Below are 115343 nucleotides of genomic sequence, written 5' to 3' on the forward strand. Positions count from 1 at the left end.
CGCAGCCCGGGCAACTCGTCCACGTCCGGTGCGTCGTCCGGCGCAACGGCGTCGGGGGGGGGGGGGGGGCGGGGGGGGGGGGCCGCCCCCCCCCCCCCCCCCCCCCCCGCGGGGGGGGGGGGGGGCGCCCCCCCCCCCCCCCCCGCCCCGCATCCATCCACCACCAGGAGGTACGACAGTGCCAGAACACGCCAACCGTCCCCCGTCCCCGGGAGACGCCGACCCGGCCCGGGTGTCCCCCCGGCGCCGGAGAGGGATCTTCACGCTCGCCGCGGCCGGGCTCGCCGCCGCGGTCGGCCTGCTCTCCATCACCGTGGCGACCGGATCGGCGTCGGCCGCCGACAACCCGTACCAGCGCGGTCCGGACCCGACCCGGACCAGCGTCGCCACCGAGAACGGTCCGTTCGCCAACACCTCGGTCAGCGTCCCGACCGGGTACGGCTTCAACGGCGGCCGGATCTACTACCCGACCGACACCAGCCAGGGCACCTTCGGGGCCATCGCGATCTCGCCGGGTTACACGGCGTTGTTCTCCGCGGAACTGGCCTGGATGGGGCCGTGGCTGGCCTCGCACGGCTTCGTCGTGATCGGCATCGAGACCAACAGCCGTAACGACTTCGACACCGCCCGGGGCACCCAGTTGCTCGCCGCCCTGGACTACCTGACCCAGCAGAGCCCGGTACGCGACCGCGTCGACCCCACCCGGCTGGCGGTCGCCGGCCACTCCATGGGCGGCGGTGGCGCGCTGAGCGCCGCCACCCGGCGATCATCGTTGAAGGCCGCGGTCGGCATCGCGCCGTACTCGCCGTCATCGAACCTGGCCAACGACCGGGTGCCCACAATGATCTTCGCCGGGCAGGCCGACACCGTGGTCACCCCGTCCTACGCCACCGGCCTGTACAACAGCCTGCCGAGCACGACGGAGAGTATCTACCTGGAGGTCGCCGGCGCCGACCACGGGTTCATGGTCGGCCGGTCGAACCCGGTGATGATCCGGACCATGTTGCCGTTCCTCAAGATGTTCATCGACAACGACGCCCGGTACAGCCAGTTCCTCTGCCCGTTGCTGGACTCCAGCGGTGTGGTCACCTCCCGCAGCACCTGCCCGTTGCTGCCGTCGACGCCGACCACCCCGCCGACCGACCCGCCGACCGACCCGCCCACCAACCCGCCCGGCTCGGCCAGCGAGATCGTCGGCACCCAGTCCGGCCGGTGCGTCGACGTGCCCAACGCCTCCCGCACCAACGGCACCCGGGTGCAGCTCTACACCTGCAACAAGCAGACCAACCAGGCCTGGACCTACACCTCAGGCAAACAACTGCAGGTGTACGGCACCATGTGCCTCGACGCCGCCGGCTCCGGCAACGGCGCGGCGGTGCAGATCTACAGCTGCCACAGCCAGACCAACCAACAGTGGAACGTCAACTCCAACGGCACCATCAGCAACGTCCAGTCCGGGCGATGCCTGGACGTCTGGAGCACCAGCAACGGAGCCCAGATCCAGCTCTACGACTGCCACGGCCAGACCAACCAGCAGTTCCGGCTCGCACCCCTCGCCTGATCAGCTGAGACGGGCGGGCTCGGCGCCATGCCGGGCCCGCCCGCACCACCCCCGGCGCAGTGCCCGCGCCGGGGGTGGTGCGGGACGGCTGTCAACGAGGGGCGATCAACGGGGCGAAGTCGACGCGGGTCAGCGGCTGTTCGGACAGTGAACCGTCCGCGCGGGGCACCCGGAGCGGCCGGCCGTCACGGGAGAACGTGACGGTGGTGACGTCGTCACGGCTGGTGAGGGTGCAGACGATCTGTCCGAACGCGAGGACCTCGTCGCTGCGGCCGGCATCCTCACCAGGTTTGTCGACCACGACGCGGGCCTCGGTGCCGGTGACCGTGACCCCGGCGGCGTTGACCGCTCCCGCCAGCGCGGTGGTCAGGTCCGTGTCACGCTCGGCCGCCGTGGGTCCGGCCAGCAGATGGCGCAGTTGTTCCTCGACGGTGGGTGGTCGGTCGACCCGCCGGACGAACGAGATGATCCGGTTGTCCCGCACGAAGCAGAGCGTCTCGGCGGCCGGGCCGACCGGCGCGCTCGTGTCGGCGGACGCGGAGCTCTGGAATGGCCCCTGCGGTGCCTGCACCACCCGGGGGGCGTCATCGGTCGGGATGCTGCAGCCGGTCAGCGATGCGGCAACCGCCAGGACGGCGAGATGACGATGTTTCACGGCAGGCTCCCCGGCAGGGTGACGCGGAAGCGGGCGCCGCCGCCGGGCCGGTCGCCGACCGTCACCTGTCCGCCATGTGCCGCGGCGTGCTGCGCGACCAGCGCGAGCCCGAGCCCGGTGCCGTCGCCGGTGCCGCGGGTGTGCGCCGCTCGCCCCCGAACGAACCGGTCGAAGATCGCCTCGCGGTCCTCGACGGGCACGCCCGGTCCGTCATCATCGACCTCAATGACTCCGGCGGCACCGTCGCGACCCAGCCGGACGCCGGCGGGACCACCCCCGTAGGTCACCGCGTTGTCGAGCAGGTTCGCCAGGACCTGCGCGACGCGGCGCCGCTCCACCAGCCACGTCGCCGGCACGTCGGGGGCGAGCTGGACGAGCGTCGTGGGCAGGTCGAGGGCTCGGCAGGCGTCGCGGGCCAGCCCCACGACGTCCACGGGCGCCCGGTGTGCGGGCTGGTCGCTGCGGGCCAGGTCGATCAGGTCGTTGACGAGCCGCTGGAATCGGTCGATCTCGTCGGCGACCAGCCCGGCCGCGATGGCGGTCCGTTCGTCCTGGTGTTCCCGACGGCGGGCCAGGACGCTGGCCGCCGCGGCGAGGGTCTGCAACGGCGAGCGCAGCTCGTGGCTGACGTCGGCGGCGAACCGGCGGTCCCGTTCGATGCGGTGGGCGAGGCGGTCGACCATCTGGTTGAACGAGGAGGACAGGCGGGTCAGGTCGGGGTCGGTGGCCGTGTCGAGGCGGGCGGTGAAGTCGCCGGCCGCGATCTTCTCGGCCGCGTCGGCGACAGCGGTCAGCGGGCGCAGCCCGTGCCGGGTGGCGTACCAGCCGAGTGCCGCGCCGGACCCGGCGACCATGATCGCGACGGTGGTCAGCGCGAGGGCCAGGACCTGGAACGTCTGCTCCAGCTCCCGCAGCGAGTTGACCTCGAAGTACGCCGCGGACGCGGACAGCGGCACCCCGACCACCAGGGCGGACTGCCCGTCGACGCGTACCCGCTGCACGGCGGGTTCCCCGGCGGCGACGACCCGCCGCAGCTCGGCGGGGATGGCGGCGGTGGTGCCCGGATCGGCGGCGCGCGCGTACCACTCGCCGTTGAGGTGCAGCACCGGCCGCCGGCTACCCCCGGTGTCCAACGACCGGAGCACCTCCACCACGTCCGGGGTGTCCGTGTCGATCCCGGCACGAACGACCGTGGCGTCGAAGTAGGCGGCGCGCAGGGCGGTGCGTTCACGCTCGTCGAGCAGGGACCGGCGGGTCAGATCGTAGGAGATCAGGGCCATCGACGCCGAGAGCAGGAGCGCGCCGACGGCGAACGCGGCGGTGACCCGGGTACGCAGTCCGAGGCGTCTCATCGCTGCAGCTTGTAGCCCAGGCCCCGCAGGGTGACCAGGTGCCGCGGGTTCGCCGGGTCCGGCTCGATCTTCTGCCGCAGCCGGCCCACGTGGACGTCGACGAGCCGCTCGTCTCCGCTGTCGTACCCCCAGACCCGTTCCAGCAGTTGCTGGCGGGACAGCACCCGGCCGGCGTGCTCGGCCAGCTCGCACAGCAGCCGGAACTCGGTGCGGGTGACCGGTACGGGTTGGCCGGCGCGGCGGATCTCTCCCCCGTCGGGGCTGATCTCCAGCTCGCCGACCACGAGCACCGGCACGGGATCCGGCGTGTGCCCCGCGACGCCGGTACGGGCACGGCGCCGCAGGGCGCGCAGCCGGGCGGTCAGTTCCTTGATCGCCACCGGCTTGACGACGTAGTCGTCGGCGCCGGCTTCGAGGGCCGCGACGATGTCGTGGGTGTCGTCGCGGGCGCTGACCACCACGATCGGCACGTCATCGTCACGGCGCAGCTGCCGGATGCACTCGAACCCGTCGAGACCGGGCAGCATCAGGTCGACGAGCACGTAGTCCGCCGGGTCGCGGCGCTGCACGCGCAGGCCCTCTTCGGCGGTGGCCGCGCCGAGAGCGTCGTAGCCTTCGTCCTCGAGTGCGAGCAGCAACGCCAGACGGATGCGGTCGTCGTCCTCGATCACCAGTACGGCCGTCATACCGGGCATCATCCCCAGACGACCGGCTCGGCTGCCAACCGCGGCGGCAGGTTGGCAGATTTGTCACGGAACTGTCACAGATCCGCGTGGTGACCGCCAAGCCGGCACGGCAGGGTCCTAGGCGACCGCGTCCGCGAAGGAAAAGGGGGTGTGCCCGTGACCGGACCGCTGGCAACCACGCCGTGCACGCTGCCGCTGGTCGAGGTGTGCGTCACCGAGTTCGACCTGGCCTGCCTGCCGGCGACCGGGGCAGTGTTCGACCGGCTGGTGGCCCTGCGTCCCGCACAGGTGGTGGTCGACCTGTCGGGCTGCCGGCACATCGACGCCGCCGCCATCGGCCTCCTACTCGATGTGCACCGGCGGCTCGCCCGGGCCGACGGGGTCCTCACCGTCCGCAACCCGAACCCGCGCATCCGGCGCATCCTGCACACCGCCCGGCTGGACCAGATCCTGCCGATAGTCGACACCGCCCCCTCGTCGCCGCCCGGCACGGCGACGGCGGAGCAGGAACCCATCGCCGCACCGCCGGTGTTGGTCGCTCATGGCCGCGCCTCGGTGCGAGCCGCGACCTGACGGAGCGTCGCACCTTTCCACCTCCGGCTGAACCGCTCCCCGGGTCGCGCCATCAGCCTCGGGGGCGGCCCAGCTCCGGCTCTGCACGAACGCCGTGTCCCACCGCGCGCGAGGACACGGCCCCAGGAAGGACCAGCAGAATGACAGTTGTCCCGGACGACCACCTGATGACCCTGATCTGCGACACCTGCGGCGACTCCGTCAAGGCCACCGCGTGCGTGCTCCCCGACGCGGAGGTCGTCTGGACCCTGGTATCCGAACAGGGGTGGAGCGGTTCCCCGTTCGCCACCGGCCCGCACCGCTGCCCGCACTGCAGCCTGCTGCCGCCCGCTGGTGGCGGCCACGCGTCGTGCGGGGACCACGGTCCTGGCGGGATCCTCGGCATCGACCACGTGGACGACGTGACAGTTGTCGCCGCCGCCGGTGACGTCGATCTCGACACCGGTGACACGCTGCGCAACGCCCTGCGGCACGCCGCCGACATGGGCGGAAACATCGTGGTCGACCTGAGCCGGGTACACCTCATCGACTCCACCGGCCTGGGCCTCCTGGTCCGCGCCCACCGTGACGCCCGGGACCGTGGGGCCACGCTCTGCCTGGCCGCGCCGTCGCGGTTCGTCCGCACCGTCCTGCACACGATGCGCCTGGACGGGGCCTTCCCCATCTTCGACAGCCGCGACGACGCCCTCGCCCAGTTGTCCGCGGGTTCGGCGTCGGAGCGCACGACCTCCGCCGCGACGGCCGCCCGTTCCTGATCGACATCGATCGGCCGGTGTTCCCCGTGGCGTACGTCGAGACCGACTGCCACCCGCCCCCGTACTCCAAGGACACCCGAGGAAGCCCATGAGCATCGCCGGTCTCGTCACCGCGCTCCTCGTCGGCGTCGCAAGTGGCCTGTTCGGCAGGCTCGTCATCCCGGGACGCCGGGAAGCCCCGATCTGGCTGACGGTGTCCGTCGGGGTGGTCGCCGCGCTGGCGGGCACCATCCTCGCCCGGCTCGCTGGCGTCGACACCGGCACCCTCAACCTCCTGACCCTGGTCATCCAGGTCGGCCTCGCCGGCAGCGGCGTCGTGCTCGTCGTCGCCACCGCCAAGCCCCAACCGTCCGACGCCCCGTGAACCGGGGGCGACGCAGCGGCGGCACCGGTGCCCGACGTGGACGTCCCACGGCCCGCGATTCCGCCCCCGCCTCGCCACGACCAAGGAGCTGACCGTGTACCTGCCCTGGCCATTACCTGACGAGAACTGGTCCGGCGACGCCTCGAACCGACCCGAGCCGGATCACGAGGACCGACGCATCGAGGCGCTCGTCGCGCAGCGACTGAGCATCGACTGGACCACCCGACGCCAGCAGATCGTCGTCTCCGTGCAGAACCGGGTCGTCATCCTCGCCGGCGTGGTGAGTGACCCGAACACCCGGCAGGTCGCGGCGGAACTCGCCTACGACGTGCCCGGGGTCTTCGACATCTGCAACACGCTGCGGCTCAGCGGCCCACGGCGCAGCCACTACCAGGGGTAACCACACCGCACGCTGCGTAACAGCGGATCGGACGCTCTCGTGCCCTAGCGACGGTGACACCCTGATGGTCGTCGTCTGGTCAACGGGGGTCCTGCTCGCACGCCTTCCTGATCTGGCGCTCCCGGGCTATCACGGCCAGCCGAGCAGTCGGGCGCCGAGGACGGCTGTCTGCAGCGTGAACCGTTGGGTCGGCTCCCCGGGGTGGTAGCCGGTCAGGTCCCGGATGCGGTCGAGGCGATAGGTGATCGCACGAACGGACAGGTGCATCTGCCGGGCGGTCGCGGTGTGGTTGCCCTGGTTGTCGAAGAGCACCGACAGGGTCTCCAGGTACGGCTCGGCACCGCCGCGCGCCGTGGTCAGTGGCCCGAGGACCGTGGTCACCAGGTCGGTGATGGCGTCGCGGTCACGCAGGAGCACGGGGAACACCAGCAGATCGGCGGCATTGAGTACGGGCGTGGTGAAGCCGAGCTTGGCGGCGTGGTCGAGGGTGTGGCGGGCCTCGTCGAGGGAGGTGGCCAGGCCATGCACCCCTGGTTGGGTACGCCCGACGGCAATCTGCCAGTTGCCCGCGCCGAGTTCGGTGAGGAGCAGGTGGGCGAGTTCGGCCGCGATTCCGCGTAGGCCGCCGGCGCTGATGCAGACCACGTCACCGTCGCGGAGGGTGGTGAGGGTGTTGCCCTCGCCGAACCTGGAGGCCAGTGCGGCATCGATGCGGTGCGTGATGCCGGTGGTCAGGCCGGTCGCACGGGCGATGAGGACGGTGTGGGTGGCCGACAGGCGGATGCCATATCGGTGTGCGCGCTCGGCGAGATCACCGGGATCGGCCCTACCGGTGAGCAGGTCGTTGACGAACACGGAACGTTCGTTGTCGTGGCGATCAAGCTCGGCACGGTTCTGCCGGGCGTACCCGTCCAGGGCGGCGCTGAGCAGGACACGCGCGGTGTCCAGGAGTGTCTCGGCGCGGGAATGCACGGCGGCCGCGGTGTCGGTCGACGCGACCGGGTTGGCGCTCCAGTGGGCGGTGGTGGCATCCAGCAGACCGGTGACGAGCTCGCGCAGCTTGAGCCCTTGACCCGCTGCGCGGGCACCCAGGCTCGCCGCCGCCCGACGCCGGGCACCGGCCGGGACGGACAGCAGATCCTGACAGTCGGCCGCCAGCGAGGTGTCGTCGCTCATGGGCTGTTCCTTGTCCACATGGCGGTGGCCGCCGGTGAACGGCGGCCACGAGCTTCAGGTTTACACACCGATGTCGCGGCGGTCGAAGACGATAACGCCGGCGATCGTGGCCGCGGCACCAAGGAGCACGAGGGCGAGAAGCTCGGCCGGGTGCCAACCGGTGTGCAGTGGGTCGGTGCCGATGAAGTAGTGGAACGGTGACAGCCAGCGAACCCAGTGCCATCCGTCCACCATGCCGCCGATGGCGTTGGCCATGTAGGTGGCCACCGCAAGGCCACCGGTGATCGCGAGAACGGCAGCCCGTTTTCCGGTGGCGGCGCCAACGAGGAAGGCGATGCCGGCGAAACACCACACCAGGGCGACCAGCCCGGCGGACGCGGCAGCGACGTTGGACAGGGCGATGTCCATGCCGATCCAGGGAACAATGATCATCAACAGGATCCACGGGATGGCGGCGATTCCGGTGAGCGCGCTCCCTGCGGCGACCACCCGTTGCCAGGCGAAAGCGGCGCGCGAGACCGGGTTGGCCAGCATCAGCTCCATGCCACCGTCCTCCTCCGGCCGAGCGATCGTGCGGGCAGCCAGCGTGATGGCGCACATCAGGACCAGCAGTGGGCCGACCAGGCTGAAGATGGTCGCCTGCAGATAGCCGGCGGGCGACAGCATGTCGGCGATGCCGAGGAAGTCCAGCATGCCCTGGGGCAACGCGTCCTGCTTCAGCTCCGCGGCACCCTGGAACTGGCTGTAGAAGGAGGTGTAGATGGCGGTGAAGGCGGCGACGCCACCGGTCCAACCGATCAATGCCAGGCGGTCGTCCCGCCAGGTCTTACGCACCAGCGCGGGAAGCATCGCCGGCTCCTTCCGCGTGGTAGTAGAACGACAGGAACGTCTCTTCCAGGTCAGGTTCGGCCGACAACATGTCCATCACCTCATGACGCGCCGCCGCCTTGATCAGCGGGTCGATGCGGCCGTCGACGGTGCATTTCAGCACCGGCCCGGACACCACCACGTCACGTACTCCGGGCAGGACACTGAACTCTGCCGGGTCCACCGGATCATCGAAGTGAATCTCGACGGCGCGGACCGCCCGCTTCCCCAGTGACTCAACCCGCTCGACCGCGGCCAGCCGGCCGGCGCGGACGATGGCGACCCGATCGGCCACCTGCTGCACCTCGGCCAGGACATGAGAGGACATGAAGACGGTCTGCCCGGCAACTCTGGCGTCGCGGACCATGGCCAGGAACTCCTGCTGCATGAGGGGGTCCAGCCCACTGGTCGGCTCATCCAGGACCAGCACCGCCGGCCGGTGCATGAACGCCTGCACCAAACCCACCTTCTGCTTGTTCCCCTTACTCATCGTGCGTACCGGGCGTGAGAGATCCAGGTCGAGCCGCTCCGCGAGCTCGGCAACCTGCGACCAGGCCACGCCGCCGCGTGCCGCGGCGAAGAAGCGCAGCAGGTCCTCCGCCTTGTCGCGCCCGGGAAACACGAGCTCGCCGGGCAGATAGCCGATCTGACGGTGCAGTGCGGCCTTGTCCCGGCGCGGGTCGAGTCCGAGCACGGTCGCGTGTCCGCGAGTGGGGCGCAGGAAGTCCAACAGCAGCCGGATGGTGGTGGTCTTCCCTGCACCGTTCGGGCCGAGGAAACCCACCACCTCCCCGGCACGAATCTCCAGGCTGAGCCCCTCGATGCCGCGACGCTGGCCATAGAACTTGGTCAGGTCCTCGGTGAGCAGAGCGATGTCGCTTGTCATGCCCACATCGTCGCCGGCCTTCCCGCCCGACATCCAGGTCAGCACCCGGCCGACATTTCGCTGAGGCCGTTGCCGAATACCGGAAGCAGTAGCCCGAACCGCTGCCCGGCGGGTCCCCGAGCCGCGAGCGCCGGGAGTACTCTCCCATCAGGTGCGCCGGGAAGTCTGGTCGGCAGGTCATGTCGTGCTGCGACTCCTGGAGGCTCCGATGGGCGTTTCTGCCTTGCGCACCGAAAATCTGTCCAAGCGGTATGGACGCCTACTCGCCCTCGACAACCTCACCCTCGACGTCGCGGCGGGCGAGGTGTTCGGGTTCCTCGGCCCCAACGGCGCCGGCAAGTCAACAACGATCCGGCTGCTGCTCGGCCTCGCCCGACCCACCTCCGGTCGAGCGCGGATCTTCGACACCGACGCCGCCGACGTCGCCGCCGCCCATCGCCGGCTCGCCTACGTACCGGCGGATGTGGCGCTGTGGCAGCGGATGACCGGCGCCGAGGTGCTGGACCTGCTCGCCCGCATCGGTCCCGGTACGGACACCGCGTACCACAACGAACTCATCCAACGGTTCGCACTCGACGTGTCCAAACCGGCCGGCACCTACTCGACGGGCAACCGGCAGAAGGTCGCCCTGATCGCGGCGTTCGCCACCCGGGCGCCTCTGCTGGTGCTGGACGAGCCCACCAGCGGCCTGGATCCACTCATGGAACTGCAGTTCCGGCAGGCCGTCGGGGTTGCCCGCGACAACGGGCAGACGGTCTTCCTCAGCTCCCACCAGCTTGCCGAGGTCGAGGCCGTCTGCGACCGCGTCGGCATCCTGCGCGCCGGCCAACTGGTGGAGGTGGCCTCCGTCGCCCAGCTACGCCGACTGCACCACACCGAGGTGGCCGCAACGTTCACCGGCACGCCACCGGACCTCACCGGCGTCCTCGGCGTCGACGGCCTGCACGAGGACGGCCCGGCGGCAGTGCGATTCACTCTCAACGGCTCCCCCGCCGCGGCGCTGCGCGCCCTGGCCGACGCTGATGTGGCGACGATCGTCGTCCGCGAGCAGAGCCTGGAGGAGATCTTCCTCGCCTACTACGGGCAGAGCCCCCGATGACAGCGACCGCGACGCCGGCAACCCGCCCGCAGCCGGCAATGCGAGGGCTCGCGGTGCGACAGGTACGCCGGGGTGCCGTGGTCGTGACCGCCGTCTGCGCGGGCATGTCCGCGCTGGTGGTGGTCGGCTACCGCGCGGACGCGCTGGATCCGGCCGCCGTGGCGGCGCTGGCCCGCAACCCTGCGATCCGTACCCTCTTCGGCGATCCGGTCGCGCTCGACCAGGCCGGCGGGTTCACGGTGTGGCGTACGGGCACCGTACTGGCGGTGGTGCTCGGTGTGTGGGCGATGCTGGCTGCCACCCGGATCACCCGTGGGGAGGAGGACGCCGGCCGGTGGGGCCTGCTGCTGTCCGGCCGGGTCACCCTTGCCGAGGCTGTCCGCCATCACCTCGGTGTCCTGGCCGTCGTGCCGGTCCTCGTCGGAGCGGCGACAGCAGCGGCGATGATCGCCGCGGGAGCGGAGAGCACCGGTTCGGTGCTGCACGGCACCGGCCTCGCTGCCGTCGGCCTCTTCTTCGTCGCGGTCGGAGGAGTCGGCGCGCAGCTGTTCTCCAGCCGGTCGGCGGCCAACGGTGCCGCTGCCGCCGTGCTGGTGGTCGGGCTACTCATGCGGATGGTCGGCGACGGTGTCCCCGCGCTGGCCTGGCTTCGGTGGCTGTCCCCGTTCGGGCTGATGGCGCTGACCCGCCCGTTCGCCACCGGTCGAGGGCTGCCGGTGGTGGTGCTGACATGTGCCGCCCTGTTGCTACTGGCCCTCGCGGGTTGGCTCGCGGCGCGGCGTGACGTCGGCGCGGGGATTCTGGCGACGGCCGACAGTCGGCCGGCGCGTACCGCGTTGCTCGGTTCGGTGCCGGCCTTCGCGGTACGACGCACCATGCGACCGCTGGCCGCGTGGTCTGCCGGAATCGGCGCGTACTTCCTGCTCCTGGGTCTGATCGCCCGGTCCATGACCGAGTTCCTGACCGGCAATCCCCAGTTCGCGGCCATGGCGGCCCAGGCCGGCTTCCCCGCACTCGGCACTGTGGAGGGTTACGCGGCCACCATGTTCACGCTGCTGGCCGTGCCGGTCGGGGTGTTCGTCTCGGTGCGGCTCGCCGCCACCGCCGCGGACGAGAATGCCCGGCGTCTCACACTGGTGCTGGCCGCACCGGTGACCCGACTGCGCTTGTTGGCCGCCGAGGCGACGATCGCCGGGTGCGCCGCGCTGCTCCTGATCACGCTGTCGGGCCTCGCCATGTGGGCCGGCACGGCCATTGTCCATGCCGGGCTCGGGGCCGCTGACGCGTTCGCCGGTGCCTGGAACGTCGCGCCGATCATGGTGCTCTGTCTGGGAGCCGGCGTCCTGGCGCTCGGCTGGCGGCCGCGTACCGTGGCGGCCGTCGGCGCTCTTCCGGCCGCTGGTGGGTTCGTGTGGCAGGTCATCGCCGACAGCGTCGACGCCCCCGCCTGGGTCCGTGCGCTGTCCCCGTTCGCGCACCTGGCCGCGGTGCCGGCCACCGCACCGGCCTGGCGGGCAGCAGCGGTGATGGCCGGCATCGCCGCAGCAGGAGTGGTCGCCGGCTCGATCGGCTACCGCCGCCGCGACCTGTGCGCCTGACGGTGATCAGGTCGCCCCGACCCGGACGCCGCCCGTGGCGAGGTGCGGCGTTTGCGCATCCGGATCGCCGCCCTCGCGGCGAACCCCGTCGCCATGCACGATCGCGGCTATGCGCCCCGGAATTGCGCACCACCGGTGCCGGGCTGACCGTCCAACGTGTTGCGCGACGATCGCTGCGGCTTATTGCCGCCCGCGCCGCTACACCCTGGAAAGAATCACACAACGACCCCAGGGTGTCCCCTCTCACAACGATCTTCCCCAGCTATTCACCGTGGCGTCGGTATTCTTGATTAGGCACAGTCTGCACCTTATGCCCGTTAGCTGAGGGGGGATCATGCCCGATCACATCGACCTCGCTCGCCTGCGAGACGTGCTCGACGGACCGTGGGCCGATGTCCGCAACGCCCACCGGAATCACCTCGACGCGCGCTTCCTCCCGGTGTACGGCGAGACCGGTGACCAGGCACGGGAGCGGATCACCCGACTGCTCACCGAACTCCCCGCCGAGCTGGGCATGGCCTCGGCCTTTCCCCCCGAGTACGGCGGCAGGTCCGACGTCGGCGGGTCGATCGTGGCCAGCGAGATGCTGGCGCAGGTCGACCTGTCGCTGATGGTCAAGGCCGGCGTGCAGTGGGGCCTGTTCGGCGGTGCCGTCGCCGCCCTCGGCACCAGACGACACCATGACGCCTACCTGCGGGACATCATCTCGGGCCGGATCTTCGGTTGTTTCGCGATGACCGAGACCGGCCACGGCTCCGACGTCCAGCAACTGCGCACCACCTGCACGTACGACCCGCAGACGCAGACCTTCGACCTGCACACGCCGCACGAGGCGGCCCGCAAGGACTACATCGGCAACGCCGCACGGGACGGGCGGATGGCGGTGGTCTTCGCCCAACTGATCACCGACGGACGACGGCACGGCGTGCACGCGTGGCTGGTGCCGATCCGCGACGCCCAGGGCAATCCGCTGCCCGGCGTGAGCATCGGCGACGCCGGCGCCAAGGGCGGGTTACTCGGCGTGGACAACGGGCGGCTCAGCTTCGACCACGTGACAGTGCCCCGCGACATGCTCCTGGACCGGTACGGTCAGGTCGCCGAGGACGGCTCGTACTCGAGCCCGATCGAGAACGACTCCCGACGCTTCTTCACCATGCTCGGCACCCTGGTCCGCGGCCGGGTGAGCGTGGGCGGCGCCGCGTCCGCGGCCACCAAGTCGGCACTGACCATCGCGGTGCGCTACGGCGACATCCGCCGCCAGTTCGGCACGCCCGGCGCGGACCGGGAGGTGCTGATCAACGACTACCTGGCCCACCAGCGCAAGCTGCTGCCCGCCCTGGCCACCACGTACGCGCTGCACTTCGCCCAGACCGAGCTGCTCACCTCTCTCAGCGAGGTGCAGGGCGGCGACGGCCCGGTCGACGAGCAGCGACAGCGGCAGCTGGAGTCCCGGGCCGCCGGTCTCAAGGCGGCGCAGACCTGGCACGCCACCCGCACCATCCAGATGTGCCGCGAGGCGTGTGGCGGCGCCGGTTACCTCGCCGAGAACCGCCTGCCCGGTCTGAAGGCGGACACCGACGTCTTCACCACGTTCGAGGGCGACAACACGGTGCTGCTGCAACTGGTGGCCAAGGGGCTGCTCACCGGCCACCGGGACGCGTTCGGCTCGTTGGACGGCTGGGGGCGCGCGTCCTTCGTCGCCGACCAGGTCCGCGAGATGGTGCTCGAGCGTACCGCCGCGCGCTCGCTCATCGAGCGGCTGATCAGCGCGGTGCCGGGCCGCGACGACGAGGTAGCGGTCACCGATCGCGGTTGGCAGCTCAAGGCCTTCGAGGACCGCGAGAGGCACCTCCTCGACGGCGCTGTCCGCCGGCTCCGCAACGGCGCGGCCACCAAGAAGGACCGTTCCTTCGACATCTTCAACGACGTCCAGGACCACGTTCTCGCGGTCGCCACCGCGCACATCGACCGGGTCACCCTGGAGGCGTTCGTCGCCGGCATCGAGGAGACCGCCGACCCCGCGGTCCGGGCGTTGCTCTCCCGGGTCGGTGACCTGTACGCGCTCAGCGTGATCGAGGCCAACAAGGGTTGGTTCCTGGAGCACGGCCGGCTGACACCGGCCCGCTCCAAGGCGATCACGGCCGTGGTGAACGGCCTGCTCAAGGAGCTGCGCCCGCACATGCGCACCCTCGTGGACGGTTTCGCCATCCCCGAGGCCTGGCTGAACTGCGCCATCCTGAAAGAGGAACCCGACCGGCAGGACTCGATGGCCATCCACGACGCCGCCGGCGATCGCCAGGTGGTACCGGCGTAGGGGAAGGCCCGGAAGCCCGCCCCGGCTCGGCCGAAGGGTGCCCGCCGGCTCTGGGGTCGGCGGGCACCGTCGTGGTGGTAGAGGTCAGCTGCAGCAGCCGCCGGCCTGAGCGGGGGCGGCGTCGAGGGTGACCAGGTTCAGGGGCGTGGACAGCAACCCGCCGGAGATGCCGGTGGCGAGTCCGCGTGCCACCGGCTCTGCTGCGGACGCCGGCCCGCAGCAGCTGTCGCCGGTGGCGGAGTCGGCGGGGTTGCTGCTGCACACGCCGGTTTCGGGCAGGTCGAGCTGGACGGCGTGGGCGGCGTCCCAGTCGCCGGCGAGGGCGGCGACGACGGAACGGACCTGCTCGTACCCGGTGGCCATGAGGAAGGTGGGCGCCCGGCCGTAGGACTTCATGCCGACGGCGTAGTAGTCGGTTTCCGGGTGGGCGAGTTCGTTCACGCCGTGTGGGGGGACGGTGCCGCAGGAGTGCTCGTTCGGGTCGATCAGCGGCGCGAGGGCGCGGGTGGCACCCATGATCGGGTCGAGGTCCAGGCGCAGCTCGGCGGCGATCGAGTGGTCGGGGCGGAAGCCGGTGGCGGCGACGACCCGGTCGACGGTGACGGACTCCTCTTCGCCGTCGGCGTGGCGCACCAGCACAGTGACCCGGCCATCTGTCGGGGTGAGGGCGTGCACGGAGAAGCCGGTGAGCAACCGGATCCGGCCGGCGTCGACGTGCGCGCGCAGCCGGGAGCCCAGGGCGCCACGCGCCGGGAGGGCGTCGGCGTCCCCGCCGCCGTAGGTACGCGCCGGTGAGGCGGTCCGGATCGCCCAGGTCACCGCGGTGCCCGCCGTGGACTCGGCCAGTTCGGCCAGGGACAGCAGGGTGTTCGCGGCGGAGTGGCCGGCCCCGACGACGAGGGTGTGCCGGCCGGCGAAACGGTCCCGGGCCGCGCCGAGAACATCGGGCAGCGCGTGCTCCACAAACGCGGCGACGGTGCTCTCGCCGTGGGCGGGCAGGCCGGACGCGCCCAGGACGTTCGGGGTGCCCCAGGTGCCGGACGCGTCGATGACGGCGCGGGCGAGGAGCTCCTCGCCGTCGCTGAGGCGGATCAGGAACGGGGTGGAGTCACGACCGGCCGTGCGCAGCCGATCCAGGCCCCGGCGGCTGATCGCCTCGACCCGGGCGCCGTAGCGCAGGTGCGGCTTGAGCTGCGCCAGCTCGGCGAGGGGCTGGAGGTAGTCGCGGGCCAGCTCCGCTCCGGTGGGCAGCGCCTCCAGATCGGGGACGACCCAACCGGCCGCGTCGAGGAGGCGGCGGGCGGCCGGGTCGATGTTGTACCGCCACGGCGAGAAGACGCGCACGTGCCCCCACTGGCGGACGGCGGCGCCCGGGGTGTCGCCGGCTTCGAGGACGGTGAACGCGATGTCCCGCTCGTGCAGGTGCGCGGCGGCGGCCAGACCTACCGGGCCGGCACCGATGACCATGACGGGCAGCTCGTTCAGGGTGCTCATCAGCAAGACTCCTCTGCTTTGACAGTTATCGAATCAACGGAGTGGACGGGGCCCACGGGTGGGCCTGCGGTTGGTCAGGCGACGACGGGGCTGCGCCGCTCGAGCAGGACGACGTCGCGCCAGCGGCCGTGGTGACGACCGATCCGCTCGCGTACGCCGATGATCCGGAAGCCGGCCCGCTCGTGCAGGGTGAGGCTGGCCGCGTTCTCGGGGAAGACTCCGGACTGGATGGTCCAGATGCCGGCGGCCTCGGTGGAGATGATCAGCCGGTCCAGCAGCAGCCGGGCGATGCCGCGGCCCTGCGCGGCGGGATCGACGTAGACGGAGTGCTCGACCACCCCGGCGTAGACGTCGCGGGCCGAGGTGGGTGCGACGGCGATCCAACCGAGCACCCTGTCATCGGCGTCCACCGCGACGAAGCGGTGGTCGGGCAGCTTCGCCGCGTCGAACGCCGACCAGGTCGGTGCGGTGATCTCGAAGCTGGCGTTACCGGCGTCGAGCCCGGCCTGGTAGATGGCCAGGACCCGCTCGGCGTCCTCGTCCCGCAGGGGGCGCACCGTGATGTCGGTCATCAGCAGGTTCCGTTCGGGCTGGGGGCGGGTCGACCCATGACCACCTCACCCTTTCATCGGCAACAGGCGATTAAGGCTATCCACGGCGAGCGAAGGACCGTCGGAGACAGGTTGCGCGGGGCAGCCCACGTCGCGTGGGAGCGACGCCGCTCGGTGCCGAGGCGCTGTCTTGACGTCCGTCGAAACAGACAGTTGCACGCTGATTAGAGAGATGTCAACCTAGAGGAATGTCGAAACAAGCGGCGCCTCTCCCCCTCGTGGACGTGACAGCCGACGCGGTCTGCTGCCCGTCCTTGGCGCAGCACCGCATGCCGGCCGAGACCGCCACCCTGCTCGCGCCGGCGTTCAAGGCCCTCGGCGACCCGGTTCGCCTGCAGCTGATGTCGATGATCGCCTCCGCCGACAACGGCGAGGTGTGCGTCTGTGATCTCACCCCCGCCTTCGACCTCACCGGTCCGACCATCTCGCATCACCTCAGGACCCTGCGCGAGGCCGGCCTCGTCGACGCCGAGCGGCGCGGCACCTGGGTGTACTACCGGGCCCGACCGGTGATCCTGCGCCAACTCGCCGCGCTGCTCACCGTCGAACCGGTGACCGCCGCACAGCCTGCCACCGACTCCTGACCGGGCGCTCTCCCGACGCCGCACCCCGTACTGAAAGGAGGGCCCTGGTGCCCGCCAAGCCCAGCGTCCTGTTCGTCTGCATGCACAACGCCGGCCGCTCCCAGATGGCCGCCGGCTGGCTGCGCCACCTCGCCGGCGACGCCGTCGAGGTCCGCTCCGCCGGCTCCGCTCCCGCGGAAACCGTCAACCCGGCCGCCGTCGAGGCGATGCGCGAGGTCGGCATCGACATCACCGACCAGACACCGAAGCTCCTCGAGTACGCCACCGCGGAGACCTCTGACGTCATCGTGACCATGGGCTGTGGGGACACCTGCCCGGTCTTTCCCGGCAAGCGCTACGAGGACTGGAAACTCGACGACCCCGCCGGCAAGGGCGTCGAATCGGTACGCCCCATCCGTGACGAGATCCGTACCCGGGTGGAGAAACTCCTCAGCGACTTGCGCTCCGCCATCTGACCGCGCGAGCGCACCGGCCACCAGACCTGCCACCGGCCCCCCGTGGAACCAACAGAGGAACCAGGCACATGACGACGCCGACCACCCCGTCGAGCACCGCACCCCGACTCTCGACGCTGGACCGGCTGCTGCCGGTATGGATCGGCGCCGCCATGGTCGCCGGCCTGCTCCTGGGCCGGTTGATCCCCGGCCTCGACGAGGCCCTCGACCTCGTCAAGGTCGGCGGAATATCCGTACCCATCGCCCTCGGTCTGCTCGTCATGATGTACCCGGTCCTGGCGAAGGTCCGCTACGACCGCCTCGACACCGTGACCTCCGACCGACGCCTGCTGATCTCCTCCCTGGTGATCAACTGGCTCGTCGGCCCCGCCGTCATGTTCGCCCTGGCCTGGTTGCTCCTACCCGACCAGCCCGCGTACCGCACCGGCCTGATCATCGTCGGCCTGGCCCGCTGCATCGCGATGGTCATCATCTGGAACGACCTGGCCTGCGGCGACCGCGAGGCCGCCGCCGTCCTGGTCGCCCTCAACTCGGTCTTCCAGGTCCTCGCCTTCGGCCTGCTCGGCTGGTTCTACCTCACCGTGCTGCCCGGTTGGCTCGGCCTGGAGCAGGCCGGGCTCTCCGTCTCCGGCTGGGACATCGCCGGCAGCGTCCTGGTGTTCCTCGGCATCCCCCTGGCCGCCGGCTACCTCACCCGCAGACTCGGCGAACGCGCCAAGGGCCGCGACTGGTACGAGGCGAGGTTCCTGCCGCGGATCGGGCCGGTCGCCCTGTACGGGCTGCTGTTCACCATCGTGCTGCTCTTCGCCCTGCAGGGCGACGCGATCACCGCCCAGCCCTGGGACGTGGCCCGCATCGCGGTGCCGCTGCTCGCGTACTTCGGGATCATGTGGTTCGGCTCGTTCGCCATCGGTCGGGCGATCGGCCTGAGCTACGAACGCACCACCACGCTCGCCTTCACCGCCGCCGGCAACAACTTCGAACTCGCCATCGCCGTGGCGATCGGCGTGTTCGGCGTCACCAGCGGTCAGGCCCTCGCCGGCGTCGTCGGGCCGTTGATCGAGGTGCCGGTGCTGGTCGCCCTCGTCTACGTCAGCCTCGCCGCCCGGCGCCGGTTCGGTCACCCCGACATCAAGCAGCTGAAGCCGGCAGCTTCGGGGTGACCGCTTGACCCGCGTTCCGGTTCTCGGGAAGAGACGGCTCAGCTCGGGACGCTCAGCGCGCCGAGGGCACGACCGGCCTCCCGGGCGGACTGCAGGGCCCCGGCGTGCATCTGGGCGGCCTGGTCGACGAACGCGTCGAGTGCGGGGTTGACCCCGACCAGGGTGAACTCGCGTTCGACAACGGTGAGGTCGGCGCCCCAGCAGTCACCGATGATCCGGCGCAGGTACGGCGTCGAGTGGTCCCAGCCCTCCCGAGGTGTGCCGGCACCGTACGCGCCACCACGCACCGTGGCGAGCACTGTGGGCTTACCCGCCAGGAACGGCTCCGTTGTCGCCCGCGGGTCCGCGAGCACCACGTCGACGTACGTCTTGAAATGCTGGGAGACGCCGAAGTTGTAGAGCGGCACGGCGAACAGCAACGCGTCGGCGGCCCGCAACTCGTCCACCAGCGTCGCGGCGAGGGCCACCGCCTCCCGCTGCTCGGCGGTGCGTTCCTCGGCCGGCGTCATACCGGCGGACACCGCCGCCGCCCAGAGGGTTGCCGGCAGGGTGTCCACCCCGACGTGGCGGCGCTCGACGGTGTCGCCGGGATGACTGGCGAGCCACTCCTCCTCGACGATGTCCGCGATTTCACGACTCGCCGAGCCGTGCGTTCGGATGCTGGCATCAAGCCGGAACAAGGTCACGAGCACTCCCTGGGGAACTGAGGTTCAAGGTTGAACTTCACCCTAGAGCAGATTGTTCAAGCTTGAACCTGAAGGAGACGTCCCTCACCCTCGTGAACCACGCCGACACGTACGCTTGCGCCATGCCCGACGAACCTCGGTGGTTGACCGACCACGAGCGCGACGCCTGGCTTGCGCTGGCCAAACTCATGTTCAACCTGCCGAGCGCCCTCGACGCCCAACTCCTGCAGGACAACCACCTCACGCTGTTCGACTACTTCGTGCTCAGCGGCCTGTCCATGGCGCCGGGGCGAACCATGCGACTCAGTGACCTCGCCAGCCACCTCAGCTGCTCGCTGTCCCGACTGTCGAACGTCGTCAAACGCCTCGAACAACGAGGCCTGCTCCGCCGCACCCCCGACCCGGAAAGCCCCCGCTACACCGTGGCCTCGCTCACCGACGCCGGGTGGGATCTTGTGGTCGCCGCGGCCCCCGGCCACGTCGCGGCCGTCCGTGACTACGTCATCGACGGCCTCACCGCGAGCCAGATCGACGTCCTGCGCGAGGTGGCCTGCCATGTGACCCGGAAGATTTCCGAGGCTCCGGAGGCCAGCACCCGCTGACGCCCGGGCGGGGTGCACCGCGTCGCCTGTTCCACCGGGCGGAACTGCACCCCCAGGTCACGGCGTCCCTTTCCCGGGCCGCCCGGGTGATCGTCGTACGCATTGCCGAGCAGATCGTCTGCGTGGAATATTATCTCCCTGGCCGAGCATTCAACTGAGCGACGACCGGCACCAGACACCGGCCGCGACAGGGTTCAGAGCGCGAGTGATCGCACTGCTCGCGCGAGTCGGGATGGGGAACATCAGATGATCATGGAGATCGGCATCGTCCTCGACGCGTCACGGTTGGCCCGCGCGCCGCTGGAGACAGTCGAGCTGGCCCGCCTCGCCGAGGAACGCGGCCTGGACCTTGTGGTCGTCGCCGACGCGGCGACCGGGACATCAGCCGGCCTGGACCCCTGGACCGCGGCGGTCTGGCTGGCGGGATCGACACGCCGGATCGCCATCGGTGCCCCCGCCGGCGCCACCACCGCTCCCGATCCGACCGACCCGCAAGCGCAGTACCCGAGCGTGATCGCCAAGGCGCTGGACAGCATCGACCTGCTGGCGCAGGGGCGGATCATCTCCGACCCCGCCGGCTGGGTCGTCGCGCCACGGGACGCGAAGCCGGCGGAACTGGCCCGCCTCGCCGAAGCCGACCTGCCCGTCGTGGTCCCGGTGGATTCGCGCGAGGACGTCGAACGCCTCGCAGCGCTCGCCGCCGAAGGCGACCACCGCAGCGGCGTACGCCGACGCTCGGCCGCGGTGCGCGCCCAGCGCAAGCCGGGCATCGACTACGACGGCGTACCAGCGTCACTCGCCGACGCCGCGGTCGAGCCCGGCGATCCGCAGTACCGCTCCCTGTCCTCCACCTATCTGCGCGGCGGTGCTCCCGGGTTGGTGCTGCGGCCCTCGACACCGGCCGAGGTGTCGGACGCGATCGAGTTCGCCCGACGACACCGGCACCTGCCCCTCGGCATCCGCAGCGCCGGCCACGGCATCAGCGGCCGTTCGACAAACCGGGGCGGCCTGGTGATCGACGTGGGCGCCATGAACACGATCAGTGTGGTGGACCCCGTCCGCCGGCTCGTGCGCATCGGCCCCGGCGCGACCTGGAAGCAGGTCGCCGAAGCCCTGACCCCGCACGGGTGGGCACTCGGCTCGGGCGACTACGGCGGCGTCGGCGTCGGCGGGCTCGCCACCGCGGCCGGAATCGGCCTGCTCTCGCGCAACCACGGCCTGACGATCGATCATCTCCGGTCGGTCGACCTCGTACTCGCCGACGGACGGCAGGTGCGGGCGAGCAGAGAGCACAACCCGGAACTGTTCTGGGCCGTACGGGGAGCGGGCGCCAACTTCGGCATCGCCACCTCGTTCGAATTCGAGGTCGACGAGGTGGGCGAGGTCGGCTGGGCGCAACTCGTCCTGCTCTCCACCGACATCGAGCAGTCGCTGCGCCGCTTCGCGGAACTGGCCAGTTCGGCACCACGGGACACCACGGTGTTCCTCGTGACCGGGCAGCCGCGTGCGGGCACGTCGACCATCCAACTCTTCGCTGTGGTCGACAACCCGGATCCCGACACCGTCGTGGCGCGCCTGACACCGTTCCTGGAACTCGGGGCGCTCGCCGGACAGCAGGTGGTGATGACGCCGTACTCGGGAGTCATGGGCAACGCCGCCGACGTCGGGCCGAACGGCCACCAGGGATTCGGCGAGCCGAACTCGCGGTCGGCCTTCCTGCCCACACTGACCCCCGAGTTCGCCCGTGATGCCGCGGCGATGCTTCGCAGCGGGGGCGTCTACTTCTTCGAGCTGCGGGCCATGGGCGGCGCGATCGCCGACGTCGCACCGGGCGAGGCGTCCTTCAGCCATCGGACGCCGGCATTCCAGCTGACGGCGATGGGCCAGAACAATCAGCGCCTCAACGCCGTATGGGAACCACTGCGTCAGCACTTCGACGGCCTCTACCTCAGCTTCGAGACCGACCGCAGTCCCGAACGGCTGCTCGACGCCTTCCCGGCACCGGTGTTGGAGCGCCTTCGCACACTCAAACACCGCTACGACCCGGACAACCTCTTCCGGGACAACTTCGCCATCGACCCGCGGACAACGAAGGAGGCACAGGCATGACCGACTACGGACACGACCTGCTCTTCGGCGCTTTCATCACACCCGCCGCACAACAGGCCCGACAGGTCGTCGACCTGGCGGTCACCGCGGACCGGGCCGGCCTCGACCTCGTCAGCTTCCAGGACCACCCGTACCAGGCCTCGTACCTGGACACGTCGACCCTGCTCGCCTTCGCCGCGGCCCGCACCGAGCGCGTCCACCTCAACGCCAACGTCACCAGCCTGCCGCTACGGCCACCGGCCGTCCTGGCCCGGGCCGCCGCCTCGCTCGACATCCTCAGCGGCGGCCGCTTCGAACTCGGCATCGGTGCCGGTGCGTTCTGGGACGGCATCGCCGCCATGGGCGGACGCCGGCTCAGCGCCGCCCAGGGCGTCACCGCGCTGCGCGAAGGGATCGAGATCATCCGCGAGATCTGGGACACCACGGCCCCCGGCGAGGTGAGCTACGACGGGCAGTACTACTCGGTCAAGGGCGCCCGACGCGGACCGCGTCCCGCCCACGACATCCCGATCTGGGTCGGGGCGTACAAGCCCAAGATGCTCGCGCTCACCGGTGCGGTCGCCGACGGCTGGCTGCCCAGCATCGAGTACCTGCCCCGGGGCGCCGACTCCCTACCGGAACTCAACGCGCGAATCGACGGCGCGGCGCACGACGCCGGCCGCGACCCGGCAGCCGTACGACGGTTGATGAACTTCATGAAGGTCCAGCTCTCGTCAGCCCCGCGTGGGCTTCTCAACGGCCCGCCCGCCGCCTGGGTCGACCAGATCGTCGACCTGGCGCTGCGGGACGGCATCAGCGCCTTCATCATCGGTGGGGACGACCCGAGCATCACCGAGCGTTTCGGCGCCGAGATCGCACCTGCCGTGCGAGAGGTCGTCGAGCGGGAACGCAAGGCCGGCGCAGCCGCCCGGCCGCCCAGAGCGTAGGAGCCGCGAGGTGGGGGTGGGCGGCCCGGAGAGGTGATCGCCGGGCCGCCCGGTGGTGAGCCACGCTGGGCGGCCCGGCGATCAGCCGGTCAGAGACCGGCGGCGTGTGCGGCGGCGGTGCCACCGACCACGGGCAGGACGATATTGCTGCTCTTCAGCGCGACCTTCAGGTTCGCGGCGGTGGTGTCCGCCTGGCTGGAGTACTGCGGGTAGCTGGCCACGATGATCACGCCGATCCGGTGGCCGGGCTTGAAGACGTAGTCCTCCGGCAGCAGCGGGAAGCTGAAGTTGTACGACTCCCCCGGCACCAGTGGCACGGCGACGCGGATCGACTGCCGGTTCTGGGCGTCCATGATGCCCTTGGTGACCAGCTCGTAGTCGGCGGTGGCCACCCGCTTCGCCGTCTGCTTGTAGCAGCCGTCGTCGGTCGGGCTGCTCTCGCCCCAGCAGTCCGACGTGTCCAGGGTGATGATCCCTTCGCCGGAGGCCCGGTGCGCGACCCGCTCGTCGGTGCCGTAGTCGACCAGGATGGCCCCGAGGTTGGTGTCGGCCTGGTCGGCGGAGGCCCGCAGCTGCACGGTGGGCGTGCCGGAGATGTGCAGCGGCGCGGACAGCGGCGCGGAGAGGAACGCCAGCCGGTTGGGCTGCACCACGTCCGGGTTGAGGATCATGGTGTTCTGGCTCTGCGTGCGGCTGTCCTGGAACGCCCCGGTCGCCGGCTTCGCGGTGGGCACCAGCCCGAGACCGCCCGCGCCGGTGGCGCCGGGCTGCAGGAACACCTCGGTGTCGGCCTTGCCGGGGATCGGCCAGTCGGCGTGGGTCTCCCACACGTCGGCGGAGCGCTCCAGGTCCACCCGCGGCTCGTCCATGATGCCGTTGGCGACGCCCTGCAGCCAGAAGTCGAACCACCGGTGCAACGTCGACACCCACACCGCGCGGCGCGAGTCGAACGGGTCGACGTGGCCCTCCTGCGACAGCCACAGCTTGCGCGGCACGTTGTTCTCCGCCAGGGCGTACCAGAACTTGCTGAAGTGGTCCGGGCGGACGTTGTCGTCGTTGAGGCCGTGGTAGAGCAGCACGCTGGCGGTGACGTTGGGGACCTTCTTGACGTAGCTGCGCTCGTTCCAGAAGGAGGTGTAGTCGCCGTGCTCGTCGCCGTCGGCGGCGCCTATCGCGTCGCGTACCGGCTTGCAGTAGTCCCGACGCTCGGGATTGGTGACCGTGTTGGCCAGCGACGACACGTAGCTGTTGCCGCGGGTGACCACGCCGTTGCTGCGCACGTAGTCGTAGTACTCGGTCGGTCCGCTGATAGGCACGACGGTGGTCAGGCCCTTCACGCCGGTCACCGCCGTGGCCATGGCCAGCGAGCCGTCGTACGACTTGCCGATCATCCCCGTCTTGCCGTTGTGCCAGTCCGCCTTGACGATCTCACCGGCGGCGTTACGGGCGGTGGCCCGGCCGTTGAGCCAGTTGATGGCCTGCTTGGCGCTCAGGTTGTCCTGGTTGGCGTTGGTGGTCGGGCAGCCGGTGGAGTTGTTGGTGCCGACCATGTCCAGCAGGATGACCGCGTAGCCGCGCGGCACGAAGTAGTTGTCGTAGAACAGGGGCCACTTGTCCAGCAGCCCGTCGCCGTCGAGGTCCGCCTTGCACTCGGACTCGTTGCCCCGGCAGACAGTCGAGTAGTAGGGGCTGGCGTCCATCACGACGGGGGCCTTGAGCCCCTGTGCGGTGGCCGCCGGCCGCATCAGGTCGAACGCGATGATGTCGCGCAGACCGTCGTTGTCGCTGTCGAAGGTGGAGTCGATGAAGAGGCGTTCCCGAATGGCGTCGGCGTAGCCGAACACCGGCTGGGTGACGCCGTCCTGGACGACGATCGACGGCGGGCCGTCCGCCGCCAGCGCCTGTGGTGCCGCGCCGAGGGCGGCGAGCACTGTCGCGGACAGTACGGCCACGCCTCTGCGCCACCGCGTTCCCACTGTAGCCATGCATTCTCCTTGATGTGTCCGAGGCTGCGTACGCTACGAGCCGGCGGCCGGTGCCACCACCTGCACGTGTAGGAAGTTCGTCGGGCGTGCTTCGACGGGGTGCGTCAGTCGCCCGGCGGGCAGCAGTGCGGCGGGCACGGCAAGACCCCGGTGCGACGCCGACCGGTGCCGGGCCGGCGTCGCACCGGGGTGTCTGGATGACGGGGCTACGGCTGGCCGGCCAGCACCAGCTCCCGCAGCCGCCGGTCGAGGGTCGGGGCGTCCAGGCCACCCGGCCAGCCGCGCAGCAGTGCGCCACCCTTGGCCACCAGCACGACGGCCGGCGGCTCCCGCACCGCGTACGAACGCCAGATCGTCTGCTGGTCGTCCAGGACGACCGGATACTCCACCTGGTGGGCGCGCAGGTAGTCCTGGACCTCGTCGGCCTGGTCCGCGCCGGCCACGCCAACGAAGACCACCCGGTCCCGATAGCTGCGGGCCAGCTCGCTGAGGGCGGCCTGGCGACTGGCGCAGGTGGTGCACCAGGAGTTGAAGAAGGTGAAGACGACGGGGCGCTGCGCCCACAGTTCGGCGGCGGCGAACGGTGTGCCGTCGGTCAGCGCGCCGGTGAACGCCGGGGCGGCCGGGGCGGTGCCGGGTGCCGGGCGCAACGCCAGGTCGGCGGGGACCGGTCCGGGCAGCGCCGCCGCCCCTCCGGCGGGCGCCGGTGGAGGCCCGGCCTCGGGTGTGGGCGTGCTGCATCCGCCCAGCAGTGCCACAGTCAGCAGCAGCGGCAGGAGTGCCCGCCTCATGACGGGACCACCGCCACCAGCGCCGGGCCCTCGCTGCTGTCCGACGTCAGGTCGAGCGCCGGCCGGCCGTCCACCTCCAGCCGGTAGGAGGCCCGCTGCGGCACGCGCACCGCAACGGCGAACTCGCAGTAGGTGGGCATGCGCTCGACCCCCAGGTCCTCGGCGAAGGCGGCCACCGCGGTTCCCGCCGGCAGCTGCCCGCTGGCCACCGCCGCCCCGTCCGGGTCGAGTACGCGGTACGGCGCCCGGTTGTGGAAGTGCGTGTACGGGCCGGTGCCGGCGCAGTCCACACCCGCGGCCCGGATGTTGATGTCGCGGACCAGGACCCGGACGGTCGTCGGGGAGACCGCCTCCTGGGTGGCGCCGACGGCGCCGCAGCCGGTCGCGCCGGCCAGCAGCAGGGGCAGCAGAGTCATGATGCTTCGCCGCACGTCATCCTCCTTCGGCCCGCCTGCCGGGTCCGCGGCGGCCTGTCGCCGCGGACCCGGCAGGACCGGGGTCAACCTCGGGCGTCGGTCAGGACTTCTCGACCCGGCACTGCTTGGTCACCGTCTTCGTCGGGTCGCTCTCCGAGGTCGCGGTGAGCTTCACGAAGCCGGTCTCCGCGGCGGCGGCGGTGGCACCCACCGACACCGTGACCGTGGTGGCCTTGCCGAACTGTGCGGTGGCGAGCTGGTTGGGCAGCCAGGTCCGCCAACCCTTGCCGGCCACCTCCGCGGACAGGCGGTAGACGTCCGACTTCAGGTAAGCGCTGACGTTCTCCGGGTGCTGCTGCCCGCCGGCCGAGTAGGTACCGGTGTTGGTCAGCTCGAACGAGCAGGTCACGCCGCGGTTGGTGGGCTTGCCGCCGCTGGTCACCTCGCCCTTGCCCAGGTTCACTCCGTGACTGCTCGGCCCGCCGGTGCCGTCCAGAGAACGCACCGCCACGGTGTAGGACAGCGAGCCGGCCGAGTCCCGCTTGAGATCGATGATGTAGAAGTGCAGCCGGTTGGCCTCGTCGACGTACTCGTACTGGCTGCCGGTGTCCGCGCCGGCGTGGAACAGCGCGTCGGAGAGCTGCCGGTAGTCACCCATGGTGATCTTCTGTGGGGTGCCGTCGGGCCGGTAGAAGTCGATCATGTCGATGTCCTGCGGGTTGGCGTCCACCACCCACTGGAACGGGGCGCTGTCGGCGTTCTTCGTCTTGCTCAGCAGCACGCCGCTGTCCGGGGTGAAGGAGTCCGCGCCCATCCGGTCGACGACCTCGACCGTGTAGTTGTTGAAGTTGCCGCCGTCGCACAACGGGTCGGTGCTGACCGCACAGGTCGGCGACAGGTCCTTGTTGAGCGCGATGTTCACCCCACTCAGACCCTTCGGGCCGGCGTCGACCGCCCGGGACGTGACCTGCGCGACCACCAGACCCGAGGAGGCCAGCGACTCCCGCGACAGCCGCAGCACGTGCTCCTCGCCGACCAGCCCGATCTTGATCTTGTCCCGCAGGGTGTGCAGCGAGCCCATCGAGCCACCGTTGGTCGGTGGGATCTGCCAGCGGGTGTGCGGACCGCCCGGGCCGTTGAACGACCCGCGCGACATCATGCTCCAGATCCCGGTGTACGCCCGGCGCAGCGGCTCGCCGTACGGGTTGTTGTAGTTGTCGCCGATGCCGAGCAGGTGGGACAACTCGTGGGCGTAGACGCCCATGCCGGAGCTCTCGCCCTGCGTCGAGGAGCCGCCGCCAGCGTTCGGCCACAGCGTCGCCGCCGCCTTCCACGAGGTCCAGTCCACGTAGCGGGTCTTCGCCCAGTTCGGCAGGTTGGGGTCCGGCGGACCCCAGGCGTCCGGCACGTCCTCCTTGTTCTGGAAGATCATCTGCCCGAACTCCTGCCAGGTCGACGACTCGTCCTGGCCGGCGCTGAGGATGAACACCAACTCGTACTGGTTGGCGACCTCCTCGCCGACGGCCGCCCGCCAGGCGCCCAGGCCGTCGGTGCGGATGTTCTTGCCGCACACGTCCCCGCTCGGGCAGGCACCCGGGTTGAACCCGTTGTCCAGCCCGTACTGGTAGGACTTGGCCGGCATCTGGTACGGCCCGAACCCGGTGAGGTCGACGCCGTAGCGGCCGTTGGAGTCCTGCATCCAGTACTCGTGCAGGGTGTGGCCCTTGTTCAAAGTGTTCGGGGTGTTCAGGAAGTCCTGGTAGAACTTCGGCACGTCGGCCCGGGGAATGTTCGTCGCGACGGACTGCGGGTTGCCGAACACCGTCGAGCGGGCCCGCTGGGAGACCGCGAACGTCTCATCCGGATAGTCGAGCGCCACCAGAGCGATCTTGAAGTTGCGGACCGAGCCCGACACGCTCGGGTCGGCCCAGTTCTTGCCCGGCACAGCCTTGTAGTCGTTCCAGGTCATCGTGTCCGGGTTCTGCCAGGCCTGCGGGTCCAGGACCTGGAACGGCGCGGTGCCGCCGGCCGGGTTGGCCGGGGCCGCGGCGGCCTGCGCCGCCCCGGTCGCCACCAGGGTGGTCACCACGGCTGCGGCCAGTACGGCCCGCCTCAGCCGGGTTCGATGGGGGGTAGCACGGTGCACGGAATCACCTCTCGTCGGAGGAAAACGCGGCGCTGGCGTCCCGGTGGGGGTACCGCGCGACACCTGTCAGCAGGCCGCGCAGCGAATCTAGGAGGGCGGGCCGGTGCCGGTCACCGTGCAGATGTCGGCAGGTGGGCCGACGACTTCCGACACCTGAAGGACCGGCGTGCCCGCCGGCTCAGCCACTGCCGGCCCCGAACGCCGGCCCGGCCGTCGCCGCGAGGGCCCGCAGCACGTCGCGGCGCACCCCGTCCACAGCGGTGCCGGACAGGGGTCCGCGCGGGGGGCGGCACCGTCCGCCGAACCGCCCGGCGCACTCCATGGCCAGCTTGACCGCCTGTACGGCTTCCGGCCGGGAGGCCCAGCCCAGGATCGGGTGCAGCTCGGCGTAGAGCGGCAGCGCCCGGGCCAGGTCGCGGGCGGCGCACAGCTCGTACAGGCGCACGGCCTGGCGGGGCAGCGCGTTGGGCAGGGTGGCGATCCATCCGGTGGCGCCGCACAACACCAGTTCGAGCACCACGTCGTCGGCCCCGACCAGCACGTCCACGTGTGGGCAGAGGTCCCGCAGGCGGTGCAACCTGCGGACGTCGCCGGTGACCTCCTTGACCGCGACGATCCCGTCGATCTCGGCGACGGTGGCCAACAGGTCCGGCGTGAGGTCCAGCCGGGCGTCGTACGGGTCGTTGTGGGCGACCACCGGCAGGCCGACCGCCGCCACCTCCCGGTAGTGGGCGACCACATCGGCGGGCCGGGCGGCGGGCCCGTCGGGCGGCCGTGCCAGCACGCCGTCGGCGCCGACCGCGGCGGCCTGCTCCGCCCAGTGGCGGGCCTGCCTGCTGCCGTAACCGCCGACACCGGGCACCACCGCGCAACCGGGTGGCGCGGCCTGCACCGTCGCCTTCACCACGGCGGCCCGCTCGTCGTCGGAGAGGGCCCGGTACTCCCCCATCGACGCGCACGGCGCGACCCCGTGACACCCCTCGGCGGCGAGCCAACGGACGTGTTCCTGGAGTTGGTCGAAGTCGACCGACAGGTCGGTGCGGAACGGTGTGGTGATGGCGACCAGCACGCCCCGCCAGGGCCTACCAGTTCCCACTCGGATATCCCCTCCCCGCCGGCAAACGCCCGTCATCGGTACCGCATCGTGCGCGGGGCACCGGTGCGGTCCGTACCGGAACCTTAGGAACGTCTGTCATCCCCGGTCTTCGGACAGATGCCGGAACAGTCGCGGTGCCGTCCGTCCTTATGTCGCGACTTCGACAGTGGACCTTGCGCAATGGCCCATCCGCACCGGAGGGTAAGGACTGACGGTCGCGCGATCCCTGTCACGCAGCGCAACCATGGGAGATACATGCACGGTGAGCTCCAGCGAATCGTCGACGCCGTCGCCGCCCGGGTGGGGCGACCCGCCCTCATCGAGGACCGGCGGCAACGGGTGGTCGCCTACAGCGAGCACGACGGCCCGATGGACGACGTCCGCCGGATGTCGATCCTGCGTCGGCAGACGACGCCGGAGGTGATCGCCTGGTTCCGGGGGAAGGGCGTGCTCACGGCGCGCGCACCGATCCGCACCCCGGCGTGCGCCGAGCTGGACCTGCTGGCGAGGGTCTGCGTGCCGATCCGGCACGACGACCTGCTGCTCGGGTTCGTCTGGTTCATCGACGCCGACGGCTCGATGACCGATGCCGACATCGCCACCGCGGCCGGCGCCTTCACCGACCTGTCCCTGGCCCTCTACCGGGAGAACCTGCTCGGTGAGCTCGCCTCGCAGCGGGAGACCGAGGCCACCCGAACCCTCCTGGTGGAGGGCCGGCAGGCGCGGGAGCACGCGGCGCGGGCGCTGCTGGATGAGGGCGTGGTGGCCGCCGACGGATCTACCGTCGCGCTCGTCGCGCAGCTCGTGCCGACCGGTGGGCGGCAACCCGACGAGGTGGCCCGGATCGCCCTGGAGCAGGCCCTGGTCACCACCCGTCGGTGGATCGGCGTACGGGAGACGCTGCACCTGGTCTGGCACGACCACGGGGTGCTGCTGGTCTGCGGCGACCGGATCGCCGGCCGCCCCACGCCGGAGGCTTCCGCCGCGCATCTGGACGCGGCGCTGAGCACCGCGACCCGGGGTCTGGCGTCGGTGGACCGGACCGTGACCGGGATCGGCCAGCCCCGCGCCGAGTTGTCCAGCGCCGTCGCGTCCTACCAGGAGGCCGCCCAGGCGGCCCGGGTCGGCACCCAACTGCCCGCGCTCGGCCGGGTGATCTCCTGGGCCGGCCTGGGCATCTACCGGGTGCTGTCCCAGCTGGACAGCCAGCATCTGGACGTCGCGGGCGTCCATCCCGGGCTGGAGCGGCTGCTGCGCGACGACGCCCACCAGGTGCTGCTGGAGACCCTTGAGGCCTACCTCGACCTGGCGGGCAACGCGCACGCGACCGCCGAGAAACTGCGACTGCACCGGACCACGCTGTACTACCGGCTGCAGCGGGTGGAACAGCTCGCCGGGACCGACCTCAAGGACGGCAACGAGCGCCTGTGCCTGCACCTGGCCATGAAGCTCGGTCGCCTCACCGGCCACTACCGCACACCGTGACGCCGCCCGCCCGTGGCGTGGCCGCGAACAGCGACGCGACCGAGCGGACGGTCCTCGTCACACCAGGCGGGTCATCCAGCCGTGCGGGTCGGCGGCCCGGCCGTACTGGATGTCGAGCAGATGCCGACGCAGCCGCATGGTCACCGAGTCCTCGGCACCGGCCTTCGGTGCCGTCACCTCGCCGCCGTCCCAGACCAGACGCCCGACCGGCGTGACCACGGCGCCGGTGCCACACGCGAAGACCTCGGTGATCGCGCCGGATGCCACGCCCTCCTGCCATTCCCGGATCTCCACCGGGCGCTCCTCGACCTCCAGGCCCAGGTCCTTGGCGAGGATGAGGATCGACCCCCGGGTGACGCCCTCGAGGATGGTGCCGAGTTCCGGGGTGATGATCTTGCCGTCGGCGGTGATGAAGTAGAGGTTCATGCCGCCCAACTCCTCCACGTAGCGGCCCTCGGCGGCGTCCAGGAAACAGACCTGCTCACAGCCGTGCTCGGCGGCCTCGACCATCGGCGCCAGGCTGGAGGCGTAGTTGCCGCCGCACTTCGCCTCACCCGTGCCGCCGCGCGCCGCCCGGGTGTATTCGGTGGAGAGCCAGATGGAGACCGGCTTGACACCACCGGAGAAGTACGCGCCGACCGGGCAGGCGATCACCATGTAGGTGATCTCCTTCGCCGGGCGAACCCCCAGGAACGGCTCGGACGCGAACATGAACGGTCGCAGGTAGACGCTGTACTCGTCCTCGTCCGGCACCCACACCTGGTCGGCCCGGACCAGCCCCTCGACCGAGGCCATGAAGTCCGGCACCGGCAGTTCGGGCAGTGCCAGCCGTCGGGCGGACCGGGCGAAGCGCTCGCCGTTGGCCTGCGGCCGGAACGACCAGATCGAGCCGTCGGCGTGCCGGTACGCCTTCATCCCCTCAAAGATCTCCTGCGCGTAGTGCAGCACCGCCGCGGCCGGGTGCATGAGGATCGGGCCGAAAGGGACGATCTCGGAATCCTGCCAGCCGCCGTCCGGCCTCCACACCGCCCGTGCCATGTGGTCGGTGAAGTAGGTGCCGAACCCCGGATTCGCCATGATCTCGGCTCGCCGCTGCGCGCTGGCCGGGTTCGGATTCTGCTGCAACGGGAACGGCAGGCTCATGGCCGGGTCCTCTCAATGGCCGCATCCCTGGGCGCTCAGTCACCGAGAACGAACACGCAGGGGAAGTTTGTCGGATGACAGGTGCAGAATACCGACCGTATTGTCGCCGGTCATAGGCAGACTGCGGCGACTCGGGAGGGACGGTGCGCCGGTGAGCCGGGGTGACGAGCGGATCGTCGCGGCCGCCGACAGCGCCGCCCGCCAGGTGGTGGGCCGGGTGGTCGTGTGTGCGGGCACCGACCTCGTCGACGTCGACGACATCCGGGCGTTGCTGGCCCGGCAGCCGCGCTTCGCGCAGCGGCACTTCACCGCGGGTGAGCGCGCGTACTGCCTGCTCGAACGCGACCCGGCGGAACGCTTCGCCGTCCGTTTCGCCGCCAAGGAGGCGGTGTTGAAGGCTCTCGGCACCGGCCTGAGCGGGGCGGCCCTGCGGGAGATCGAGGTGGTGCGCCGGCACTCCGGGCAGCCGGAACTGGCCCTGGCCGGGCGCGCGGCGGCGCTCGCCGAGGCGGCCGGTGTCCATTCCTGGCTGATCACCCTGACGCACACCCGACATCTGGCGCACGCCTTCGTCGCGGGCGTGGGCCAACCGGCCTGAACGCTTCCTAATCTATTCGTCCAAGTTGGACATTGCGCTCATATGATTTGATTGACCGTCGATGCCACATTGTTGACTTTAGCCATTCAGTGTGGAGGTTCGACACTGGCCATCAGCCGATATTTACCTCGCAATCGGGCAAAACAAGGGGCAGTCAAGACCGGCAATACCTCTAGTCACTCCTGTCGATATCCCAGATAGCGAGAGTCGTTTGACGGACCCGGATCAGCCCCAGAGGATTTCGATCAAGCGGTTCCTCGGGGGATGGGGAACTTTCGTGCATACTTCGAGGTGCATCACGGGGTGGGACGCCGTAACGGCGTCGATGCTGCTGCCGAGGGGATATTGTGGAACCACGCACGCTCTCTCAGCTCCTGGAATTCGAGCGTCGCATAGTGCCGGCCGCCGGCCTGATCCGCGCGGCCCAGATCCGTGGCGACGGCGATCAGGCCCTCGCGCACCTCGACCAGCTCTGCCGCGACATCGAGCAGCTCGCTCCGCTGATGCCGACGCGTCAGATCGAGGCGACGGTCCACGACTTGCGTGCCTGGTCAGACTCCGGTTTCCTGGCGAAGCCGGCCTTCGACGCGACCCGTGACACCGTTCCCGCGCCGGAGGACGGAGAAGCCGCCGCCTTCGTCGGACCGGTCACCCTGCCCAACGGCGACGGCTCCCGCGGCGCCTTCCTCGAGGCGTTCACGGTCGTCCGCCAGGACCCGGACTGCACCGCCGAACTTCAGTCGCGCTATCCGCACGACAAAGCGGTTTTCCAATCGACCCGACTCCTTTCCGCCTCCCCAGGATTGCGCGACGGAAACTGCGTCGTCTTCTTCCCGGAGAACATTCCGACGGCCAGTCCCACAGTGGATCAGTCGTTCGCCTGGTTCTTCTTCAACCGGCACACCACCATCTACGCCCGCACGCTGGAAATCGTGGCGCGGCTCTGTGGTGTCGGTTCCCCGTTCGCCGACACGAAGGTGCTGGCGTCCGCCGACGTCGACCCGGAGGACGTCTATCAGGCGCGCTGCGTCTGGGGCTACCTGCACGACTACTACCACCACACCGGGCCCCGTCCACTGGATCAGCACCTGGCGTTGAAGACGAAATGGCGCCCCGGTCTCGCCGAGGAGCTCAAGGTCGATCTGAAGTCGGCGATCGCCTGCCACGAGGAGTCGGTGCCCTACGGCGACATCATTTTCGAGTACATCATCCTGGAAAGGCTCTTCCGCTACCCGGCCGAGCCACGCCCGTTGCGCAACTTCGACTCCGGGACCGGCTTCGCCCTCGGCACCTGGCTTGCCGAGCACGGCCTGTTCACCATCGGCGACGACGGCCGGCGCAGTCTGGCCGGCAAGGCGGAAATCGTCGCATCGGCCAAGGAACTCGTCCGGACGATCGAGGAATTCGAGGCGATCACCGACGACGAGTCCTATCGCGAGAAGGTCACCGATTTCCTGTACGAGAGATTGCTACTGGAACCGGAGAACAAGGCGGACAGGTACGGCGGCCCCCGGGCATCCCTGAGCCTCTGGGGCAGTGAGGTCCATGTCTGACGGGATCCCGACCATCACCGACCGTGCCGTTGCCCTTCGCGATCCCGGTTTCTGCCGGTTCCACACCGACAACACCGCGGTCGTCGACTGGTCGGCCGAGCGCGGCTGGTCCGACCTCTCCGTTGAGCCGTACGCCCCGATGACCATGGATCCCGGCACCCTCGTGCTGCACTACGGACAGAGCGTCTTCGAGGGCCTGAAGGCGTTCCGCCAGCCCGACGGCTCCGCCGCGTTGTTCCGCCCCGCCGACCACGCCCGCAGGCTGGCCCGGTCGGCGCGTCGGCTGGCGATGGCCGAGATGCCGGCCGACCTGTTCCTGGACGCCTGCGCTCAGCTCGTCGCCGTTGACGACGGCTGGCTTCCCGAGGAGCCGGGCCAGGGCCTCTACCTGCGCCCGTTGATGATCGCGACCGAGGCCGAGCTCGGGCTCCGCGACTCGCGGCGCTACCGGTGCACCTTCCTGGCGTATCCGGCCGACCCCTGCTTCGGCCGGGCCTTCACCCCGATCTCCGTGCTGACCTCGGCGGACACGGTACGCGCGGTGCGCGGCGGGATGGGCGAGGCGAAGTGTTCCGGCAACTACGCCGCCAGCCTGCTGACCCGCAAGCGAGCCCAGGCGCGCGGCTACGACGAGGTGCTGTGGCTCGACGGCCTCGAGTTCCGCTGGGTCGAAGAGCTCAGCGGCATGAACGTCTTCTTCGTCTGGCGCGACGACGACGAGCGGCACGGCGTGCGGCTGACCACCCCGCCGTGCCAGGGGACGATCATGCGGGGCGTGACCCGCGACTGCGTCATCACCCTCGCCGGTGAGCTCGGCATTCCGGTCACCGAGGAGCCGACCCCGATCGACGCCCTCATGGCCGGCGCCCGGTCCGGGCGACTCGTCGAGATGTTCGCGTGCGGGACCGCCGCCGTGGTCGTGGCGGTCGGCCGGATCGCCGACGGAGACGACGACGTGACGATCGGGGACGGGCAGGAAGGCGTGGTGACCGCCCGGGTGCGGCACACGCTCATGGAGATCCAGCACGGCAGCCGCCCGGACACCCACGGATGGCTGCGGAGCGTACGCAAAGACCTTGCATCCGTTCACAGCTCGACCGACCGACAGTAAGGGAGATGGCGGATGCCTGACGCCAACGGCCGTTCCACAGCGGGTTCCAGCTCAACCGAACTGCCGCACGTCACCACCATCCACACGCTCGGGCCGACCGGCACCAACCTGGAGAAGGCCGCGCACCGCTGGTTCGCCGACCGACAGCGCCAGGGCCGGGTGGTCCTGCACGCCGAGGTCGAGGATGGCCTCGACGTCATGGCGTTCGACGGCAGCGAGGCGATCCTCGCCTGTGCCGTTTATCCGCGCCTGCACGACCTGGTGTTCGGTAATCTCCATCGGCTCACGATGGCCGACAGCTTCATCCTGGACACGTACGACATGGTGCTCGCCGCGCGGCCGGGCCAGCAGTCCGTCACCACCATCGTCACCCATCCCGCCCCCAGCTGCCTGGTGACGAATCGGGGCACGATCTCGTACGCGAGCAGCAACTCGGTGGCGGCCGCCGCCTGCGCCGCGGGCGACTACGACGCCTGCGTGACCACCGACCGCGCGGCCCAGGCCCAGGGGCTGCGGACGCTGGAGAACTTCGGTCCGGTGCCGATGGTGTTCACCCTGCACGTGGGGAAGGCCGGCGCCGCGTGTTGATAATCGTCCAGCCGCTCTCGGCCGGGATCCAGCTGGCGAGCCGGCTGGTGGCGGCCGGTGTCCCGTGCCTGATCCCGACGCAGTTTCCCGACCTGCTGCCGGCGGAGGTCCACTCCGGCGCGCGCGTCGTCGACTGGCATCCGGACCACGGCGTCCCCGCTCTGCTGGCGCTCGTCGACCGGCTGGGGGTGACGCCGACCGGCGTCATCGCGGGCTTCGAGTACACCGTCGGCCCGGCGGCCGAGCTGGCCCGCGCCCTCGGGCTGCCGGCGCTGAGCCAGGATACGGCCGAGGCCGTCCGGCAGAAGGACGTGATGCGGGAGCGCTGCGTCAAGCACGGCATCGCCGTCCCGGCATCGATCACGGTCCCGGCCGACGATGTGGGCGAATGTCCCTTCGCGTTCCCGGCGGTCGTCAAGCCGGCCGACTGGGGCGGCAGCCTGATGGTGCGCCTCGTCCGGGACGCGGACGAATACCAGCGCGCGTGCGTGGAGATCCACCGGTACGGCGAGGTCAGGTTCCACCACGATCCGCGGCGGGTCGCCCTGGTCGAGGAGTACGTCGAGGGCCCCGAGTTCTCTCTGGAGGGCTGGGTGGACGCGGCCGGGCTGCATCTCGTCAGCATCACCACGAAACTCGTCAGCGCGCTGCCGCAGTTCTTCGAGATGGGCCACGTCGCCACGCCGCCACGGAGTTCACCGCACGGACAGCTGCTGCACGAGTTCGCCGCGCAGGTGGTCGCCGCCTTCGACATCACCGTCGGGCCGTTCCACATCGAGACCCGCATCGCCGCGGACGGCCGTCCGGTGCTGATCGAGGTGGGTGCACGGTTGGCCGGCGACTGCATCCCCGAACTGATCATGGCGGGCCCTGGGGTGGATCTCTACCTGGCGACGGCTGAGGCGGCGCGGGGCGGCCGTTACCTGGACGAGCCGGTCTCGTCGGCGAGCGCCGGGGTCGCCTTCGTCACCACCGATCGGCCGGGCGCCTTCGCCGGCAGTGTGTCCGGCATCGAGGCGTTTCTCGATGCCGACGAGTTCGACCGGATCGTCTTCGAGGCCGAGCGCGGCGCCGCGCTCGACCCCGACGACATCTTCCACAACCGGGTCGCGCAGGTCTATTTCGTCGGCGATCCCGGCCGGGTCGAGGACCTGGTCGGCGCCGTGCTCCGCGACGTGCGGGTCGATATATCCGACAAGGAAGGCAGCTGATCGTGAGCAAGGACAACGATCTGATCGTCGAGGCGACGACCGCACCCCGTTCGAAGCCGGCGGCCGACGCGCCGACGCGCCCGGGCGGCGTTCTGACCGATCATGCGTACTCGATGCGGTGGAGCAAGCGGCGGTCCTGGCAGGGCATGGTCATCGCCGACCGGGACGCGGTGCCGTCCGTACGGCCCACGTCCTCGGCCCTGAACCACGGACAGGCGGTCTTCGACGACCTCGCGGCCTACCGGATGACCGACGGGTCCGTGTCGGTGTACCGCCCGGACAGCCACATCAAGCGGCTCAACAACGGGGCCCGGCGGATGGCGCTCCCGCAACTCGACTTCGACCGCGTCTGGCTCGCGATCCGCCGACTCGTGGACCTGGACGAGGCGTGGATCCCGGCGCAGCCCGGGTCGGCGCTGCTGCTGCACTCCGTCCTGGCCGGCAACGGCTCGTCACTCGAGGTCGCCCCGGCCGAGGAGTGCCTGTTCACGATCGTGGCGAGCCCGCTGACCCGGCCGGCTCCCAGCGACGTGCCGGTGCGGGCGATGGTCGTGGACGACTACGTGCGGGCGTGGCCGGGCGGCACGGGGGACATCAACGCCGTCGGTAACTACGGGCCGGGGCTGGTCCCGCGGGAGATCGCCGCCAACTACGACTATCACCACGTGCTGTGGGTGGGCGGCGATCCGGAGCGCACTGTCCAACAGGTCGGCGCGATGAACGCGTTCTTCGTCATCGACGGCGTCCTGACCACGCCGTCGCTGGACGGCACCGTACGGCCGGGGATCATCCGCGACTCGATCATCAAGCTGTCCCGTGACGCCGGGACCGTTGTCGTCGAACGGCCGGTTCCGTTGGCGGAGGTGTTGCAGGGCATCAGCGACGGCCGGATCACCGAGTGCTTCGGCACCGGCACGGTCGAGGGCGTCGTGTCCATCAACGGCCTCGGCTATCGCGGGGAGGAATACCGACTGCCCGGCAGCGTGGCCGTGGCGTCGCACCTCCGAGAGATGCTCGGGGGCCTGCACCGCGGCGAGGTGATCGACCGGTTCGGCTGGATGCGCCGGCTCACCGAAGTTTCGACTGTCCACGCCTGACCACGGCAGCGCAACCCGTCAGGAGATCTAGATCATGGCCTACGTCGTCACCGATGCGTGCATCGGGTGCAAGTACACCGACTGCGTGGACGTCTGCCCGGTCAACTGCTTCCACGAAGGCCCGGAGATGCTCTACATCAATCCGGAGGAGTGCATCGACTGCAACGCCTGCGTTGCCGAATGTCCGCCGGAAGCCATCTGGGCCGATGTCGAGCTGCCCGAGGACAAGTTCGAGTGGATCCTGATCAACGGTGAGATGAGCCAGCAGTACCCGGTGATCTACCAGAGCGACGCCAATTCCGTCAGCAAGAAGTCCGCCTCATAAGGGATGGGATCGACAGACATGACTACCATCGAGAACTCGTTCATGCTCGGTCTCGATTCGAACTTCTACCTCAAGGACGACTTCGAGAGCCCGGAGAAGCGGACCAACGTCACCTGGTTCTACCCGAAGATCTGCGGCTTCCAGGACGCGCTGCGGACCGAGCAGGAGAAGGCGGAGTACTTCTCCTTCCTCGACCGTCAGACGCACCCGCAGCAGACGAACATCCTGCTGTACTTCCACATCCCCTTCTGCGAGGCGTTCTGCAACTTCTGCGCCTGCTTCAAGGAGTCCTCGGCGAAGTACCAGGGCGAGCAGCGGGTGCGGTTCGTCAAGGCCATGGTGAAGGAGATCGAGCGCAACGCCCGCTCGGCGTACTTCCAGGGCACGAAGATCAAGTACGTGCAGTTCGGCGGGGGCACGCCGTCGGCGCTCGACCAGGAGTCGATGGCGACCATCATCCAGGCCGTGCACCGCGAGTTCGACCTGAGCGAGGTCGACGGGATCTCGTTGGAGGGCAGCCCGCTCGGCCTGTCCACTGACGGCTACATCGAGATGCTCAAGTCCCTGGGGATCACCCGCATCTCGTTCGGCGTGCAGACGCTCAACGAGGAGATCCGGCGCAAGCTGACCATCAAGGCCACCGTCGAGCAGGTCTACCAGACGGCGGAGAACATCCGCAAAGCCGGGATCAGGACCTTCGCGCTGGACCTGATGTACAACCTCGCCGGTCAGACCGACGAGATCCTCGCCTCCGACATCCACGGCATCTGCGCCGAGCTGCGCCCCAGCTTCGTGCAGACGTACCGGTTCAACCAGTGGGAGGGCACCCGGCTCGACAAGCAGATCCGGGCCGGCAAGGTGAGCGACGTGCTGCCGTCCGGCAGCATCGAGCGGGTCCAGTACCGCCAGATCAAGGAGAGCCTGGCCGACTACGGGTACGACAAGCAGCTCCTGATCAACTTCTTCACCCACCTCGACGAGACCGGCCCGATCGGGCTGGACCACGCCTGCGGCGGCAACGGCTACCGGGCGAGTTACACACTGGGCATCGGCCCGGCCGCCGAGAACTACATGGGTGAGCGGAGCTACCGCAACCACACCAACGTGGACCGCTGGATCAAGGACGTCGAGGACGGCATCATCCCGATCGAGCAGGGCCGGATCTGCAGTGAGGACGAGGTCGAGAACCGGGTGATGGTGTTCTTCCCGGTCTTCGGCACCGTACGCAAGGCGGACGTGGCCAACCTGGAGAAGTACCGCCGGGAGATCAACTGGATGGTCGAGAGCGGGTACGCGATCGAGACCGACGAGGACATCACCCTCACCGAGGTCGGCCGGGAGAACGCCGGCAACATCGCCTTCCTGTTCTACTCCGACGAGGAGAAGGCGCGGGCCCGGCGCACCATGTACCTCTCCCTGAAGAACAAGCGCAACCCGTTCCACCAGGACGAGATGAACATCCCCCGCACACCGGTCTTCCTGCAGTCCAAGCTGGCGACCCGGCCAGCCGACTCCAGCACCGCGCCGAAGGCGGGCTGACGTGACGAGCACCGACCGGAAGACCCGTGCCGACATCGAGGACGACCTGCGCAAGATCGCGGCCGAGGTCTTCCCGAACCACGACGTCGAGTTGACCTCGAACACGCCCCTGTTCAACGGCGGGCTCTCGTTGAACTCCACCCAGATGATCGAGCTGACGCTGGCCTTCGAGTCGTACTACGACATCGAACTCGAACCGGAGCTGCTGACGGTGGAGCACTTCGCCACCCTCGGCTCGCTCGCGACCATGCTCGAGGACCAGCTCAACGACGACTCCTATGTCTGATGGGGTACGCGTCGTCCTGGTGCACGGCAACGCCGGAGCAACCATCGACGGCATCTGGTTCCCGTACCTCAAACGGGAGCTTGAGGCTCGGGGCCACAACGTGGTGGCCCAGACCTTCCCCGATCCGATCAAGGGTCGGATGCGGTACTGGCTGCCCTACCTGACCGACGTCATCCGTCCGGACGACCAGACGGTCATCGTCGGGCATTCGTCGGGAGCACTGACCGCACTGCGGTACGCGGAGTCGGCGCCGCTGCTGGGCACCTTCGTGGTGGCCGGGCACCACACCGACTGCGGCTTCGAACTCGAACGGCGCAGCGGATTCTTCGACCAGCCGTGGGACTGGGCGGCGATCAAGCGGAACCAACGCTTCATCGTCCAGTTCCACTCGACGGACGATCCGTGGGTCCCCCTCGACGTGGCCCGGGAGCTGCACCGACTGACCGGCAGCCGGCTGACGGTGATGGAGGGGATGGGCCACTTCGGGTCGTACGACCAGAAGCTGGACACCTTCCCGGAACTGCTGGAGGCGGTGTGCCGGCAACTCGAGATGGTCGACAGGTGACCGGTGGCCCGCTCCGCTTCGTCGACGAGGTCATCGACCGCCGCCACGACGACGACGCCGTGGCGGTGGTCGATCTGGCCACCAGCCTCCAGGTGTCCTACCGGACGCTGGCTCGGCGGGTCCAGGCCCTGACCGACCTGCTGGCTCCCCTCGTCGGGCGGCACGGCACCGTCGCGATGGTGATGGACAAGTCCATCGACTCGGTGGTCTGCATGGTGGCGGCGCTTCGACTCGGCGCGCGGTACGTCCCCGTCGACGAGTCGTTGCCGCCGGCCCGGACCGCGGTGCAGTTCGCCAGGTGCCGCCCGACGGTGACGGTGGCGCATCCGCGGTATCTCGGGCTGCTCGCCGAGGCGGCGGCCGGCACTCTGGTGGTCGCCGGTGACTCCTGGGACGTGTCGGCTGAGGCCGACTACCGGCCGTCGGCGTACGGGGACAGGACGCCGGACGACCAGGCGTACGTCATCTTCACCTCGGGATCGACCGGCGGCCCGAAGGGCGTCATGATCAGCCACCGCAGTGTGTGCGCGCTGCTGGAGGGCGTACAGCAGGTGGTCGGTTTTCCGGAACGGATGCGATACCTGAACGTGGCGCCGCTGTTCTTCGACGCGTCCGTTGTCGACCTGTACTCCACCTTCCTGGTCGGCGGCAGCGTGCACCTGCTGCCCCGGCTGTCGATGGCCGGCCAGGTCACGCAGGCGTGCGAGCAGTGGGGCATCACCGACGTGCTGCTGGTGCCCTCGGTCATCCGGATGCTGCTCGGGCGGTTCAGCGACATCGACCGCCGCGACCTGAGCTCCCTGCGCCGCCTGTGGTTCGGCGGGGAGTCGTGCCCGACCTCGCTGCTGCGGGCGATGGACAAGAAGCTTCCGGGTCTGACCTATGTGCACGGCTACGGCCCGACCGAGACCACGCACAGCGCCACCCTGTACGTGACCGACGACATCGCCGGCCACGATGACGAGTACCTGCCGATCGGGACCCCGCTGCCCGCCGTCGACGTCCTGATCGTCGACGACGACCTGCGACCGGTGCCCGACGGCGACACGGGTGAGCTGCTCATCGGCGGCCCGCAGGTCATGCTGGGTTACTGCGAGGAGCGGGCGAGGACCGAGCAGTTGCTGATCACACGCGGCTCCCCCGAGATCCGGTACTACCGGTCGGGCGACTTCGTTCGGCGCACCGGCGCCGGTCAGCTCGTCTTCGTCGGCCGACGCGACGATGCCGTGAAGATCGCCGGAAACCTCGTGCACACCTCCGAGGTCGAAGCCGCGGCGCTGGCCGTGGACTGGGTGGTCGACTGCTGCGCGGTGGTGACCCAGCACCGGGTCGCCGGCCGGGCCATCACGCTCTTCGTCCTGGCCGCCGACCGGACCGGCGCCGAAACCGACCTGAGGGCCGAGCTGGCCCGGGTGTTGCCGCCGTACATGGTCCCGGCCAAGATCGTCATGATCGACGAGGGCGACGTCGGCCTGACACCGACCGGCAAACTCGACCGCTCCCGCCTGCGCGACCTGGTGACCTCCGATGATCGATGACGAGATAGCCGCGTTCACCCGGCGGGGTGTGCTGACAGTTGTCCCACGGGCGGCGAGCGGGCGCAGCCTCACCGACCCCGCCGAGCTGCTGCGCCACGGTGTCGAGGAGTTCCTCCCCACGCCGGCCACCGTCGACCGGGTCGCCGAGGCGCTGCTCCGGGAAGGCCTCGCGATCGAGGCCCGAACCGACGTGGGCCTGACCGTCAGCGGCGAGCAGAGCCTGCTCGGGGACGTCTTCGGCAGCGCCGTCGGCGTGGTCCGCAACAAGTACATCCGCGACTCCCCCCGCTACGAACTCGTGGCGCGGGGTCCACTGCGTTCCCGGGTGTGCACCGACCTCATCAGTGCGGTCTCGGTGCCACGTTCCGGATTCGAGCTGACCGTCACCGCGTCGCCGCCGGTGGTGCGCGGGACCGGGCACCACCTCCGCCTTCCCGGCGACGCGGTGCGGGTGGCCGGAGCCGAAGCGCTGCACGCCGCCGGTGTCCGCGGCGACGGCGTCCGCGTCGTCATGGTCGACACCGGCCTCTACGACCACCCGCATCACCGCCAGCACGGCTACCGGACCTCGGTCGTCCCCGCACTGGCGCAGCTCGATCCCGCTGTCGACGAACGCGGTCACGGCACCGCGATGTCGGCGCTGCTGCTGGCGGTGGCGCCCGACGTGTCGCTCACCATGGTCAAGATGGCCACCGAGGGCTTCTCGTTTCCGGTCGCCGCGTTCCAGCGGGCGGTGCAGCTCGAACCTGACGTCATCTCCTGCAGCTGGGGGACGTTGCGCGCGGAACCCCATCTGCATCTCGAGGTGGCCAACGCGATCCGGCGGGGCTGCACAGTGCTGTTCGCCGCCGGTAACGGCTCGACCGACCGGCCGACAGCGATGTTCCAGTCCGTCGCCACCCCTGGTGCGATCACCGTCGGGGGCGTGCACGTCGGCCCGGACGGCGAGCTGCGGGCCGCCGATCTCGCCTCCAGCTACCGGTCGGCGGTCTTTCCCGGACGGGCCGTGCCGGACGTGTCCGGCCCGTGCGGCATGCTGCCCAACGGCAACTACATCCTCTTCCCCACCCAACCCGGCTGCCTGTTCGACCGTCGCAACAGCAAGTACGACGGCACGGGTGCGGATGACGGCTGGCTGGTGTCGAGCGGCACGTCAGGTGCCACGGCGTACGCCGCCGGCGTGGTGGCACTGGCGATTCAGCAGGGTCTGCCGTGCACCGCCGAGTCGTTGACCGTCCATTGTGTTCCGGTCATCCGGGGTCGTTCCATCACCGGGGACGAGTGCGGTGCGCAGAGCCCGAACCCGGCCACCGGCCACGGTCTGCTCACCGCACACCGATTGGACGGGGTTGTCGCTGCTGATCGGCCGCTGTTACGCTCCTCGATGGACAGACGGGGGAGCTCTGCGTGAATGGACCATTGCGTGCCCCCGCCAGGGAGTCCCCGACAACTGACATCCGGCCCCACCAGATCGTGCGCTTCGTCGGGGGCCGGGGGGTCGCCGCGCTGGCCGACCAGTTTCTGTTGTTCGCCATTCCGCTGCTGGTCTTCAAGACCACCGGCAGTGTCGCCGCGAGCGGGCTCGTCTTCCTGGTCGAGTGGCTGCCGAGGGTCATCTTCGTCCCCGTTGCCGGGGTGCTCGCCGACCGGGTCGACGGCTACCGGCTCTATCTGATCGCCGACAGCGTCCGGGCACTGCTCGCCGTGGGGGCCTTCGCCGCCGTGCTGGCCTGGCCGGGCGCGACGGTGGTGACGCTCAGCATTCTCGCCGCGTCCATGTCCCTGGCCAGCGCCCAGGCGTACATCGCGATGGAGACCACTCTCCCCCGGTTCGTGCCCCCCGAGCACATGGTGCGCGCCCAGTCCGTCATCCAGGGCACCGAGCAGGCGAGCACAGTGCTCGGGCCGGCCATCGCGGTCCTGCTGGCCACGCTGCTGGGAACGACCGATCTCCTGCTGGTGACCGGGGTGCTCTTCGCGCTCACCACGATCAACGTCCTGACCCTGCGCGGCAGCCTGCGCAGTGCGGTCACCAACACCGAGCCCACGACGGTGCGCGGTGTGCTGGCCTCAGTGGCCGAGGGTGCGCGCACGCTGTTCAAGCTCCCCGCGATCGTGGGCCTCGTCGGGCTGACGATGATGGTGAACCTCATGGTCGGCGTCGGCATGGCGACCAGCGCCGCCATCACCACCGGCACCTTCGGCAAGCCCGACCGCTACTTCGGGGTGCTGTCCTTCGCCGAGGGCGTGCTCTCCCTGCTGATCTTCTTCATCATCCCGCGACTGTCCCGGCGGATCACCCCACTGGTCGCCATCCTGGGCACCTTCGTGATCATCTGCCTGGGTGGGCTCACGATCAGCCAGGCGAACACGTTCACGCAGTTCGCCATCGGCTACACGTTGCTGATCGGCACCGTCGGCATCCTGAACGTCTTCATCCGCGCCGAACGGATCCGCCGCATCCCCCGCGAACACCTCGGCAAGACGATCGGCCTCATCGTCCTGCTGAACCAGGTCTCCCTGCCGGTCTCGGGCTTCGTCGTCGCCGTCTTCGCCACCGCGCACGGCCCGCAGGCCGTACTGCTCGGCGCGGTGCTCGGGTCCGTTCTCGTCGCCGTTCTGTTGCTCCCACTGGTCCTTCAACTGAGGTATCCGCATGCGCATCCTGATCCTGCACCGAATCACCGATGACATCATCCGCTACGCGGATGGCCTCGACTTCGAAGCCCACGAGGTGACCTTCATCGGTACGGCCGAGCGCATGGCGACACTGCCCGCACGGCTGCCCGGCACACGGATCGAGCGGCCCGGAACGGGCGCCACGGAGACCGAGGTGGTGGCGGCGCTCGCCGGCCACCCGAAGCCCGACCTGGTCATCGCCCAGTCCGAGTTCGACCTGATCGCCGCGGCGCGCATCCGGGAGGCCCTCGACGTGCCCGGCCCACGCGAGGCCGACGTGCTTCCCGTCCGGGACAAGGTCATGATGAAGGCCGCCGCCGCCCGGGCGGGTCTGCGTGTGCCGCGCTATCTCCCGCTGGCCTCGGCCCTCGCCGGAGCCGACATCGGGTGGTCGGGCCAGACGGTGCTCAAGCCGCTCGACGGCGCCTCCAGCCAGGGCGTACGCGTATTCGACACCGCCGCATCCGCCCTCGAAACGGTACGTCGCGACGGCCTGCCCTCCGACGCGGACCCGAGCGGCTTCGAGATCGAGGAATTCGTCAGCGGCCCGATCATCCACGTCGACGGGTTGGCCGTCGACGGCACCCCGGTCACGCTGCAGGCCAGCCGGTACGTCGGCACCTGCCTCGGGTACGCCGAGGGCAGCCCGCTCGGTTCGGTGCAGACGGACACCCCGCCGGCCGTCGTGGAGTGGACCACCGCCTGCCTACAGGCCGTCGGCATCACCACGAGCCTGTTCCACCTCGAAGGCATCGAGACGCCCGACGGCCTGGTCTTCCTCGAGGTGGCCAGCAGGTTCGGCGGGGCCGGCGTGGCCGACACCTTCGAGCTGGCGACCGGCGTGCACATGCCGTCGGTGCAACTGCGGGCCCTCTCGACGCCCGGCGCCTCCGCCCCCGAGGCGCACGACTCCGGCCCGGACGCCCGGTACGGCTGGTTCATCGTCCCCGGTCACACCCTGGGCGCGAGGTTCTGCACCGTCGACGGCGCGGACGAGTTCCGGCGCAGCCCGCTGACCTGGCGCTGGGTGCAGCGCACCGAGGACGAGCCGGTCAGTCAGGCGCTGAGCTACGCCGAGTACGACGTACCCGTCGCCGGTATCGTCGGCCCGGCACCCACGGCGGTGCTCGAACAGTTCCTGCGGGACATCTTCGCCTCGGTCAAGGTCACGGCCGCCGGCAAGGCGGACAACAATGTCTGAGCTGCTGCTGGTCGGGGTCGGTTTCATGGGCAGGCCGTACCTCGCCGCCGCGCGACGGCTGGGTCTGCGGGTGGCAGCCGTGGAAGGCGCGGCCCGAGCCGCCGACACGGGCGGGCTCGTCGACCACATCCGGGTTGCCCCCGGTAACCACGACGAGCAGTGGGCCGAAGGGGCCTGGGCGGCCGCGGCAGACCGCCGGCCGGCGGGAGTGGTGGCGTTCACCGAGAACAACGTGCTCGGCGCGGCCCTGCTGCAGGACCGGCTCGGCGTTCCCGGCCCGTCCCTGCACGCCGCGACCGTCTCCCGCAACAAGGCTCTGCAACGGGGGCTGTTCGCCGCGGCGGGCATCCGCCAACCGGAGTATCTGATGACCGGCGACCTGGAATCGGCGCGCGACTGGGCCACCGCCCGCCTGCCGGTCGTCGTGAAGCCACTGTCCGCCGCGGGAAGCGAGGGAGTGGAACTGGTCGACAGCCTGGACGCCTTCCAGGACGCTGTGGCACGCCGGAACGACGAGGGTCCGCTCCTGGTGGAGACGGCTGTGGACGGCCCGGAATACAGCTGGGAGGCGCTGATCAGCGAGGGGAAGGTGTGGCTGGCCAACCTCACCGCCAAGGAGACCGCCGAGCCGCCCCACTTCGTCGAGATAGCGCATCGCACCGGCGTCCAGCTCGACCACGAGGCCGCCGCCGAGGTGACGGAGTTCTGCACCGCGGTGGTGAGCGCCCTCGGCATGCGTACGGGCATCGTGCACCTCGAGTTCCGGCTCGCCGCCGACGGGCCGACCCTGATGGAGATCGCCGTCCGGACCCCCGGCGACTACCTCATGGATCTGCTCAGCCTCACCTACGGCCTGGACTGGTTCGAGATGGTCGTCCGGCTCGCCATGGCGATGCCCCTGCCCGAACCACCGTCGGGCCCCGTCGCGTACGCGGCGAGCTATCTCCCCATCGCGCCACCCGGCATCCTGGTCGAGATGCGGGGCATGGCCGAGATCGAGGCACACCCGGCCTTCGTCGCGTGCGGCTGGTGGAAGAATCCCGGCGACGTCGTGCCGGCGGCCACCTGGAGCGCGGAACGCGCCGGCTACCTCATCGTCTCGGCCGAAACCCCGGCGCTCCGCGACGAGGCACTGGAATTCGTCCGCAGGACGCTGACCATCGTCACCCGCCCCGCCTGAACCGTGACGGCTAGCCCGAACCACTCACTGCCTGGGGTGGGGCGGGTGCGGCCGTTCAGGCGGCTTGCCACTGGCGTGGATGGCGTCGGAGGCAGCGATGCCGGCGAGGACGACGACGGCGGTGACGGCCACAGCCAGCGGCGGCAGCCGGATCATGAACGGCGCGGCGCCGGCGATCACCGCGGCGCCGATGATCCGAGAGCGTGACACCCGGTCGAAGACGGCATGTTCCACCAGGGCCCGCCCGATCAGGAACAGCATCGGTCCGCCCAGGACAATGAGAATCCATGCCGCTTCGGTGTGCCCGAACGGGTGTTCGATCACGATTTCGTATCCGACTGCGACGGCAACGATGCCGACCACCATGAGGACGTGCGCGAGGAAGGCGTCCCGGACGAGGTGCGAGGGGTCGGCGGAGGCTCTGATCGCCTCGGGCAACAGCTGGCCCGCCCGGAAGAGGTAGACGCGGAACAGCAGCACCGTCGTGATGAAGGAGACCGCGAAGGCTGCGGCTGCCCCGCCCTGCCCGGAGGACGTGTCGCTGTAGGCCGAGCCGGTCGTCAGAATCAGCTCGCCGAGGGCGATGATGAAGAATTGTCGGTAGCGCTCGGACAGGTACTCGGCCAGGACGGGCCACTGCCGTGGGGTGGGGCAGGACCACGGCGTGGGATAGAACAGCAGCAGTGCCATGCAGTCGATGCCGATCGCCAGCGTCCACAACAGCACTCGGGCCTGATCCGTGGCTATCGCGCCGGCGAGCCAGGGCACGGCCGACAACGCGAACCAGAAGAACACCCCGGCCGCTCGGCGCTGCGCGTCATGGCCGCGCAGCATCGGCACGATGATCAGCCCACGAGCGATATGGACGGCCACGTACGCGCCAGCGAAGGCCAGACTTCTGTCGGCGAACGCGTTCGGCACCGCCACCGCCATCACCAGCGCGCCGAGCATCGCCGTGTAGACCAGGAGCTGGACCTGCGGTTTCTGTGGGTCGTAGAGGTCGGTGACCCACGCCGTGACGAACCACAGCACCAGGAAGGCCAGCAGCAACAGCAGGGTCTCGCCTGCCTCGACGAGGACGATCCGCCGCTCGGTGAGCTCCTCGACCAGCCGCTGCGACACCCGGTTGAGAGCGAAGACGAAGACCAGGTCGAAGAAGAGCTCCAGAAGGCTCGGTCGCTGCGGTTGCCCCGGCTTTCGAAGCAGCGCTGCTGCCCTTGTCGACATGGGCCGCCCACTTCTGTCGGCTTGGCCTATCTGGGTATTGGTACCACGCTGAACAGGCCGTCGAGTCAGGACCAGAAGAATGCCCCCGGCCCGACACACCTGCCGATCGGCCATGAGGCGCCAGTGGCGGACAGCCGACACCGGAGCGCGAGGTAGCCGACTGTGACCATGGAGTCACTACGCGCACGCTCCTCTCCGACATGTTCCCGTCGACTGGAGGAACAGATGCGTCTCCGATCGTTCGTCACCGCGGCACTGGCCACCGTCCTGGCCGCCAGCGCACTCGCTCCGGCGGCACCGGCCACGGCGGCCACCGCCGACCGCTGGGGCTTCGCGTACGTCAAGGACCCCACCGTGCCGGTCTGGACGGTGCTGGACACCAGCCGGCAGTGGGGCAGCTGGAAAACCGCGTTCCCGGCCGCCTGGGCCGACGGCGTCAAACTCGCACCCGGCCGGTTCCAGGTCCGCTTCCCGCAGATAGGTGCCAGTTCACGGGGCGTTCCCCACGTGACCCCGGTGAACCGGACCGGTCACTACTGCGAGGTGGTCCGCTGGTTCCAGTCCGGCGCTGACGAGATCGTCGACGTGCAGTGCCACCGTCCCGGTGGCACGCGCGAGGACACTCCGTTCACGGTGCTCTGGACAACCAGCTCGGGCGTGCTACCGGCCGGCACCTCCCACGCGTACGTGCAGTGGAGCAGCGGCCTGATGACGCAGTCGTACAACTCCACCGGCGTCGCGAACGCTGTCGGACCGCTGGGCGTCGGGCAGTACCTGGTGCGACTGCCCGGGGTGGGGCTGGCCGGAGTGCTCGCCGGCAACCCGCAGGTCACCGCCGTGCAGCCGAACGCCGGTCCGCGCCGGTGCAAGGTCTACTCCTGGAGCGCGGTCGGCAGCGACGTGCAGGTCTACGTCTTCTGCTACGACCAGGCTGGCGCGTTCGTCAACACCGACTTCGTCCTCTCGTACCACCGCCGCCGGCCGGTGATCGGCTCCCTCGGCCCGCCGTCGTACTTCGGCTACCTGGGTACCGCCGTCGGCGGGCCGACCAACGACAACTCGGTGCTCGGCGTCGGCGCGAACACCGTGGCGCCGCTGGCGCCCGCCGGCCGCTACCTGGCGACCTTCCCACAGATCGGCCTCAAGGAGACGCACGCCCAGGTGGTGGCGCAGGGCGCCGGCAGCAACTACTGCCACCTCACCCAGCAATGGACGTACACCACCAACGCCGACGTCGACGTCATCTGCTTCGACAACACCGGCGCGGTCACCCCGCACCGCTTCCTGGCCACCTTCACCTCCCGACTCTGACGTCACGCCGAGCCGGGCCGGCGGCAGCCGTTCCCATTGCCGCCGGCCCGGTCGGGGCCGGGCCTGGAACGGCCCTCGGCGTGGTGCGTGGGGCACGACGCGGTACGGCCACGTGCTATCTGTAAACAACCCTTGATATTCACGGTCACGAACGTCAATATGTGGAGGTCGCGGGTCGTCGAGCCCTTGGGGAGTGAGCCATGAGAAGCCGTCGGATCTTCGCAGTGCTGGCCGGGGCGGCGATGACCGTCACGGCCGCCGTCGCCTTCGTCCCCAGCAGCACGGCGGCAGCACCCTCGGCCAACGCCGTCGCGATGGTCGCCTGCACCGCCCCGGCCTGGGCCGAGGGCACCACCTACCAGGCGGGCAGCCAGGTCACCTACGGCGGACGGCTCTACCAGGCACTGGTCACCCACACCGCGCACCCCGGCGCCGGCTGGAACCCCGCCGCGACGCCGTCGCTCTGGCGTGACCTGGGTGCGTGCTCGGGAAGCACGCCGCCACCCACCACGCCTCCCCCGACCACCCCACCGCCCACCACGCCTCCGCCCACCACGCCTCCCCCGACCACACCGCCGCCGACCACCCCACCACCGACCGGCGGGACGTGCGCGGTGAAGTCACGGCCCACCGGCAAGGTGTTGCAGGGGTACTGGGAGAACTGGGACGGCGCCTCCAACGGCGTTCACCCCGGCCTCGGCTGGATCCCGATCACCGACAGCCGGCTCAACCAGCACGGCTACAACGTGATCAACGCGGCGTTCCCGGTGATCCGCGCGGACGGCACGGTCCTCTGGGAGAACGGCATGGACGCGGGCGTGAAGGTCGCCACCCCGGCCGAGATGTGCCAGGCCAAAGCGGCGGGCGCGACCATCCTGATGTCGATCGGCGGGGCCGCCGCGGGCATCGACCTCAGCTCCAGCGCGGTCGCTGACCGGTTCATCGCGACGATCGTGCCGATCCTGACGGCCTACCACTTCGACGGCATCGACATCGACATCGAGACCGGCCTGACCGGCAGCGGCAACATCAACACGCTGTCCACGTCGCAGGCCAACCTGATCCGGATCATCGACGGCGTGCTGGCCCGGATGCCCTCGAACTTCGGCCTGACCATGGCACCGGAAACGGCCTACGTCACCGGCGGCAGCGTCGTCTACGGCTCGATCTGGGGCTCGTACCTGCCGATCATCAAGAAGTACGTGGACAACGGCCGGCTCTGGTGGCTGAACATGCAGTACTACAACGGCAGCATGTACGGCTGCGCCGGCGACTCGTACCCGGCGGGCACCGTGCAGGGCTTCACCGTGCAGACCCAGTGCCTGAACAACGGCCTCACCATCCAGGGCACCACGATCCGGGTGCCGTACGACAAGCAGGTCCCGGGTCTGCCCGCGCAGATCGGGGCGGGCGGCGGCTACCTGTCGACGTCGCTGGTCACGCAGGCCTGGAACTCCGTACCCGGCCTCAAGGGCCTGATGACCTGGTCGGCGAACTGGGACGGGTCGAAGGGGTGGACCTTCGGCGACAACGTGAAGCGCCTGCAGGGCCGCTGACACGCGGCGGCGCCGGGCCCTTGCCCAAATCATCTTAGTCATTAAGATAATTGCATGGGCACATCGACTGACTTCTCGGTGGCAATCGCCGGCGCCGGCCTCTCCGGCCTCTGCCTCGCCCAGTACCTGATGCGCGCCGGCATCGACGTGCACGTCTACGAGCGGGACGCGGGCCCCTTCGTCCGGCGGCAGGGTTACCGCATCATTCTCGACCGGCACGGGCTGCAGGCGCTGCGCGAAAGCCTGCCGCGCGCGCTGTACCAGCTGGCGCTGGCCACCGGCGACGAACCCGGCGGGCACCTGCGCTTCACCGACAGCCGGCTGCGTGACGCGTTCACCATCACCTTCAAGGACGAGCCGCACGCGACCCGCCAGGTCGACCGGCTGACCCTGCGGTCGATCCTGCAGTCCGGGCTGAACGGGCGCATCCACTACGGCAAGGACGCCGTCGCCGTCGACACCGGCGGCCCGGCGGGGCTGCGGCTGCGGTTCTCCGACGGCGGGGCCGCCGCGGCAACTGTCGTCGTGGGCGCGGACGGCGTCGGCTCGGCCCTACGCCCACAGCTCATGCCGGACGCGGACCCGGTGAACACCCCGATGGCGGGCATCTACGGCCGGTCGCCCCTCCACCGAAACGGCGAGAGCGTCATCCCGGAGGCGCTGCGTACCAGCGGGGTCCTGGCCCTCGCCGACCGGCCGGGCCGCGCCTTCTTCTTCACCTCCATGCGGTTCGGCGAGAGCCCTCAGGAGGCGTTCGGGCGCCTGGCCCCGGGCAACTACGCGCCCACCGGCTACGACTACGTCATGTGGGGACTGCTGCTCCAGCAGCAGGAGGTGCCCGTCGACAGCCGCGGGGACCTGCTGGCGCTGTGGAGGCTGGCCTCCCAGAGGAGCGTGGACTTCCACCCGGTCATCCGACGGCTGGTCGGCACCGCCGAGCTGGACGCCACGGTGCTCAACCTCTTCGCCACCGGCCGTCGCCCACGCCGGTGGGCGGTGCCCCGCGCGACGATGATGGGCGACGCCGTGCACGTCATGCCGCCGTTCGGCGCACACGGCGGCAACACCGCGCTTCGCGACGCCGCCCTGCTCGGCCGCAAGCTGGTCGAGGCCCGCTCCGGCGGCGCGTCGGTGGAGGAGGCGATCGCCGGCTACCAGGACGAGATGGTGCCCTACGCGTTCCGCGCCGTCGACACCGCCGCCGGGTTGATGCGCCGCCTCACCGGGGGCGCGGCCGCACCGCACTGGGTGCTGACCCGCGTGTTACCTCGGCTGCACCGGGTCACCGTACCGGAGGCATGATTGCGGGCATGTCCCACGAGCCGGCCCCCGCCTCCGCGATCGCCGAGCTGATGCGCGCCGGGCGGGAGATGTCGCGGCTGTCCATGGTGTTCCGGTACGCCATCGCGGAGCGGCTCGGCCTCACCGTGAGCGACCTGGAATGCCTGGACCACCTGGCGGACGTCGGATCCGCCACCGCGGGGCAGGTGGCCGAACGGACCAACCTCACCACCGGGGCGGTGACCAGCATGCTCCGCCGGCTCCAGCAGGCCGGCTACGTGACGACCGAGCGCGACCCGGCCGACCGGCGGCGGGTGATCGTCACCCTGCGGCCGGACCGGGTCGCCGAGTTGGAGCGACCGTACGAGCGGTTCGCCGAGCGGGCGGAATGGCTCATCGAGGGCTACAGCGCCGAGGAGGTCCAACTGCTGGTCCGGCACTACAACCGCATGCAGGCGATGTACCTCGCCGAGTTGGACCGCCTGCGCGGCGATCTGCCCGGTCACGCCCGGTGAAGCCCTGATGGTCGCGGGTGGGGTGACCGGGGTCGGCTACGGCGCGGGTTCCAGTACGACGACGGGGATCTGGCGGGCGGTCTTCCGCTCGTAGTCGGCGAAGCCGGGGTACGCGGCCTTCTGCGCACTCCAGATCCGTTCGCGCTCGTCCCCGGTGGCCACCCTGGCTACCAACTCGACCTTGTCCGTGCCGATCTCCGCCTGGGCCCGCGGATTGGCGAGCAGGTTGTAGTACCAGTCCGGATTGCTGGGCGCACCGCCCTTGGACGCGAACACGGCGTAGCCGCCATCCACCTTCTGGTACATCATCGGGTTCACCCGAGGCTGGCCGCTTTTGGCACCGACCGTGTGCAACAGCAGCAGCGGCGCGCCCGCGAACTGGCCGCCAACCTGCCCATCGTTGGCGCGAAACTCGGCGATGATCTTGTCGTTCCAGTCACTCATGCCTTCTCCTCGCTCACGCGGACCGGCTCCACAAACCACGATACTGACAGTCTCGGCCGGGCTTGGCACGGCGACAACGCAGGGCGCTGGCTCACAACAGGTGCGGACGTGGCACCGGGCAGCGTCTCCCGGCCCTGCCGTCGGGGGTAGGTCGCGCAACCCGTTCCGGACAGGGCATAGTGGCCCGCGGTGCCATCGACGGGGTTGCTCGCTGTACAGAAGGTGGTGGGAAGTGACGACGCGCTTACGTCTCCGCTGGACCGTGGCCGCACTGATCACGCTGACCGGCGGGACGCTCGCCGTGTCGGCGGCACCCGCGACGGCGGCCCCGGAGACCGTCAGCATCCTGAGCGTGTCGGCGGAGAACGTGAAACCCAACGACACGGTGCGCCTGCGCTACCGGGTCACCAACAACGGACGCAAGGCCGAGACGGCCATCGTGGTGATCGGCGGCGGCCTGCGATGCACCTCCGGATGCCGGGTGGAACCGAACCTCGGGCCCGGCCGGAGTCAGACGTTCGACACGACGCTCGTCGCCCCCGACGCTCGCCCAGGTGAGATCACCGGCCTCAACATCTCGGTCGGTGTGCGTCTTGCCGGGCAGAACAGTTACGCCCACAAGATGGTCTACGTCCACGGCCCGGGTGCGGCGTCGTCGGGCGAGAACAAGCCGGCGGCCGGCGTGCGTGGGGTCTCCGGCCGGGTCCGCGACGCCGACGGTAAGGCGATCGGCGGCGTGGCCCTGACCATCCAGGACAGCGCCGGGCACGAATACCGGACGACCAGCAGCTCCAGCGGCCAGTTCTCGATCACGTCGAGCGCCAGCAAGACGATCGCCGCCGGGTCCATCACTGTCCGCGCGACCAAGGACGGCTACCGCACCGCTCGCACGACCGTACGGGGCAGCGCCGGTGACGTCGCGACCGTGCGGCTGACCCTCGCCGTGGAGGCAGCGCCCACCAAGGCGTCCCCGTCGCCCGCTGCGGAGGCGAGCCCGGTCGCGGCGGCGGGCGACGGCACCCCGGAGGCTGCGCCACCGACGTTCAAGGCCGTCAGCGACGAGGCAGGCGGTACGTCGCCGTTCTTCCTCCTCGGCGGCCTACTCGTCGCCGCCGGCCTGGGCGCGCTCGTACTGGTCGTGATGCGTCGGAGGAACGCACCGGAGGCGGGTACGCCGGCGACGACCGAGTTGCTGACGCCGACCGGTGGGAGCATGGCCGACGCTCCGACGGCGGTGCTGCGCATCGGGCCCGTCGGCGGCGGGTTCCCGGGCTCGTACGGCCCTCCCCCGTCGGGTGGCACCCAGCAGAACGGCTACCGAGGCTGAGGAACCGCGCTCTCCGTCACCCCGTCGGCGTGCCAGGTGAGGTGGCCTACCCCTGTGCAGGGCCATCGTCGGCAGTGGCGGCACGCAGCTCCTTGAGCACGTACGTGGCGGCCTTCTCGACAACCCGGACGCCGGCCTTCTGGCTCACGTGATGGTCGGAGAGCACCGCGATCAGCCAGTCATGACGGGCCTCGACGATCCGTCCGATGCTGTTGACCAACCAACGACCTCCGTCGACGTCAGCGGTGTCCCAGCCGTTCTTGACGTAGACGGAACGATTGCCCGGCTCTCGGGCGGCGGTGATCCCCCATCGCTGCTCGGGGATCACCTTCGTCATGAGGCCCATGATGAAGGTACGGTCCTGCGGGGTCAGCGGTCCGGTCGGCGAGGTCAGCGCGGTCAGGAGACGGAGCTGGTCGGCGGCCGTCGTCGTGGTGAGCCCCCAGTGCGAGTTGGGCTTGGTCTCCCGCAGACCGAACGCGCGGTTCGCGGCGGTCAGGCCGCGCGAGCCCTCGATTCGCTGCCACAGGGCCACCGCCGCATCGTTGTCACTGGACACGATCATGTCCTCGGCCAATCGCCGGGTGTTCGCCCCCAGGGTTTTGCCCGGCGGTCGCTGACGCAGCAGCAGGGCCGCCAGAATGTTGACCTTGACGATGCTGGCGGTCTCGAAGCGTTTGGTGCCCGCCGTCACCGCAGCCGTTCCCTGCCGGTCCAGTGCCGCGACCGCCAGGTGGCCGTCGAAGCGGTCCACGTAGGCCTCGATGCGCGTCCTCGCCTCGGCGACCCGGTCGACGGCCGGTGTGGTGGGGATCGGACTGGCAGGGGAAGGACCGACTGACGGGCCGGGGTGGTCGCCGAGGCGATCGCGAGTGGCGCCGAAGGCGGCCGTCGCCACACCGGCGAGAGACATGGCGACAGTGGAGACAACCCACCGGCGCGGCAGTTGCCGGCCTTTCCGCTCAGCCAAGGCGGGCCACCACCCTCGCCGCGATGACGTCCACCGCGGCCCGGCTGCCCGGATCGGGCACGCTGACCGTCGAAACCGTCTCGCCTCGTCTCAGCATCACGAACCACCTGACGGTGGTCCGGGCGTCGGCACGCGCGATGCGACCTCGAATGAGCATGCCGGTGCCGTCGAGATACTGCGGATCGACGACGTCGAACGCGACCCGCGAGCCGAACGCCAGGTAGCTCGCGCACCGCAGCAGGACGCGACGGACATCGTCGACATTCCGCTCGGCCCATCCCGGCTCGTACGTCTCCACGACGTGATGGGCCTGCGACGAGCCGTCAGACGGCCGGTAGTAGCGCTGCACGGCCGCGCGCCGATGCGACTTGGCCGGGTAGTCGCTGCTCTGATAGCTGGGGCAGTTGTCCTGCTCCCACGGCCAGGGCGGCAGACCGGTTCGCGCGTCGTCCTCGCGCCAGTCCGAACCCAGCTCGCCGGCCCCCAGCAGCATGCCCGAGCCGCCCGGTTCCGCGTTCGCGGTGTGCCGCCCAGCGGGGCCGACGCCGGGCTCCCCCCGATGACACCCCGCGGCGCTCAGCACCAACGCGGTCAGGATCACCGGGACGACAGCGGCCGAGCCGCGGCCCTCGCCGCGAGGCCGGCCTCGGCCCCTCCCGCTGCTCGATACGGACACCATGGACCTCCCCCAACACAGATGTTCGCCACCGTGGGTCGCGTTCGTGACGACCGCGCGTGGTGGGTCATTCGCCGCCGTACGACAGGCGCGGCCCGGCACCAGCGGGATCCGTCGCACGTCGGCCGCAGCCGGACCGATCAATGCCGTTCCTCGGCGAACAGCTCGGCCCGGGTCTCGCCGAGCACCTCGCGCAGACGACTGAGCGAGCGCATGCTCTGGCTCTTGACCACCGCGGCGGAGACGCCCACGACCTCGGCGACTGTCTCCACACTCAGGTCGTCCCAGTAGCGCAGCACGATGATCGCCCGATCCCGCAACGGCAGGGTGGCGACCGCGTCCAGCAGCGTCATGCGCAGCTCGGCCGGATGTTCCTCGCCCCGGTCCGGCGGAGCCGACATCGCCAACTCACGGCTGGAGCGACGACGCTGCTGGTCGATCAGGCACCGCAGCAGCACCTTGCGGGCGTACGCGTGCGGGTCGTCGGCGCGGCGGACCCGTCGCCAGTTGGCGTACACCTTGGCCAGCGTCGTCTGGGTGAGGTCCTGGGCGAGATGCCAGTCGCGGCACATCAGGAACGCCGCGTCGCGCAGGCGGCCAGCGGCAGCCTGCGCGAACTCGACGAAGTCCTCGTCAGCCATTCGACCGGGCCAGCGACGGGAACCTCTTGGAACCGGTGACGACGAACTCCGCCGGCAGTTTCGTCCCCCACATCGGGCTCGCGGCGACAGCGGTCGCCTCGTCCACGGACAGGACGGGTCGTGCCGGCAAGGTCCCCTTGGCGCCCCAGTCCACACACGTCGAGATCATCAGATTGACCTGGACGCCATCGGGGTGATGCACCGTGACCATCTTGTTCTGTACGCAGTTGTCGGGCACTTCGGTCAGCTCCACCGTCCCCGGGGCCGGGTTGCCGCCGAGGCCGCCCTGGTAGACGGAGAGCCGCAGCATCCCCGGGCCAGCGCCCCGATCCAGGTAGAGCTGCACGTACGGCGTGCTGGGGCCCGCCCCACTGCCCTGCAGACTCGCGTAACCGCTGGTCTTGCCCTCGGGCAGCAGCCGGGTGAGCAGTTCCAGGGCCCCCTGCGGTGTGGTGGGCAGCAGGTCACCGTCCGGTACCACGCCGATCCGCACGGTGCCGATCACCGTGGTCGAGGAAGTCGGCAGGCCCGCCCGGAAGGGGTTCGCCCGCCCCTCGTCGTCGACGCCCATCAGACCCGGCGGCCCATCGGAGCGCTGAACCGGGGACGGCGGGGCGGAGCCGACCGGCCTGGCCGGCGAGCCACCGGCCGCGCCGCCTGGTGGACCGACGTCATTCGCGCCGACGCCGAACGGCCCGACAGCCAGCCCGACCACCAGCACCATCACCAGCGCCGAGCCGCCCGCGCCGAACTGTGCCAGGCGGCGCCGACGGCGCAGCCGGCGGCCCTGGACCATCGACTGCTGAACCAGATCACCCAACGGCGGGGCGGGGTGCCGGGCCAAATCGTCAGTGAAACGCACACGGACGTCACCCATGTCCCGAACCCCTCCCCCGGCCGACCACCCGCTGTGGTGATCCGTCGCTGACCAGACGGGTTGGTCAGCTGATTTGGTTACCGCCTTTCCCAGAAAATTTTTCGGCGACGGTCGAGGGGGAACTGCTATCGAGGTCCGAGCCCCGTCTTTCCATCGATCAGCTCGCGCACGACGTCGAGGTGACCGGCATGGCGTGCGGTCTCCTCGATCATGTGAAGGATGATGCGCCGCAGGTCGGTGACCTCGTCGCCGAGCCAACCGGGATGACGCCCGCGCACCGGCGCGGACAGTGGCGTCGTGGCAACGACGGTGTTGGAACGCTCGCACTGTGCCCGGTAGAACGCGAAGACCACCGACGGTGGCCGTGGGGTGGTCAGGGGCGTGTGGTCGTCGTCGGGCCAGGCCAGCGGCTCGACGGAGCCGGTGGCGATCTCCTGGAACCAGTGTCGCTCGGCGTAGCCGAGGTGCTCCACGAGACCCAGCGGCGTCCAACCTGAGGGCAGCACCGCGGTGGTCAGAGCGTCGAGGTCAAGGCCGTCAACAATCGCGAGAACACTGGAACGTTGCGCCTCCAGGAACATCAACAGTGCGTTCTTCTCAGCGTCGTCCACCCGGTCCACGCCCTTTCTGGTCAGCATGATGACGGCTGGCACGGCACCTCGTCCGCCCTCCCGCCGGCGAATGCGGCACGCTAACAACCCGGGGCGACATTCTTCCGATCGACAGGCACGGCATGTCGATCGGAAGCGTCGTGGCGGACGGGCTCAGCCCGTCACACCTGGCTGGCCGGTGGTTCCGCTGCCGGTATCACCCCCACAAGACCCTCGAGCAGTTGCGCACTGCGGGCGCAGTCCGGATCCTGCACGATCGGCGGGACCGGAAGCAGCGTCAGGCCATGCCATCGCTGCACCGATCCCCACAACACCCGCCCGAGCGCGTCCCGTTGCGCCGGGAGAAGCTCCCGCTGCGCCGTCACCTGCCCCGGCGACGGCGCCAGCGGCCGGCCCAGCGCGGCGACGCTGCCCAGTACGCCCTCGTACCCCTCGATCTCGTCATAGCTGACGTGCGCGCCGGCGCTCGCGGCGAGACTCTCCATGACGATGCTGAGCGCCTGGTCCGGCCGGAGGGCGGTTCGGGCCCGAATGCCTCGTTGCACGTCCTTGATGGTCCGGAAATCGGCCGGTTTGAGCACCGGGCCCAGATTCACCTGATCCAACCGCCGCCACAGGTCGGTCTTGACCGCCGTGTCCGGGTCACCGATCCAGTCGTGCAGGAGCGGCTCGAGGTGCCGGGACCGGATCGCCCGCAGCGCCAACTGGCGGCACAGGTGGACGGCCGCGGCCGCGGCGGTCGCCCCGACCGACGGGTGCCCGCGCATTGCGTCGAGCAGCAGCGCGGCTGCCACCGCGGGCGCCAGCTCGATGTCCCGGGGTGCGCCCAGCCCGAAGGCCGCCGCTGCGTCGCTCGCGAGCCAGCGCCCGAGGGAAGCCTGGTGGTCCTCACTGGGCCCGGCGTCCCCGTGTACGACGGCACCCGCCCCGGCCAGCAACGCCTGGTACTCGCCCCGTGCCGACGGATCCACCGCGGATGACCGGTCCGGCGCCTGCGGGATCAGCCACGCCGGCAGGTCGAGAGCGAGGTGACGCCGGTCGGGGTCGCAGACGCTGATTCGTGGGGAACCACGGTCCAGAAGACGCCTGTCGACCTCGCACAGGCGGGGCTCGGCGGTCAGCGGAGGAGCCGACCCTTCCAGCCGCATGTCGAGCAGGATGTCGGACATGTACGCGCGGACGATGTACCGGTGCCGTCCGTCCGCCAGACGTTCGGTCGCCTCCTCGCCGATCACCTCCACCCGGAGCGGGTCGCCCAGCCTCAGCTGTTCGAAGCGCTGCAGGTTCGCCGCCGTGCGGACCAGCGAGACGGTGCCGTCCGGCAGCAGCCGACAGGACAGCTCGCGCAGTCGCTGCCGGCTGTTCGGTCGGCCCAGGTAGTGGTGCAGGTGCTCGGCGTCCAGTGGCGTCCAGCCGACCTCGGTGGCGGGCAGCCAGCGGGGCCGGTTCGTGCGCCGTTCGAGGCAGATGATGCCGGCGTCGGCACCGGTGCCGATCACTCCCACCGGCCTGACGGTGATCTCCTCGGCGGGTCGGCTCGGCTCGTCGGGCAACCCGAGCCGGACTCCCGCCGACCGGTCGGCGTACGCCCAGAGCGGTTGCCGCGTGCGACGGATCGTCTGGATGGCCTGGTCGACCAGGGGAAGCGGAAGGCCCGGAACGAGGTCACCGACGGCACCCACAGCCAGCCGGAATCCCCGGCGCAGCAGAAGCTCACCGGACGGCAGCACACCGAGCGGCTGAAGCACTGTCAGTTCACCCGGGCTCAGGTCGCGGTCGTGCCGGCGCCGCGAAAAGCGGATGGTCGTCCCGGCCACCACCTCGACCGTGACCGGCAGAGCACCCCCGCACAGCTCGAACAGCGCCCGACGATCCGCCGGATCCTTCAACGCCGCGACGAGCCATCCCGCCATGGAGTCGCTCCCGGCCGCCACGGGGACACGATCCGGCAGGCCAACGATGCTGAGGCCGGCCTCGCCCTCCTCGAGAAGGACCGTGTCACCGCGACCGACCACAGGTCTCTCGCCAGCCGACGTGACCTCGTTCCGGTCGGTGAGCCAGACCAGGGAGTCCTTCCGGTGAGCCTCGTCGGGCTCGGTGGGCAGGGTGGCCGACCAGATCCCGACCCCCACCCGTACGCTGCGGCGGGCGGTGTCGGTCTGCCCGATCGGCAGCAGCGCGCGCCGCCCCAGCGCGCCCCGGGGGCCGGCGATCCACTCGTGCAGCACAAGGCCGCCGATCTCGGTGGGATCGTGCCGCTGCACCGACAGGGTGACGCGGTCGCCGGGGGCGAAGCTCGACCAGTCCATACCGTCGAGGCTGTTTCCGTCCGGTGTGGACAGCATGGGACCGGTGACCTCGATGAGGCGGCCCGGAGCGACCTCGACCCAGAGGCCACTCGGACGGCCGCCGCGGTGGGTGACGCCACCCACCGCGTAGGTACGGGGGCGGCCGACCTTCCGACCGGCGCCGCCGTCGACCAGTTCGGTAGCGGGCAGACCGTACTGCCGTAGCTCGTCAGCGCTGTACCGCAGCATCCCGCCGCTGCCGAGGAACACCGGGTCGGTCCAGACCGTGGCGGACGGATTGAGTCGCTCGGTGGTGACCGTCTCCAGTCGCTCGCCCTGGCGGTACCCGGTCGTGCTGTCGTGATACTCCCAGGACGACTTGTCGCACCACTCCCGGATTCCATTCGCGCCACGGTCGAAGAAGGACACCTGGGCCCAACGGACCCGCGTACGCCAGGCGACCCCGTCGGCGTCGCGGCCAGCGGCGGACAGGGTGCCATCGGCTTCGCGGCGCAGGATGCCCACGCGAACGTCGCTGCCGATCCGCTCCAGGTGGTAGGAGTTGTGGGCTTCCCGCCGGACGACGCCCAGCTTCGGATGTGGCGTCGCGATCAGCTCCCGGGCCTGGGCGTCCGGGGTACGCCCCCGACGGGAGGCCGGCACGATGACCGACGGGAGGCCGACGACGGTGTACGAGCCCCGGCCGAGCGCTGTCGCGCCGTCATCGCGCCGGCTCAGCAGGTTCTGCATCGGCAGCAGCTGGACCGGCCGGCCCTCCCGTGGCAGATACGCCGCGTCACCGAGCAGCGCCTGACGGACCATGAGTGACCGGTCTGGCCCGCGCAGCAGACGGACGATCGATCCGTTGCGCGCCTCGTCCGCGTTGGCGACGGCATCGGCGCTGAAACGGAACACGACGTTCGGCCGCACCTCGAACTCGATCCGGTCGCCCTGCCGTACGACAGTGGCGAAGCACGGGGTCTCGTCGTTGGCAAGCCGGCTCATCAGGGCGGCGTGCGGGCGTCCGGGGCCGCCCACGATCGAGCCCTCGGCGCGATTGTCAGCCGGATGAATGCGCGTCAGCTTGACGAGGTAGACGGCGCCACGCAGCGGGTGGGTTCCCGGCTCGGCGTTGCGGTGGATGTGCTGCAGGAGCGCCTGCCGGCGGGAGAAGTCACGGCGCAGCACGGCGACCTCGAAACCCGTCCGCGATCCGCCGCCGATGAGATCGCCACCGCGCAGCGTGAGGGCGACGTCGTTGGGCAGCGGGCGGATCTCGTCAGCGGTCAGGAACAGGCGGCATCCCTGCGGAAGCTCACCGTTGTCGAACGTCGGACTGATGAAGTGGAACTCGACCTGCGCGCCACCGCTGCGCCTGAACTTGTCGACGTCGAGCCGGACGAGCGCCTGGTTCGGGCGGTCCGGCCGGGCCTCGCGCCGTTCCGCCTGCCAGGCGTCGGTGATGCGGCGGCTGGCCTCCGGCGCCAGCCGCAACCGGCGCAGCACCACCGTCTGGGTGTCCCGGTAGACCGGGCCGTCGGCGGGTTGCTTGCGCCAGCGGACGTGCAGCGCCTTGATGCGCGGGCGGCCACCGTCCTGGTCGGCGACGATGTCGGCGAGGTGGATGACCTGGTTGGCGGCCTCCCGGTGGAGCTGCGCGTACCAACCCCAGCGGATGTGTTCCATCCGGATGTCCAGGACGAGGTCCTGGGTGCCGGCACGCTGGTCGATCAGGACGTCGGTGACGAAGTCGCCGTGGAAGAGGGAGACGGCGTTGTCCGCCGCCGGTCTGCCGTCGATGGTGAGGGCCTGCTCGTTCAGTTCCAGCGTGTGGCCGTAGCCCCACTCGAACCGGTGCATCACCCCCTGCGCCGTCTCCCGGCGGTCGACGTAGTGCAGCCGCGCCCCGCGCAGATCCGAACGAATCCCGAGGCGGATGCCCTGTCGCTGGAAGTGCCGGAAGAACTCCGCCATGGAGAGCGCGGGCGCGGTCCGGTAGCTGGCGAACACGCCGCCGGCCAACTCCAGCAGAACGACCCGCACATCGTTGCTGCGGTACGCGACGGCCACCCAGGGCTCCTCGCCCTCGGCGAGCGGGATCTGCCACGTCGACCCTCCGGTGGGCGTCGGCACCGTCCACTCCGTCTGCAGGGTCACCGTGGAGCCGCTGAGCGTCGCCGTCAGCGGGGAGCGCTCACCGGCGAGATAGCGGTAGTAACCGTCGGTGCTCGACTGCCCCGGAGCGGGGGTGGCGGCTGGCTGCTGCGCGACCCCGGTGGAAAGGCTGAAGCTGCGCCGGACCACGACATGTCCCGGATCCACGTCCTCGAGCGCCACGTCGACACCGACGACCCGGGAGAACGGACCGGCTTGGACGTAGCGCGTCTCACCGTGCACCTCGGCCGATCCACGCCGGTCCGCATACCGGACCGCCATGCGACGCCGGTCGCGGTCCGGGTAGACCCGGGACATCTCGACAGTGCCAGCGCTCAGCGCGGGTTCCTCGCCGTTAGCTCCGACCGGTCGCAGATGCGCCGTGGCGGAGAGGTCGTCGTACAGGTAGAGGACCGGCCGGTTGGTCGACTGGGCCAGCGCCTTGCGCTGTCCTCGCCACTGCACGACGCCGAGGCCGATCGCGTCCGACGGAGGAACCTCGTTCTGGTACTCCCAGACCGCCCGGACGCGAATACGCCGGCGGTACGCGGTGAAGATCCAGCCGTGCCGGCTACGGCGGCCACGCACGATCGCGCCGACGTCGGTCGGCGGGCGGTCGAAGTTCTCCCGGCGCAGAGAGCAGACCGCGATGTCGACTCCGAGGTCGAGCAGGACCGTGTAGACGTCGGCCCGGCTCCGGGTGATCGGCGCGTCGACCACGATGCCGCGCAACTCGTGCTGCCGCACCAGGGCGTCCTCGCCAGCCTCCCGGTCGGCCTCGGCGAGACCCGCGGTGAGGTTGATGTTGGGTACCGGCGCCGGCTCGCCGTCACCGGTGGGCAACTCGAAGGTCCGCACGTCGCAGACCTGGGACTGACGGTTCTGTCGCAGGCGCTGATGCACCCGGTGTCGGGCGGAGACCGGCCCGAGCCAGATCGACTCCGCCTCCACGTCGACCGCGATCCCCTCGACGGTGTAGCCGCGCCGCATGCCCCACTGCGGTTCCGCCACAGTGGTGCGGAGTTGAACGACGTGCCCGTCGGCCAGATCGACGAGCCGTTCGAAGAGCTCCCGATCCGGCCGATCCGGCAGGTTGAGATGACGGGCCGGCACGACCCGCCCGGCGACCTGCCGCCGCCGCTGCTGTTCCTCCCCCCAGGCGGAGGGGGTGAAGCGGCACAGGGTTCCGGGCGCGTCGAGCCCGGTGACGACGACGTCCGGAAGGTCCGCCAACCGGGGGTCGAACCGCCACGTGCCGTCGACGAGGCGCGCCTCGTGGTCCGAGCCGTCCCGGAACAGGTCACGCCACCGCAACGCGCGCACGTCGAGCGCATCCTCGGCCGGCCGGCCGGGTTCCCGACGCAGGCGCAGTCGCGGCGCGCCGACGTCGTCGCCGTACAGATCGGCCGTCACGACAAGGCCGCACGGGTCACCGGCGGCCTCGCGGACGGCGGCGAGGAGGTCCGCGCGGTCACCGTCGTCCCAGACCTGGTTGTCCAGCACCACGTTGCAGCCGGGGCCGGCCGAGAACCGGATCGAGCGGCCCTGCCGGACGAGCTCGACCACCACCAGCCGGATCGGCGCCGGTTCGCCGCGACCGGTGAGTATCGCCAGGAACTCGACGTACTCACGGTCGACGGGCAGCCAGTGCTCGCCCTCCCATCGCGCGAGGGCCGGGTACTCGCCCACCGGCAGCTCCTCCAGCTCACCGAGGAGATCGGGATCCCAGCTCCGCCGCGCCTGCTGCGGAAGGGCCGCCACATCGAACGGCATGGCGTCGGCCACCCGGACGACGAGGCGTCCGGTGGCCGGCCGCTCGATCGTCGCGGGCCGCAGGTCGCCGACGACCGGCAACGAGGCCAACCGCTCGATCGGGCCCGCTGCCGCCGGTCCGGCGATGCTCCGGCGCAGCGGAACCGCCACCTGGTCGCCGACCCGGACGGCGTCGACCGGCGGCGGCACCGCCAGCGGGTCGGCCAGACCGCAGTTCACCCAGACCTGACCGTCCTTGGCCGCGCAGACCATGCCGATGACGTACGAGGGGTCGTTTCCGAGCAGGCGCCCGAACTGCTCGGGCGAGAGCCGGAACGGGTCTTCGACGCTCGCCCCCGAGAAGGTCCGCAGTTGCGGCGATCGTCGCGAGTGGACCCGGAGCACGCCGTCCACCGGGTCGACGGTGAGCCCGGCGAGGAGCCGGGGGTCGACCAGGCCGTGTGCCCCCTCATCCTCGTCCACCGGGATGCTCAGCTCCGTCAGGCGGAGGTTCTGATGGGCGTCCTGCCACAGTTGCAGGACGAAGTCGGACAGCGTGTGCCCACCGATGACGACGTCGGCGGGACCGAGCTCGAAGACGAGTCGCTGCATCAGCATGGTCAGCAGCGCGTTGCTCCGCCGAACGCCGAGTGACTGCCACGGGTTGTTGAGCAGGCGCTCCTGCTGGTCCACCGACTGCCGCTGGTACAGGCCGCGAAGCAGACGATGCCGGAGAGCCTCGGCCAGGTACGGCGGAAGCACCGCCTTCGGTCCGAGCCGGTCGAACATGAGCCAGCGGTCGAGTGGGGTGCCGAGGCCGAACTCGATCTCGGTGTCGATGATGTCCTCGAGGACCAACCGCTGCCAGGAGTGGCCCCCGATGCCCTGGGCGAGCGCGGCGAGCAGGCGCATCCGGACCGGCCGGGACAGCTCGCGCACCTTGGTCACGGCGTTGATCGCGGTGCGCCACTGCTCCACCCAGTCGGTGCGCTCGGCCTCAGAGATCACGTCCGGCTCGGTGAGGAGGGCCGCCAGACGCTCGGTCAGCAGGGCGAGCTGGACGCCGTGCCGATCGTTGACGAGACTGGGGTAGCGTCGCCAGCCGTCGGCAGTGAGCGGCGGAACGGCCAGGACCTCCCACTGGTTCGAGACGCGGGACGGATGAACGTCGCGCTCGTACCACGGCGTCAGCGCGTCGCCCTCTTCGGCACGCCGGAAGTGCAGCCGCAACAGGGCTGCCGGTCGCTTGGTCAGCGATGGCGGAAGGATCTGGACGGCGCGGATCAGGACCCGCTCGGCGAGGCTGAGCCCACCGGCCACCGGCTGCCGCCATCGCCCCTGGCCACCGGTGTCGAGGTCCGGCACCGTTCCGCTGAGGGCGTTCTCGATCCAGCCGGTCACCAGGGACACCCCCGGTCGGCCGCGCAACCACCGCTCCTGCTGTGGCAGCGCCTCCTCGTGGTGGTCGGCGAGCAGCAGATCCGCGAAGACCGACGGCTCGATCTGGGGGTACCTGCCGTCTCCGGCCCGCTCGTATTCCCGGTAGGTGTGCAGAGCCAGCCCGGCCAGCGGGAGGGACATCGAGGGGTTCGGCGACTCCAGGCGGTACGCCAGCTCGCTCAGGAAGGCCCGGTGCCGGGTGTCCGACAGCACGTCCGCGGCGTGCAGGACGAGTGCGGCGAGATGTTCGGCCCGGCCGGCCTCGACGCTGCGGAGCAGGCGTACGGCGGTGCACACCGCGAGCATCAGCCGCAGCAGCAGGACGGAGTCACCACCCATCGGGAACAGTGAGTCCCTGATCTGCTCGTCCGGATCTCGGGTGAAGCGGGCGTTGTACGCGCTGTTCTGGCGGTTGAACCACGGCGACAGCACGGCGACGGAGAACCAGCTCGACAGTTGCAGGGGCCCGGACCGGACGATGAACTCCACCGGCTTCTCGTTCCCGGTCCGCAGTCGGGCGAGCGACGCCGCGCTCGTCTGCCACGCGTTCAGTTCGTGGGTCGGCAGCGGGATCCGTACCCGGATCGGCTTGTTGATCTCCCGGTGGGGTGCGATCCACCGGTGCGCCAGCGCGTCCGCCGTCCCCTGCGGATCGATGTCGGCCGACAGCTCGTCCAGGACGGCCTGCCAGAGAACCATGGCGATGGTGGCCGGATGCTGACCGGACAGTCCCAGCCGCGACAGGACCTCCGACGCGGTCGACGGATCGGGTCGCCCGCGCCGCAGCCGGCGGAGGTGCGACAGCGTCACGACCTCGTTCGAGATCAGGCCGGCCGCACCGGGCGCCGGGCCGGCCGGAGCGGACGTCCCGGGGAATCCGAAGGTGAGTCGGGCGATCGCGGCAAGGAGGTCCGGCTCCTGGAACGCCGCGCCGATGCGCGGATCGAGGAGTTGGGTGACGACGTCGTCGGAGCTCATCAGCTCGTCGCCGACCATGGCGGCGAGTTCCACGGCGAGCAGTTGCGCTCGGCGGCCGCAGTGACCGGCGAGCGCGTCCCGGCTGAGCTTGCCGATCGTCTCGTCGACCACGAGTCGCGCGGACGCCGGGATGCGCCGTGCCGCCTCGACGCAGGCGGCGAGCACCACCACCTCGGAGCTGAAGCTCTCGATGTCGAGATAGGGGTGCGCCGCGCGGCCGGGACGCACGCGCGCCAGCGCTCGTCGTGCCGCCTCCGACAGGTGACCCGCGACGGTCTCGGCCGACCGGGCCGTGAAGATGGCTTCCACCGCCTGCGCCACCGCGGTACGGATCGATGCGTCCAGCACTGCCAGCGTGTCGTCGAGCGCACTGCGCGCCAGGGCCGCCGTGCCCGGTTCGACACCGGGCCGCACGGCGACGGCCAGCACCTGCGGGGCGGCGTACCGGCGCATGGCCGGTTCACAGTTGGCGAGCTGACGCAGAGCCGCGTTCAGCAGGTCAGCGCCGGAGTGTCGCGAGGTGAGCGCCTCCGTGATGGAGATGAACGCCTCCGCGTGATGCGGCGACGCGTGCACCGCCGAACAGAAGTACCAGGTCTCGATCATGCGCACTCTCCGTCGGGGTGAGCCGGAAGGTAGTGAAGGACGCGTCTGAGTTCGGCGATACGGTCAATGAGCACCTGTTCGGTGCGGGGGTCCACCGGCCGCAGTCCCACCGCCATCGCCACGGCGGACGGCACGTCCGGCGGCCCGGTCAGAAGCTCGATCAGATCCGCGCTCATCGGGCAGGCGCGCAGGGCAGCCATGTAGGCGTCGGTCAGCCGGTCCGCGGGTCGGGCCGCGCGCACGATCGCGGCGGCCACGCCGATGCGCCCGGTGAGAAGTGCCGCTTCCCGGCTCAGTTCGGCCGGTGTCGGTGCCGACGACGTGCCGTCCCCGTCGCCGGGGGTGGCGGGGCGGCTGGCCATGACCCGGACCAGGTCCGCTATGGCGCGGCCGGCGAAGGCGGACCGCCAGCCGGGCAGTTTCGGGCGCGCGGCCGGATCGCGGAGGGCCGCCAGCACCAGCGCCTCGACGACCGATTCGGTCAGCGGGGCGGGCAGGTCGGTCGGTGCCACCCGGCGATCACCGATTGAGTCCAGCCACCTGCCAACGTCGGCGTCGAAGGCGCAGGCCACGGTCAGCCCGGCAACCCAGCCGGCGCCGGTGCGCCGGGCGCCGGAAGCGGTCAGGAACTGCGGATACCAGCCTGGCAGGAAGTCGCGGACGGCACACATCAGGTCGGTTTCCGCCACCCGGCCGTCGCCGTCCTCCAGCTCGCTGATCACCAGATCGGCCAGCAGCGAAGGGGAAACGCTGTCAAGGTCCGGTCCGGCGTGGCCGGGCAGCGGCGGGAGCACGGGCTTCAGCCCGCGTCGGACGGCCTCCTGGCGCAGCCGGTGCACGACAGCGGGCAGCACCGGCGTCGCGGGGGTGCTGCCCGACGGCAGCGGGGTGGCGGTGGTCGGCCGCTCGCCCGGCCGGAAGCGGGTCACCGTCAACCAACCGGTCCCGTCTCTGGTCAGCACCTCGGCCAACCGCTGTGCCGTGAGCATGGCGTCGACCGGCGTCGGGGCCCGTACGGCGACCACGACCGAGGACGCGGGGAAGCGGTCCCGAAGGTACGCCATCCAGGCACGGCACAGGCTCGCCGTCGCGGCGTCCGGGCCCTCCGCGGCAACCTCGACGTCGACGCGGAGCACGAAGGCGCGATCCTCGTCAGGACCGCCCGCGTCGAGAAACGCGGAGTCGGCGTCGGACAGCCGCCATGGATCGCCCGACCGCGCCGGCTCGACGGTGAGCCATCGACGCTGCGTGACGGTCATCCGGGAGTGCTCCCGAAGCACCAGCTCAGCGTCGTTCAGGTCGGTCGCCAGGTCGGCATTCGACGGCTCCGCCACCACGCCGTGGGCCGGTGTCCGGTCCAGGATCCACCGCAGGTCGAGCCGGACCGCCGTACGCTCGCTGCAACCCGGCACCAGCCGACCCGGCGACCAGCCGGACGGGATCACGTACCCCGCCAGCTCGTAGGCCTTGGTGGCGTCGGCCGCCGGGCCCGCGACAAGCCGGCGGCCGGGTTCGTTCACTCCGGTCTCTGGGCTGAAGTAGCAGGTGGTCGGCTCGCTGTCGGACGATCCCCGGTCCTTCATCCCGGCCAGCACCGTGGTCGAGAGGTCGGCGAGCGAGGGGGGCCACACCGCCGTGTCGGCCCGCCTCAACGCGTCCAACAGGGAACGGGAGAAGAGCCCGCCACGGTCACCGTACGAGTACCCGGCGGCGCGACGGGGCGGTGCCGCGTACATGATCGCCTGCCAGCACTCGCTCTTGCCCTCGTCCTTCTCCGGCAGCGACTCGGCCCTCGGGAGCCGCGCGTTCGGCAGGCGGCACGCGTCCACGGTGAAGACCTGCCGGCCGAAGCCGGGCAGGAACTCGGAGCCGCAGAGCGTCACCAACTCCTCGAAGCTGATGTTGATCTGGTGTGCCGCTGTGGCGTCGGCGAGGAGGAGACGCGACTGCAGGTCGGCGTACCAACCATGGCCAGCCCAGAACACCCACAGCAGGTCGCCGTCGTGCTGCGGCAACCGGAGGATCTCCGCGCGAACTGCGGCGGACGTTGCCGGACCGGCGACCTCCAGGCCGTGCGGCATCGGCGGAATCTCCTCGGCCGACAGCAGGAGCCGGATGTTGGCCGCCGGAACACCGAACCTCAACAGGACCTCGGCGAAGCCGACGGCGTCGTCGGCGATGCCCTTGCGGGCGAAGTCAGGGCCGAGATCCGGGTAGTCCTGCACCCCGACGACGAGTGCGAACGTCCGCTGGGAGAGGCCCCCGGGTACGAGAGCCGGCGCGGTGGTCATGGGGCGGCCCTCCCCACCTCCTTGACGAGTGACGCGAGCAGGTCGTAGAAGTCCTTCCGGTCGAAGTAGGCGCTGTGGGCCTCCGGCATGACCTCGTTTCCGGCGATCTCGACATCCTCCACCCGCCCCGGGAAGATCGGTTCGGCCAGGTAGGACAGGAGGTCCCGCCGGTGGTGGACGTTGAGCCAGCGGGGCACCGAGCCGGGCAGCGGCTCGCCGGCGTCGAGACTCGGCAGTGCGCCCATCTCGTGCAGGAGCGGCCCCTGCGATCCGACAGTGACGAGCGCCGCGACAGCGGGCAGCGACCGAAGGACGAGCGTGTCCAGCGCCGCGATGCCGCCCAGGCTGTGCCCCACGAGGACGACCGGACCGGCCGCGTCCCGGACGCAGTCGGCGATGAGCCGCCGGATCGCTTCGCCGCGGGCGAGGTAACGCAGGACGTCGCCCACGAACGGGTGGGCGCTGTCACTGAGCGAGCCGCGCCAGTGGTCGAGCGCCCACGCGCCACCCATCCGCATGGCGAGCTCCGCGCTGATCCTGGCCGCTGTGCCCAGTACGCCGAGCTGACCGCCTTGAAAGGCGTCGATCACCGACTCGACGAGCCGCCGCCGATCGGCGGGCACCAGGCGTGTCGTGGTGGACTGGTGGCGCAGCGTCTCCGCGATGATCGCTTCGGCCAGCGCGTCGACCAGCTCACCCCAGGCGGCGTCGCCCTGGGATTGGGCGATCGCCTCGCGGGCCGGTGCCGAACGCAGCACCGAGTCCACCGCCACGTCGAACCCCTCGGCGAGCCCGGTCGCGACCAGATCCTCGTTCAGCGTGGTCGCCTGCGACATCTGGGCCACCGCACGGGAGATGCGGTCCGCGTTACTGAGCTGCCCCGGCAGGCGAGGCGCCGGACGGGTGCGAGCGCTGACCGCCGCGCAGACCCGGACATCATGCAAGGGATCCAGGTCCAGGATGGTCCATCGGGCGGTCGGCCACCCGGACACCGGGGACTGTGCGGTGGTGCTCGGCCGGTATCGGGGGATGGACCTGTGCGGGGCCGGTGGCGGAGAGCCGAGCCGGTCACCCCAGAGACACGGGATGACTGTCGTGTCCGGACACCGGTCTCGCATCGCCGCATCGAACTTCTTGAGCACGGGCTCGTACCGTGAGGTGCGCGCGCCCGTACCGTGCACGAAGATCAAAGTTGTCATGCGGCGATCACCCCCCGTGTCCAAGGGAACCATTGTGATTGGAGGGGACTCGGCATAGAAACGTCTGATTGGGCGATGTTTTCGACCCCATGACCGGTCCCGGCGGGGCGCAGGTCACGGCCATTTCGAGGTCAACTGGACCGGCGACGGCACACAGGCCGTCCAGGTCGTCGTGCCGGTCTGACCCGCCGGGCACCGGCGTCACCTGACGTAGTCGCAGGTGGGAGTCGTGTGCACGCGCATCAGCGCGAGACGCGGATGGCACGGTTGGGCCGCGTCGGATGATGACGGTGCCTGACAAAGGCAGCGACGTTGACCGGAGCGGTGAGCGTCCGAGCAGGTGAGTCGGAAAGCCGACGGCAGTCCTGGGGGCGCCGGCGACGAGATGCTCGACGCCCCCGGTGACGAACGACGTCAGCAGCCCAGTCGTTTGGTGGAGAGCGCGATGTCGTCGATCCAGAGGTCGAAGTCGCGTGGTGTGGTGCCGCCCTGATAGAGCTGCCAGCCGATCTTCACTGTGTTCACCGTCGGCAGGACGAAGGGCACGTCGTTGCCGCCGTGATCGGTCGTCGACGCGCTCAGCCCCGGGATCGCCACCTCGTCGATCCACACCGTGACGCGGTTGTCCGTCGGGTCGAGCTTCCACTCGAAGCACTGCCAGGTGTCCTCGGCAACAGGGGCGGACTCCCGCCAGTTGGTCCAGTCGCCGGTCGGGCCACCGTCGGCGCCCACGCCCCAGAAGATGCCGGGGACTGTGGGCGCGTACTGGCCGCCGACCGGCCGGACGACCTCCGCACTACCGGTGCCGGTCGCCTCCACCAGCGTGAAGTGCGCCCAGTCGGGGGCGGTGGGGAACGCATCGACGCGCAGCCGCATCCGGCCATAGAAGCGGTTGCCCGGCGCGGCGAAATCGTCGACCCGCAGGAAGGCCCGCCCGTTGTCGACCGTGTGCACGTGCAACACCTGGTTGCCGTGGCGGGCACGCTCGACGGTGAGCGTGCCGTTGCGGGTGTCGACGCCCCAGTCCAACGTGCTGGCGCCACCTCGCGGCAGGCGCTCGAAGTCTTCACAGAAGAGCAGGCCACCGGCGCACGAGCGGTGGGAGGCGCCCGACGCGCCGGCCGGGACACTGCTGGCTGTGGTGCCGAGGATCAGGGCAGCGGTGATCACCGCGAGGGAACGGCGCATGGTCATCCTTCATGGCGTTGGGTCCCTACCGCGCGGGCAGGGCCGGATCAGTGCTTTCGGACATCACGATCGCTGCTCATCCCGTCACCGGTTCGGGTCCGTCGTCGTGACGCGAGGGACGCCTCCGACGTGTCGGAGGTTGAACGCCTCGGTGCCGGTGGGAACACGTGGCCGCATTGACGTACGGCGGACATCTGCCCGTCGTCGTGGAGATGGTTCGGCGGTGCGGCGCGCGTCCGCCGGGGCGGCGCTCTGCCAGCACTGTGCTGCTCCCGCGCTGACCGTTCCCAGCGCGGTTGCCCCCACGCTGCAGCGATGGTCGCCATTTCAGCACACCTGCGGCCGCTCGGGCAACATCGACAGTCGTCTGTGGTTGTGGTCCTGTGGGGCGATTGCGATGGGCGACCGCTGGTGGCCAAGGGGTGGAGGTGCGCAGCCGGATAGGGTCTCGGCTGTGACAGCAGTACCGCCACCGACGGGTCCGTTCCGGTGGGACCTTGTCTCTCCGGCCCAGCTCGGCGCGCTCCTCGACGCTATCCCCGAGCCCGATCTGTGGTTCCTACCCGACCTGCTCGAGTGCGCCGGCAAGGTCCTTGCCCGCAGCGCCGACGCGGACCTCTACTTCGTCGGCCGCTCCCCCGACAGCAGCGTTGGCCGCCCTCGCCGAAGCCGTGGCCATCGTCGCCTACGGCCGCTCGCCCGAAGGGCGAGCCGGGCTTACCGCCGCGATAACCGGCGAACCCACCATGCGCCAGCCATGGGTACGGTCGCTGGTAACCGAACTACGCCGGCCCGTCACCACCCGCCAGACCTGACCGGTCCCCACTGCGGCGGAAACCTTCCGACAACCCCACCGTGTTCCGGCCTCTGCCGCGCCTGCGAGAACTTCGTCTCGATGATCCGCTGTCCGGCGGCACGTCGCTGGTCAGGGCGTTCCCCCTGCGCCACCACCTGAATCGAAGTTCGCCGCGTCGCCATAGACAGCGTTCTCCGCGATGGCGGCGGAATAGCGCTCGGGGACACCTCGACCCCGCTCGAAGATGTCGCGACCAGGGCGCGGCGATCTACGCCGTATCGCGCGCATGGCGGACCGCGCCGCCGCCACCTTCTCCTCGGCGGTCTGTGGCCGACGGCGTCTGCGCCGATGAAGCAGGACTGTGCCGCCCGTGGCGAGCCCGATGCCAGCGAGCAGGAGATACCACCACATGTCCTCACAGTAGAAGGGGCCCGCATCTACGCGGGTACCCCGCTGGCAGCCGCGATCCCGGTGGTCCGCGCCCCGTCATTGCCGGCGGACTCGCCGCCCTCGCCGCTGTCCGTTAACCCGGAAACCGCGCCTCGCTCAGGAACCGGCGACCGCGCCACTGTCGGTGGCGGGCACCTGAGGGCGGACCTGGGCACGGACCTCTGCGATCGCGTCGGCCAGGACTTCCACTCCGTCGACGATGGAGCGTTCGGTGAGGGTGGCGTAGCCGAAGATCAGCCCGCCGAGCCCGGCAGGGCTCACGCGGTACCGGGAGACGCCCTGCACGACCAGTCCGCGCCGGGCGGCGGCGGCCACGACCGACGCCTCGTCGAGGTCCTGCGGGAGCCAGGTCACGACGTGTTGGCCCGCCGCGACACCGACCGGCTCCAGTTCGGGTAGCCGTGCGCGCAGCGCGGCCAGGAGTGCGTCGCGACGGCGGCGGTAGACCGGGCGCATGCGCCGCAGGTGCCTGTCGAATTCGCCGCGGGTGAGGAAGTCGGCGAAGGTCAGTTGGTCGATGACGGGAGAACCGCGGTCGGCCCGTACCTTGGCCGCCGTGATCTCGTCGACCAGGTGTGCCGGGGCGAGCAGCCATCCCAGGCGCAGCCCCGGCGCCAGGGTCTTGCTCGCCGTGCCGCAGTAGACGACGGTGTCGGGTGCCAGCCCCTGCATGGCGCCGACGGGCGCCCGGTCGTAGCGGTACTCCGCGTCGTAGTCGTCCTCGATCACCACGGCGCCGCGGCGCTGCGCCCAGCCGATGACCCGGGCCCGCGCGGTGGCCGACAGGACGCCGCCGGTGGGCCACTGGTGCGAGGGCGTCAGCACGACGACGTCCGCGTCGGTCCGTTCCAGCTCCTCGACGAGGAGGCCGTCTGGCCCGACCGGGACGCCGATCACGTCCAGGCCGGCCACGGCCGCGACGAGGCGGGCATCGTCGTCTGCGGACGGGTCCTCGACGGCCAGCCTGCGCGCGCCGCGCGCCGCGAGCACCTGGAGTATCAGCGCGACGCCTTGGCCGTAGCCGCTGCAGATCACGACGTTCTCCGGACGGGCGGATGTGCCGCGGACCCGGTTGAGGTAGTCGGTCAGGGCGACGTGCAGTTCGGGTACGCCACGCCCGTCGAGGTAGGCGAAGCGTTCGTTCGGGGTGGTGGTGAGGACCGTTCGCACCGAACGCAGCCAGGCGGCGCGTGGGAACGACGACACGTCGGTGCGGCCGTACCCGAAGTCGATCTGTGCCGCCGGTTGGTCAGCGCCGCTCCGACCTGCCGGCGGTGGGGCCGGCTCGACCGCGACCCGGGTGTACCCGCCCGCCCGACTGGTGAGGTAGCCCTCGGCGACGAGTTGCTGGTAGGCCTCGACGACGACGCCGCGGGCGACGCCGAGATCGGCGGCGACGGTGCGGGTGGGCGGCAGTGACGTTCCGAGACGCAACCGGCCGGCCCGGATGCCGCCCCGAATCGAGGCGGCGATCTGCCGGTGCAGCGGTTCGGCGGCGGACCGGTCGACATGGATGAGCAGGTCCTCCGCGGTGCTCGAATTGGTCCTGATCCGCCCCATGGAATCGGACCTTACCGGGTGTACCGATTTCCATCAGGCTCAGATGTATGACGACAACGACCAGTCCCCGCTTCGACGGCCGCGTCCTCACCCCCGGTGATCCGGGTTACGACGCGGCCCGCACCGTCTGGAACGCCATGGTTGACCGGCAGCCGCGGATGATCGTGCAGGCCGCGAGCGTCACCGACGTGGTGGCCGCGGTGCGCCTGGCCCGCGACCTCGACCTGGAGATCGGCGTACGCTGCGGCGGGCACAACGTGGCCGGCTTCGCCGTCCCCGCGAACGGCCTCATGATCGACCTGACCCCGTTGAACGGCGTTCGGGTCGACCCGATCCGGCGACGCGCCCGGGTCCAGGGTGGCGCGCTGCTCGGCGCACTCGACCGGGCGTCGCAGCCGTACGGCCTCGCCACGACTGCCGGCAACGTCTCGCACACCGGGGTCGGCGGCCTGACCCTCGGCGGCGGCATGGGCTGGCTCGCCCGCCAGCACGGTCTGGCCTGCGACAACGTCGCCTCCTACACGATGGTCACCGCGGACGGGAAGGTGGTCACCGCGAGCCGAACCGAGAACCCCGACCTCTACTGGGGCCTGCGCGGCGGGGGTGGCAACTTCGGCATCGTCACCGACTTCGACTTCCACCTGCACCACATCGGTACGCGGACCCTGGTGGCCGAGTTCGACTTCCGCGCCGAGGACGCCGTGCCGGTGCTCGAAGGCTGGCGGGACCTCAACGCCGTCGCGCCACGGCAGGCGACCTTCACCGCTGATGTCCACGACACTGCCAGCGGCCCCATCGCCACCGTCGGCTTCGTGTGGGTCGGCGACCCGGCACCGGGTCTCCGGTTGCTGCCGGCGATGCGCGCCCTCGGGCGCCCGGTCGCTGAGCGGGTCACCACCCCGTCATACCTGCAGTTGCAGCAACGCGACGACACCGTCGGCGGCCACGCCTACCGCCGGTACTCCAGCGCGCACTACCTGCGGCGGTTCCCCACCGCCGCGATCGAGGCGTTCCTGCTGCGCGGTGCGGCAGACCTGCACGCCGGCACCCACCTGCCCGGCGTCGGCCTGCAGGCGCACGGTGGCGCGATCGCTGACGTCGCGGATGCCGACGCGGCGTTCAGTCACCGCGGCACCACGTTCGAATTCGGCGCCGGCTCCCGCTGGACCGATCCGGCCGAAGACGACGTTCGGATGGCAGCGGCGCGCAGTGCCGGAGCGGCACTGCGCCCGTACGCCGACGGCGTCTACGTCAACTCACTCGCCGCCGACGAGGGGCAACACGGGGTACGCCGCGCGTACCCGGCCGCCAAGCTCGCCAGGCTCACCGCCCTCAAGACGGTCTGGGACCCCCACAACGTGTTCCACCTCAACCACAACATCCGGCCCCACAGCCGGTAGCGCGTACCCCCTGGCAGCGCCGACGCCCGCCGGCAGGATCCACCGCGCACCGGCGGGTCACCGCCTCGACGCGCGCCGGGTGGAGGTCACTGTGCGGTTGGGCGGTGGGCGGGTTGGAACAGTTCGATGAGGTTGGCGGCGGGGTCGGCGAGCAGGATCTGGCGCCCGCCGGGGCCGGCGATCACGTCGCTGCGGAACGACACCCCGTCGCCGCGTAGTCGGTCGATCTCCGCATCCAGATCGTCGACGATGAGGTGGATGCGGTTGCGTCCGGCGTCCGCGGCGTCGTCGGGGGTGGCGCGGGCGCCGGAGCTGGCCGGCCCGGACAGCAGCAGCCGCAGCGGGCCGCGTACGACGTCGGCGAAGGCGGGCACGGCGCTGGTGTGCACTGTGAAGCCGAGGTGGGTGGTGTAGAAGTCGATGGCCGCCTGGACGTCATCGACGATGTATCGGACGCTGGCGTGCTGCTCAGTCGCTGTCATGGCGGCATCTCTCCGTGAGGTTCGGGTGGCGTTGAGGGCAGGCAGCAGGTGTCTGGCGTGGGTGTCGATGTCGGCCGCAGTGCGCTGAGCGGCGGGTAGCTGGCCTGGTCGGTGCCGCCGCCAGAGTGCATCGAGTGTCTAGGATTCACCACGTGTCCGGATACCGCGACTTTCAGTCAGGCGTGAGATTCCTGCCGACACTGGCGATCGCTCCCGATGGTGACTCGATCGCCTACGTCGATGACGCCAACGGACAATTCAACCTGGTCACCCAAGCACTGTCGACTGGCGACACGCGACGTCTTACCGCCGGCACCGACTCGACGGTCCGTCGGGTGGCATGGCATCCCGGCGGTGAATGGCTGTTGTTCCTCGCCGACGACAGCGGGGACGAGAACACGCAGCTGTACCGGGTCGACGCTGCTGGCGGGATCACGGTGCAGCTAACCGACGCGCCGGACGTGCAGTACTCGGCTGCCCTCGGCGACCCGTTCTCCCCCGACGGCCGGTTCATCGCCTACTGCGGTAACGACCGGAATCCGGCCGACCAGGACGTGCTTGTGCACGACCTGTCGACCGATGAGGTACGCCGGATCTACACCGGCGGCGGCAGGGTCTACCCCGGGCACTGGTCCCCCGACGGGTCCCGGCTCACCCTCGCCGAATGGCGGACCACCAACAGCGACCACCTGGTCCATCTCATAACTGTCGACGGTGCCCAACCGCGATCGTTGACGCCGTACGACGATGTGGCGACCTACTGGTTGGGGCCGTGGCTGAGAGACGGCAGCGGATTTCTGGTGCTGTCGAACGTCGGTCGGGAGTTCACCGGGCTCGCGACCATGGATGCCGAAAGCGGCGCCCTCACCTGGCTGGACACCCCGGATTGGGATGTGGAGGAGGTCGCTCTCTCGGCGGACGGCCGGGTCCTGGTCTGGAACGTCAACGTCGACGGCTTCTCCCAACTGCGCGGGCGTGACCTCGTCAGCGGCGTCGACATCCGCATGCCGGAACTGCCAGCTGGCACGGGGACCGGCCTCACCGTGTCCGGCGACGGGCGGTTCGTCGTGCTGCGGCTGTCCACAGCAACCCGACCATGGAACATTCTCCTGATTGATCTGGAGCTTGGAGAGCTCAGGTGGCTGAGCAACGTTCGGCCGGTCGCGGCCGACTCCGCCACCTTCCGGGAGCCGACGTTGGTTCGTTATCCGGCGCAGGACGGCCGCCAGATCCCTGGCTACCTCTACCGTCCTGAAGGACCGGAACCAGCCGGTGTCCTGATCTCGATCCACGGTGGTCCGGCCTGGCAGGAGTTGCCGGTCTACATGCATGACGGCTTCTACCAGTATCTCCTGGCACATGGCATCGGCGTCTTCGCTCCCAACGTGCGGGGTTCTCTTGGTTACGGCCGCACCTACTCCGACCTCGTCAACCGCGATTGGGGCGGTGGCGATCTGACCGACCTCGCTGACGCCGTCGCGTACCTGCGGGCGCAGGAGTGGATCGACCCGAATCGCATCGGCGTCATGGGTGCCTCCTACGGCGGCTTCGCCGTGTTGTCGTGCCTCAGCCGGCTGTCGGAGCTGAACTGGGCCGCCGGTGTCGATTTCTATGGACCGAGCAATCTGGTCACCTTGGCCAAAGCGTCACCGCCGACGTGGCGCTCGTTGGTGGCCGCGGTGATCGGTGACCCGGAAGCCGATGCGGATCGACTGATGGCGCGCTCGCCGGTCACCCACGCCGACCGGATCCAAGCGCCCCTGATGGTCGTCCAGGGCGCCAACGATCCTCGCGTACCACGGCAGGAGAGCGATCAGATCGTCGAGCGGCTTCGGTCCCGTGGCGTCGAGGTGCGCTACGAGGTCTTCCCAGACGAAGGCCACGGCCTGCTTCGCCGCGACAACCAGGCGAGGGCCTTCGCGGATGCCGGCGAGTTCCTCATCAGGCACGTGCGCGGTCGCAGCGGCTCCGTTGGCCAGAGCGGGCACTCCATGGACGACCACCCCGAGGAGAACGACAGTTCCTCTCCCCTGCTCGGCCAGTGAGTCCGCCGGCCGTACGGCCCGCCACCAGGGGTTCCGCCCACCGGTGGCCGCTACCGCCGGTGTCGAACGTCCTCGCCAGCTGGGTCCTCCCTACCCGAAGCGGATCGCCCTCGTTCAGGTGACCCAGTGCGTGGGCCAGGAGCGAAGCCCGAGCCCACGAACTGGGTCAACGGCGGGTGGGGCGCGCTACGGCTTCAGCACGATCTTTCCTCGCGCGTGGCGGGACTCACTCAGCTCGTGGGCGGCGGCCGCTTCCTCCAGGGAGAAGACGGCTGCGACCGGCACCGTGAAGCGGCCCCGCTCGGCGAGTTCGCCGGCGGCGGCGATCCCTTCGAGAGACGGTGAGTCCGCGCCGGGGCCAGAGCCACGCGACAGGTGAACGCCGTACGCCGGGGCGTTGATGTCCGCGATGCTCACCACCCTGTCCGGGCCGGAGACCAGCCGGACCAGGTCGGGTATCGAGCCGGAGCCGGCACAGTCGAGTACCGCATCCACTCCGCCGGGCAGCAGCGCGTCGACCCGCCCGGCCAGCCCAGAGCCGTAGGTGGTCGGGATGGCCCCGAGCGAGGCGAGGAAGCCATGGTTGCGGTCGCTGGCCGTGCCGATGACGGCCGCGCCGCGAGCGACAGCGAGTTGGATCGCCGTCGTGCCGACCCCGCCGGCCGCACCCTCGATCAACAGCGTGGTGCCGGCCCGCACGCCCAGCAGGTCGAGCACGCGGGTGGCCGTCTCGATGTTGCCGGCCGCGCCGCCCGCCTGTTCCCAACTCAGGGCGGCCGGCTTCCGTGCCCACGCGGCCAGGACGGCGTATTCGGCGTTCGCTCCGCCCATCTGGGCGTAGTCTGTGATCCCGAACACCTCGTCGCCTGGCCGGACCGTGGTCACCCCGTCACCGATCTCGTCCACCACGCCGGCTGCGTCGACGCCTGGCACGTGCGGCAGGCGGAGCGGAATCCATTCCTGGAATCGGCCGGCGCGGACGTATGTGTCGGCCGGATTGACACCCGAAGCCCGAACCGCCACCCGGATCTGCCCGGGTCCGGCGTGCGGTTCCGGTGCCTCCGAGACCGCAAGCACACTCGCGGGACCGTACTGGGAAAATTGCAGAGCCCTCATGTGCGGGGACGCTAACGCGCCTGCGCCGTCCGCCTCGCTAAAGTGAGAGCAGTGACCGCCCATTTGTCTCACACCCTTCGCTCCGACGCGCTGGACAACCGGGAGCGCATCCTCGACGCCGCCCGCGCGGTCTTCGCCGTTGCGGGTCTGGACGTGCCGATGCGGGAGGTCGCACGGCATGCCGGAGTGGCGCCGGCCACCCTGTACCGCAGGTTCCCGACCAAGGAGATGTTGGTCACCGAGGCCTTCGCAGAGCAGATGTACGCCTGCCGCGCCGTCGTCGACGAAGGTCTCGCCGATCCGGATCCGTGGCACGGTTTCTGTCTTGTCATTGAGAAGATGTGTGAACTGAACGCACGCGATGGGGGTTTCACCGCGGCTTTGATCTCGACGTTTCCCAATGCCGTGGATTTCGACGCGCGCCGCGAATACGCTCTCCGGTCGATCGCCGAGCTGGCCCGCCGGGCCAAGGAAGCCGGCCGTCTGCGCCCCGACTTCGCCCTGGACGACGTCATCCTCGTACTCATGGCCAACAGCGGTATCCACGCGCCGTCGCCGACCGCCAGGGTCGCCGCCTCCCGGCGCTTCGCCGCGCTCGCCATCCAGGCATTCCGCGCCAGCCCGGATGCCTCACCGCTGCCGCCTGCGGCGCGGCTGGCGCCCCCCGCACCGGTGTCGCGCGGGCCAGCGGAGCCCGGCGACGAGGGCGGCCTGGCCGCCGGTTAGCCACTGCCCTGGCCTCGGTCGTCGTCTCTGGCGCGGGATGGATCTCCTCGTCGCTCTGGGTGAGGCCGCCCCGGGCGCCCACCGTCAAACCACGCAGTCCGTGGGGCCGGGCCACGACGTGCTGCGTTGACCCGGCAGCACAGCGTAGTTAGCGTTAACAACCCCCGTCCACATCAGAGGGAGCCATCCACCGGTCAAGGAGGGTCCATTGAGACTGCGACAGCGAAGGCCACGTCTCGGGTTGAGTCGGAGAGGTAGAGGTGTCGCGGTCCTGGCACTGGGTGCGCTGCTCTCGGTCTCGTCCGCGGCGGTGCCCGCACACGCTGCCGAGGAGCAACTCGACGACGGTCTGGTGCACCATTTCGCGCTCGACGAGACCAGTGGGACGACGTTGGTCAACTCGGGTAGCGCGGGATCGGCGGCGAACGCCACGCTGGTGAACCCCGAGAAGGCGACCTTGACCGGCGAGGGTGTCAGGTTCAACCCCGGCTCCTACGAGAGCGCCCTCGACGGCGCGTACGTGAAGCTGCCGAACGACATCACCGCCGGCATGTCCAACCTCACCGTCGACTATGACGTCTGGGTTGACCCGGCGAACGTCGGCGAGCACCAGATGTGGGGTTTTGGTCGCAAGTCCGGCTCGTGCGACGTTGACACCGGCGCCGAGGGCTCGATCTTCGCGTCGAACACCCAGCGGTTCCGCGTCGCGGTGGGTCCGGCGAACCTCCAGCAGAACCGGGTCCGCATGCTGGAGGGAGCGTGGACGCACGTCACCTTCACCCAGTCACTGAACTCGACCGGTACGAGTTGGACCGGCAGGCTCTACCTCGACGGCGTGCTGCACGCGACGTCGACGAACCTGACCACGCCGCCCTCGGTGAACGCCGCGGGGACGAACTGCAATTTCCTGGGTCGCTCGCAGACGTCGGGCCACTATTCGTTCCGCGGGACGATCCGAGACTTCCGGGTGTACGACCGGGCGGTCAGTCTCGACGAGACACTCGCCCTCGCGCAGCGGACCGTCTCCGACGGAGTCCGCGCCGACACCGACGCCATCGATCTTGGCCTGACCAGTTCGATCGTCCGTGACATCACGCTGCCGAAGGTGGGCTCCGTGGCGGGCTCGACCATCACGTGGACGAGCTCCGACCCGTCGGTCGTCGCGGTCCACACCCCGCCGGCCGTCGCCAGCGCCCGCAAGGTGGCGGTGACCGGCAGGATCACCCGGCCCGCGCAGGGGCAGCCGGACGCGACAGCCACGCTCACGGCGACTGTCCGCAAGGGCGCCCAGGAGGTCGGCACGCGGGACATCCCCGTCGTGGTGAAGGCCGAGTTCGACGATGCGCAGGCTGTCGACCGTGACACCTTCGACCTGGCCCTGAACACCACCAACGACGTACGCGGGAACCTCGACCTTGCCGCCAGGGGCGAGTTCGGCTCCACGATCACCTGGCGGTCGACCACCGACCTCGTCACCCCGACGGGTGTGGTCACCCGCCCGGCCTTCGGCCGTGCGGATGTTGCCGCCACCCTGACCGCGACCATCACCAAGAGCGCGACCTCGCAGACGAAGTCGTTCCCGGTGCGCGTCGTCGCCATGCCGCGCTCCGAGGAGTACGAGCGGTACTTCATGGGGTACTTCAAGGGTGAGGGGATCGCCGACGGCGAGCAGATCATGTTCGCGACATCCAACGGGAACACCGCGCTGGACTGGACCGGCCTGACCGGGGGTCGGCCGTCACTCATCTCCCAGCTGGGCGACCAGGGTCTTCGTGACCCGCACATCGTCCGCTCACCCGACGGCGACACGTTCTACATGATCGCTACCGACCTGAACTGGTACGACCAGGGCGGGTACGCCATCAACGACACCCAGTACATCGAGGTGTTCGAGTCGCACGACCTGGTGAACTGGACCCCGCAGCGGCACGTGAAGGTCGCGCCCGACAACGCGGGCAACGCCTTCGCGCCGGAGTCGCTGTGGGTGGAGGAGATCGGCGCCTACGTCGTGTTCTGGGCCCAGTCGCTGTGGAGCGACCCGGTGAACCGCACGGGTCAGGGCAACGCGCAGATGTGGTACGCCACGACGCGGGACTTCCAGACGTTCTCCGCTCCCCAGGTCTGGCAGAACCCGGCCCCGCTGTCACGGATCGACACGACAGCGATCCGGGTCGGCGACAACTACTACCGCGTGACCAAGAACGAGGCCGGCAACCAGGGCTCGGACATCTTCTCGGAGAAGCACACCGACTTCCTGGACAGCAACATCGACAACTGGACGTTGGTCGCGCCGGCGCTGGGGCGCACGACGTGGGTCGCCAACCAGGGGTACGAGGGACCGGTCATCTTCAAGGCCAACCCCGGTGACACCGCCTGCCCCGGCCAGTTCTACCTCTGGGGTGACCGGTACACGAACGGCGGTGGGTACCAGGCCGCGTGCCACGAGAACATCGAGGCGCCGACCTGGAACGCCAAGGCGATCACGATGACCAACGCGGGTGTCGTCCGTCCGCGTCACGGCACCGTGATCCCGCTGACCGTGCGCGAGTGGAACGACATCCGCGGGATCCCGAACAGCGACGTCGCGACCACCACCGAGGTGGCCGTCCAGCCGTACGCGAGCGGGGCCCAGGCGACCACGGCCACCGTGACCGTCACGGCAGCCGACGGGTTCGAGACCGGCGGTCAGGTGCGGCTCAGTGTCGGCTCGTGGTCGACGCTCGCCCACCTGAGCGACGGCGCGGCCACTGTCACGCTGCCGACGGGTCTGCCTGCGGGTGCCCGGACGGTCAAGGCCGAATACCTGGGCTTCGACTACCTGAAGGCGTCGGAGGGTACGGCGTCGTTCGAGGTGCCTTCCGGTACGGCCGCCGTCAAGGTCCACGCGAAGGCCACGCCGGCGTCGGTTGTCCGCGGGGACACGTTCACGCTGAACGTGAGCGTGGGGCCGACGGGCGGGCCCAAGAAGAACGCTCCGACCCCGACCGGCGAGGTCACCGTCACCTTCGGCGGCACCGTGCAGGTCGTGCCGCTGGTGGACGGTAAGGCCGTCGTCGAGTTGCCGACCGCTGGTCTGCGGCGCGGGACGTACCGGGTCCACGTCGCCTACTCCGGCAACCCGACCTACCAGCCCCACGCCGGCGACTACCAGAAGTTGACGGTGCGGTAGCCAGCCCAGGAACCCGCACCGCTGAAGGGCGGCGCAGGAAGGAGCGGGTGGGATCAGTGGATCCCGCCCGCTCCCCTCGTGCTCGACCCCGCGACCGGACTACGGAGTGATCATGCCCTTCGAGACGACCAGGTTGTAGTTCTCGCCGAACACGTTGAGTTCGTGGACGCCGACCTTGACGTTCTCGGTCGTACCCAGGACCTTCAGCCTGACCGCGTTCGTCAGCACCCGGTCGAAGGTGACGTAGTCAGCCGTGTACGCGGTGGTGTTCGTGCTCCTGTCGACCAGGGGCCGCCACGTGTTGGTGGGGATGTCCTTGTACTCCAGCGTGTACCGCACGGCGTTGTCACTGGTGAACGTGCGCCCGAGCTCCTTCCACTGGATCTGCGCGGCGGAGATGTGGAAGACGGTCCCGAAGCCCCTGATGTACGTGGGCGCGGTGTCGCTGTCCGCCGGCTCCCACCACGTGGAGAGGGAACGGTCCGATCCGTAGTACGGGTTACGCCCGGGGGCATAGCTGCTTGCCCAGTACGCCTGGCTGTTGGTGGCCACGTTGTAGAGCCCGACGTCGTCCCGGCCCGAGATTTTCTTCCCCGGGGCCAGTTGCGGCGTGTTGGACAACTCGCAGTCGATCGCTCCCCGTTTCGGACCGGCGGGAATCACGGTGCAGACGTCCATGCCCAGTCGCCGCTCGAAGAACTCCTCGTAGGCGATGACATAGGTGTAGAAGAACACCAGGTTTCCGGAGTTGTCGAGGACGAAGCTGCCGTGCCCGGCGTTCGGGTACACCGCACTCGGGTGGTTGTTCCCGTAGCCGATCGGGTTCTGCTGGGTGACCTTGAATCCGGAAAGCGGTTTGTCCGAGGTCATCACGCCGGTCGCGTACGTGGTGAACTCCGTGCCGCCGGACGCGACCGAGAGGTAGTAGGTGTCCCCCACCTTGAACAACTGCGAACCCTCCACGTACCCGTGTGTGTAGGTGGCCTTGTTGTCACCGATGTGCTGCCACTCCTGGCGCGGGTCGAAAGTCCAGAGCACGACCGGGTCGCTGATGAGCTGGCGGGGATTGTTCGGGTCGAGTTCGGCGCCCATGATCGGTGAGCCGATGTTGTACGTCAGATACAGCCGACCGTCGGTGTCCGGGAAGAACTGCACGTCGCCGACGCTCAGGGTCTGGCCGGTCGGGCGCAGGAAGTTGCCCATGCTGGTCCACGGCCCGGTGGGCGAGTCGGCTTGATAGACCGGCGTGTTGTTGCCGGCCATGTAGAACTTGTCGCCGAGCTGGACGACGGTCGGCGCGACCAGGCCCAGGTTCATCTGGTGGGGCGTCCACGTGAGGTAGTCGGTGGTGGACCAGACGGTGCGGTTGTTGTTCGGTGCGTTCTGCATGGCACCTGACGCGTAGAGATAGATGGTCCCGTCGACGTTCAGCGCGGACCAGTCCGCCCCGGTGCGGGCGGAGTTCTCCGAGATCCTGCTGAAGCCAACTGTGGATCGGCTCGCCAGCGTCCGCCCGGACGCTGCCGTCCACGTCTCCAGGTTCAAGCTGGCCGGGATCTGCGACGTGTTCGCGACGTTCGCGTCGGTGGGTGGCATCGTCCCCACGATGTTGCGCACCGCCATCCCCGGCAAATTGATCGGGTTGACGTACGTCTGGGCCATGTCGACACCGGCCAGTGGCACCTTGGCGGACGGGGTTTGCGGTCCGACGCCCGGCGGTGCCGGCGGCACGGGCTTCTCCGCCGCGGCCGGCACGATCGGTGCCAGTTGACCCACCCCGATTCCCACCAGGAGAGCGAGGCCAATTGCCGCCAACCCTCGACGTCGTTTCCCGGCGGCCCTCTCGATAACCATCAGGTCCCACCTTCCTTCTGGTCGTGATAACGCTAACAACAAACGGCCGTCGCCCGATTTTTCGGACAACCGACTTCACGTGGTCGGTTGCTGGGTGTGAGGCACCCTTCGAATAGGCAAGAAGGGTGGGAGAAGGCGGGTCCGCTCGACCAGCTGGGCGCTCAGCGCGCACGTTCATGGGCTCGGTCTCGCCCAGCGAGCGAGGATCAGCGACGGGCAGCTGTTAGCGCTAACAAGGTTTCGGTGATGTTAACCGTACTATCTGGAGCCTGTCAAGAACGTCAATGCCACACGGCTCGACTGATCATGGCTTTGGGCTGTTGTGAGGGTTGACTCCATCTCCCCGGACGCCTGCGCCACGTACTGCGCGAGACGACCTGTCGCAGCAACCTGTCATGATCATCGGCGGCCCCGGGTGCGTGGTGACGGTTTCGGCCCTCACGGCGGCAGCCCCACCAGCCCTGGCGTCACCGGCATCGCCATTACCACTGAGGAGATATCACAAGGTGCGTAAGACCATCATCGTTGTCGCGGCTGTCGGGGTCGCCCTGCTTGCCGCCGCGTGTGGAACCGAGACCAAGCCCGAGCAGACGACAGCGAGCGCCAGCAGCGCGGCTGTCGCTGAGACGAAGCCTGCTGCCGAGCCGAAGACGGTAGACGCTGCCAAGGCGCTAGCTCAGCGAGAGTTCGACACGTACGCCGCTGGAGACTGGAAGGGCGCGTGGGACCTGTGGACCAGTGAGGGCAAGGCGGCGATTTCGCGCGACGAGTACGCCCGGCTGCACACTGAATGCAAGACCATCACGGGCCTGACCTTCGAGATCACGACAGCCCGGCTGGAGGGCGCGGACACGGCGATCGTGAACTACAAGCGGTCGATCGCGGCCGGCTCGTCCGAAGTCCGGTATGTGGACGGCCAGTGGCGTTACCAGCCGGACGCCGAGTCGATGGCGGACTACGCCAAGGGCGTGGACAAGGTCATCGCCGAAGGGCGTGCCAGCGGGCGCTGCGAAAAATAGCTGGAGGCCGGAGCCATTGCCCGCCCGGCCCTCTCGTCTGCGCGCGAGGGCCGGCGGCGTCCGTTACCGCCACCGCCGCCGCCGGGTGGCTGCACTCCCGCCGGACACGAAGTCGTGCCCGGAACCGTCGCCGCCCCGTAGGCGACGGTTCCGGGCGTAGACCCTCGACCGCTCGCGTGCCGGTATGCGCCGTCGGTCACCACCAGTCGAAGTAGCGGCCGGCGTGGAAGATCCCCACACCGATGGCGGCGACGATGCCGACCGCGAGCACGACCGGGGCGATCACCACGCTGCCGGCCGCGACGCCGATGGCACCAGCGGCGATGGCCAGACCCGCGCCGATGCCGACGGCGCCGGCCACCACCCCCGGGGTGTCGCCAGCCTCGGCCGCCCGGTTCATGCTGACGTACGAGACGGCGGCCAGACCGATGCCACCGATCACCAGTCCAGCGGTCATCGCGCTGACGGTGGCGACCGTGGCACCCGGCACGGCGATGGCGTACAACTCCAGGCCACCGCCGACCGCGCCGAGCGCGTCACCGACGCCCATCTCCCAGTCGCCCTGCTGGTAGTCGCCCCACAGGGCGAACGCCGACAGGCCGAACCCGAGGACGCTGAGCCCCTTGCCGGCCATGCCGGTCCGGCCCGGCAGTCCGCGCACGTGCTCCGGCGCCGTGGCGGTGGCCGGGATCTTCCGTCCCCGTCCCGGGTTGGTCGCCGTGCGGATCGCGTTTCCCACGCTGGCCGGCGCGTCGGTCTCGGTGATGATGACGGCCTGAGACCGCTTGCCGGCCATGGTGCCGCTCGGGTTGGCCTGGATCGCGGCGTCCGCGTCCCGGGTCGCCTCCCGGGCGATGTCACCGGCCCTGCCGTACACGTCGGTCGACTTGATCTGCTTGACGGTGGTCGCGGTCTCCAGGTCGAAGTCCGCCGTGTTGTCGCGCCACGGCATGCCGTACAGCCATTCGAGGATGTTGCCGCGGAACGTTCCCCGGCCGCCCTTGAACTTGAAGTTCCAGATGAACTTCTCGGCTGCGGGCGCGGTGTGCGCGGCGGCGCCACCGGTGACGCCGGGTGCGGCCGGGGCCGCGCCGCCGGAGTCGGCCGGCGGCGCGGCCGGCGGCGGTTCGGGTGGCGGCTCCGGTGCGGGTGGTGGCGGCTCGGCCGGTGGCGGCTCCGGCGGCGGAGGCGGCGGCGTCGGCCTCGGTCGCGGCGGCGCGGGAGGCGGAAGTACGGCGTGCAGCACCCAGGTGCCGCCCGGGTGCTCGGACCAGGTGCCCCCCTCCAGGTTGAGGGTGACGTTGGGCTGGTAGTAGATGACCGAGTTGCTGTTGTTGATCCGTGGATCGAGCGTCGCGCCGTGGCTGCTGAGATAGCGGCGGAAGTCCTCCACCGTGGGGTTCTCGGACCCGGTGAAGTGCGGCTCCGAAATGGAGATGTCGTGGGTTTCCGGCCCGATGACGGTGGCGGGTCGGAATCCGGACGGATCGGCCATCCCGACCGGATTGTTGCGGCAGTACCGGAACAGGTTGCCCCCGTCGACGAAGCCACCCGGGTCGGTGCTCGCCCACCGGCCCAACCACGGCACGTAGTACCGCGCCCCGGCATAGCAGAAGCCGGTCTCGTCGTCCGCCTCGTGCCCGCCGAAGCGGTACCGCTTCAGGCTGAGGTCGACGCCCGGCCGGCCGTACCGGTAGGCGGTAGTGCCGTACGGGTGGTACTCCTCGTAGGAGATGATCACCCCGGCCGCGTCGGTCTCCAGCGCGGCCGAGCCGAGGTGGTTGGTGAGCTGGTAGCGGATCAGCGGAACGCCGAGCGGGTTGGCCGGGTCGAAGCCGCCGACGTCGACGGTCTTGACGTCCACCTGGGCGACCGGGCCGGTGTCGTCGGCGATCGTGGTGGTCCAGCGCTCGTGCTGGAGGGTGCCGGTGACCCGGTTGCGCCGCCGGAACACGATGACCGCGCCCAGGAAGATCCATTCCAGTTGGACGCTGCCCGGCCGGTCCACGATCTTGCGCAGCCGCTGCCCGCTCGCCGCGTAGACGAACCGGGCCTCACCGCCGCCGCCGAGGTCGACCCGGCTGAGCTGGTCGCGGACGTTCCACTCCAGCGCCGGCAGGTGCGGCATGACGGTCAGGTTGCCGACGGCGTCGTGCGCGTACCCGGCCGAGTAGGGGCCGTCGTCGGGGTCACCGGGGACGCTCGTGGCGGCCAGTCGGTTCGTGGCGTCGGCCGGGTCGTCCTGGTACGCGTACCGGTGGTGCCGGGTCCAGCCGGCACCCACCCCGGCCTGCGTCCGGAACCGGTGCCGGAGCACGGTGAGGTTGCCGAGCGGGTCGTACTCGTACTCCTCGGTGTAGGCGCGTACCGCGCCGGCATCGGTGAGGCTGCCGGCCGGCGGCACGTCGGTGTGGTCGCGGATCGCGTCGTTCGGCGCCCCGGCCAGCTCCCGCCCGCTCGCCCGGATCAGCTGGTAGAGCGGGTCGTACGCGTAGTCGCTGGCGGCCGGCACCGCCGCGTTGCCGAAGAAGGTGGGCGCGCCCGGCTCGGCCACCCGGGTCACGTTGCCCACCGGGTCGTACGTGTAGCGCAGGTCGCGTACCCCGGCGGTGAGCAGCCGTTCCAACCGGAACGTCATCGGGTCGTAGAAGTATTCGGTGACCAGGCCGTTGCCGTGCCGGGCGAACCGCCGCCGGCCCAGCGCGTCGTAGTCCTGCTCGGACAGGAACTCCACCTCCGCGCCCTGGCCACGCAGCCGCGCGGTCAGCCGGCCGAGCATGCCGCCCTCAAGGTAGGTCGGTCGTAGCTCGGTGGCGTCGGGCAGGGTGACCAGTGTCGGACGGTTGAGCGCGTCGTACTCGGCGGCGGTGCCGAAGACCTCGCTCTCCAGCAGCGGCGCCGCGGCGGCCAGCAGCGCCGCGTGGTCGGGCGCGGCGGCAACCGGCGACCAGTCCGGGCCGGCGACGTCATCGGTGGCGAGCCTGCGTTCGGCCCGCCGCGGGTTGCCCTTGAAGTCGACAGCGGGGACCCGCACCTGGCCCGCCTGGTCGAACACCAGGTAGGGCACGCCGTGCAGGCCCAGCGTCGCCGCGTCCGGGTGCCGGTCGCCGAAGACCACGTACTGCACGCAGCGCTCCGCGCCGGCGGACTCCCGGACGTACACGCCCACCGGCCGGTGCAGGGCGTCGTACGTGGTGCGGAACGTCCGACCGTGCTCGTCCCAGATCCGGCGCACCCCACCGAGCACATCCTGGAACACCCACCGCTCGCCCTTCTCCGCGCTCCACGAGCGCACCCCCGCGCCGTGCATGGCGGTGGCCGCGCTGGCGATGTGCCGGCCCAGCGCGTCGTACCCGTCCGAGGACCGGCCGGTGAGGTCTCCGGTGGTGCGTACGCCGAAGCGCTGGCCGGCTCCCCGGTCGGCCACCGAGTAGACGGCCCGACCCAGGCTGTCGAAGTGGACAACGGACGGCGTGTCGGCGTGCGCGGCGGCGAGCCACGCGGCGCGGACGGCCGGGTCGGCCGGTTCCGGATCGGAGACGGCAGGGCTGCCCCGCTCGGCGTACCACTGGCTGTCGAGCACCGTGTCGTTGGCGTCGAACAACCGGTGCGACCAGGCAGTGGACTCGACCCGGCTGAGGGTTCCGTCCGGATACCGGGTCAGCACGGCCCGACCCAGCGGGTCGTAGTAGCGGATCGCGGTGGCGCCGATCTCGCGCAGCGCCGCCGCGTCCTCGTACTCGTGGGTGGTGCTGAAGTAGGGCTGGTACCGCTTCACCGGGTTGCCCTTGTTGTTGACCACCGTGCGGCCGGTGCCGACCCAGCGTGGGTCGGCGTCCACCTCGACGGCCACCCCGTCCTCCCCCACCTCGAGGGCCCTGCCGGGATGCACCCGCGACTTGGTGATCGCCACCCCACCGGTGCCGGTGCTGTACTCGTAGCTCTCCAGCCAGCGCGTGTTGGTCGGGCCGTGCCGTTCCCGGTGCAGGCCCCGGCTGTACGCGGGCTGGCCGTTGACCATCCAGTTGAACGGGTCGTAGGTGAACGTCAACGTCGGATCGTCGAGCGTGTCACCGTCCCCGGCGCCGGGCCGGCCGAGCAGCGCCGAGGCCACCACCCGGCCCAGCTCGTCGTAGCGCACCGCGCGGCGCTGCCCGTTCGGGTCGGTGACGAGGCTCGGGCCCAGCACCCGGTAGTCGTTGACGGCGGTGGTGACCGACCAGGCCGCCTGGTCGATGGTCACCCGCTCGGTGAGCAGGTGGTAGTCGTCGAAGGTGACCGCCGTCGCCAGGCCGAGCGCGTCCCGGGCCCCGTTGGACAGGTAGAAGTGCGCGGCCGGGTCGGCGGGATAGCGCAGCTCGCCCGAGGGAATCCACCAGTCCGGGCCACCGTCGAGCTGCACGTATCCGGCGGCGGCCAGGTCCGCGCCGGTGACTGCCGTGCCGTAGCCGGCAGCCAGCGCGGCCGGGGTGAAGGCGAGCTGGTACGTCTGGTGTCCCAGCCCCAGGCTGTCCCACTGCCCGGCCGGCAGCGGCGCCAACGCGTTGTCCCGGAACCGCACCTGTGACCGGGACAGCAACCGCCGCTGCGCGCTGACCCCGTCGGCCACCACCTCGTACCCGATGGGGGTGGCCGCGGCGAATCCGGCGAGCAGTTCGGCCCGGGTGAACAGCGGGCCGGCCGGGGCCAGCCCGGTCAGTTCGTGGCCGACCGCCTCGTACGCGGTGCGGAGCCGGTACGCCGGCACGGGCATCGTTTCGTCGATGTCCGGGGTGTAGCTCTGCTCGCCGTACGTGACGTGACGGCGCCGCTGCTCGACGGTCACCTCGGCGGGCAGGTCCGGGTCGGGAGTGGTGCGGCCGTAGACCACCGCGGCGGCCTGCACGACGGTGCCGTACGGGCCGAGGACCAGGTTGAGCCGGTGGCTGATCCGGGGCTCATCCGGCTCCCGGTCGTAGGAGAGGCTGACCGCCTCCCGTTCGACGGCGACGAACACCCGCGCGTCCAGCCGCTGCACCTCGTACGTCTGCTCGACCACCCCGTACGGGTGTTCCTGCGCGGCACTGCCGTCGTACGAGTACACCTCCTGCCGCAGCGGCAGGCCGCGCAGCGCCCGCCGGCTCTCCCGCAGCTCCGCGGCGGAGACTCCGACCGGCAGCTCCACAGTGGGCAGGTGCCGGCCGGCGTACCACTCGGCGGACAGGTCGACCGGGGCGCCGGTGTGGTACCAGGTCTTCGTGGTGACCGGTGGCTGGAACAGCTCGGGCGAGGTGTCCTGATTCCCGTCGACCGCCTCGACGCCCAGCACGTGGTCCACGAACGACTCGCCGTCGATCTGCTCGACCATGCCGAAGCCGGCGAACTCCCGCTCGTCGCCGTCGTAGTGCCCGTGGTGGTAGCGGTAGCCGGTGACCAGCCGGGTCCCGGCGATCCGGTCGACCTGTTCCACCTGCTCGACGACCTGCACCGGGAACGGCAGCCGGGTGACCCACGGTTGGCCGTTTCGCCGGTCGGCCAGTTGGAAGGCGGTGGAAGCGGCGTACCGGATGATGGTTTCGCCGCCCAGGTTGTTCACCACCCGGGTGAGCAGGTGGGGCTTGCCGTCGGCGGCCAGGTCCAGGTAACGCACCGGACCGGTGGCGTCGCCGGGCAGCGGCGACGACCAGACCAGGCAGCCGGTGCCGGTGCCCAGCAGGTCGGTCACCGTCACCGTCGAGTCGGGCGTGACATGCGGCAGGTCGGGCAGGTCGACGGGGGCGGACCAGCTGTTACCGGACTGGTTGTACCAGAGCCGGATCTCCCGTCGGCCCAGGTAGCACAGGTCCATCATGCCGGTGCCGTCCACGTCGGTGAGGAGCACCCGGGCGGGGTCGAACTCGTCCTGCCCGGTGAACCACGGGGCGCCGTCCATCTCGACCTTGGCGCCGAATCGGCCGTAGCCGACGTTGGGCCAGTAGCAGACGGATCCGTCGCGGACCCGGACCAGGTCGGTGAGGCCGTCGCCGGACATGTCGGCGAGGAAGACGCTCTGCCGGTCGTCGGAGCGCAGCAGCCGTGGGCCACGATCCTCGTCGGCGGGCCAGAGCGCGGGTCGTGCCGGGCCGTACCCCACCTCGGCCAGCGACTCGTGCCACGTCAGCACGGTGTCCCCGGTGAGCAGCAGGTCGGGCCGGCCGTCCCCGGTGAGGTCCAGCAGCAGCAGGTCGGGGCTGGCCCAGTCGACGGCGGGCAGCTCGCGGAACGGTTGCAGATCGGACCAGCCGGCGTCGTCGGTGCGGCGGACGAAGCCCGCCGGGACGGTGCCGAGTTGGACCAGCTCGATCCGCCCGTCCCCGTTCACGTCGACCAGTTGCTGGCGTCCGCCGGCCAGGTCGGTCAGCGACGGCACGGTGGGCAGCGCGGCGACCGGGCCGATCCGGCCGGCGCCGAGATTCGGTCGGTAGTAGAGGGCACCCTCGTGCCCGGTCAGCACCCCGGCGAGTCCTTCCCCGTCCAGGTCCACCCACAGCTCGGTCCGCCCGTCCACGCCGGCCGGCAGGTTCGCCAGGCTGTCCCGGTCCAGTTCCCGGGTGGTCGGTGCGATGGTGGCCGGGGTGTACTCGAAGGTCACCGGGGGAAGTGCGGCGCTGGTGTGCCCGCCGTCGTCGGCCGGGGAGTAGCCGCGCTGCGTCACCTCGACCAGGGTGGACAGCACCGGCCCGGTGGCGTATTCCAGCCCCACCGCGCGGACCAGGCAGTCCGCGCCCACCTCCGGCTCGTCAGGGAAGTGGTGGAACATCAGGATCCGGCGGCACAGCCGGTAGGTGCGGACCTCGAATCCCGGGCGATAGGTGGAGAACGGGTCCGGCCGGCAGGTCCAGTCCCCGGTGTCAGCCGGGCGCGGGGCGTCCGGGTCGTGCTCGCCGTAGTCGAACACCACCTCGAACAACCAGCCGGCGTCGGCGATCTGGGCCGGCGTCAGGTCCACCGGGCGTCGACCGTCGGCGTCCAGCAGCGGCATCGCGTTGCCGTAGCGCACCGACTTGAGGTAGCGGTTGGTGTGCCGGTCGGTGCGGTGCCGTTCGTGCGGCCGGTCCAGGTCCAGGCCGACGGCGTCCTCGGCCTTGTAGGTGTAGGTGATGGCGTTGCCCCGGTCGTCCCGGGTCTCGCAGAGCAGCCAGGTGTGCACCTTCGCGCCCCGGCCGATTCGGGAGTCGCCGTCGCGGCCGTACACGGCCAGCAGGTTCGCTCCGGACACTGTGCGCCAGTGCACGTCACCGTCGGAGTCCCGGGTCCACCGCTCGATCCGGGCGAACGCCCCCTCGGTCCTCGGCCGGAACCGCTGCACCGTGTGCCCGGCGACCGGGGTGCCGCCGGGCACCGGGATGAGGTCGTCCTCGCCGGACAGCAGGAAGGTGTCGGTGTCGTCGTAGCGGGGCAGGCCGCGGTCGGTGCGCCGGCTGATGGCCGGCACGGGCAGCTGCCAGCCGAGGCCGAACGGGCCGTTCCCGGCGCCCGAGTCGTAGCTGAGCGTCAGGTCGGGTTGGAACCCGGACCGGCTGCCGCTGACCGGGATGGGCACCGACATGCCGCCGGTCCCGGTGACCGGGTGGGCGGCGAACGTCTCGCCGATGGCCCGGATCGCGCCGCCGCCGGTGGGCAGGCTGATCGCCGGTCCGCCGAGCCCTGGCCCGGCCGCGCCCTGACCGGCCGGCGGCGTGCCGGTGCCGGCCGCGTCGGCCGTCGGCCCGCCCGGCCCGAACGCCCCACCCGCCGCGTCGGGAGCGCCCGCGCCGGTCGGGTCGGCGGAGCCGCGCCACCGGGAGCCGGGCCCCGGCCCCCACGATCCGCCGCCGACCGGATAGCTGGTCGTCACCACTCCCCCTCAGCCGTCGAGCCGGTAGTGCAACAGGAGGACCAGGTCGGTGAGGCCGTCCGGGTCGGCCGCCAGCGTGACCGGGGCACCGAGCACCAGCGGATCGGACTGGCCCACACACTGGTGCAGGTCAGCGTCCCGGTTCAACGTCACCGGGTCACCGGCCACCGTGAGGTCGTACGTCCCGGGATCACCGTCCACCCGCGCGTACCAGGTCACCTGGTCCACCACCGGCTGGTGATCGCGGGCCAGGTACGGCAGGTGCTCCGGGCCGATGGTCAGTTCGGTGCTCTGTTGCTGGGTGAGCTGCCACCATTCGTCCGGGAACTGGTGGCGCAGGCTGTAGGCCTGGTACAGGCCCGTCCGGCCGGCGTCGACCAGCATCTCGTTGAGCACCTCTCGTAGGGAGTCCTCGACCAGGCCGCGCAGTGTCGAGCCGCCGTCGCGGGCGGTGTACCGCAGGTGCAGGATGATGTCGCTGATGGTGTCGTAGTCGAACTGGCGGACCGCCGTCGGCAGTTCCAGCCGCCAGGTGCCAACCGCGCCCTTGCCCTCGAACGGCAGGTAGCGGTCGTCGGCGAAGTTCAGCTCGAACATGCCGCTGTCGCTGAGGCCGCTGCTGGTGGCGATCGACTCGATCCCGCCCACGTTGTACGCGAACCGGTCGTCGCCGGGCACCTCGGTGTACTTGTCCTTGGCGCTGGTGGCGCCCTGCCGGGCCGCGGTGCCGGTCCGGTACCGGTTGGCGATCAGGGACAGCTTCGCGGTGACGGGGGTGTACGGGCCGGCCACGCACGGGATGGACAGGCTGACCGTACGCAGCCGGCGGAAGTAGTGCCCCGGGTGGTCCAGGTCGAACAGCGCCTCCGGCACGTTGATCAGGCAACTGCCGGTGGCCCGCAGCTCGATCAGCGCCGCCGGGTCGAGCTGTGCCAGCGAGACGTGCCGGGTCAGCTCGCGCTCGCGGCTGTGCCGGTCGAGGTAGGCCACCTCCATCCGCTTCAGGTCGTGGCGCAGCGCGTCGGCCACGGTCAGCCCCTTGCGCAGGCTGTCCCAGTAGCCGGGTTGCAGGAACGTGGCCTCGCTGCCCAACTCGTGCGCGAAGCACCGCTCGGCCTTCTTCGCCACGTCGAAGGCGAGCTGGTACGCCCCGAAGTAGACGGAGCTGGCCCGGCTCACCATCCACTGGTACAGCTCAGTGTTCGTGTACTTGCCGCGCAGGTACTCCTCGGTGGCCCGGGCGTTGTCGGCTTCCCGGTCGTGCGCCGCCAACTCGTCGGTGAGCATGGCCACGTGCAGCCGCCCGGTGAGGATCTGCTGGTCGAGCTGGGTCAGTTCCAGGCCGGCCAGCGCCGCCTGGTGTTCCCAGTCGTCCATCCGGCGGCGGTAGCCACCCTGGTTGGCGGCCATCCCGGCGGCCTTGTCCAGCGCCCGGGCGATCGCCTCCAGGGTCATCACGGCCGAGTCGGCGGCGGCGCCGACCTTGTCCCCGCCGATGGTCAGGGTCACTGTGGGTGAGCCACCGAAGCCGGCACCGCCGGTGGTGAAGTCAGGTATCAGCTTCAGCCCGCCGGACAGGATGTAGCCCACCGCGATCGCGGCCTCGCCGAGCAGCGACACCCCCGACAGCGCCGTGGCGGTGATCTCCCAGGCGTTCATGTACGGCCGACCGGCGTAGTAGCGTTGCCGCTCCTCCACCACCTTGCGGCTCAGTTCCAGGGCCGCGACGTTGCCCTCGGCCTCCGCGATGGTGGCGAGCTTGACCGCCCGTACCGCGTCGAGCAGGGCGATCTCCTGGCCGGCGCGCAGCCGGGCGAGTTGCTCGGCGTCGCGCTTCTCCATGGCCGCGAGCAGCCCGCCGCCCAGCTCGCCGACGTACCCGACGAGTTCGGTGGCCTTCTGGGCCAGCACCCGGAAGCGGTAGTTCGGCAGTGGTGCGCCGAGCCCGGCCAGGAACGACGAGACGGACATGCCGGCGGCGGCGGCCCGGACCAGTGCCCCCGGGTCGATCGGTGGTGAGAACAGGGCGAGCATGCTCTCCACCCCGTCGATGTTCTGGCAGTTGCGGATCTTGAACAGCCGATCGGCGATCAGATCCCACAGCCGGAGCATCTCCTCGTTGGGCGGGACGCAGAAGTACAGCGCCGAGTAGCTCAGTGGGCTGGGCAGCTCGGCCCCGCCGTGCGGCAGCAGGTCCAGGTCGGGGATCAGGTTCTCCAGGTCCAGCAGCGCGTTGCCGAACAGGTCCACAGAGGCCTGAAGCTGGTTGACGGTGGCCGGAGCCGGAGTGACCAGCGGCGGCACCACGCTCGGCTTCGGCCCGAGCAGTTTGTCGGCCAGGATGTACAGCTGGGTGGCCTGGGTGACGGACTCCCTGGTGAACTGCCGGAACAACTGGTCACCCCAGTCGACGAGGTTCTTCAGGTAACCGAGCACCACGGCCAACTGGTAGGCGACCGGCCGGCTGCGGGCCACCACGTGCGGGTTGAACGGCTTCGCCCGCCACTGCTCCACAGCGAACTTCAGGTCGGTGATGCTGGCCCCCGACGGGTCCGCCGCGATCGCCGTGAGAATGTCGCCGATCCGCTGGCTGATCAGCTCGGGCGCCCCGGTCTGGAAGAACGGCTTGGTGACCCAGTACTTCTGTGGGGCCGTGGCGCCGTCGGCCGTGCCGACCGGGTTGAAGATGTGGTGGAACCAGTTGCGCGCCTCGGCGAAGCGCTGGTCCCGGTTGAGCCGCATCGCGATGTCGAACGGCAGGTGGTAGAACAGCTCCCAGTTGTAGCCCGAGTACGCGCCGTCAGCGGCGAAGTCCAGGTCCTCCACCGGGTACGGCGACACGACCACCGGCTGCGGCTGGTAGGTGGCGGCGAAGTCGAACCCCGTGTTGGTGAGCTGGGTGCTCCGGCTCAGCAACGCCGACACGCCCGAGCGGTAGACGGTGGCCCGGAGGAAACACAGCAGCGGGTGGTAGAAGTTAGCGAACTTCACCCCGTACGAGAGGGTGTCGTAGACCTTGAACTCGGCGACCAGCCGGTGGTATTCGGCGTCCTGGGTCATCGCCTGCACGGCGGCAGCGAGGTCGTGCGCCGGATCCTCGGCGTACCGGCGCAGGTATTCGGTGAGCAGCGCCAGCACGTCGCGGACGAACTGGTCCACGTCGCTGTACGTCTTCTCGATCCGGTCCGTCGGGTCCTCGGCGCGCCGGTCGTAGAAGCCCGGGATGATCACGTAACCGCGGTCGTAGTCGCCGTAGAAGTACGGCATCAGGGTGCCCAGTGGCAGCACCGGCCGGCGGTCCTGGATGCCCCGGGCGTTCTGCCAGATCCCCAGCAGCATGATGATCCAGTCGAGCAACGACATCTGCATGGGGTACGTCACCCGGAACCGGCCGGGCGTCTGCGCCGCCAACGTCTGGTACGCGCCCATCAGCGGAGTGCTGATCGCCAGGTCGTTCTGCGTCCGGGAGACCAGCTCGGTGAACCGTTCGGCCAGCAGCTTGGTGTCCTTGAACACCGGTGACAGCAGCAAGCTGCCGGAACCGCCGCCCGGCATCGGCTCCGGATAGCCCCGGCAGCCGGTCAGCGCGAACGAGCCGACGAACTCGACACCGGTGAGCACGCTGATCGCCTGGCCGGCCTCCCCGGCCGCGTACGCGAAGCAGGTGAACTCGTTCGCCGAGGGCAGGTCCTCCTGGTAGCCGCTGGCGGGGTAGTACAGCGCATCCTTGGAGATCTTCTTCGGCTGCCAGCGGTCCTGTGCCCGCTCACCGATGGCCAACTGGATCCGCCACCGCCGGCGCGGCCGATCCGTCTCCGTGCCGCCCGGCGGGATGCCGTCCGGGTCCGGAATCTGGGAGGTCTGCGAGGTGTCCGTCTCCTCGGTGAAGACCGGCCAGGCCAGTGTGAGCCGGCTGTTGCGGTCGAAGGCGAGCAGGTGGTCGCCCGCGATGTCCAGCGGCACCCGCCGCCACGGCGTCCAGTACCGCTCCCGCTCGAACTGCCGGTGGTAGTACACCGCCGGGTCGCCGCCCCGGGTGCGGGCGAACACGTGCAGGAGATGCCTGTCGTGCTGGTAGTAGCAGGCCATCACGTCCAGGTGTGCCAGGTCGTCCAGCTTCTCCAGGTACGCGATGGTGGCGTTCTCCACCGCCAGGTCGGTCAGCTCGTCCTGCTGCAACTGGTCGTCCAGCTCGCTGAACAACTCCGACTTGTCGTCGCGCAGCTCCGGTTGGATCCAGTTCTCCGGGTACAGGAAGATCTTCCGGTTGGCCTCCCACACCCGGTAGTTGGCCATCCAGTCCCACTGCTCCCAACCCGGGTCCTCGGTGACCGCGGCGACGCTGTCCGGTTCCAGTCCCAACAGGCAGCGCTGCACGAACAGTTGCACTGTGGCGTGCGCCTGCACGATGCGCGACGTCGCCATGCAGGCGCCCATCTCGACGTCGATGAGGAAGTTGTCGTACAGGTCGTTGGTGTCGCGCAGCGCCGGGTTCTCGGCCAGCAGGTACGCGACCAGCGCGTCGCGCTTGGCCACCCGCAGCCGGTCCTGCACACCTTGGAGCACCCCGAGCCACTCGGCCTCGGCGTACCGCGCCTTCAGGGCCTGCCGCATGGTGGCCACGTCCGCCGCGGTGGTGACCGGCTGGCCCAGCGGCACCGCCGCCGCTACCGGCAGGCCCAGCCGGCGTAGCACTGTGAGCGCCTCGGCCAACCGCTGGACCGTCACCGGCGACCGGTACGCGGTGAGGTTCGCCGCCGACAGTTCGAGGTGGGTGTCCAGGTCGGCCAGCGTGGTGACGTCCCAACCACCGAGCTGCGCCAGATGGGTGTGGACCTGCGCGGCGGTGGTGCCGGCCGCCAGGACCAGGTCGAACAGCCCGTACACCGTCCACGGCGCGGCCGCGTCCAGCGGGTTCGCCACCGGCGGGTAGGCACGGGCCAGCTCGACCCCGGCGGCCAACCGGATCCAGTCGGCCAACGGGGCCGGTGGCCGGCCGGTCTGGTACGGCACCCGGTCCGGGGCCAGCCAGCCGAGCGGCGCGGCGTTCGTCAGCAGCCAACCGAGGTCGGCGTCGGGCACCGTCAGGTGGTCGACGAGCCGGCTCAGCACGTGCAGCAGGCGCAGGGCCCGGTACTGCTCGTCGAACCCGGCCGGGGTGACCGCCGGCGGCGCCGGCGGCTCGTTCACCAGGTCCACCAGCGCGTCGTCGGTGAGGACCGCGAGCAGCGGCCGGGTCAGCTCCGCACCGGCCAGCACCGTGGTGGCGGCGTCCGCCGAGAACCCGAAGGTGTCGGCCACCGCCGTCGTCGCCAGCTCCTGCTTGGTACGGGTGTACGCGTAGCTGGACAGCGCCGTGGTGATGGCCAGCAGCAGCGTGGTCTGCTGGGCCTCGGTGGGGTTGGCCACGATCGCCGCCGTTATCGGTGTGGTGTCCACCAGGGCGGCGAGCTTCGCGTCGACGAACTGCGCCGGGGTAACCGCCGCATCGGTCCAACTGCCGTCCACGACGGACACGAAGCCGGCCAGGTCCGCCTCGGTCATTCCGGGCACGGTGGCCAGCAGGGCCCGCATCCCCGGCAGGTTCTCCTCGGGCGGCGCCGCCGGGTCGACAGCGGGCCGGGTGCTCGCGTACGCGCTCTGGTAGGCGGCCTGCAACCCGGTGAGCACCGCCGTCAACGTCTCGTCCGGCAGGTCCCGCACGGCCAGGTCGTCGGCTTCGTGCCGGAGCAGGTAGCGCAGATCCGCCGGGCGGATGCCGGTGCCGGCCCGGGCGGCGTCGAACCGCTCGACGAAGACCAGCGCGGTGGCCGGTGCGGTGAGCGGATCCGACCCGATCAGATCCTTCATGATCAGGTACTCGGCGGCGGTGAGCCCCAGCGCCCGGGCCAGCAGCGTGCCGGCGTACACCGCGTGCAGGTTGGCGTTGCTGACGATCGCCGGGGCCGGCAGGTCGGCCACCAGCAGCGCGGTGTCCGCCGTCGTGGCACCCAGGCAGGTCGCCAGGTACGCCTCGTGCGCCGACAGCGGAGCACCCGAGCCGGGTGTGGTCAGCTCCGCCTGCTCGTTGGCGAGCACGTTGGCCGGCTCGAACGCCGCGAGGACCGGGCCGTTGGCCGCGTTGCGGAACACCTCGGCGTAGCGCGACTCGTCCAGCGGCGCGAACAGGTCGACCACCACTGGCAACGGCAGCCCGAGCCGCGCCGCCAGCCGGTGCAGCGCCGCCACCGTGACCAGGAAGTCGTCGTCCAGGGCGCCACCGCCCAGCGCGTCGGCCCGGATCGCCCGGTCCAGCAGCTGCGGCGTCCAGCCGGTGCAGGCCGGCGCGCGCAGCAGGCGCAGGAACCGGTGGATCCGGTCCAGGCGCGCGTCGGTGAGCTGCTGGATCCGCTTCGCGCTGAGATCGGACCCGGTGTCCAGGTGCTTGACGAACATGACGTTCCCGGGATTGACCCAGGCCAACGCCAGCAGTTCGGTCAGCTCCCGATAGTCCAGGCGCGCCCGAGGAAGGAAATTGTCCACCCGGGCGATGCCGCCCAGAGCGCCGAGCGGCGCGGTGTTCCAGATGTCGTCCTGCGCACCCGGGTCGGCATTCACCACCAGGTTCCGCTGCGCTTCGCTGATCCCCAGTTCCTCGGCCGCGATGGCCTCGTCGCTCGGGCCGATCGGCCGCCGCAGCGCCCGCATCAGATCGGCCCGGGGGATCTCGAACTGGGCGAAGTAGCTGCGGGTCTCCTCGTGCGCCAGGTCGAACGGCAGGGCGAACGCGTACCGGCTGCCGGCCAGCACTGTGTAGGCGGCACCGTTCACGTACTGCGGCGCGGCCGCCAACTCCGCCGCGGTGCCGGTGCTCTGGCGCAGTCGGCGCACCAACCACCCACCGGACCCGTCCGGGGTCGCCTTGGCCACCACGCCGGTGTCCCGTACCACGCGGGCCCCGGCCAGGTCCGGCTCATACACCAGGGACCGGTCGGTGAACGGCCAACCCTGGCCCTGCAACAGGCTCAGCAGCCCGGCCGACGGCGCCTCCACCGGATCGACGCCGCCGCTCAGCGGGCCGGCGAACGCCAGACCGGCGTCCGGCGCCACCGCCTCCTCCAGCAGCTCACACACCACGTCCAGGTAGGGCAGCGGAAGGTTGGTGTTGTCACAGCTCAGATCCAGGTCACCGAGGTCCGGCCGGCGGCCGTACAACACGTCCCGGGCGACCTTGGTGGCCGGACCCGGCGTGTCGGCGTCGGTGACCAGCCGGTTGCCGAGGAACTGAAGGACGTCCACCAGGTACGCGGCGGCGCTGTGCACACTGCGGCACGGTTCGCAGTAGCTGGAGTCGGCGAGCTGGAACAGGCTGGCCAGGTTGGGAAAGTCGGCGCTGACCGGGGTGAGGTCCGGAGCCGCCGAGCCGCCCAACGCCTGGACCGGCAGCGCCCGCGCCGCGCTCTGGAGTTCGCCGGCCAGCAGACCGCTCGCCACGTGCACGTCCACCGCCCGGCGATACACCGACCGGGCCTGCTCGTCGGTGAACCGGCCGGTGTCCACGGCGGTGGCCACGAACCGGGTCTCGCCGAGGGCGTGGATCCGGGCCGCCGACGGCACGTTGGCCCCCAGCAACGCCGTGGTCTGCCGGTACGTCGGCGCCAGCTTGAAGATCCGCTGCGCGGCCTTGAGCGCCGGTCGACCGGTGCGCAGCCGCTCCGGGTGGTCGCGCAGCAGCCGCTCCACGTTGCCGGTCGCGAGGTCGAAATCCGGGTTCGCGGTGAGCAGTTCGAGCACCGCGTCCCGGTGCCCACCGAAGGCGCGCTCAGCCACGCTGGCCCGCTCGCCGCTGCCGTCGGCCCGCCCGCCCGCGGCGTCGGCTGCCGGGTCGGCGTCGGCTGCGGTCCCGACCGTGGCGCCCGCATCGCGTTCGAGCTGCGCGGTGAAGGCAGTGGTGGGATAGCGCCGCTCCAGCTTGCGGGCCAGCGCGCCGGCGTGCAGGTCGATCAGCTCCGGCCGGACCGGCTGACCGGCGACCCGGACATCAGCGGTGCTGTCCCCCAACACCCGGCGCCAGTCCGCCGGGGCCAGCCGGGCCAGCCGGCGTACGTCGGTCGCCCGCTCGATCCCCTCGCGGTGGCGGACCCGGTCGACGATCGTCTCGTCGTAGCCCAACACGTCGGCCAGCACGCTCGCCGCGCCGGCCGCCTCGGCGACCGACCGGTCGGGAAACGCCGCCGCGTCGGCCAGCCGGGCGATCAGCCCGGGCAGGTCACCGGCGGCGTCGGTGGCGAGGAGACTCTGCACCCGCTCGTGCGCCCCGTCGACGAGGAACCGCTCCACCCGCCCGTACAACACCTTCGGCCGTTCCTGCGCGACGTACTCCTCGGCCTCCGACCGCACCCGGGCCAGCATCTCGAGGATCCGGTCCAGCTCGCCGAGCAGGTCCTTGGGAACGTACCGGTGGCGCACGGCGTCGGCGACGGCGTTGCGGACGGTGTCCTCGTCGAGCAGGGCGATGTCGTAGTACAGCGGCCGCAGCTCGGTGTTCAGATCGACGTCGAACCGGGCCAGCGCGGCGCCGGTACGACTCGCGGTCAACAGCGTCCGCTCGGCGAGCAGCGCGTAGCCGAACATCGCCGGCAGCTTGTACGACGCCGCCAGCTTCTGCGCCACCCCGAAGTGCGCCAGCGCCGTCGCGGGCAGTCCGGTCTCGGCGGCCAGGAACGTCACATCCTCGGCCTCGTCGTCCTGCCGCAGCTCGGACAACGGCACCTCGCCGAGCAACGGGACGATCGTGGCGAGGATCCGCTCGTACTCACTGCGTTCCCGCTCCCCACCCCCGGACAGATCCACAGTGAGCACGGCCAGCTCGGGAGCGTTGAACAGCACCGCGCTCAGCGGCGGGTCGGACAGGAGACGATCGCCTGCGGACACCCGGACGAACAGGTCAGCGGACTGCTTCTCGGAGCGGGTGAACTGGTCGCGCGAATAGTCGACGCGATACAGCCCGTCGTCCCCGGTGCTCGCCTCGCCGAGTTGCTCGGCGTGCCGCAGGTCCCGGTCGAACGCGCCGACCGTCAGCGCGTTCGCCGGCCGCCCGTCGGCCCAACGCACCCGGCCCACCACCACGAACCGGGACGGCGGCTCGGCCAGCACCATCTGCACCACGTCCCGGGTCGCCCCGTCCACAACGCCGGTCACCGGCAGCTTGTGCGCCCGTTGGAGTTCGGCCACCCCGCGGCGGGTGGTCGGCCCGTACCGGGCGTCGACGAGTTCGTCGGTGGCGATGTCGACGGGCATCCGCAGCAACGCGGCGTGCAGCCGCCGGACGTCGTCGCTGGGGCGGTGCCGCCGCGAGCCCAACGGGCTGGTCATGAGCATCTCCGATCGTCCAGCAGCCGGCGACGGCGGCTGACTGACGCCGGTGCGACCGGGGGCTACCCGGCATCCTGCGGATCAGAGCAGCCCGGGAGCATCGCACTGTCCGAGATCCGCCTGCCCGTCTGGATGAACGGCGGCGGGCACTGCCGGTACGGCCGGTGGCGGACCTGACTACTGGTGCTCGCTTCGGCGATGGGCTCGACGCGTACTCGCTGACGAAGGGCTCCCCGAGCCGGCGCGGCCTCTCCTGCGGCGACCCGGTGAAACGCGTGGAGTTCGCCCCGGGCTTCCGGACCACAGAACTCGTCGCGTTCGTACACACCGAGGTCTCGCCGGAGTACAAGGGGCTGGTGATGCCTGTTCACATCCGTTTCGACGTCATGAGCGAAACATCGCTGGCACGCCCGTTCCCATGGGCCCTCGGAGCCGCGCGAAACGGCACAAGGCGATAGAAGCAGTGCCGTCCGGGCCAAGGCCGGGAATACCCGCCCTCCCGGGACCACTTTCTGCGACCGGGCCATGCCCGCATCATTGGCGATTACGGTCCTTTGACGTGACCATCATTTGCGTTGTCGCGGTGGCGCTCAGTCTGACCACGCCCGCCGTGGTGCCCGCGTCACCGGCGCGACTGGCCGCGCCGTACGTGCCCTGCCCGGCCGTGAAGCCGCCGGTTGCCCCACCGCCCGCACCGTCTCCGCCGCCGGTCGACCCCGCCGACCTGGCCGTGGGCGGTGAGTCGCTGGCCACTGCCGGACTGTCCATTCCGGCCGGTGCGTCGAACGCCCCGGCGGTGACCGCCACCTCGTGGCTGGTGGCCGACCTCGACAGTGGCGCGGTGCTGGGTGGCTGCGGACCGCACGAACGCCGCACGCCGGCCAGCGTGCAGAAGATGTTGCTCGCCGCGGCCCTGATGCCGCACCTCGACCCGACGCAGGTGGTCGAGGTGACCCGGGCGGATCTGCGCGATCTCGATCCGGCCAGTTCGGTGATGGGGGTGGTGCCGGGCGGCCGGTACTCGATCGAGAGCCTGTGGCTGGGGCTTCTCCTGAAGTCGGGAAACGACGCCGCCAACGTGCTGGCCCGTGTCGGCGGTGGCAGCACCGGCCGGCAGGGCGGCGTGCAGGCGATGAACGACGAGGCCCACCGGCTGGGCGCGAACCAGACCCACGCGGCGACACCGTCCGGCCTGGACGGTCCCGGCCAGTACACCAGCACATACGACCTGGCGTTGATCGCGCGGGCCACCTACGCCCGCGAGGACTTCCGGCGGTACGTCGCCACCCGAGTGGCGGAGATACCGGCCGGGCCGGGACGGCCCGGCCTCTCCCTCACCCACGACAACACGTTGCTGGACCGCTACCCGGGGACGCTCGGCGGAAAGACGGGCTTCACCGACCTGGCACGGCAGACGTACGTGGGGGTGGCCGAGCGCAACGGACGACGGCTCGCCGTGACCCTGCTCGGCGCGGAGACCGCGCCGCTGGGCAGCCTGGGCGAGGCGGCGGCGCTGCTGAACTGGGGCTTCGCGCTCTCCCCCGACGCGTCGGTCGGCCGCCTGGTCGGCCCGGACGAGAAGAAGCCTGACCGTCCGGTCTCCCAGGTGAAAGCCGATCAGGCTCGGACCGGACGGTCGATGTCGTGGATGGCCATCCTCGGCCCCGGCGCCGGCGGTGTCCTGGCCGTCCTGCTCCTGGCGGGTTCCGTGCGGCGAAGGGCGGCGCGGGCGGCAACCAAGCCGTCATCGGGATGAGGGGACCTTCGCCGCAGCTCGGGCCGTCGGCGGCCAGGACCGTGGTTCAGGAGCGGAAGGCGTCGCGGAGAAAGGTCTGCAGCGTACGCGCCGGACGGCCGGTGACGTGTTCGACGGTGTCGGTCACCTCGGCGAAGCCGCCGGCGCGGACACGCTCGAACGTCAGCGCGGAGAGGTCTCGTTCGAAGCCCTCGGAGCCGGCAACGGCCTCGTCGATCGTCACGTCCCGGTGGGTCACGGGACGTCCCGCCGCGGCGGAGAGCAACTCCGCGGTACGCGGCAACGACAGGGCCTCCGGACCGGATATCTGGTACGTCTGACCGGCGTGCCCGGGATCGAGCAGAGCCCGCCCGGCGACGGCCGCGATGTCCCGTGCGTCGATCCAGGCCACCAGAGCGTCGCCGCTGGGAAACGGCAGCTCGCCGGCACCGGTGATCTGGCCGCGGTAGAAGCGCGGGTCGGTGAAGACCTGCATGAACCAGCCCGGCCGCAGGACCGTCCACTGGCGCCCGCTGTCGCGGACCGCGCGCTCGACGCGGGGCGCCCAGCCTGCGGGCCCCGGCTGGTCAGCGCCCGGATGGCCACCGTCCTTGTCGGACAACAGCACGACCTTGGTCCGGGGCGCCATCTCGGCCAGCAGCGCACCGATGAGTTCCGGCGCGTCCGCGCGGTCCGGCCGGACCACGTAGACCGCGTCGACGCCGTCGGTCGCCGCCGCCCAACCGGACGGTTCGTCCCACGAGAAGGCGGTGGGCTGGACGCCGTTGATGCCGGGACGGGACGGATCCCTGGTGCCGCCGCGCACCTCGACGCCCTCCCGTGCCACGAGCAGCTCGGCCAGCGGTGCGCCCGTCTTGCCGCGTACCCCGGTCACCAGCACCCGGATCGCGGCAGCCGACGTTGATGTCCGCATCCTGCGCCCTCCTCCCCGGTTCGGCACCTGCTGGATCGTATCGCCGACCCTGACGATGCGGGGCGGTCCGGCGGCTCGGGCGCCGCCGAACGATGCCCATCGTGATCCCTGTGGCCTTGTCCATGCGTTCCGGGTATAGGTTCGGCGGATGGACATCGTCGCCGCGTGTCGGGCCTTCGTCGCCGTCAGCGGCCACGGCAGCTTCACCTCCGGTGCCGCCGCAGCGGGAATCCCCCAGTCGGTGGCCAGCCGCCGCATCGCCGCCCTGGAGGAGCACTTCGGGTCGCGGCTGTTCGACCGGACCTCCCGCGCGGTCCGCCTGACCCCGTTCGGGCAGGACATGCTGCCGACAGCGCGACGCCTGGTCGACCTCGCCGACGCCATGGCCGACGACGCCGAGCGGGCCCGGTTGCGGCCGCTGCGGGTGGCCGTGCCCGAAATCTGCCCGCCGCACCGCCTCGCCGCCCTGGTGGCCGCCGCCCGACGGCAGCGGATCCACCTGGAGGTACGGCCGGCTGGTCCGCAGGAGCGCGCACGGCTCTGCCAGACCCTTGAGGTCGGTACCGGGATCGTGGCGGTTCCGGAGGCGACGGCGCTCTGGCGGGTGCCGCTCGGGCTGGCCGCCCGGACTCCCTTCCCGGCACCGACGGTGTTCCTGGAGACGCTGCGCACCGGCCGCGCCCGAACGCAGGCACGCCGCCGGATCCTGATCCAGCCCGAGGACGACGTCGCGCACCTGCGGGATCCGCTGACCCGCGCCGGCCAGTCGACTGGTCTGGCACCGGCCCAGGTGTCGATCGCGCCATCCCTGGTCGACGCCGCCGCGGCGGCCCTCGGCTCCCCCGATCTGCTGCTGTGCTCCCGTCAGCAGGCCGACGACTTCGGGCTGCACTGGTGCCCCCTCGCCGGCCTGCGACTCGTACGGGGGTACGCCGTCGCCGCCGGGGCACGCGAGGACCTCGACCAGCTCCGCACCGTCCTGTACGCGGACATCGCACGATGCCTGGGTGCGGCCGGGGACGGCACAACCGGTGACCGGCCGGAAGGGACTGCGACATGAGCGCCACCACCGTCGTACGCAACGCGCGTGACCTGCTGGACGAGGCAGGACTACGCGGTGCCTTCCTCGTCCGCGACCTCGACACCGGCCAGGAGATCGGCTTCGACGCCGACACCCCGTACCCGACAGCGTCACTGGTCAAGGTGCCGCTGGCGGTCGCCGTGCTGGAGCGGGTCGGGCGCGGGGAACTCGACCCGGCGACACCTGTCGACGTCGCGCCCGGTCGGATCACCACACCAGGCCCGACCGGGATCAGTCGCTTCCGCCATCCCGCGCGGGTCGCCGTGGACGACCTGCTCTACCTGAGCACCGCCGTCAGCGACGGGGTCGCCGCCGACGCCCTGTTCGACCTCGTCCCGCCGGCTGCGGTCAGCGCCGAGCTGCGGCGACTAGGGATCGAGGGCATCGCCGTGCGCCACCGGGTCGGCGACCTCGCCGAGACGCCGGCGGAACGATTCGGCCCCGACGACGCGCACCTGGCGCATTCCCTCGCCATCGGCGCGGCGACCCCCGGGCAGGGCCATCCCGTCGCCCAGCTCGACGTCACCCGCGCCAACGCCGGGTCGGCACGGGCCTTCGTCGACCTGCTGCACGCCCTGTGGCGCCCCTCGACGATCCACGAGAACACCGCCGCCCGCGTACGCGCTCTGCTGGCGGACAACCTGCACCGGCAGCGACTCGCCCCCGACTTCACCTCTGACGCGTCCCGCTGGTCGTCGAAGACCGGCACGCTGCTGCACCTGCGCCACGAGGTAGGGGTGGTGGATCATGCCGACGGGCAGTCGTACGCGGTCGCCGCGCTCACCGCCTCCCGGGTCCCCGCCGTCGCACAGCCCGGCAGCGAGGCGACGATGGCCCAGGTCGCCCGGAGTTTGCACGATCACCTGAGGACCGGCACCCTGCCCTGGTGGGGTTAGTCCGCGCTGGTGGCCCGGGCTCGCCGCTCGCGCAGCCAGACCAGCACCACCATGGCGATGTTGACGGCGCCGAGGACCAGCAGGCCGCGTCACCGGAGTCGGTGGACCTACAACGTGCCGATCACGACCTCGGCCGCCTGGGCGATCAGGGCGTCGTCGTAGTCGGCATCCTTCTGGTCGCGACTGGACAGCACCGCGAGGACGATCGGCGCGCGGTCCGGAGGCCAGATCACCGCGATGTCGTTGCGGGTGCCGTAGCCGCCGGCACCGGTCTTGTCCCCCACGACCCAGCCGTCGGGCACACCGGCGCGGATCAGGTCGCCGCCGGTGGTGTTGCCCCGCAACCAACCGTTGAGCACGTCGCGGTCCGCCGGTTCGAGGGCGTCTCCCACGGCGTACGCCCGCAGATCCTCAGCCAGGGCTGCCGCGGTGCTGGTGTCCCGCCGATCACCCGGCCTCGCCTCGTTGAGCTCGGTCTCGTAGCGCGCCGGATCGGTGACCTTGTCCCCCACCTCGCGCAGTTCCTTCTCGAACTTCTGCGGTCCGCCGAGCTGGCGCAACAGCAGGTTGCCGGCGGTGTTGTCGCTGTACCGCACGGCCGCGTCGGCGATCGCGCGCAGCGTCATGCCCTCGGTGACGTGCTGCTCCGTGATCGGCGAGTAGGTCACCAGGTCGTCCGCCGAGTACCGCACCACCCGGTCCAGCTCGCTGTCGGTGGTCTCGTCGAGGACCTCGGCGGCGGCCAACGCCTTGAACGTCGACGCGTACGCGAACCGCTCGTCGGCCCGGTACCGCACGGTGCGGCCGGTGCCGGTGTCGATCGCGTAGACCCCCAGCCGTGCGCCGAACCTCTTCTCCAGCTGCCGGAAGTCGGGGCTCGGGTCGGCGGCGGTGGACGCGGTGGCCGTCGCGGCGGGGTCGTCGGCCGGTTGCTCGGCGGCATCGGCGGGGCCGCAAGCGGCGAGGGACACCACTGCCGCCGCGGCCACCAGACGGTGTGTCGCACGAATCATGATCGCTCCTTGTCGGTGTCGTGGGTCCGACGCGGGCGCGCCGGTCGGACAGGATTCGACAGTGGCAGGGATCCGGCATGCGGTCGAAGACGGAAACGACGGTGTCCATGCTGATCTGACATGGTCACCTGCTGGTCACAGCCAGTCGTGTTCGCGGGCGTAGCGGGCCGCTTCGTGGCGGGTCCGGGTCTGGGTCTTGCGCATCGCGTTGGAGAGGTAGTTGCGGACGGTGCCCGGGGCGAGGTGGAGCCGGGCGGCGATGTCGGCGACCGAGTAGCCCTCGCCGGTGACCCGCAGGACGTCGGCCTCACGGTCGGTGAGGGGGTTGTCCTCGGTGACGGCAAGCGCGGACACGTCCGGGTCGATCCAGCGTTTGCCCGCGTGCAGGGTGGCGATGACCGAGGAGATGTGCGCCGGCTCGGCGGATTTACTGACGAAGCCCTGGACGCCGAGCTTCAGTGCTTTGCGCAGCACGCCGGGGCGGGCGTGCCGGGTCAGCATCAGGACGACCTGCTCCGGGCGCGTACGGCGGATCTCGGCGACCGCGCCGAGACCGTCCACGCCCGGCATCTCCAGGTCGATGACCAGCACGTCGGGCTCGTGCCGCAGGGTGGCCTCGACCGCCGTCTCGCCGTCGGACGCCTCGGCGAGAACGGTGACGTCGCCCTCCATCGGCAGCAGCGCGGCCAGAGCGGTGCGCAGCAGCGCCTCGTCGTCGGCGAGCACGATTGTGGTCATCGGCCGTCACCCCGCTCCGTCTCGGCACGCGCGGCGGGGAACGTCGCCGCCGTCCGGAAGGTCCCCTGCTGCTGGTGCACGGTCAGCTCGCCTCCGTCGCCCGCCACCCGTTGCCGCAGCGCCGCCAGCCCGCGCAGCTCCGGGGGCGCGGTGGCGCTCACCCCGTCGTTGACGATGGTGATGCCCGACTCGGAGAGGGTGATCTGCACCTGTCTGGCCTGCGCGTGCCGCAGGATGTTCGTGGTCGTCTCGCGCAGCACCTGGCCGAGCAGTTCGCTGGCGCGGGTGTCGACCTCGGCTTCCCGGGTCACCCGGACCCGGATGCCGGCGGCTTCGAACAGGTTCTTCGCGTTCTCGATCTCCGCGGTGAGGTTGAGCCGTCGTTGTGCGTAGGCGAGTTCCTTGGTCTGCGCGATGGTGTCACTGACCAGCGCATACGTCTCCCGTAGCTCCTGCTCCACCCGGGCGGTGTCCCGGAGCAGCAGTCGCTGGGCCAGGGCGATCTTCAGCTTGACCACGTGCAGGGTGTGGCCCTGGATGTCGTGCAGGTCGCTGGCGAACCGCACGCGCTCCCGGACCACGGCCAGCTCCGCCTCACGTTCCCGGGTCTGTTCGAGTTCGCGGATGAGGTCGTAGAACCGCTCGCCCACGATGGTGAAGACCGTCACGAGCATGGTCAGGACGGTCGGGATGAGAACGTAGGTGACCAGGACGTGGCCGATGTCGTTCCGCTGCACCAGCAACCGCGCCGCGCCGACCGCCGCGACATAGCCGAACAGCCCGGCCAGCACCAGCTTCCGGTGCCGTCGCACCTCGCGCATGCCGAGGGAGCCCACCGCGCAGAACCCCCAGTAGGCGTTGGGGCTGCCGCTCACCAGAACTCCCAGTGGCCACACCGCCGCGGCCACGACCAGGCAGGGCAGCACGACCCGGGCGAGGTCGTTGGCCGTCCACCGTTCGAAGGCCACCAGGGCCGCCGCGGCCCCCGGCGCGAGGATGATCAGGTGCCACCAGGTACGCATGTCGGTGTAGACCAGGACCACCGCGGCGAACACCACCGGCGGCAGTGACGTGGCGAGATTGAGCCGGCGCAGCCTTCCCTGCGTCGACTCGGTGAAGCGCGGTGAGCTGGCGGTCACCAGACCAGTATCGGCCAGCCGGACGCCACGACCAGTGACACCACGTCACATGCGGTGATGACACGGCGCCACTGACGGGACGGCTCCGCCCGCGCTGTCATTGGTGCATGTCCACCACACCAGTCATCGAAGTCGAACGGCTGAACCTCACCTACGGTGACTTCCACGCCGTGAAGGATCTTTCCTTCGAGGTACGCCCCGGAGAGCTCTACGCACTGCTGGGCACCAACGGAGCCGGGAAGACCTCGACCCTGGAAGTCGTCGAGGGTCACCGGAGGCCAACCTCGGGCACGGTACGCGTCTTCGGGCACCGCCCCGACGACCGGCAGGCGACACGTCCCCGAATGGGCGTCATGCTCCAGGAGAGCGGTTTCTCCCCGGATCTCACCGTCCGTGAGTCTGTGGGCCTGATCGGCCGGCTCACCCGGCGCACCGACGACGTCGACCGGGTGATCGACCTGGTCGACCTCACCGGCCGGGCCGGGCGCAAGGTCTCGCAGCTGTCCGGCGGGGAGAAGCGGCGGCTGGACTTCGCCACCGCGGTCTACGGCACCCCGGAGCTGATCTTCCTGGACGAGCCGACCACCGGCCTCGACATCCAGTCCCGCGACGCCGTCTGGGCAACGGTGGACCGGCTCCGGGAGAACGGATCGACCATCGTGCTCACCACGCACTACCTGGAGGAGGCGCAGCAGCGCGCCGACCGGATCGGGCTCATGCACCAGGGCGTCCTCCATCGCGAGGGCACCGTCTCCGAGCTGACCCGCACCCTCCCCGGCGTGATCCGCTTCTCCCTCGCCACACCGATGCCGCCGCTACCGCTGCAGGCCGACGTGGACGTCGACGGGAAGGTCACCGTCGAGTCCTTCGAGCTGCAGAAGGACCTGCACCTGCTGCTCGGCTGGGCGCAGGCCCACGCCGTGGAACTGCGCGACCTGGCGGCCGGGCCGACCCGGCTCGACGACGTCTTCCGCGCCATCAGCAACTGATCCGCGCATCCCGAAGGAGCCTCACCCGTGTTGTCCATCGCGTCCAGCGAACTGATCCAGGTCTTCCGCAACCGACTGATACTGATCACCAGCCTCATCATCCCGGTCGCGGTCAGCGCGTTCTTCGTGCGTCAGCACGAGACGTACGCCGCCCTCGGGAGCCTCGGCTACATCGCCGCGATCGTCACGTTCACCGTGGCCGCGTTCGGCCTCTACGCCACGGCCGTCACCACCCTGGCCTCCCGGCGGCAGAACCTCTTCCTCAAGCGGCTGCGCTCCACCGCCGAGAGCGACCCCGGCATCCTCGCCGGCCTACTGCTGCCCGTACTCGTCATCGCGGCGGTGCAGGTGGCCGCGATCCTCACCGCCCTGGCCGTGGTCGCGGGTGGACCGTCGAACGTCGCCCTGCTGGTGGTGGCGATCCTCGCGACCCTGGCCATGCTGATCGGCCTGGCGCTGGCCACGGCCGGGCTGACGAACTCCCCTGAACACGCCCAGGTCACCACCCTCCCCGTCACCCTCGGGGTGATCGCCGTGACCACCTGGGTGGGTATCTCCGGCACCGAGAACCTCGCCTGGCTCAAGCGGTTGCTGCCCGGCGGCGCGGCCACCGAACTGATCATGAACGCCTGGAACGGCGGCGTCGCCGTCACCGACTCCCTGCTCCTGCTCGCGCCCACGCTCGGCTGGGTCGTCATCGCCGTCAACCTCGCCACCCGCCTCTTCCGCTGGGAGCCCCGACGATGACCACCGCATCCCGCTCGGACACCCCGACCCTCGTCGAAGACCTCCTGCTGCTCCTGTTCCAACCCAGGTCCGGGACCATCGCCGGCGAGAACACCCTCTTCTACGTCCTCGGTGGAGCCGTCCTCGCCGAACTCGCCCTCGACGAGCACCTGACCACGACGGACCGGGGGCGGGTCAGCGGCGTGCCGGGTCACCCACCGTCGGACAGCCTCCTCCGCCCGGCCTACGACTACCTCGCCGAGAAACCCCGAGGGGTGCAGACGGCACTGGCCGCGATCGGTCCCGTCCTGCGCGAGCCGGTCCTGCAGCGGCTCGTCGCGCGCGGCGAGATCGACCAGGAGCCCCGCAAGGTGCTCGGCCTGTTCCGGACGACGGCCCTGCGCGACGGCCGGACCGAACGACGGGCCCGCCTGCTCGCCGAGGTTCGGCAGGTTCTCGTGGACGGTGCGCGGCCGCAGGCCCGGGTCGCCGCGCTCACGGCGCTGCTCTCGGCGAGCGGGACGCTCCCGCAGTTCCACCGCGAGATCCCGTGGACCGCACCGGTGATCAACCGAGCCAAGGAACTCGAACAGGGCGACTGGGGCGCCGACGCCGCGGCGGCAGCCGTGACCCGCACCGTGACGGCCACCGTCGTCAACAGCGCCATCGTGGCCATCTCTGTCCTTCCGCGAAGTTAGCCCGACCGCGTCCAGCTGAGCTGGATCCCGTACGGAAAAGGAGGCCCGCGTGACCGCGCCGCCGCACCCGCCGCGTCGTCCACGACGACGATGGCTCCGGATCGTCTCCGGCATCTTTGTCACCGTCGTGGCCGCCGCCAGCCTCGGCGTCGCCGGCCTGCAACTCGGCCTGCCCTGGCAGATGGACGACGGCGACCGCAACCACGTCTACACCGGTGCCGCCGGGTCGCAGCGTTACCAGGTCCACGTTCCGCCCCACCAGGTCGGGACGGCCGGGTTGCCGGTCGTCATGGCGATTCACGGCTGCGCGATGACCGGTTACGGGTGGAACTCCATGAAGTCCACGACGCAGTTCAACCGCCTGGCCGACCGGGAGGGCTTCATCGTCGTCTATCCCACACAACTGATCTCGCGCAACGTGATCGCCTGCTGGAACTCCGGCGACGCCCGGGACCAACAGCGGCACACCGGCGAGCCGGCACTGCTCGCCGGTGTCGCCCGCCAGGTGGTCGAGGAGTACGACGCGGATCCCGCGCGGGTGCACGTCGCCGGGGCCTCGTCGGGCGCGGGGACCGCCGTCATCCTCGCCGCCACCCACCCCGACGTCTTCGCCACGGTGACCTCGGTGGCCGGCGGGGAGTACGGGCTCAACCAGGTCGACCCGGACGACCCGGGCTCGATGTCGCCGCTGGACACGGCACGTCAGGCCAGGGCCCAGATGGGCGAGCGGGCCCGCCGTGTGCCGATGCTGATCATTCAGGGTGAGCGGGACGAGGTCGTGCCGCCC

Annotated in this window: 83 protein-coding genes (1 of these 83 running past the window's edge); 47 read left to right on the forward strand and 36 right to left on the reverse strand. The window is 70.5% G+C overall.

The features are described from left to right. The first annotated feature begins 178 nt into the window (after positions 1–178). The gene (locus AB0C03_RS27440) at positions 179–1561 is read left to right on the forward strand and encodes a poly(ethylene terephthalate) hydrolase family protein (RefSeq protein ID WP_357639775.1); all 1383 of its coding nucleotides are present in this window, start codon (positions 179–181) and stop codon (positions 1559–1561) included. Positions 1562–1652: 91 nt separating this feature from the next. On the opposite strand, the gene AB0C03_RS27445 is transcribed toward AB0C03_RS27440, so the two are convergent. Genes AB0C03_RS27445 through AB0C03_RS27455 form a run of 3 tightly spaced genes read right to left on the reverse strand, consistent with a single transcriptional unit; the run spans position 1653 to position 4254 of the window. Then, positions 1653–2216: a GerMN domain-containing protein gene (locus AB0C03_RS27445; RefSeq protein ID WP_030330822.1), complete on the reverse strand. Its 564-nt coding sequence runs from the start codon at positions 2214–2216 to the stop codon at positions 1653–1655. Next, complete coding sequence (locus AB0C03_RS27450; RefSeq protein ID WP_030330824.1) at positions 2213–3568, reverse strand: sensor histidine kinase; 1356 nt, start codon at positions 3566–3568, stop codon at positions 2213–2215. The genes AB0C03_RS27445 and AB0C03_RS27450 overlap by 4 nt, the downstream gene beginning before the upstream one ends. Beyond that, positions 3565–4254 carry a response regulator transcription factor gene (locus AB0C03_RS27455; protein WP_030330826.1) on the reverse strand — a complete coding sequence of 230 codons (690 nt, stop codon included), beginning with the start codon at positions 4252–4254 and terminating at the stop codon, positions 3565–3567. The genes AB0C03_RS27450 and AB0C03_RS27455 overlap by 4 nt, the downstream gene beginning before the upstream one ends. Positions 4255–4410: 156 nt before the next feature. Between AB0C03_RS27455 and AB0C03_RS27460 the strand changes: the two genes are divergently transcribed. The 4 genes from AB0C03_RS27460 to AB0C03_RS27475 all read left to right on the forward strand — a co-directional run bounded on the left by AB0C03_RS27460 (position 4411) and on the right by AB0C03_RS27475 (position 6346). After that, positions 4411–4827, forward strand: a complete 417-nt coding sequence (locus AB0C03_RS27460; RefSeq protein ID WP_051708309.1) for an STAS domain-containing protein — start codon at positions 4411–4413, stop codon at positions 4825–4827. 140 nt (positions 4828–4967) lie between these two features. Then, on the forward strand, positions 4968–5582 hold the full coding sequence (locus AB0C03_RS27465) for an STAS domain-containing protein (RefSeq protein WP_081883781.1): 615 nt from the start codon (positions 4968–4970) through the stop codon (positions 5580–5582). A gap of 88 nt (positions 5583–5670) precedes the next feature. Beyond that, a complete protein-coding gene (locus AB0C03_RS27470; RefSeq protein WP_030330832.1) occupies positions 5671–5946 on the forward strand; it encodes a hypothetical protein in 276 nt (91 codons plus the stop codon). A 94-nt stretch (positions 5947–6040) separates the two neighbouring features. After that, complete coding sequence (locus AB0C03_RS27475) at positions 6041–6346, forward strand: BON domain-containing protein (protein WP_030330834.1); 306 nt, start codon at positions 6041–6043, stop codon at positions 6344–6346. A gap of 129 nt (positions 6347–6475) precedes the next feature. Here the strand turns inward: AB0C03_RS27475 and AB0C03_RS27480 are convergent, their stop codons facing one another. From AB0C03_RS27480 to AB0C03_RS27490, 3 genes are read right to left on the reverse strand one after another with little or no spacing between them, the layout of a single operon-like run. Beyond that, entirely contained in the window at positions 6476–7522 is a 1047-nt protein-coding gene (locus AB0C03_RS27480; RefSeq protein WP_051708311.1) for a PucR family transcriptional regulator, read from the reverse strand. Between the two features lie 60 nt (positions 7523–7582). Beyond that, positions 7583–8371, reverse strand: coding sequence for an efflux permease Rv1217c-related protein (locus AB0C03_RS27485; protein ID WP_030330838.1), 789 nt, complete (start codon positions 8369–8371; stop codon positions 7583–7585). After that, entirely contained in the window at positions 8349–9275 is a 927-nt protein-coding gene (locus tag AB0C03_RS27490; protein ID WP_030330839.1) for an ABC transporter ATP-binding protein, read from the reverse strand. Before AB0C03_RS27490 ends, AB0C03_RS27485 begins: the two co-directional genes overlap by 23 nt. 208 nt (positions 9276–9483) lie before the next feature. Between AB0C03_RS27490 and AB0C03_RS27495 the strand changes: the two genes are divergently transcribed. From AB0C03_RS27495 to AB0C03_RS27505, 3 genes are all read left to right on the forward strand, one after another. Next, positions 9484–10374, forward strand: coding sequence for an ABC transporter ATP-binding protein (locus AB0C03_RS27495; RefSeq protein WP_357639784.1), 891 nt, complete (start codon positions 9484–9486; stop codon positions 10372–10374). Further along, positions 10371–11972 (forward strand): efflux permease Rv1217c-related protein, encoded by a 1602-nt coding sequence (locus AB0C03_RS27500; protein ID WP_357639787.1) that lies wholly within the window; start codon positions 10371–10373, stop codon positions 11970–11972. The genes AB0C03_RS27495 and AB0C03_RS27500 overlap by 4 nt, the downstream gene beginning before the upstream one ends. A 334-nt stretch (positions 11973–12306) precedes the next feature. Further along, the gene (locus AB0C03_RS27505) at positions 12307–14286 is read left to right on the forward strand and encodes an acyl-CoA dehydrogenase family protein (protein ID WP_357639790.1); all 1980 of its coding nucleotides are present in this window, start codon (positions 12307–12309) and stop codon (positions 14284–14286) included. Between the two features lie 84 nt (positions 14287–14370). On the opposite strand, the gene AB0C03_RS27510 is transcribed toward AB0C03_RS27505, so the two are convergent. Together AB0C03_RS27510 and AB0C03_RS27515 are read right to left on the reverse strand one after the other, a co-directional pair. Next, positions 14371–15780: an NAD(P)-binding domain-containing protein gene (locus AB0C03_RS27510; RefSeq protein ID WP_030330846.1), complete on the reverse strand. Its 1410-nt coding sequence runs from the start codon at positions 15778–15780 to the stop codon at positions 14371–14373. 74 nt (positions 15781–15854) lie between these two features. Beyond that, complete coding sequence (locus AB0C03_RS27515; RefSeq protein WP_030330848.1) at positions 15855–16352, reverse strand: GNAT family N-acetyltransferase; 498 nt, start codon at positions 16350–16352, stop codon at positions 15855–15857. 227 nt (positions 16353–16579) lie between these two features. Between AB0C03_RS27515 and AB0C03_RS27520 the strand changes: the two genes are divergently transcribed. The 3 genes from AB0C03_RS27520 to arsB all read left to right on the forward strand — a co-directional run bounded on the left by AB0C03_RS27520 (position 16580) and on the right by arsB (position 18593). Then, positions 16580–16975 carry an ArsR/SmtB family transcription factor gene (locus tag AB0C03_RS27520; protein ID WP_030330851.1) on the forward strand — a complete coding sequence of 132 codons (396 nt, stop codon included), beginning with the start codon at positions 16580–16582 and terminating at the stop codon, positions 16973–16975. 47 nt (positions 16976–17022) lie between these two features. Next, positions 17023–17430: an arsenate reductase ArsC gene (locus tag AB0C03_RS27525; RefSeq protein WP_156057440.1), complete on the forward strand. Its 408-nt coding sequence runs from the start codon at positions 17023–17025 to the stop codon at positions 17428–17430. 68 nt (positions 17431–17498) lie between these two features. After that, positions 17499–18593 (forward strand): ACR3 family arsenite efflux transporter, encoded by a 1095-nt coding sequence (gene arsB, locus AB0C03_RS27530; RefSeq protein ID WP_030330862.1) that lies wholly within the window; start codon positions 17499–17501, stop codon positions 18591–18593. A gap of 38 nt (positions 18594–18631) precedes the next feature. Here the strand turns inward: arsB and AB0C03_RS27535 are convergent, their stop codons facing one another. Continuing rightward, the gene (locus tag AB0C03_RS27535; RefSeq protein WP_030330864.1) at positions 18632–19279 is read right to left on the reverse strand and encodes an FMN-dependent NADH-azoreductase; all 648 of its coding nucleotides are present in this window, start codon (positions 19277–19279) and stop codon (positions 18632–18634) included. Positions 19280–19401: 122 nt separating this feature from the next. Between AB0C03_RS27535 and AB0C03_RS27540 the strand changes: the two genes are divergently transcribed. The 3 genes from AB0C03_RS27540 to AB0C03_RS27550 all read left to right on the forward strand — a co-directional run bounded on the left by AB0C03_RS27540 (position 19402) and on the right by AB0C03_RS27550 (position 22916). Then, a complete protein-coding gene (locus AB0C03_RS27540) occupies positions 19402–19881 on the forward strand; it encodes a MarR family winged helix-turn-helix transcriptional regulator (RefSeq protein ID WP_357639796.1) in 480 nt (159 codons plus the stop codon). Between the two features lie 246 nt (positions 19882–20127). Then, a complete protein-coding gene (locus AB0C03_RS27545; RefSeq protein ID WP_245233596.1) occupies positions 20128–21990 on the forward strand; it encodes an LLM class flavin-dependent oxidoreductase in 1863 nt (620 codons plus the stop codon). Next, complete coding sequence (locus AB0C03_RS27550) at positions 21987–22916, forward strand: LLM class flavin-dependent oxidoreductase (protein ID WP_036411162.1); 930 nt, start codon at positions 21987–21989, stop codon at positions 22914–22916. Before AB0C03_RS27545 ends, AB0C03_RS27550 begins: the two co-directional genes overlap by 4 nt. Before the next feature lie 89 nt (positions 22917–23005). On the opposite strand, the gene AB0C03_RS27555 is transcribed toward AB0C03_RS27550, so the two are convergent. The 5 genes from AB0C03_RS27555 to AB0C03_RS27575 form a co-directional block, all read right to left on the reverse strand. Further along, complete coding sequence (locus AB0C03_RS27555; RefSeq protein WP_051708312.1) at positions 23006–24901, reverse strand: CocE/NonD family hydrolase; 1896 nt, start codon at positions 24899–24901, stop codon at positions 23006–23008. 206 nt (positions 24902–25107) lie between these two features. After that, complete coding sequence (locus AB0C03_RS27560) at positions 25108–25692, reverse strand: TlpA family protein disulfide reductase (protein WP_051708314.1); 585 nt, start codon at positions 25690–25692, stop codon at positions 25108–25110. Beyond that, entirely contained in the window at positions 25689–26123 is a 435-nt protein-coding gene (locus AB0C03_RS27565) for a hypothetical protein (protein ID WP_156057442.1), read from the reverse strand. Before AB0C03_RS27565 ends, AB0C03_RS27560 begins: the two co-directional genes overlap by 4 nt. An 85-nt stretch (positions 26124–26208) precedes the next feature. After that, positions 26209–28254 (reverse strand): M6 family metalloprotease domain-containing protein, encoded by a 2046-nt coding sequence (locus AB0C03_RS27570; protein WP_036411164.1) that lies wholly within the window; start codon positions 28252–28254, stop codon positions 26209–26211. A 178-nt stretch (positions 28255–28432) separates the two neighbouring features. Then, positions 28433–29350: a dihydrodipicolinate synthase family protein gene (locus AB0C03_RS27575; RefSeq protein ID WP_357639803.1), complete on the reverse strand. Its 918-nt coding sequence runs from the start codon at positions 29348–29350 to the stop codon at positions 28433–28435. 255 nt (positions 29351–29605) lie between these two features. Here AB0C03_RS27575 and AB0C03_RS27580 point away from each other — a divergent pair, with 255 nt between their 5' ends. Continuing rightward, on the forward strand, positions 29606–30835 hold the full coding sequence (locus AB0C03_RS27580) for a PucR family transcriptional regulator (RefSeq protein ID WP_051708318.1): 1230 nt from the start codon (positions 29606–29608) through the stop codon (positions 30833–30835). A 57-nt stretch (positions 30836–30892) separates the two neighbouring features. Here AB0C03_RS27580 and AB0C03_RS27585 read toward each other — a convergent pair whose 3' ends face one another. Beyond that, complete coding sequence (locus AB0C03_RS27585; RefSeq protein ID WP_030330882.1) at positions 30893–31978, reverse strand: branched-chain amino acid aminotransferase; 1086 nt, start codon at positions 31976–31978, stop codon at positions 30893–30895. 151 nt (positions 31979–32129) lie between these two features. Here AB0C03_RS27585 and acpS point away from each other — a divergent pair, with 151 nt between their 5' ends. The 15 genes from acpS to AB0C03_RS27660 all read left to right on the forward strand — a co-directional run bounded on the left by acpS (position 32130) and on the right by AB0C03_RS27660 (position 47449). Beyond that, positions 32130–32576 (forward strand): holo-ACP synthase, encoded by a 447-nt coding sequence (gene acpS / locus AB0C03_RS27590; protein ID WP_209444528.1) that lies wholly within the window; start codon positions 32130–32132, stop codon positions 32574–32576. A 347-nt stretch (positions 32577–32923) separates the two neighbouring features. Next, complete coding sequence (locus AB0C03_RS27595) at positions 32924–34129, forward strand: DUF6421 family protein (protein WP_030330886.1); 1206 nt, start codon at positions 32924–32926, stop codon at positions 34127–34129. Beyond that, a complete protein-coding gene (locus AB0C03_RS27600) occupies positions 34122–35240 on the forward strand; it encodes a branched-chain amino acid aminotransferase (protein ID WP_051708320.1) in 1119 nt (372 codons plus the stop codon). Before AB0C03_RS27595 ends, AB0C03_RS27600 begins: the two co-directional genes overlap by 8 nt. A 12-nt stretch (positions 35241–35252) precedes the next feature. Beyond that, positions 35253–35828: a bacilysin biosynthesis protein BacA gene (locus AB0C03_RS27605; RefSeq protein WP_030330890.1), complete on the forward strand. Its 576-nt coding sequence runs from the start codon at positions 35253–35255 to the stop codon at positions 35826–35828. Continuing rightward, positions 35822–37039, forward strand: a complete 1218-nt coding sequence (locus AB0C03_RS27610) for an ATP-grasp domain-containing protein (RefSeq protein WP_357639809.1) — start codon at positions 35822–35824, stop codon at positions 37037–37039. The genes AB0C03_RS27605 and AB0C03_RS27610 overlap by 7 nt, the downstream gene beginning before the upstream one ends. A 2-nt stretch (positions 37040–37041) precedes the next feature. Continuing rightward, positions 37042–38136: an aminotransferase class IV gene (locus tag AB0C03_RS27615; RefSeq protein WP_357639811.1), complete on the forward strand. Its 1095-nt coding sequence runs from the start codon at positions 37042–37044 to the stop codon at positions 38134–38136. A 34-nt stretch (positions 38137–38170) separates the two neighbouring features. Then, positions 38171–38461, forward strand: a complete 291-nt coding sequence (locus AB0C03_RS27620; RefSeq protein WP_030330895.1) for a 4Fe-4S dicluster domain-containing protein — start codon at positions 38171–38173, stop codon at positions 38459–38461. Between the two features lie 18 nt (positions 38462–38479). After that, a complete protein-coding gene (locus tag AB0C03_RS27625) occupies positions 38480–40000 on the forward strand; it encodes a coproporphyrinogen-III oxidase family protein (RefSeq protein WP_036411167.1) in 1521 nt (506 codons plus the stop codon). A 1-nt stretch (position 40001) separates the two neighbouring features. After that, entirely contained in the window at positions 40002–40286 is a 285-nt protein-coding gene (locus AB0C03_RS27630) for an acyl carrier protein (RefSeq protein ID WP_030330897.1), read from the forward strand. Beyond that, the gene (locus tag AB0C03_RS27635; RefSeq protein WP_210859953.1) at positions 40279–40851 is read left to right on the forward strand and encodes an RBBP9/YdeN family alpha/beta hydrolase; all 573 of its coding nucleotides are present in this window, start codon (positions 40279–40281) and stop codon (positions 40849–40851) included. Before AB0C03_RS27630 ends, AB0C03_RS27635 begins: the two co-directional genes overlap by 8 nt. Beyond that, positions 40848–42389 (forward strand): amino acid adenylation domain-containing protein, encoded by a 1542-nt coding sequence (locus AB0C03_RS27640; RefSeq protein ID WP_357639816.1) that lies wholly within the window; start codon positions 40848–40850, stop codon positions 42387–42389. Before AB0C03_RS27635 ends, AB0C03_RS27640 begins: the two co-directional genes overlap by 4 nt. Next, positions 42379–43800 (forward strand): S8 family serine peptidase, encoded by a 1422-nt coding sequence (locus tag AB0C03_RS27645; protein WP_210859949.1) that lies wholly within the window; start codon positions 42379–42381, stop codon positions 43798–43800. Before AB0C03_RS27640 ends, AB0C03_RS27645 begins: the two co-directional genes overlap by 11 nt. Further along, positions 43797–45080 (forward strand): MFS transporter, encoded by a 1284-nt coding sequence (locus tag AB0C03_RS27650; protein ID WP_210864560.1) that lies wholly within the window; start codon positions 43797–43799, stop codon positions 45078–45080. Before AB0C03_RS27645 ends, AB0C03_RS27650 begins: the two co-directional genes overlap by 4 nt. Beyond that, positions 45046–46269, forward strand: coding sequence for an ATP-grasp domain-containing protein (locus tag AB0C03_RS27655; protein ID WP_357639819.1), 1224 nt, complete (start codon positions 45046–45048; stop codon positions 46267–46269). Before AB0C03_RS27650 ends, AB0C03_RS27655 begins: the two co-directional genes overlap by 35 nt. Beyond that, positions 46262–47449: an ATP-grasp domain-containing protein gene (locus AB0C03_RS27660; RefSeq protein WP_210864562.1), complete on the forward strand. Its 1188-nt coding sequence runs from the start codon at positions 46262–46264 to the stop codon at positions 47447–47449. The genes AB0C03_RS27655 and AB0C03_RS27660 overlap by 8 nt, the downstream gene beginning before the upstream one ends. Before the next feature lie 24 nt (positions 47450–47473). Here AB0C03_RS27660 and AB0C03_RS27665 read toward each other — a convergent pair whose 3' ends face one another. After that, positions 47474–48790 (reverse strand): low temperature requirement protein A, encoded by a 1317-nt coding sequence (locus AB0C03_RS27665; protein WP_245233598.1) that lies wholly within the window; start codon positions 48788–48790, stop codon positions 47474–47476. 111 nt (positions 48791–48901) lie between these two features. Between AB0C03_RS27665 and AB0C03_RS27670 the strand changes: the two genes are divergently transcribed. The 4 genes from AB0C03_RS27670 (at position 48902) to AB0C03_RS27685 (ending at position 53339) form a co-directional block, all read left to right on the forward strand. Further along, positions 48902–49987 (forward strand): hypothetical protein, encoded by a 1086-nt coding sequence (locus AB0C03_RS27670; protein WP_030330907.1) that lies wholly within the window; start codon positions 48902–48904, stop codon positions 49985–49987. A 200-nt stretch (positions 49988–50187) separates the two neighbouring features. Further along, positions 50188–51543, forward strand: coding sequence for a carbohydrate-binding protein (locus AB0C03_RS27675; protein WP_357639824.1), 1356 nt, complete (start codon positions 50188–50190; stop codon positions 51541–51543). A 54-nt stretch (positions 51544–51597) separates the two neighbouring features. Further along, on the forward strand, positions 51598–52845 hold the full coding sequence (locus AB0C03_RS27680) for an FAD-dependent oxidoreductase (RefSeq protein ID WP_030330910.1): 1248 nt from the start codon (positions 51598–51600) through the stop codon (positions 52843–52845). An 8-nt stretch (positions 52846–52853) separates the two neighbouring features. Continuing rightward, positions 52854–53339: a MarR family winged helix-turn-helix transcriptional regulator gene (locus tag AB0C03_RS27685; RefSeq protein ID WP_247680078.1), complete on the forward strand. Its 486-nt coding sequence runs from the start codon at positions 52854–52856 to the stop codon at positions 53337–53339. A gap of 36 nt (positions 53340–53375) precedes the next feature. On the opposite strand, the gene AB0C03_RS27690 is transcribed toward AB0C03_RS27685, so the two are convergent. Beyond that, complete coding sequence (locus AB0C03_RS27690; protein ID WP_030330914.1) at positions 53376–53783, reverse strand: nitroreductase family deazaflavin-dependent oxidoreductase; 408 nt, start codon at positions 53781–53783, stop codon at positions 53376–53378. Positions 53784–54015: 232 nt separating this feature from the next. Between AB0C03_RS27690 and AB0C03_RS27695 the strand changes: the two genes are divergently transcribed. Continuing rightward, on the forward strand, positions 54016–55110 hold the full coding sequence (locus AB0C03_RS27695) for a carboxypeptidase-like regulatory domain-containing protein (protein WP_081883784.1): 1095 nt from the start codon (positions 54016–54018) through the stop codon (positions 55108–55110). A gap of 46 nt (positions 55111–55156) precedes the next feature. Here AB0C03_RS27695 and AB0C03_RS27700 read toward each other — a convergent pair whose 3' ends face one another. From AB0C03_RS27700 to pdxR, 10 genes are all read right to left on the reverse strand, one after another. Next, positions 55157–56023 (reverse strand): serine hydrolase, encoded by an 867-nt coding sequence (locus AB0C03_RS27700; protein WP_051708322.1) that lies wholly within the window; start codon positions 56021–56023, stop codon positions 55157–55159. 49 nt (positions 56024–56072) lie between these two features. Then, positions 56073–56681 carry a hypothetical protein gene (locus tag AB0C03_RS27705; RefSeq protein WP_030330919.1) on the reverse strand — a complete coding sequence of 203 codons (609 nt, stop codon included), beginning with the start codon at positions 56679–56681 and terminating at the stop codon, positions 56073–56075. 215 nt (positions 56682–56896) lie between these two features. Next, entirely contained in the window at positions 56897–57397 is a 501-nt protein-coding gene (locus tag AB0C03_RS27710) for a SigE family RNA polymerase sigma factor (RefSeq protein ID WP_030330920.1), read from the reverse strand. Then, the gene (locus AB0C03_RS27715; protein WP_030330922.1) at positions 57390–58274 is read right to left on the reverse strand and encodes a hypothetical protein; all 885 of its coding nucleotides are present in this window, start codon (positions 58272–58274) and stop codon (positions 57390–57392) included. The genes AB0C03_RS27710 and AB0C03_RS27715 overlap by 8 nt, the downstream gene beginning before the upstream one ends. Before the next feature lie 125 nt (positions 58275–58399). Then, the gene (locus AB0C03_RS27720; RefSeq protein WP_209444530.1) at positions 58400–58927 is read right to left on the reverse strand and encodes a DinB family protein; all 528 of its coding nucleotides are present in this window, start codon (positions 58925–58927) and stop codon (positions 58400–58402) included. Positions 58928–59046: 119 nt separating this feature from the next. After that, complete coding sequence (locus AB0C03_RS27725; protein ID WP_156057444.1) at positions 59047–68103, reverse strand: hypothetical protein; 9057 nt, start codon at positions 68101–68103, stop codon at positions 59047–59049. After that, on the reverse strand, positions 68100–70394 hold the full coding sequence (locus AB0C03_RS27730) for a caspase family protein (protein WP_357639834.1): 2295 nt from the start codon (positions 70392–70394) through the stop codon (positions 68100–68102). The genes AB0C03_RS27725 and AB0C03_RS27730 overlap by 4 nt, the downstream gene beginning before the upstream one ends. Beyond that, positions 70391–71230, reverse strand: a complete 840-nt coding sequence (locus AB0C03_RS27735; RefSeq protein WP_156057446.1) for an alpha/beta fold hydrolase — start codon at positions 71228–71230, stop codon at positions 70391–70393. Before AB0C03_RS27735 ends, AB0C03_RS27730 begins: the two co-directional genes overlap by 4 nt. A 777-nt stretch (positions 71231–72007) precedes the next feature. Beyond that, positions 72008–72781: a hypothetical protein gene (locus tag AB0C03_RS27740; RefSeq protein ID WP_209444531.1), complete on the reverse strand. Its 774-nt coding sequence runs from the start codon at positions 72779–72781 to the stop codon at positions 72008–72010. 1342 nt (positions 72782–74123) lie between these two features. Then, entirely contained in the window at positions 74124–75587 is a 1464-nt protein-coding gene (gene pdxR, locus AB0C03_RS27745; RefSeq protein ID WP_357639837.1) for a MocR-like pyridoxine biosynthesis transcription factor PdxR, read from the reverse strand. 47 nt (positions 75588–75634) lie between these two features. On the opposite strand from pdxR, the gene AB0C03_RS27750 reads away from it, so the two are divergent. Next, on the forward strand, positions 75635–76987 hold the full coding sequence (locus tag AB0C03_RS27750; protein ID WP_357639840.1) for an FAD-binding oxidoreductase: 1353 nt from the start codon (positions 75635–75637) through the stop codon (positions 76985–76987). An 86-nt stretch (positions 76988–77073) separates the two neighbouring features. Here AB0C03_RS27750 and AB0C03_RS27755 read toward each other — a convergent pair whose 3' ends face one another. Beyond that, entirely contained in the window at positions 77074–77469 is a 396-nt protein-coding gene (locus AB0C03_RS27755) for a VOC family protein (protein ID WP_210857636.1), read from the reverse strand. Positions 77470–78029: 560 nt separating this feature from the next. Here AB0C03_RS27755 and AB0C03_RS27760 point away from each other — a divergent pair. Continuing rightward, complete coding sequence (locus tag AB0C03_RS27760) at positions 78030–79514, forward strand: S9 family peptidase (RefSeq protein ID WP_357639843.1); 1485 nt, start codon at positions 78030–78032, stop codon at positions 79512–79514. Between the two features lie 186 nt (positions 79515–79700). Here the strand turns inward: AB0C03_RS27760 and AB0C03_RS27765 are convergent, their stop codons facing one another. Further along, entirely contained in the window at positions 79701–80630 is a 930-nt protein-coding gene (locus AB0C03_RS27765; RefSeq protein ID WP_357639846.1) for an NADP-dependent oxidoreductase, read from the reverse strand. A gap of 51 nt (positions 80631–80681) precedes the next feature. On the opposite strand from AB0C03_RS27765, the gene AB0C03_RS27770 reads away from it, so the two are divergent. Then, positions 80682–81356, forward strand: coding sequence for a TetR/AcrR family transcriptional regulator (locus AB0C03_RS27770; RefSeq protein ID WP_036411170.1), 675 nt, complete (start codon positions 80682–80684; stop codon positions 81354–81356). A 310-nt stretch (positions 81357–81666) separates the two neighbouring features. After that, the gene (locus tag AB0C03_RS27775) at positions 81667–84525 is read left to right on the forward strand and encodes an immunoglobulin-like domain-containing protein (protein ID WP_357639849.1); all 2859 of its coding nucleotides are present in this window, start codon (positions 81667–81669) and stop codon (positions 84523–84525) included. A gap of 99 nt (positions 84526–84624) precedes the next feature. Here the strand turns inward: AB0C03_RS27775 and AB0C03_RS27780 are convergent, their stop codons facing one another. Further along, the gene (locus AB0C03_RS27780; protein WP_357639852.1) at positions 84625–86379 is read right to left on the reverse strand and encodes a family 43 glycosylhydrolase; all 1755 of its coding nucleotides are present in this window, start codon (positions 86377–86379) and stop codon (positions 84625–84627) included. Positions 86380–86885: 506 nt separating this feature from the next. On the opposite strand from AB0C03_RS27780, the gene AB0C03_RS27785 reads away from it, so the two are divergent. Next, positions 86886–87398: a hypothetical protein gene (locus AB0C03_RS27785; protein WP_357639855.1), complete on the forward strand. Its 513-nt coding sequence runs from the start codon at positions 86886–86888 to the stop codon at positions 87396–87398. A gap of 196 nt (positions 87399–87594) precedes the next feature. Here AB0C03_RS27785 and AB0C03_RS27790 read toward each other — a convergent pair whose 3' ends face one another. After that, a complete protein-coding gene (locus AB0C03_RS27790) occupies positions 87595–95253 on the reverse strand; it encodes a SpvB/TcaC N-terminal domain-containing protein (RefSeq protein WP_357639858.1) in 7659 nt (2552 codons plus the stop codon). A 9-nt stretch (positions 95254–95262) separates the two neighbouring features. Further along, positions 95263–104607, reverse strand: coding sequence for a Tc toxin subunit A-related protein (locus tag AB0C03_RS27795; protein ID WP_357639861.1), 9345 nt, complete (start codon positions 104605–104607; stop codon positions 95263–95265). Positions 104608–105166: 559 nt separating this feature from the next. Between AB0C03_RS27795 and AB0C03_RS27800 the strand changes: the two genes are divergently transcribed. After that, positions 105167–106363: a D-alanyl-D-alanine carboxypeptidase family protein gene (locus AB0C03_RS27800; protein WP_357639863.1), complete on the forward strand. Its 1197-nt coding sequence runs from the start codon at positions 105167–105169 to the stop codon at positions 106361–106363. Positions 106364–106409: 46 nt separating this feature from the next. Here AB0C03_RS27800 and AB0C03_RS27805 read toward each other — a convergent pair whose 3' ends face one another. Next, positions 106410–107276: an NmrA family NAD(P)-binding protein gene (locus AB0C03_RS27805; RefSeq protein ID WP_210864584.1), complete on the reverse strand. Its 867-nt coding sequence runs from the start codon at positions 107274–107276 to the stop codon at positions 106410–106412. A 148-nt stretch (positions 107277–107424) separates the two neighbouring features. Between AB0C03_RS27805 and AB0C03_RS27810 the strand changes: the two genes are divergently transcribed. Further along, positions 107425–108336: a helix-turn-helix domain-containing protein gene (locus AB0C03_RS27810; protein ID WP_210858096.1), complete on the forward strand. Its 912-nt coding sequence runs from the start codon at positions 107425–107427 to the stop codon at positions 108334–108336. After that, the gene (locus AB0C03_RS27815; RefSeq protein ID WP_357639866.1) at positions 108333–109253 is read left to right on the forward strand and encodes a serine hydrolase; all 921 of its coding nucleotides are present in this window, start codon (positions 108333–108335) and stop codon (positions 109251–109253) included. Before AB0C03_RS27810 ends, AB0C03_RS27815 begins: the two co-directional genes overlap by 4 nt. 107 nt (positions 109254–109360) lie before the next feature. Here AB0C03_RS27815 and bla read toward each other — a convergent pair whose 3' ends face one another. The 3 genes from bla to AB0C03_RS27830 all read right to left on the reverse strand — a co-directional run bounded on the left by bla (position 109361) and on the right by AB0C03_RS27830 (position 112143). Then, complete coding sequence (bla, locus tag AB0C03_RS27820; protein WP_400446905.1) at positions 109361–110269, reverse strand: class A beta-lactamase; 909 nt, start codon at positions 110267–110269, stop codon at positions 109361–109363. A gap of 132 nt (positions 110270–110401) precedes the next feature. After that, complete coding sequence (locus AB0C03_RS27825) at positions 110402–111004, reverse strand: response regulator transcription factor (protein WP_030330954.1); 603 nt, start codon at positions 111002–111004, stop codon at positions 110402–110404. Further along, entirely contained in the window at positions 111001–112143 is a 1143-nt protein-coding gene (locus tag AB0C03_RS27830; protein WP_357639872.1) for a sensor histidine kinase, read from the reverse strand. The genes AB0C03_RS27825 and AB0C03_RS27830 overlap by 4 nt, the downstream gene beginning before the upstream one ends. Positions 112144–112250: 107 nt before the next feature. Between AB0C03_RS27830 and AB0C03_RS27835 the strand changes: the two genes are divergently transcribed. The 4 genes in view from AB0C03_RS27835 to AB0C03_RS27850 are tightly spaced (at most 49 nt apart) and all read left to right on the forward strand, a layout consistent with a single transcriptional unit that may run on beyond the window. Next, positions 112251–113132, forward strand: a complete 882-nt coding sequence (locus tag AB0C03_RS27835) for an ABC transporter ATP-binding protein (protein ID WP_030330958.1) — start codon at positions 112251–112253, stop codon at positions 113130–113132. 27 nt (positions 113133–113159) lie between these two features. Continuing rightward, entirely contained in the window at positions 113160–113879 is a 720-nt protein-coding gene (locus AB0C03_RS27840; RefSeq protein WP_030330959.1) for an ABC transporter permease, read from the forward strand. Continuing rightward, positions 113876–114556 (forward strand): GOLPH3/VPS74 family protein, encoded by a 681-nt coding sequence (locus AB0C03_RS27845; protein ID WP_030330961.1) that lies wholly within the window; start codon positions 113876–113878, stop codon positions 114554–114556. Before AB0C03_RS27840 ends, AB0C03_RS27845 begins: the two co-directional genes overlap by 4 nt. Positions 114557–114605: 49 nt before the next feature. Continuing rightward, positions 114606–115343 carry the 5' portion of an extracellular catalytic domain type 1 short-chain-length polyhydroxyalkanoate depolymerase gene (locus AB0C03_RS27850; RefSeq protein ID WP_357639877.1) on the forward strand. Its footprint extends 306 nt past the window's final position, so the window shows 738 of its 1044 coding nt (coding positions 1–738); it begins with the start codon at positions 114606–114608; the stop codon falls past the right edge of the window.

The sequence above is a fragment of the Micromonospora parva genome (genome assembly GCF_040649675.1).
Lineage (GTDB): Bacteria > Actinomycetota > Actinomycetes > Mycobacteriales > Micromonosporaceae > Micromonospora > Micromonospora parva.

Coding starts and splice junctions, on each gene's coding strand:
- AB0C03_RS27585 (WP_030330882.1), bottom strand. CDS start 31,978: ATGAGCCTGCCGTTCCCGTTGCAGCAGAATCCGAACCCGGCCAGCGCG.
- AB0C03_RS27670 (WP_030330907.1), top strand. CDS start 48,902: ATGCGTCTCCGATCGTTCGTCACCGCGGCACTGGCCACCGTCCTGGCC.
- AB0C03_RS27810 (WP_210858096.1), top strand. CDS start 107,425: ATGGACATCGTCGCCGCGTGTCGGGCCTTCGTCGCCGTCAGCGGCCAC.
- AB0C03_RS27655 (WP_357639819.1), top strand. CDS start 45,046: ATGCGCATCCTGATCCTGCACCGAATCACCGATGACATCATCCGCTAC.
- AB0C03_RS27835 (WP_030330958.1), top strand. CDS start 112,251: ATGTCCACCACACCAGTCATCGAAGTCGAACGGCTGAACCTCACCTAC.
- AB0C03_RS27450 (WP_030330824.1), bottom strand. CDS start 3,568: ATGAGACGCCTCGGACTGCGTACCCGGGTCACCGCCGCGTTCGCCGTC.
- AB0C03_RS27580 (WP_051708318.1), top strand. CDS start 29,606: ATGCACGGTGAGCTCCAGCGAATCGTCGACGCCGTCGCCGCCCGGGTG.
- AB0C03_RS27795 (WP_357639861.1), bottom strand. CDS start 104,607: ATGACCAGCCCGTTGGGCTCGCGGCGGCACCGCCCCAGCGACGACGTC.
- AB0C03_RS27700 (WP_051708322.1), bottom strand. CDS start 56,023: ATGTCTCTCGCCGGTGTGGCGACGGCCGCCTTCGGCGCCACTCGCGAT.
- AB0C03_RS27635 (WP_210859953.1), top strand. CDS start 40,279: ATGTCTGATGGGGTACGCGTCGTCCTGGTGCACGGCAACGCCGGAGCA.
- arsB (WP_030330862.1), top strand. CDS start 17,499: ATGACGACGCCGACCACCCCGTCGAGCACCGCACCCCGACTCTCGACG.
- AB0C03_RS27455 (WP_030330826.1), bottom strand. CDS start 4,254: ATGACGGCCGTACTGGTGATCGAGGACGACGACCGCATCCGTCTGGCG.
- AB0C03_RS27555 (WP_051708312.1), bottom strand. CDS start 24,901: ATGGCTACAGTGGGAACGCGGTGGCGCAGAGGCGTGGCCGTACTGTCC.
- AB0C03_RS27675 (WP_357639824.1), top strand. CDS start 50,188: ATGAGAAGCCGTCGGATCTTCGCAGTGCTGGCCGGGGCGGCGATGACC.
- AB0C03_RS27465 (WP_081883781.1), top strand. CDS start 4,968: ATGACAGTTGTCCCGGACGACCACCTGATGACCCTGATCTGCGACACC.
- AB0C03_RS27710 (WP_030330920.1), bottom strand. CDS start 57,397: ATGGCTGACGAGGACTTCGTCGAGTTCGCGCAGGCTGCCGCTGGCCGC.
- AB0C03_RS27685 (WP_247680078.1), top strand. CDS start 52,854: ATGTCCCACGAGCCGGCCCCCGCCTCCGCGATCGCCGAGCTGATGCGC.
- AB0C03_RS27540 (WP_357639796.1), top strand. CDS start 19,402: ATGCCCGACGAACCTCGGTGGTTGACCGACCACGAGCGCGACGCCTGG.
- AB0C03_RS27495 (WP_357639784.1), top strand. CDS start 9,484: ATGGGCGTTTCTGCCTTGCGCACCGAAAATCTGTCCAAGCGGTATGGA.
- AB0C03_RS27560 (WP_051708314.1), bottom strand. CDS start 25,692: ATGAGGCGGGCACTCCTGCCGCTGCTGCTGACTGTGGCACTGCTGGGC.
- AB0C03_RS27500 (WP_357639787.1), top strand. CDS start 10,371: ATGACAGCGACCGCGACGCCGGCAACCCGCCCGCAGCCGGCAATGCGA.
- AB0C03_RS27725 (WP_156057444.1), bottom strand. CDS start 68,103: ATGATCGAGACCTGGTACTTCTGTTCGGCGGTGCACGCGTCGCCGCAT.
- AB0C03_RS27825 (WP_030330954.1), bottom strand. CDS start 111,004: ATGACCACAATCGTGCTCGCCGACGACGAGGCGCTGCTGCGCACCGCT.
- AB0C03_RS27665 (WP_245233598.1), bottom strand. CDS start 48,790: ATGGCCGATCGGCAGGTGTGTCGGGCCGGGGGCATTCTTCTGGTCCTG.
- AB0C03_RS27485 (WP_030330838.1), bottom strand. CDS start 8,371: ATGCTTCCCGCGCTGGTGCGTAAGACCTGGCGGGACGACCGCCTGGCA.
- AB0C03_RS27505 (WP_357639790.1), top strand. CDS start 12,307: ATGCCCGATCACATCGACCTCGCTCGCCTGCGAGACGTGCTCGACGGA.
- AB0C03_RS27600 (WP_051708320.1), top strand. CDS start 34,122: ATGTCTGACGGGATCCCGACCATCACCGACCGTGCCGTTGCCCTTCGC.
- AB0C03_RS27470 (WP_030330832.1), top strand. CDS start 5,671: ATGAGCATCGCCGGTCTCGTCACCGCGCTCCTCGTCGGCGTCGCAAGT.
- AB0C03_RS27660 (WP_210864562.1), top strand. CDS start 46,262: ATGTCTGAGCTGCTGCTGGTCGGGGTCGGTTTCATGGGCAGGCCGTAC.
- AB0C03_RS27490 (WP_030330839.1), bottom strand. CDS start 9,275: ATGACAAGCGACATCGCTCTGCTCACCGAGGACCTGACCAAGTTCTAT.
- AB0C03_RS27740 (WP_209444531.1), bottom strand. CDS start 72,781: ATGCGCCGTTCCCTCGCGGTGATCACCGCTGCCCTGATCCTCGGCACC.
- AB0C03_RS27510 (WP_030330846.1), bottom strand. CDS start 15,780: ATGAGCACCCTGAACGAGCTGCCCGTCATGGTCATCGGTGCCGGCCCG.
- AB0C03_RS27780 (WP_357639852.1), bottom strand. CDS start 86,379: ATGGTTATCGAGAGGGCCGCCGGGAAACGACGTCGAGGGTTGGCGGCA.
- AB0C03_RS27755 (WP_210857636.1), bottom strand. CDS start 77,469: ATGACAGCGACTGAGCAGCACGCCAGCGTCCGATACATCGTCGATGAC.
- AB0C03_RS27735 (WP_156057446.1), bottom strand. CDS start 71,230: ATGTCGCAGGCGACCACGCTGAACGAGGATCTGGTCGCGACCGGGCTC.
- AB0C03_RS27515 (WP_030330848.1), bottom strand. CDS start 16,352: ATGACCGACATCACGGTGCGCCCCCTGCGGGACGAGGACGCCGAGCGG.
- AB0C03_RS27765 (WP_357639846.1), bottom strand. CDS start 80,630: ATGAGGGCTCTGCAATTTTCCCAGTACGGTCCCGCGAGTGTGCTTGCG.
- AB0C03_RS27545 (WP_245233596.1), top strand. CDS start 20,128: ATGATCATGGAGATCGGCATCGTCCTCGACGCGTCACGGTTGGCCCGC.
- AB0C03_RS27480 (WP_051708311.1), bottom strand. CDS start 7,522: ATGAGCGACGACACCTCGCTGGCGGCCGACTGTCAGGATCTGCTGTCC.
- AB0C03_RS27690 (WP_030330914.1), bottom strand. CDS start 53,783: ATGAGTGACTGGAACGACAAGATCATCGCCGAGTTTCGCGCCAACGAT.
- AB0C03_RS27645 (WP_210859949.1), top strand. CDS start 42,379: ATGATCGATGACGAGATAGCCGCGTTCACCCGGCGGGGTGTGCTGACA.
- AB0C03_RS27730 (WP_357639834.1), bottom strand. CDS start 70,394: ATGACCACCGCGCCGGCTCTCGTACCCGGGGGCCTCTCCCAGCGGACG.
- AB0C03_RS27620 (WP_030330895.1), top strand. CDS start 38,171: ATGGCCTACGTCGTCACCGATGCGTGCATCGGGTGCAAGTACACCGAC.
- AB0C03_RS27815 (WP_357639866.1), top strand. CDS start 108,333: ATGAGCGCCACCACCGTCGTACGCAACGCGCGTGACCTGCTGGACGAG.
- AB0C03_RS27605 (WP_030330890.1), top strand. CDS start 35,253: ATGCCTGACGCCAACGGCCGTTCCACAGCGGGTTCCAGCTCAACCGAA.
- AB0C03_RS27520 (WP_030330851.1), top strand. CDS start 16,580: ATGTCGAAACAAGCGGCGCCTCTCCCCCTCGTGGACGTGACAGCCGAC.
- AB0C03_RS27680 (WP_030330910.1), top strand. CDS start 51,598: ATGGGCACATCGACTGACTTCTCGGTGGCAATCGCCGGCGCCGGCCTC.
- pdxR (WP_357639837.1), bottom strand. CDS start 75,587: ATGGGGCGGATCAGGACCAATTCGAGCACCGCGGAGGACCTGCTCATC.
- AB0C03_RS27750 (WP_357639840.1), top strand. CDS start 75,635: ATGACGACAACGACCAGTCCCCGCTTCGACGGCCGCGTCCTCACCCCC.
- AB0C03_RS27845 (WP_030330961.1), top strand. CDS start 113,876: ATGACCACCGCATCCCGCTCGGACACCCCGACCCTCGTCGAAGACCTC.
- AB0C03_RS27550 (WP_036411162.1), top strand. CDS start 21,987: ATGACCGACTACGGACACGACCTGCTCTTCGGCGCTTTCATCACACCC.
- AB0C03_RS27715 (WP_030330922.1), bottom strand. CDS start 58,274: ATGGGTGACGTCCGTGTGCGTTTCACTGACGATTTGGCCCGGCACCCC.
- AB0C03_RS27625 (WP_036411167.1), top strand. CDS start 38,480: ATGACTACCATCGAGAACTCGTTCATGCTCGGTCTCGATTCGAACTTC.
- AB0C03_RS27805 (WP_210864584.1), bottom strand. CDS start 107,276: ATGCGGACATCAACGTCGGCTGCCGCGATCCGGGTGCTGGTGACCGGG.